Source organism: Pseudoalteromonas luteoviolacea H33-S (assembly GCF_001625695.1).
Lineage (GTDB): Bacteria > Pseudomonadota > Gammaproteobacteria > Enterobacterales > Alteromonadaceae > Pseudoalteromonas > Pseudoalteromonas luteoviolacea_B.
Window position 1 is genome coordinate 1 of record NZ_AUXY01000056.1, and the last position, 115343, is coordinate 115343.

At 40.9% G+C, this 115343-nt stretch carries 94 protein-coding genes (1 of these 94 running past the window's edge); 48 read left to right on the forward strand and 46 right to left on the reverse strand.

Going from position 1 to position 115343, the window contains the following annotated elements:
- The first annotated feature begins 196 nt into the window (after positions 1 to 196).
- The 5 genes from N477_RS05945 to N477_RS05965 all read left to right on the forward strand — a co-directional run bounded on the left by N477_RS05945 (position 197) and on the right by N477_RS05965 (position 5771).
- On the forward strand, positions 197 to 808 hold the full coding sequence (locus N477_RS05945; RefSeq protein WP_063362460.1) for a LysE family translocator: 612 nt from the start codon (positions 197 to 199) through the stop codon (positions 806 to 808).
- 38 nt (positions 809 to 846) lie between these two features.
- Entirely contained in the window at positions 847 to 1557 is a 711-nt protein-coding gene (locus N477_RS05950) for a sulfite exporter TauE/SafE family protein (RefSeq protein ID WP_063362324.1), read from the forward strand.
- Positions 1558 to 1700: 143 nt separating this feature from the next.
- Positions 1701 to 3602, forward strand: coding sequence for a hypothetical protein (locus N477_RS05955; RefSeq protein ID WP_063362325.1), 1902 nt, complete (start codon positions 1701 to 1703; stop codon positions 3600 to 3602).
- Positions 3599 to 5302: a HEAT repeat domain-containing protein gene (locus tag N477_RS05960; RefSeq protein WP_063362326.1), complete on the forward strand. Its 1704-nt coding sequence runs from the start codon at positions 3599 to 3601 to the stop codon at positions 5300 to 5302. Before N477_RS05955 ends, N477_RS05960 begins: the two co-directional genes overlap by 4 nt.
- Before the next feature lie 106 nt (positions 5303 to 5408).
- Complete coding sequence (locus N477_RS05965) at positions 5409 to 5771, forward strand: glyoxalase superfamily protein (RefSeq protein WP_063362327.1); 363 nt, start codon at positions 5409 to 5411, stop codon at positions 5769 to 5771.
- A 41-nt stretch (positions 5772 to 5812) separates the two neighbouring features.
- Here N477_RS05965 and N477_RS05970 read toward each other — a convergent pair whose 3' ends face one another.
- Positions 5813 to 7171, reverse strand: coding sequence for a hypothetical protein (locus N477_RS05970; protein WP_063362328.1), 1359 nt, complete (start codon positions 7169 to 7171; stop codon positions 5813 to 5815).
- 161 nt (positions 7172 to 7332) lie between these two features.
- Between N477_RS05970 and N477_RS05975 the strand changes: the two genes are divergently transcribed.
- Both N477_RS05975 and N477_RS05980 read left to right on the forward strand, forming a co-directional pair.
- Positions 7333 to 7698 (forward strand): HopJ type III effector protein, encoded by a 366-nt coding sequence (locus N477_RS05975; RefSeq protein WP_063362329.1) that lies wholly within the window; start codon positions 7333 to 7335, stop codon positions 7696 to 7698.
- Positions 7699 to 7785: 87 nt separating this feature from the next.
- Complete coding sequence (locus tag N477_RS05980) at positions 7786 to 8034, forward strand: TIGR03643 family protein (protein WP_063362330.1); 249 nt, start codon at positions 7786 to 7788, stop codon at positions 8032 to 8034.
- A gap of 47 nt (positions 8035 to 8081) precedes the next feature.
- Here the strand turns inward: N477_RS05980 and N477_RS05985 are convergent, their stop codons facing one another.
- From N477_RS05985 to N477_RS26570, 5 genes are all read right to left on the reverse strand, one after another.
- Positions 8082 to 9665 (reverse strand): hypothetical protein, encoded by a 1584-nt coding sequence (locus tag N477_RS05985; protein ID WP_063362331.1) that lies wholly within the window; start codon positions 9663 to 9665, stop codon positions 8082 to 8084.
- 187 nt (positions 9666 to 9852) lie between these two features.
- Complete coding sequence (locus tag N477_RS05990; RefSeq protein WP_063362332.1) at positions 9853 to 11301, reverse strand: hypothetical protein; 1449 nt, start codon at positions 11299 to 11301, stop codon at positions 9853 to 9855.
- Complete coding sequence (locus N477_RS05995) at positions 11294 to 12076, reverse strand: hypothetical protein (RefSeq protein ID WP_063362333.1); 783 nt, start codon at positions 12074 to 12076, stop codon at positions 11294 to 11296. The genes N477_RS05990 and N477_RS05995 overlap by 8 nt, the downstream gene beginning before the upstream one ends.
- Before the next feature lie 72 nt (positions 12077 to 12148).
- Positions 12149 to 12928, reverse strand: coding sequence for a Hint domain-containing protein (locus N477_RS06000; protein WP_063362334.1), 780 nt, complete (start codon positions 12926 to 12928; stop codon positions 12149 to 12151).
- 38 nt (positions 12929 to 12966) lie between these two features.
- Positions 12967 to 14487, reverse strand: coding sequence for a S8 family serine peptidase (locus N477_RS26570; protein WP_063362335.1), 1521 nt, complete (start codon positions 14485 to 14487; stop codon positions 12967 to 12969).
- An 840-nt stretch (positions 14488 to 15327) separates the two neighbouring features.
- On the opposite strand from N477_RS26570, the gene N477_RS06010 reads away from it, so the two are divergent.
- Positions 15328 to 16959, forward strand: coding sequence for a calcium-binding protein (locus N477_RS06010; protein ID WP_063362336.1), 1632 nt, complete (start codon positions 15328 to 15330; stop codon positions 16957 to 16959).
- A gap of 72 nt (positions 16960 to 17031) precedes the next feature.
- On the opposite strand, the gene N477_RS06015 is transcribed toward N477_RS06010, so the two are convergent.
- The gene (locus tag N477_RS06015; protein ID WP_063362337.1) at positions 17032 to 17262 is read right to left on the reverse strand and encodes a hypothetical protein; all 231 of its coding nucleotides are present in this window, start codon (positions 17260 to 17262) and stop codon (positions 17032 to 17034) included.
- A gap of 247 nt (positions 17263 to 17509) precedes the next feature.
- Here N477_RS06015 and N477_RS06020 point away from each other — a divergent pair, with 247 nt between their 5' ends.
- From N477_RS06020 to N477_RS06035, 4 genes are all read left to right on the forward strand, one after another.
- The gene (locus N477_RS06020; RefSeq protein ID WP_063362461.1) at positions 17510 to 18685 is read left to right on the forward strand and encodes an efflux RND transporter periplasmic adaptor subunit; all 1176 of its coding nucleotides are present in this window, start codon (positions 17510 to 17512) and stop codon (positions 18683 to 18685) included.
- A gap of 6 nt (positions 18686 to 18691) precedes the next feature.
- Positions 18692 to 21841 carry an efflux RND transporter permease subunit gene (locus N477_RS06025; protein WP_063362338.1) on the forward strand — a complete coding sequence of 1050 codons (3150 nt, stop codon included), beginning with the start codon at positions 18692 to 18694 and terminating at the stop codon, positions 21839 to 21841.
- A gap of 174 nt (positions 21842 to 22015) precedes the next feature.
- On the forward strand, positions 22016 to 24400 hold the full coding sequence (locus N477_RS06030) for a hypothetical protein (RefSeq protein WP_063362339.1): 2385 nt from the start codon (positions 22016 to 22018) through the stop codon (positions 24398 to 24400).
- 185 nt (positions 24401 to 24585) lie between these two features.
- Positions 24586 to 25023: a hypothetical protein gene (locus N477_RS06035; RefSeq protein ID WP_081216491.1), complete on the forward strand. Its 438-nt coding sequence runs from the start codon at positions 24586 to 24588 to the stop codon at positions 25021 to 25023.
- Between the two features lie 5 nt (positions 25024 to 25028).
- Here N477_RS06035 and N477_RS06040 read toward each other — a convergent pair whose 3' ends face one another.
- On the reverse strand, positions 25029 to 27299 hold the full coding sequence (locus tag N477_RS06040; RefSeq protein WP_063362341.1) for an acyl-CoA dehydrogenase: 2271 nt from the start codon (positions 27297 to 27299) through the stop codon (positions 25029 to 25031).
- 200 nt (positions 27300 to 27499) lie between these two features.
- On the opposite strand from N477_RS06040, the gene N477_RS06045 reads away from it, so the two are divergent.
- The 6 genes from N477_RS06045 (at position 27500) to N477_RS06070 (ending at position 32941) form a co-directional block, all read left to right on the forward strand.
- Positions 27500 to 29314: a M2 family metallopeptidase gene (locus N477_RS06045; protein WP_063362342.1), complete on the forward strand. Its 1815-nt coding sequence runs from the start codon at positions 27500 to 27502 to the stop codon at positions 29312 to 29314.
- 130 nt (positions 29315 to 29444) lie between these two features.
- Positions 29445 to 30254: an ABC transporter permease gene (locus N477_RS06050; RefSeq protein ID WP_063362343.1), complete on the forward strand. Its 810-nt coding sequence runs from the start codon at positions 29445 to 29447 to the stop codon at positions 30252 to 30254.
- The gene (locus N477_RS06055; RefSeq protein WP_063362344.1) at positions 30251 to 31153 is read left to right on the forward strand and encodes an ABC transporter ATP-binding protein; all 903 of its coding nucleotides are present in this window, start codon (positions 30251 to 30253) and stop codon (positions 31151 to 31153) included. Before N477_RS06050 ends, N477_RS06055 begins: the two co-directional genes overlap by 4 nt.
- 60 nt (positions 31154 to 31213) lie before the next feature.
- Positions 31214 to 31690, forward strand: coding sequence for a SixA phosphatase family protein (locus tag N477_RS06060; protein WP_063362345.1), 477 nt, complete (start codon positions 31214 to 31216; stop codon positions 31688 to 31690).
- A gap of 61 nt (positions 31691 to 31751) precedes the next feature.
- Positions 31752 to 32213, forward strand: a complete 462-nt coding sequence (locus N477_RS06065; protein ID WP_063362346.1) for a GNAT family N-acetyltransferase — start codon at positions 31752 to 31754, stop codon at positions 32211 to 32213.
- Between the two features lie 83 nt (positions 32214 to 32296).
- Entirely contained in the window at positions 32297 to 32941 is a 645-nt protein-coding gene (locus N477_RS06070) for an NAD(P)H-binding protein (RefSeq protein ID WP_063362347.1), read from the forward strand.
- A gap of 142 nt (positions 32942 to 33083) precedes the next feature.
- Here the strand turns inward: N477_RS06070 and N477_RS06075 are convergent, their stop codons facing one another.
- Positions 33084 to 33500, reverse strand: coding sequence for a hypothetical protein (locus N477_RS06075; RefSeq protein WP_155731818.1), 417 nt, complete (start codon positions 33498 to 33500; stop codon positions 33084 to 33086).
- Positions 33501 to 33700: 200 nt separating this feature from the next.
- On the opposite strand from N477_RS06075, the gene dld reads away from it, so the two are divergent.
- Together dld and N477_RS06085 are read left to right on the forward strand one after the other, a co-directional pair.
- Positions 33701 to 35416 (forward strand): D-lactate dehydrogenase, encoded by a 1716-nt coding sequence (gene dld / locus N477_RS06080; protein ID WP_063362349.1) that lies wholly within the window; start codon positions 33701 to 33703, stop codon positions 35414 to 35416.
- A gap of 166 nt (positions 35417 to 35582) precedes the next feature.
- Positions 35583 to 36518: an endonuclease/exonuclease/phosphatase family protein gene (locus N477_RS06085; protein ID WP_063362350.1), complete on the forward strand. Its 936-nt coding sequence runs from the start codon at positions 35583 to 35585 to the stop codon at positions 36516 to 36518.
- Positions 36519 to 36559: 41 nt separating this feature from the next.
- Here the strand turns inward: N477_RS06085 and N477_RS06090 are convergent, their stop codons facing one another.
- Positions 36560 to 37903 (reverse strand): serine hydrolase domain-containing protein, encoded by a 1344-nt coding sequence (locus tag N477_RS06090; RefSeq protein WP_063362351.1) that lies wholly within the window; start codon positions 37901 to 37903, stop codon positions 36560 to 36562.
- A gap of 69 nt (positions 37904 to 37972) precedes the next feature.
- Positions 37973 to 39406: an MATE family efflux transporter gene (locus tag N477_RS06095; protein WP_063362352.1), complete on the reverse strand. Its 1434-nt coding sequence runs from the start codon at positions 39404 to 39406 to the stop codon at positions 37973 to 37975.
- A 269-nt stretch (positions 39407 to 39675) separates the two neighbouring features.
- On the opposite strand from N477_RS06095, the gene N477_RS06105 reads away from it, so the two are divergent.
- Positions 39676 to 39894: a DUF1289 domain-containing protein gene (locus N477_RS06105; RefSeq protein ID WP_063362354.1), complete on the forward strand. Its 219-nt coding sequence runs from the start codon at positions 39676 to 39678 to the stop codon at positions 39892 to 39894.
- A 443-nt stretch (positions 39895 to 40337) separates the two neighbouring features.
- Here the strand turns inward: N477_RS06105 and N477_RS26575 are convergent, their stop codons facing one another.
- The 3 genes from N477_RS26575 to N477_RS06115 form a co-directional block, all read right to left on the reverse strand.
- A complete protein-coding gene (locus tag N477_RS26575) occupies positions 40338 to 40466 on the reverse strand; it encodes a hypothetical protein (RefSeq protein WP_269199993.1) in 129 nt (42 codons plus the stop codon).
- Between the two features lie 138 nt (positions 40467 to 40604).
- Positions 40605 to 41726, reverse strand: coding sequence for a response regulator (locus N477_RS06110; protein ID WP_063362355.1), 1122 nt, complete (start codon positions 41724 to 41726; stop codon positions 40605 to 40607).
- A gap of 14 nt (positions 41727 to 41740) precedes the next feature.
- Positions 41741 to 42820, reverse strand: coding sequence for an HD-GYP domain-containing protein (locus N477_RS06115; protein WP_063362356.1), 1080 nt, complete (start codon positions 42818 to 42820; stop codon positions 41741 to 41743).
- 91 nt (positions 42821 to 42911) lie between these two features.
- Between N477_RS06115 and N477_RS06120 the strand changes: the two genes are divergently transcribed.
- Positions 42912 to 46913 carry a hybrid sensor histidine kinase/response regulator gene (locus tag N477_RS06120; RefSeq protein WP_063362357.1) on the forward strand — a complete coding sequence of 1334 codons (4002 nt, stop codon included), beginning with the start codon at positions 42912 to 42914 and terminating at the stop codon, positions 46911 to 46913.
- A gap of 91 nt (positions 46914 to 47004) precedes the next feature.
- On the opposite strand, the gene N477_RS06125 is transcribed toward N477_RS06120, so the two are convergent.
- Genes N477_RS06125 through N477_RS06140 form a run of 4 tightly spaced genes read right to left on the reverse strand, consistent with a single transcriptional unit; the run spans position 47005 to position 49778 of the window.
- Positions 47005 to 47493, reverse strand: a complete 489-nt coding sequence (locus N477_RS06125; RefSeq protein ID WP_063362358.1) for a GNAT family N-acetyltransferase — start codon at positions 47491 to 47493, stop codon at positions 47005 to 47007.
- A gap of 51 nt (positions 47494 to 47544) precedes the next feature.
- Entirely contained in the window at positions 47545 to 48525 is a 981-nt protein-coding gene (locus N477_RS06130; protein WP_063362359.1) for a hypothetical protein, read from the reverse strand.
- A gap of 3 nt (positions 48526 to 48528) precedes the next feature.
- Positions 48529 to 49446 (reverse strand): hypothetical protein, encoded by a 918-nt coding sequence (locus N477_RS25590; RefSeq protein ID WP_081216492.1) that lies wholly within the window; start codon positions 49444 to 49446, stop codon positions 48529 to 48531.
- Positions 49447 to 49493: 47 nt separating this feature from the next.
- A complete protein-coding gene (locus N477_RS06140; RefSeq protein WP_063362360.1) occupies positions 49494 to 49778 on the reverse strand; it encodes a YciI family protein in 285 nt (94 codons plus the stop codon).
- A 266-nt stretch (positions 49779 to 50044) separates the two neighbouring features.
- Between N477_RS06140 and N477_RS06145 the strand changes: the two genes are divergently transcribed.
- Together N477_RS06145 and N477_RS06150 are read left to right on the forward strand one after the other, a co-directional pair.
- Positions 50045 to 51484, forward strand: coding sequence for a PepSY domain-containing protein (locus N477_RS06145; protein ID WP_063362361.1), 1440 nt, complete (start codon positions 50045 to 50047; stop codon positions 51482 to 51484).
- A gap of 12 nt (positions 51485 to 51496) precedes the next feature.
- On the forward strand, positions 51497 to 53608 hold the full coding sequence (locus N477_RS06150; protein WP_063362362.1) for a TonB-dependent receptor: 2112 nt from the start codon (positions 51497 to 51499) through the stop codon (positions 53606 to 53608).
- A gap of 202 nt (positions 53609 to 53810) precedes the next feature.
- Here N477_RS06150 and N477_RS06155 read toward each other — a convergent pair whose 3' ends face one another.
- Positions 53811 to 55259 (reverse strand): hypothetical protein, encoded by a 1449-nt coding sequence (locus N477_RS06155; RefSeq protein ID WP_063362363.1) that lies wholly within the window; start codon positions 55257 to 55259, stop codon positions 53811 to 53813.
- 135 nt (positions 55260 to 55394) lie between these two features.
- The gene (locus N477_RS06160; protein ID WP_063362364.1) at positions 55395 to 57194 is read right to left on the reverse strand and encodes a S41 family peptidase; all 1800 of its coding nucleotides are present in this window, start codon (positions 57192 to 57194) and stop codon (positions 55395 to 55397) included.
- A gap of 138 nt (positions 57195 to 57332) precedes the next feature.
- Between N477_RS06160 and N477_RS06165 the strand changes: the two genes are divergently transcribed.
- Positions 57333 to 58400, forward strand: a complete 1068-nt coding sequence (locus tag N477_RS06165; protein WP_063362365.1) for a helix-turn-helix domain-containing protein — start codon at positions 57333 to 57335, stop codon at positions 58398 to 58400.
- Between the two features lie 284 nt (positions 58401 to 58684).
- Positions 58685 to 64429 carry a PKD domain-containing protein gene (locus tag N477_RS06170; RefSeq protein WP_063362366.1) on the forward strand — a complete coding sequence of 1915 codons (5745 nt, stop codon included), beginning with the start codon at positions 58685 to 58687 and terminating at the stop codon, positions 64427 to 64429.
- A gap of 119 nt (positions 64430 to 64548) precedes the next feature.
- Here the strand turns inward: N477_RS06170 and N477_RS06175 are convergent, their stop codons facing one another.
- A complete protein-coding gene (locus N477_RS06175; RefSeq protein WP_063362367.1) occupies positions 64549 to 65418 on the reverse strand; it encodes a LysR family transcriptional regulator in 870 nt (289 codons plus the stop codon).
- 176 nt (positions 65419 to 65594) lie between these two features.
- Between N477_RS06175 and N477_RS06180 the strand changes: the two genes are divergently transcribed.
- From N477_RS06180 to N477_RS26580, 3 genes are all read left to right on the forward strand, one after another.
- Positions 65595 to 66143, forward strand: a complete 549-nt coding sequence (locus tag N477_RS06180; protein WP_155731819.1) for a hypothetical protein — start codon at positions 65595 to 65597, stop codon at positions 66141 to 66143.
- A gap of 9 nt (positions 66144 to 66152) precedes the next feature.
- The gene (locus N477_RS06185) at positions 66153 to 66782 is read left to right on the forward strand and encodes a LysE family translocator (protein WP_063362369.1); all 630 of its coding nucleotides are present in this window, start codon (positions 66153 to 66155) and stop codon (positions 66780 to 66782) included.
- Between the two features lie 185 nt (positions 66783 to 66967).
- Complete coding sequence (locus N477_RS26580) at positions 66968 to 67093, forward strand: hypothetical protein (RefSeq protein WP_269199994.1); 126 nt, start codon at positions 66968 to 66970, stop codon at positions 67091 to 67093.
- A gap of 226 nt (positions 67094 to 67319) precedes the next feature.
- On the opposite strand, the gene N477_RS06190 is transcribed toward N477_RS26580, so the two are convergent.
- The 4 genes from N477_RS06190 to N477_RS06205 form a co-directional block, all read right to left on the reverse strand.
- Positions 67320 to 67631 (reverse strand): hypothetical protein, encoded by a 312-nt coding sequence (locus N477_RS06190; RefSeq protein WP_155731820.1) that lies wholly within the window; start codon positions 67629 to 67631, stop codon positions 67320 to 67322.
- 11 nt (positions 67632 to 67642) lie between these two features.
- Entirely contained in the window at positions 67643 to 68725 is a 1083-nt protein-coding gene (locus tag N477_RS06195; RefSeq protein WP_081216493.1) for an RHS repeat domain-containing protein, read from the reverse strand.
- 674 nt (positions 68726 to 69399) lie between these two features.
- Entirely contained in the window at positions 69400 to 69849 is a 450-nt protein-coding gene (locus N477_RS06200) for a hypothetical protein (RefSeq protein WP_063362372.1), read from the reverse strand.
- Positions 69846 to 76766: an RHS repeat-associated core domain-containing protein gene (locus N477_RS06205; RefSeq protein ID WP_155731821.1), complete on the reverse strand. Its 6921-nt coding sequence runs from the start codon at positions 76764 to 76766 to the stop codon at positions 69846 to 69848. Before N477_RS06205 ends, N477_RS06200 begins: the two co-directional genes overlap by 4 nt.
- Positions 76767 to 77232: 466 nt before the next feature.
- Between N477_RS06205 and N477_RS06210 the strand changes: the two genes are divergently transcribed.
- Genes N477_RS06210 through N477_RS06220 form a run of 3 tightly spaced genes read left to right on the forward strand, consistent with a single transcriptional unit; the run spans position 77233 to position 79535 of the window.
- The gene (locus tag N477_RS06210; RefSeq protein ID WP_063362374.1) at positions 77233 to 77994 is read left to right on the forward strand and encodes a metalloregulator ArsR/SmtB family transcription factor; all 762 of its coding nucleotides are present in this window, start codon (positions 77233 to 77235) and stop codon (positions 77992 to 77994) included.
- Positions 77995 to 78005: 11 nt separating this feature from the next.
- Positions 78006 to 79037 (forward strand): ACR3 family arsenite efflux transporter, encoded by a 1032-nt coding sequence (gene arsB / locus N477_RS06215; protein ID WP_063362375.1) that lies wholly within the window; start codon positions 78006 to 78008, stop codon positions 79035 to 79037.
- Between the two features lie 9 nt (positions 79038 to 79046).
- Positions 79047 to 79535 carry a dual specificity protein phosphatase family protein gene (locus tag N477_RS06220; RefSeq protein WP_063362376.1) on the forward strand — a complete coding sequence of 163 codons (489 nt, stop codon included), beginning with the start codon at positions 79047 to 79049 and terminating at the stop codon, positions 79533 to 79535.
- Positions 79536 to 79628: 93 nt separating this feature from the next.
- Here N477_RS06220 and N477_RS06225 read toward each other — a convergent pair whose 3' ends face one another.
- Positions 79629 to 80075: a helix-turn-helix domain-containing protein gene (locus tag N477_RS06225; protein WP_063362377.1), complete on the reverse strand. Its 447-nt coding sequence runs from the start codon at positions 80073 to 80075 to the stop codon at positions 79629 to 79631.
- A gap of 251 nt (positions 80076 to 80326) precedes the next feature.
- On the opposite strand from N477_RS06225, the gene N477_RS06230 reads away from it, so the two are divergent.
- From N477_RS06230 to N477_RS06265, 7 genes are all read left to right on the forward strand, one after another.
- Entirely contained in the window at positions 80327 to 81490 is a 1164-nt protein-coding gene (locus N477_RS06230) for a DUF819 domain-containing protein (protein WP_063362378.1), read from the forward strand.
- A 459-nt stretch (positions 81491 to 81949) separates the two neighbouring features.
- Positions 81950 to 82321, forward strand: coding sequence for a hypothetical protein (locus N477_RS06235; RefSeq protein WP_063362379.1), 372 nt, complete (start codon positions 81950 to 81952; stop codon positions 82319 to 82321).
- Between the two features lie 173 nt (positions 82322 to 82494).
- Positions 82495 to 82785: a hypothetical protein gene (locus N477_RS06240; protein ID WP_063362380.1), complete on the forward strand. Its 291-nt coding sequence runs from the start codon at positions 82495 to 82497 to the stop codon at positions 82783 to 82785.
- A 33-nt stretch (positions 82786 to 82818) separates the two neighbouring features.
- On the forward strand, positions 82819 to 83112 hold the full coding sequence (locus N477_RS06245; protein ID WP_155731822.1) for a hypothetical protein: 294 nt from the start codon (positions 82819 to 82821) through the stop codon (positions 83110 to 83112).
- Between the two features lie 39 nt (positions 83113 to 83151).
- Positions 83152 to 83448 carry a hypothetical protein gene (locus tag N477_RS06250; protein WP_063362382.1) on the forward strand — a complete coding sequence of 99 codons (297 nt, stop codon included), beginning with the start codon at positions 83152 to 83154 and terminating at the stop codon, positions 83446 to 83448.
- 449 nt (positions 83449 to 83897) lie between these two features.
- Entirely contained in the window at positions 83898 to 84194 is a 297-nt protein-coding gene (locus N477_RS06260; protein ID WP_063362384.1) for a hypothetical protein, read from the forward strand.
- 18 nt (positions 84195 to 84212) lie between these two features.
- Positions 84213 to 84518, forward strand: a complete 306-nt coding sequence (locus N477_RS06265) for a hypothetical protein (protein WP_063362385.1) — start codon at positions 84213 to 84215, stop codon at positions 84516 to 84518.
- 151 nt (positions 84519 to 84669) lie between these two features.
- Here the strand turns inward: N477_RS06265 and N477_RS06270 are convergent, their stop codons facing one another.
- The 5 genes from N477_RS06270 to N477_RS06290 form a co-directional block, all read right to left on the reverse strand.
- Complete coding sequence (locus N477_RS06270; protein ID WP_063362386.1) at positions 84670 to 85953, reverse strand: hypothetical protein; 1284 nt, start codon at positions 85951 to 85953, stop codon at positions 84670 to 84672.
- A gap of 318 nt (positions 85954 to 86271) precedes the next feature.
- Positions 86272 to 87243 carry a glutathione S-transferase family protein gene (locus N477_RS06275; protein WP_063362387.1) on the reverse strand — a complete coding sequence of 324 codons (972 nt, stop codon included), beginning with the start codon at positions 87241 to 87243 and terminating at the stop codon, positions 86272 to 86274.
- 88 nt (positions 87244 to 87331) lie between these two features.
- The gene (locus N477_RS06280) at positions 87332 to 87751 is read right to left on the reverse strand and encodes a DoxX family protein (RefSeq protein ID WP_063362388.1); all 420 of its coding nucleotides are present in this window, start codon (positions 87749 to 87751) and stop codon (positions 87332 to 87334) included.
- A 241-nt stretch (positions 87752 to 87992) separates the two neighbouring features.
- Entirely contained in the window at positions 87993 to 88712 is a 720-nt protein-coding gene (locus tag N477_RS06285; protein WP_063362389.1) for a DUF4397 domain-containing protein, read from the reverse strand.
- Between the two features lie 147 nt (positions 88713 to 88859).
- Positions 88860 to 89144 (reverse strand): putative quinol monooxygenase, encoded by a 285-nt coding sequence (locus tag N477_RS06290; protein WP_063362390.1) that lies wholly within the window; start codon positions 89142 to 89144, stop codon positions 88860 to 88862.
- A 102-nt stretch (positions 89145 to 89246) separates the two neighbouring features.
- Between N477_RS06290 and N477_RS06295 the strand changes: the two genes are divergently transcribed.
- Positions 89247 to 90125, forward strand: a complete 879-nt coding sequence (locus tag N477_RS06295) for a LysR family transcriptional regulator (RefSeq protein ID WP_063362391.1) — start codon at positions 89247 to 89249, stop codon at positions 90123 to 90125.
- On the opposite strand, the gene N477_RS06300 is transcribed toward N477_RS06295, so the two are convergent.
- Positions 90122 to 91042 (reverse strand): hydrogen peroxide-inducible genes activator, encoded by a 921-nt coding sequence (locus N477_RS06300; protein WP_063362392.1) that lies wholly within the window; start codon positions 91040 to 91042, stop codon positions 90122 to 90124. The genes N477_RS06295 and N477_RS06300 overlap by 4 nt on opposite strands.
- A gap of 297 nt (positions 91043 to 91339) precedes the next feature.
- On the opposite strand from N477_RS06300, the gene katG reads away from it, so the two are divergent.
- Positions 91340 to 93553 (forward strand): catalase/peroxidase HPI, encoded by a 2214-nt coding sequence (gene katG / locus N477_RS06305; protein ID WP_063362393.1) that lies wholly within the window; start codon positions 91340 to 91342, stop codon positions 93551 to 93553.
- Positions 93554 to 93616: 63 nt separating this feature from the next.
- Here the strand turns inward: katG and N477_RS06310 are convergent, their stop codons facing one another.
- The gene (locus tag N477_RS06310; protein ID WP_063362394.1) at positions 93617 to 94120 is read right to left on the reverse strand and encodes an RNA methyltransferase; all 504 of its coding nucleotides are present in this window, start codon (positions 94118 to 94120) and stop codon (positions 93617 to 93619) included.
- 387 nt (positions 94121 to 94507) lie between these two features.
- Between N477_RS06310 and N477_RS25935 the strand changes: the two genes are divergently transcribed.
- Together N477_RS25935 and N477_RS25940 are read left to right on the forward strand one after the other, a co-directional pair.
- Positions 94508 to 94675: a hypothetical protein gene (locus tag N477_RS25935; RefSeq protein ID WP_155731823.1), complete on the forward strand. Its 168-nt coding sequence runs from the start codon at positions 94508 to 94510 to the stop codon at positions 94673 to 94675.
- A 262-nt stretch (positions 94676 to 94937) separates the two neighbouring features.
- A complete protein-coding gene (locus N477_RS25940) occupies positions 94938 to 95102 on the forward strand; it encodes a hypothetical protein (RefSeq protein WP_155731824.1) in 165 nt (54 codons plus the stop codon).
- Positions 95103 to 95250: 148 nt separating this feature from the next.
- Here the strand turns inward: N477_RS25940 and N477_RS06315 are convergent, their stop codons facing one another.
- Genes N477_RS06315 through N477_RS06330 form a run of 4 tightly spaced genes read right to left on the reverse strand, consistent with a single transcriptional unit; the run spans position 95251 to position 97373 of the window.
- Complete coding sequence (locus N477_RS06315; protein ID WP_081216494.1) at positions 95251 to 95757, reverse strand: GNAT family N-acetyltransferase; 507 nt, start codon at positions 95755 to 95757, stop codon at positions 95251 to 95253.
- A 41-nt stretch (positions 95758 to 95798) separates the two neighbouring features.
- Positions 95799 to 96245: a methyltransferase family protein gene (locus N477_RS06320; protein WP_063362396.1), complete on the reverse strand. Its 447-nt coding sequence runs from the start codon at positions 96243 to 96245 to the stop codon at positions 95799 to 95801.
- A 58-nt stretch (positions 96246 to 96303) separates the two neighbouring features.
- A complete protein-coding gene (locus N477_RS06325) occupies positions 96304 to 96906 on the reverse strand; it encodes a Crp/Fnr family transcriptional regulator (protein WP_063362397.1) in 603 nt (200 codons plus the stop codon).
- Complete coding sequence (locus N477_RS06330) at positions 96903 to 97373, reverse strand: GNAT family N-acetyltransferase (RefSeq protein ID WP_196760590.1); 471 nt, start codon at positions 97371 to 97373, stop codon at positions 96903 to 96905. Before N477_RS06330 ends, N477_RS06325 begins: the two co-directional genes overlap by 4 nt.
- Positions 97374 to 97750: 377 nt before the next feature.
- Between N477_RS06330 and N477_RS06335 the strand changes: the two genes are divergently transcribed.
- On the forward strand, positions 97751 to 101122 hold the full coding sequence (locus N477_RS06335; RefSeq protein ID WP_063362398.1) for a methyl-accepting chemotaxis protein: 3372 nt from the start codon (positions 97751 to 97753) through the stop codon (positions 101120 to 101122).
- A gap of 140 nt (positions 101123 to 101262) precedes the next feature.
- Positions 101263 to 102432 carry a MerR family transcriptional regulator gene (locus N477_RS06340; protein ID WP_063362399.1) on the forward strand — a complete coding sequence of 390 codons (1170 nt, stop codon included), beginning with the start codon at positions 101263 to 101265 and terminating at the stop codon, positions 102430 to 102432.
- A gap of 46 nt (positions 102433 to 102478) precedes the next feature.
- On the opposite strand, the gene N477_RS06345 is transcribed toward N477_RS06340, so the two are convergent.
- From N477_RS06345 to N477_RS06360, 4 genes are all read right to left on the reverse strand, one after another.
- The gene (locus N477_RS06345) at positions 102479 to 102826 is read right to left on the reverse strand and encodes a hypothetical protein (protein ID WP_063362400.1); all 348 of its coding nucleotides are present in this window, start codon (positions 102824 to 102826) and stop codon (positions 102479 to 102481) included.
- Positions 102827 to 103060: 234 nt separating this feature from the next.
- Positions 103061 to 103405: a hypothetical protein gene (locus N477_RS06350; protein ID WP_063362401.1), complete on the reverse strand. Its 345-nt coding sequence runs from the start codon at positions 103403 to 103405 to the stop codon at positions 103061 to 103063.
- 137 nt (positions 103406 to 103542) lie between these two features.
- Positions 103543 to 104154: a DsbA family protein gene (locus N477_RS06355; protein WP_063362402.1), complete on the reverse strand. Its 612-nt coding sequence runs from the start codon at positions 104152 to 104154 to the stop codon at positions 103543 to 103545.
- A gap of 127 nt (positions 104155 to 104281) precedes the next feature.
- The gene (locus N477_RS06360) at positions 104282 to 105424 is read right to left on the reverse strand and encodes a hypothetical protein (RefSeq protein WP_063362403.1); all 1143 of its coding nucleotides are present in this window, start codon (positions 105422 to 105424) and stop codon (positions 104282 to 104284) included.
- Between the two features lie 211 nt (positions 105425 to 105635).
- On the opposite strand from N477_RS06360, the gene N477_RS06365 reads away from it, so the two are divergent.
- Positions 105636 to 107399, forward strand: coding sequence for a hypothetical protein (locus N477_RS06365; RefSeq protein WP_063362404.1), 1764 nt, complete (start codon positions 105636 to 105638; stop codon positions 107397 to 107399).
- Between the two features lie 88 nt (positions 107400 to 107487).
- Here the strand turns inward: N477_RS06365 and N477_RS06370 are convergent, their stop codons facing one another.
- The 5 genes from N477_RS06370 to N477_RS06385 form a co-directional block, all read right to left on the reverse strand.
- Complete coding sequence (locus tag N477_RS06370) at positions 107488 to 110490, reverse strand: FAD-binding and (Fe-S)-binding domain-containing protein (protein WP_155731825.1); 3003 nt, start codon at positions 110488 to 110490, stop codon at positions 107488 to 107490.
- A gap of 391 nt (positions 110491 to 110881) precedes the next feature.
- Entirely contained in the window at positions 110882 to 112111 is a 1230-nt protein-coding gene (locus tag N477_RS06375; RefSeq protein WP_063362406.1) for an aspartyl protease family protein, read from the reverse strand.
- Between the two features lie 374 nt (positions 112112 to 112485).
- Entirely contained in the window at positions 112486 to 112872 is a 387-nt protein-coding gene (gene rsgA / locus N477_RS26275; RefSeq protein WP_231098112.1) for a GTPase RsgA, read from the reverse strand.
- 57 nt (positions 112873 to 112929) lie between these two features.
- Complete coding sequence (locus N477_RS26280; protein ID WP_196760591.1) at positions 112930 to 113307, reverse strand: hypothetical protein; 378 nt, start codon at positions 113305 to 113307, stop codon at positions 112930 to 112932.
- A gap of 495 nt (positions 113308 to 113802) precedes the next feature.
- On the reverse strand, positions 113803 to 114387 hold the full coding sequence (locus N477_RS06385) for an outer membrane beta-barrel protein (protein WP_063362407.1): 585 nt from the start codon (positions 114385 to 114387) through the stop codon (positions 113803 to 113805).
- 413 nt (positions 114388 to 114800) lie between these two features.
- Between N477_RS06385 and N477_RS06390 the strand changes: the two genes are divergently transcribed.
- Together N477_RS06390 and N477_RS06395 are read left to right on the forward strand one after the other, a co-directional pair.
- Positions 114801 to 115073 carry a RebB family R body protein gene (locus N477_RS06390; protein ID WP_063362408.1) on the forward strand — a complete coding sequence of 91 codons (273 nt, stop codon included), beginning with the start codon at positions 114801 to 114803 and terminating at the stop codon, positions 115071 to 115073.
- A gap of 83 nt (positions 115074 to 115156) precedes the next feature.
- Positions 115157 to 115343, forward strand: partial view of a hypothetical protein gene (locus N477_RS06395; protein ID WP_063362409.1) — the 5' portion only. 287 nt of this gene lie beyond the right edge of the window; 187 of the gene's 474 nt are visible here — the first part of the coding sequence; it begins with the start codon at positions 115157 to 115159; the stop codon falls past the right edge of the window.

The following is a 115343-nucleotide window of genomic DNA, read 5'->3' on the forward strand; positions in this document are numbered from 1 at the left end:
GCCTATTTGATCAACAAGGCACATTTCAACTTCAATAATGATACTTTTCAATTTTAAAAAACATTCCTAGTCATTCTCCTTTCCACTTAATTCAATAATATATATTCGCTTTAAAGACTCGGTAAATTTATAACCACGCCAAAGATGACAAAACATGTTAAGGTTGTGGCAAATCAAAAAACTTACTAAGTGCTCTATGACAATAGAAAGTTATCTTGCTCTATTCAGCGCCATGTTTATCGTAGGGATCATTCCAGGCCCTGCTGTATTTGCTATTACCACCGCTTCTATGGCAGGAGGCTTTCGACGGGGTGCAGCAATGACATTGGGGCTCATCATAGCTGATTATTTTTTCATACTCTTGGCGGTATCAGGGTTGGCTTTTATAGCAGAGTCTATGGGCAGTACCTTTGCGGTTATAAAATATCTCTGTGCCGCTTACTTAATTTGGATGGGTATAAAGCTATTTCGGGCAACACCTGCTATCGATACGCAAACACCACCAGCAACCAAACATCATATTGATATTTTGGCTGGTTTCTTATTAACCATGAGTAATCCAAAAGCCATTATATTTTACGTTGCACTGTTCCCTGCCTTTGTCGACTTTCATACCATTACAATAACTGACATTTTAGGCATTTTTATCTGTGCTACTTTAGCGTTTGGTTCGGTCAACCTGGGGTATTCATACCTCAGTGCAAAAGCAAAAAGGTTTGTTTCTACATCAAAGCGAATGGGGATGTTTAATAAACTCGCAGGCAGTTTGTTGTCAGCCTCCGGAGTGGCCGTAGCGATGAGGACATAACAATCTAATACAGACTTCACTTTCAAGGAAAGATAATTATGGAACTATTGCTCGGACTAGTCGCGTTTATAACATCACTGATTGCGGCCATTGTTGGGTTTGGCGGTGGTATGTTGTTGATTGCTCTACTGCCATTATTTTTAAATCCCGCGTTGGTGATCCCCATTCATGGACTCACTCAAATTACCAGCAATGCATCACGGGCGCTGTTTTCTCTCTCTGATGTCCAATGGTCCCTCCTCCCCGCTTTTTTTGTCGGCTCGGTACTCGGTACTCTCCTTTTTGGTGTTGTTTTATATAACATGCCAACAACCTATATTCCGACAGCAATTGGCCTGTATATCTTGTTAAACCTTTGGTACTCACCTTTTTCGAATTTTATTAAGCGTTTTGAGAACTTTTATATCATTGGCGCCTTACAAACTGGGCTGGGATTAATTGTGGGTGCCACAGGGCCATTATCTTTGACAGTGCTGACCAAACAGCTTCAATCCAAAGACCAAGTAGTGGCCACTAGTGCAGTGTTCATGACACTCAGCCATTTAGCAAAAATTCCTGTGTTTTTGTTAGTCTCTTCTGAGCTATTACAAAGTGGCCCTATTATTATTGCCATGATGTGCGGCGCAATGTTTGGTTCATATATTGGCACTAAGCTGCGTTTATCCGCGAACAACACACAACTTATTGGTGTCATTAAAGTGTTACTCAGTGCTCTGGCAGTTAACATGCTTCTATCAGCTCTTTTTTAGCCGTCTAACAACTAAACAACATACCGTAAAGCGGTTTTTTACCTTTATCAAACACAATACTAATGTCTCAAGCCGTTTACTCCACACTCCTTCCATATTCTTAGCATATAATAAAATAGATTTAGATAAGATAGAGAAACGACATGCGCTTGATCCCATATGCTCTTTTGAGCTTAGCCACTTTAACTGGGTGTCAATTCAGCGAAAATGACACTCCTGAAGTTACAGTAGTAACACCAGCTCCAGAAGTACAAAGTAATTTGGAAATCACTGAGATATCAACTGGTCCGCTAGATATGTTAGCACCAAGTGATACTGTTAAAACTTATTACACGGTAGATGTAACAGGTTTTGATAATGTTGACGTTGAAGTCCACTTTTACCTAATGCACTCTGATGAGTTAGATTCACAAAGTGAGCAAGAAGCTGCAATTGAAGACATTCAACAAATCGCCGTTGTTGAATTAGCAGGACTTTCTGCTGGTACTAGCGAGCACGAAATTGAACTGACATTGCCAAATTCTTTAGAAGGCGGTAACTACCACATCTTGGCTCAAATTGATCCAAATGACCTGCACGTGGAAGACATTGAAGAAGATAACCACCCTTCTGTTGATCACGATCCTCATTTAGAAGGCAACTTCCCACATGCTGACATTGTCGTTCGCCAGCAAGAAGGCCATGATTATAAATTACTTGGCGCTGAATTTGGTCAAGCGGCGCTAATTTTGGACACGCCGGACGTCGACAATGGTGCGAGTGACCACCACTCTGATCTTATTGGTTACTTTGAAGCTGATTATGAAGGCACAAACTTAGGACTTTCGCATATTAAAGCAGAAGTCATGGTTGCTGGTAACTGGGTTGAAACCCACTTTTGGGATGCAACAGCGGGTCAATATACAGACACGCTTGCACATGAATTCAGAGCTGAATTACATGATGAGCATATTGGTTTTGACATCGCATTAGAGCCTGAATTAATCAAAAACCTGCATGAAAACTACGATGCGAATGCACAAAACAACCTTGAGCTACGTTTTACCCTCATTGATGCGGCCCAAGATGCAGAAACAAACACTGATAACAATCAGGTGTTAACCTCTATCCCGTTCTACTTTTTTGAGCAAGAAGCTGCAACCGAAGAGCCTGCAAGCCGCTCAACAAGACAAGCTAGGTTTACTGAGCAAGCCATCGTGCCTGCTTCTGTTGGTTTGGCCAATATCAACTTCCAAAGTGAATTTGATAAGTCATACGGCGACAAATCTAAGTTCAGTGTTGGCGTAGACTTACAAGGTCAGCTATTTATCGTGCCAACTGGCGATCCAGGCGGTCGTATTACTGGTGAAGGTACTGTTGAAGCTTACTTCTTCAAAGCAAAAAATACCTTATTCAGTATTTCTTATAATGGCAGTGCTTACATCAGTGGCCTAAATACAGGTTATGAATCTGAAATGATCATCTTCAACAATGTTGTGTTTGAAGATGAAAAATTTACTGCTAAATATGAAAAGTCATGGGAAAAGAAATGGGAAGAAGATAAAACGCTTGCCCAAGCCACATTTACTGTAGGTCCAATTCCTATCAAGGTAGAAGCAGGTGTCACAGGTAACCTAGGCTTTGAACTTACCGTTGGCTACAATGCAGAGCTATACGCTGAAGGCGACCTATTCCATGTCGACTTTGGTGCTTTTGGTCGTGGTGGTGTAAACCTACTGGTTGCTTCAGCTGGAGTACAAGCGATTTTAACGTTAATCGATAATACGTTTGCCATGGAGTCAAATGCAGGCTTTGCACTGCTCACCAACAACAACACAAATCCACATATCTACTACGGTATTGAATTGAAAAATGACCTTGATGTCATTTCAGGTAAATTTGGTTTATACGCGGAAACCTATGGTGTTAAATGGTGTAAGAAGTGGGGGATCCCTTACCCTTGTGGTAAGAAAACATCTCGCTATGATCTTTGGTTATATCAAACCAATAGTGTATTTGATAAATCTTGGACAATTTACTCCAAAGAAGGTGAAATCGATCTATGATCACGCTTAATAAAGCGATGCTAGCCAGTGCACTTTGTGCACTGGCTGTTTCTAATACAGCCGAGGCAAGCTGTTCAGCACAATACAACTTTGTTATCGATACGCACACCACATTTAACTACGATCAAGTCAGCCAGCAAGGGCAACAAACCCATATAAAGCTCAATGGATTGTTGACTATCAAAGCTGCAAAGCACAATGACGAAGACGGATGGTGGGCAATCAAAGCGGATAAAGTGACAGCTGGTCAGGGGCAGTTTGCATCAGAACTTGCCAGCTACACAGTTCCATTTGCATTTAAGTTAGCAAAAAATGGGCTCGTCACAGACTTTTGGTTTCCAACCAAATTAGATACTCAGACGCAAGACCAACTTAAAGGCCTAGCCTACTATTTTCAGTTTCAGCGCAGCAATCCAGCTTTAATCAAAAAAGAGCAAGATACGCTGGGACGATATACCGTGTCTTATCAATTTAAAGATGATGAGATCCATCTAAATAAGCACACCTATGCGCTCCATGATAAAACACAAGCAGCATTGCAGACGGTAAACGTCGCTTCATCAGGTCATCAAATCACACCTAATGCATGTTTTTTTGAAACCCGAAAAGGTCAAGAAACGCTGCTTTTTTCTGGTCAATCACAAAGCTTAAATTTAAAAACCAAGCAGCAATATCAATTGCTACCAACGAGCTCAGCATATCCCTCAGCTCTATTTAGTTTACCCACGAATTTAGAAAACTGGCCAAGCGCAGAAAAAACACTCAGTGAGGACGAGCTTGCACAGCTCAAAAAATCCTTACAAAGCTTGGTGAGCAAAGGAAATCTAACCGATATTTCAGCCTACGATTTAGCCAAACAGCTAAGTCAGTTTGACGCAGTTATCGGCTCACTAGAGACGATATTTTTGCAACAAACACTCTCCGATGAAGCGCAAATGCGCTTGTTTAATGCATTAGGTCAGCTTGATAGCCCGAACAGCCAACTACTACTTGGCCACATATTGGTTAATGCAGAAAAAGACCCTTTAATGCAGTTTCGTGCCCTTCGTGCCTTATCTCAAGGACAAAGCGCGCTGAGCCCTGAGCTTAGTGCCTTGCTGACAGAGCAAATCGAAAGCGGCTTCAATAGCTTAGACTCAGAAGTGACGAGCAGCTTTTATATGACAATTGGTGCGATGCTCAACAGTCGAACTGCCAATGCCCAGTCTGCTCAGCTACATGACGTATTGTCTGAGCAATTGTCATTAGTCACAGAGACCAACATAAAATCAGCACTTATTACCAGCCTGGGGAATAGCCGGGATGAGCAGCACTTCGAGCAAATTGACAGCTATGTAGAGGATTCAAATAAAAGTGTGCAACGAGCTTCAATTAGAGCGCTCGGCATGATGCAAACTGAGCAAGCGTACACGAGTTTAGAAAAGCAACTTGCTAAACCTCAACATCAAAATCAAGTCGCGCTGCTAAAAGCGCTATCAAATTATCAACTTGAACCAGCTGCCAGTGATGCTGTGCTTGCAATTGCCGTGAACAACCCAACAGCAGAGAGCCGTTATGCAGCTATTCAAGCACTTGCAACACAGGAGCACAAAGACGGTATTAAAGCCACATTACGCACTGCGTTAAAAAAGGAAACGTCTAAGCGTAACTTTAAAGCCATTGTTGAACTGCTTCACAGTACAAAGCAAAACACACCATAAACTTTCAAATAGTGGCTTCGTCTAACTATGTGTTAGTCGAAGCAACAACTCAATGCCATTTCAGCGCTTCGCACTAAACTAACTTAAATCTGCTTAGGACCAGTCAATGACATTCCACTCTCCCATTCCGATTATCCGTAGCTTTGATAAGCAAGTCGCACACGCTTTTTATATCGAATTTTTAGGGTTTAAAATAGACTGGCAACATCAATATCAAGCTGACTTGCCCATGTATATGCAAATATCAAAAGATACCTGTATACTGCATTTGTCAGAGCATTATGGCGATGCGTCTCCCGGGATGAGTATTAGAATTGGCTGTGATGACCTTAAGTCTTATCACACCCACCTAATTAAAAAACAGTTTAAACATGCTAGGCCCGATATTATCGTGCAACCATGGGGACTAGAAATGGCCATATCAGATCCATTCGGTAATAAGCTGATTTTTTTCCAAAGCGCCGAGTAGAAGGTGAATCTGATCACCTTCTAAAAATTACGACCTCATATCTAATCTTTCATTTGTTCTATCGCGACAATCTCAGAGCGGTTCATTGTCAACTTATAACGCTCTAGCTGAGTGTCCTCACCTGATTTAAAGCGCATAACTAAGTTAATTTGATATCGCCGCTCCACAGAGTTTTTCGACACTTTATGCCCTTCAAGGCTATAAAGCTTACCAGCCCCCTTTTTCAGATAGCGCGCAAAAGAGCTCATATTAAAGGTGATCCTTTGCTGAACTTCCTCATAACCCGGTAAAAATTCATTAATTTGCACCTGATTTTTACAGCTAAAGTGCAATAAATTTGCTTCCTGACGATTTTGCCTGCCGCGCTTTTTAAGCAGCTTATCAACATCGTCTGGTATATCTTTCTTTTTGATATGCTCTAACCATATGGTCTGCGTACAGACGGTTTCATCATTGACCGAGTTTTTAAATTTATTGCGCCATTTAGGGCGGCCTTTTTGTACCTTACGCCATGCCCATTGAGTCAAATCATCTTTAAAGGTTTCTCTTAAACCATAAATGACCCCTAACAGTGCGATAAGCGCTATCGTGATCTCTTCAAAATTTGACCTTGCATTCAGTACCAGGTACATCACAAACGCCATGATCACCGCAGTCACCGCACCGCGAGCAAGACGCTTTAAGTTAGCACCCAAGTTGGTCGTTTCTTTATTAAATACCACGCCATATTCTATGAGCCTTTCCAATAAGCGCATCTTGTTAGTAATTCGATTTGGGTCGTCCAACGTCACTTGTGAGTTATAGCTTTGCTTTTCTCGATAGAGGTTTTCTTGTTTACAGAAATCGATTACCTCACCCCGCTCTTTGCTAAAGTCACTTGATTTAGGACCCCGAGCCAACAACTTTAAAAAAGCTTGCTCTGTATGCCAACTTAAATAATTATCAGCATTTTGAAAGTACGATTTAAGCCGGTTATCCGGTGGCGTATAGCGTCTTAACTTCACCAAGAGTTTTGCACTTTGCTCAACTAGCTCAATGGCAGCAGGATAAAACTCTTCAGCTTGCTTAAGCTTTAAGGTTTGCTTCACGTCCGCATCTAACGCAATGCGAATTTGATAGCAAAATAAATTGAGATTGACACGATAATCGCTTTTTTGGCCCTTGCTTTGGCTGATAAAACGACTTCGAACAAGTGGAAGATGTAATTGCTCAGAATAATAGGCACTATGGCACTTGATATTGGCATTGAAGTAATCTACTTCATTTAGTGTGTTCGCATTGATCCCCATGTCAATTGGGATGGAAAAGTATAGATCAAGCTGGTTTGTCTCTTTTGGCAGGAGCTGATAGTTAATTTTAAATGATAGGCTTTCGTCTTGGCTTAGTTTTGCTTTGCTCACTCGAATAATTTCCCTCCTATTTTTAACACCGAGTAAGTATAACACAAATCCTTTTCTTACATTGGTTTAAGCTACTAAAAACTCAAGTATCAAGACAAAATTTCATTATGATTAGGTTGCCAATACAAGGATAATAAAGCTTTTGATTAATAGGAATTAACATGTCAGACACACAAAATGAAACGCTTGAAAATTTTATTGAGCGCGTAACACATCAAGGCGAGTCAGTTGAATTTGAACACACTATCCAGCTCATAGATAACTTATATGAATTCACACCTTGCGAATTTAAAAATGGCGAGCAAAATAATGAAGCAGGTACAAATTTAGGGTCATGCAAAATTCTCGCTTTTGCAAAACAGCACAAATTATCTGAGCAAGCCACCCTGCATTGCTTTGGGCAATACTACCGTCATGACGTTAAGCAAAACCCAGGTGGCGACGACCATGGCAATATCAGAAACTTTATTAAGTATGGCTGGAGCGGGGTTTCGTTCGAAGCTAGTCCTCTCAAGGCTCGCGCTTAGTTCGATAAATTAAGGGCTTTCAAATATAAAACTGATCGGTTTGCTAGCCAATACGTACAGTTTACAAACTCAATTTTTGGCAGCAAAATGGATCACGTAGATACATCCAGAATTATAGAAATGGCTTGGGAAGACAGAACCCCTTTTGAGGCAATACATCGTTTGTATGGCCTTGATGAAAAAGCGGTCATTAGATTGATGCGTGACGAGCTCAAAGCCAGTAGCTTCAAACTTTGGAGAGCGCGAGTTTCAGGTAGAAAAACCAAGCATCAAAAACTGCGCTCTCCTGACGTCAGCCGTGGTTATTGTCCGACTCAGTATAAACATAGAAAATGAAACTAAGGTATGAATACAACTAAAGTTCATACCTGTTTTAATCGTCATTATTCAATATTTAAATAACCAATGCGTTGTAGTTCTGACGCTTTGAACTTAACAGGATCTTGCAATCGACAATCGCCTCCCTGCCTCGCAAACCCTTTAATAAAGTCAGTATCATCTTCATTTGAAAAACACGTTTTAGGCACCATAATAGACTTTAGCTGTGCTGGTGAAAATGCCCAATTTTCATCCGCCTGCAGCTGTAAACTCTGTAAATAAAGCGCATATACTGTCGCCGCTGGTGCTATCCAAGATGTGTGTTTTTCATAGTCGGGTGCATAACGCAAACCAAATGCATCAAAGTGCATTTTTGGCGTACTGTTTGAACCTAATTTGGGGAAAGTTTCTGCGCCGGTATTAATAAACATATCAACCGTTTCATGCATATTGAACTCATCAGCATATTCTGATGCAGTTTCTCGCCAAAACTGTTCTCCGGTCTTGTCTAACTGACTATCATGCACACCCGTTGTAAAAGAAGCTATGCGCAGTCGGTTATCAAACTCAATAACGTCCAATGCATGAGATAGCGGGTCCGCCTCATGTAAAGCGGACTGCAAGCCTAATACATCTTCTGAATTAAACATAACTTCGTAAAGTGGCTGTAAAGATAGCAACATTGAACTTGCTTCTTCAATCGTCAACAACCCATCACAATGTTTATTGAAAACATCGGAGATCATATCTGCCGTATGTGAACCCGAATAGTTAACAAATCTCACACCGTGCTTTTGAAGAACATCTTGTTTTAGTGAGTCTGCAGCAACCTGAAACTTCGCCAATAGCGCATTACTGTCTTTTTGGCATACCAGCTCATGATTTGCTTCAAATGGCCTAAACTTTCTTATGTCAATAATGACAAACCCAGCCCTTGGCGCGAACTCTGCCATATAGCCAATCACCCTATTACCATGGGCGTTTTGGTGAGAGTTTGTCTCTGAGTTAAATTCATCTTGAGGTACGCGTTGCGCATATTGATTACCCAATTCACCTAACCAAAAAGCAGAGGCAAACCCAGGTAAAGACTCCCCGCTTTCAACATCTGTAAACGTAAATTTATCAAGCTCAGATAATATTTTCGCGCCAACTCCAGAGAGCAATAAATTAGGGTTGTCAGCAACAAACTTGTTGGACTCAGCATCATAAGCATAAGCCGCTTTCATACGGCTTCGGTAACGCAGTGCAACTTGTAAGGCAATTTCACGATCCAAAACGAGTATTGTTTGGTTGTCATCGACTCTTTCGCTGTCAAATTGACCATCAGTGAAATTAATACGGACCTGCTCACACAACTCATGTCTCGACTGCACTGGTTCAAGTGTACAATCTATGCCTTCTTGCTCCATCCAAGCAGTTGTATCTTTTGAATATTCCTCAGCTGTAGCTTTAAGTGCTTTTAGGTTTTGTTGAGGTTCTGGTAATTTATTCGTGGGCGGGTTTGGTTGAACAGGCTCCTCAGGTAGCTCAGAAACGGGCTCTTCGGGTAACGGCGAGACTGGCCCAGACTCAGATGAACCGCAACCTACGAGGCTTGCCAAACATATCGCCAGCAACCCCCTATTAAAATAATGTCTTCGTTTTCCCATTTATAATCATCCTTAAAATCTAATATGGCGCTTAATTACAGTAATTTGCGTGATTGAATAAGATAATATTGGTCCGGATGAATATGCTCATACTTTGAACAAATGAATTTTTAGGCGGTGGGTAGTGCGAATTCCAATGATTAGCTGTGAGGTAGTCAAACACCACACAGCATAATAATCGCTAGGTTTAGAGAGACAGGTAACCTAGGGTATTTAGTTGATCAGCTCTGTATTTAAGTGGGTCTTGAATTCGGCACATGTTATCACCCATCCACATAAATGCGCTAATACCATACACGTACCAATAGTCGCCTGCATCATTACATGCCTTAGGTAATAATTGTTCTTTTAAAAGCCCTGGTGCAAAACCTATTTGAAACGTCTCATTGTATAGTTTTGCTTGCTCGTTTATAGCATAAGATACAGCTACAGGTGTTGACCATGACGATGACAACAATGCCCAGTCAGCAGCATATTGCATACCAAATACGTCAGACGTCATTTTTGGCGTGCTATTTTGGTTAAAGAAATTAGCGCGGCCATAACCAAAGTTTACATACATATCTATATGTTCATGCCCTGAAAACTCATTACTAAAGTCTTTAAATACTTGTTGCCACCCGCTTTCGCCTGTCGGTGAAACATCTGTGTCTACACTCTCTGATGTATAAGGCTGAACTCGGATACGATTAGGATAATCAATCACATCTAACGCATCATCTTTGTTATCCGCATTGATAACTGCCGCTTGAAAACCAAGTACCCCTGACGCTTCGAACATTGCATCATAATATGGCTTCATCGCTGCGAGCATGTTACTTGCTGCATAGTTTGACATGTTACCTGAACACTCATTACGCTGCCATGCTTGCTTTACGTGATAACGGTTATAACCGCCAGAGAAATTAATATACTCAACTCCGTATTGCTCAATAACATCTTGTGTTAAGGAAGCCGCAGCCGCTTGCATATAAGATTTAAAGGTTTGGCTATCTTTATTACACACAGCTTCTCGGTGCTGAAGGTATGGTAAGAAAGTTGCTGTATCAATTACAACAAATTCAGCATTCGGATTATGTTGAGTTAAATATCCCAGCACTTTAGAGCCATGGCTAAAGTGTGGCTCTTGCGTGATATGATCCTGTGTATCACCCGGCGCAGCGCTGCCATATGCGACTGCTAAATTCCTCAACCATGCTGAAGGTAAAAATGCAGGGGCTTGAGTTTCAGGGTCTTTAAAGGTATCTAATTCTGTCAGTAGCTTTTGGCCAAGTTTAGAAATAGCCACCTCAGGATCACCTTCGACAAACGTATTTGTTTGCGGATCGAACTCTAAATGCGCTTTAATGCGGCTGCGATATCTTAATACAGTGTGCAAGTCCACTGCTGAGTCTAGTACTAATATGGTTTGCCTTGGATCTGTTCGATTTTGATCAAATGCACCATCACTGAACTTAACAATGCTGGTTTCACACATTGCATGAGGCACTTCAGCTGTACATTGAATGCTTTCACTTTGGATCCATGCGACAGTATCTGCAACATATTGATCGCTAGCAGCTTTTAATGGGTGAGCCTGAGCTGACATTGCCACAGTAGTTGCGACCAAGCTAAGTGCGATTGATAGTTTAGCCATTGTTTGTTCCTTGCTTGTTAAAAAGTTCTTGAACACGTGCGATTGATTCATCGATACTCGCGTGTCTTACAAATACTGAACCAAATAGGTTTCCATATATTTTGCGAATTTTTTCATGTTGTGCGTCAGAATAGCCCAGCTCGTCCATCACGATTTGCGGGTTCTCTAATATTTGCGACTCCTCAAATGAGTTAAGCGAGGCAAATACAAGCTCTTCTAAATCCAAGTCTTGTCTTTTTGAAAACGCCACATCTTGATTTGCCTGTTCATTTAATTTTTCTGCAAGCTGTGCTGTTGTTTCATACAAAGGAGATGTCTCGCCTTGCTTTGCTAATTCATCCAATATTTTTATCGAGTACACTCTCGCCAATGCTTGGTCGTCACCAAACTCTGCCATTGCGCCCTCTAAGTCAACCAGCGTATTTTTTGCTAACTCGATGACCGCAGGGTCATTCAATAACGCTTGTATTTCTGCTTTAACAAACCCCGATGAGTTAAATTTACCTACTGATGCTTGCATACGATTGAACGACACTAACATACGTTCTTTCGTGCTTACTTCTCCTTGCTTAGGCAGCGGGTGTAGCTGCTCTATCTCATCAGCAATTTTATTACTCAGCTGCTTTAACTCACTCACTTGTGAGATCTCGACTTGTTTTGGCTGTGTTTCCGTATTTTTTACTGTTGGTTGTGATTCATCACTTAGCCAATAAGCACCTCCAAGTCCAATACCAAGTACTAAGGAACCAGCGAGCGCTAACTTACCAATATTCATCCTTAAACTCCTCAAATAAATATAAAACTAAAAGAACAAAGGGAAGCTAAGCTTCCCTATGCATAAAGAGGATTACTGACGAACAATAACCTTACCTAAATCAGCAGCGAACTGGTTCTGCCAAGTTAAGTCACCAACAAACATACCGTTAGCTACGATAATGTGGTTAGTTGTAACGTCGCCTTGAGTTTCGAAGTTGTAAACGTCAAACTTAGTGTACTCACGCTCGATTGAAGCAACTTTAAGCTCAACACCTTCAGCATTGTACATAGAGTGACCAACTTTAACGTCTTTTGCAGCAACCATAGTACCGTCACCAATTAGCATACCGTGGTGTTGAGTTACTTTAAGCTCATTACCATCTTCGAAAGTGAATACGTATAGAGCCGGAGTTTCAGGACCTTTAGTACGTGCTTTCATTTCGAATACTTCAGTAGACATGTTGCTTAGTGTTGCATCATCATTAAGCGCAACTAGGCTGTCTTCAGTACCTAAGTCTTTCGCGCGAATATCTTGTATTTTGCCATCTTTAAGCACACGGATAAGTGTATCTTGCTCAAAACAACCACACTTACAAACTGCTGCGATAGCATGGCTGAACATATCAATTACAGGGTAGAAACCATTTGCTTTACCCCAATCACCAGCACGCTGAGTGATTTTGCCATTTTGAACAGCCCAGTCGATACGCATATGACAAGCGCTTGTACCAATCGGTTGGTATACACAACGGCCAGCAATACCAGCGTCTACTTCTGCACGGTTAGAATAAGTAGCTACATCCATAGTCGCACTAGCCTGAAAAGCTAGAAAACTTGCAAATAAGCTTACTAATAATGTGAAGACTTTCATTTATTTATTCCTTTATGTTTAAGTTTATGGTTAAAGAATTATTGATGGTTTGCTTTTAGAGTTACATTGTTGAACGCAGCATAACCATAAGCTGAGATGTACCATGTACCAGCTTTAGGGTTATTGATTACACAAGACTCATTTGATGTGTCTGGATTTTCTGATGCACAATCACTATCAAACGCCCAAGGCTCTGCACCATGTTTGATATATAAATCAGCATCACCAGAACCACCACTTAATGTTACTTTTAAGCTAGTAGCACCTGCTGGCACTTCATAAGTGAATGCTTTAGTCTCATTTTTACCGCCACTTATCACTTTTTCAAAACCACCGTCATCACCGCCTGCTTCTACATAAACAAGCTTATTAGGTGAGCCTTTTACGTCACTGATTTTGTTCTCAGACGCACCGCTAGAAAGCGCAGCAGTTACTTGAGTTGGTGAACTAGTTGGATTTTTTTCAAGGAAAAGTGCAGCAACACCAGCTACATGAGGAGCCGCCATTGACGTACCACTAATGGTTCTTGTCGCAGAGTCTGCGCCAATCCAAGCAGATTTGATTGATGAACCAGGGCCAAATACATCAATACATTTACCCCAGTTTGAGAAACCAGAACGTGCATCTGAAGATGTTGATGAAGCAACTGTAACAGCGGCTGGTGTGCTTGCTGGAGAGCGAGTACATGCATCAGAGTTTTCGTTACCAGCAGCAACAACAAATGAAATGCCTTTGTTTACAGCGCTTGTCACAGCGTTATTTACCGCTTGTGATTTACCACCACCAAGACTCATATTTGCCACAGATGGACCATTTGCGTTATTAGCAACCCAGTCGATACCAGCGATAACACCAGCATAAGTACCTGAACCACTACAGTTAAGTACACGTACACCAACAAGTTTTACATTCTTAGCAACACCGTAAGTTGCACCACCAATTGTACCAGCTACGTGTGTACCATGACCGTTACAGTCTGCTGAATTACCATCATTATCTACAAAATCGTAACCATTAACCGAACGACCACCAAACTCGTTATGGCTGTTCTGAATACCTGTATCGATTACGTAAGCAGTTACACCAGTACCTTTGTTCGGTGCTTCAAACTTGTTGTTAAGAGGAAGGTCTCTTTGGTCAATACGGTCTAGGCCCCAAACAGGGTTATTCTGAAGTGCTGAATAACTAGATTTAGATTTGATAGGCGCCACGGTGACAATCGCGTTTTGCTCTACAAAATCTACATCAGGGTGAGATAATAACTTAAGTAGCTGCTTTGCATCAGCATTTACAGCAACACCTGAAATACTGCTAGAATATTGACGTGTTACTTCAAGGCCAATTTCCGTTGTCAATGTATTTGTTAATTGTGTTGTAAATTGAGCTTTTACTTCATTATCAGCCGACGCAATACCTTGAGGTACTTTGTACACTACGATGTAGCTATCTTCAATCGCTTGAGTACCTGCTGAATTGCTATAAAACTCTGCTGCTTGCACTGAAACAGCTGATCCCGCTAGCAAACCCATTGCTATGGGGGTGAGTTTCCATTTGTTCATAAATTATCCTTATTATGCTTGTAAGTGTTTTTATATCGAAACATCTCTCTAAGTAAGTGCGACAAAACTACAGCAAACATCAGTCATACACCCACTTACTCCTCAATGGATGCGCATTAATATTTACATATGCAGAACCAAAAATAAACACCCAATACATCAAAATACAACAATTAAATTACATTTTATTAATTTAAAAGGGAAAATTATTTGTATTTGGAACTGGTGGAAGGTGCTAAGACTCTATTTTAGTCTTATTGAAAAAATGAATAATATACTAAAATATTAAGCACAATTTCTTTCTGAATGAATTGATATCATGCCTATATAATTATGGCGACCACATTCAGAAGCAGTAAGATAAGATACGATAAATCAGATAAATACGTTTTTTACAAACAAAAAGTTAATATGCACTCACTAACTTTAAATAACTTTAATAAATGGTAGTAAACCATATGAACGCTTGTTACTTAAAATCAAAAAGGCAGTTTTTGCAACAATAAAAAAAGAGCAAATAGCAAGATATTGAAAAGTGCTGAGTGATTCGAAAAAGTTTAGTGTCAATAACGAAATAAAAACAACCTTCATGTATAACTCATTCTCGAATAATTAATTTAACCCCCATGCATTGCAGCCTCTAAAAGTGCATAAAAACCGCCCAGAAAAAACAAATCAAAAAATTAACACAAAATACACAACACAGTTCACTTTACATACAGCAATTCCATGTTGCTTGCACACTTTATTGCTAACTTAATATCCGTAAAAGTAGATGAAAAATATCATCTTAAATCTTCACTCAATAATGATAAAATTTAGAATGTAAGGACCTACTTCATGCGCAAAAATTTATCAAAGTTAACCAAAATAACTACCTTCGTGGCGTTATCCTTAGGTTTTAATGCATCCAGTTACGCCTGCACAGGCCTAGACAACAGTATTAATGTAACAACCAATACCATACATAATGGAATGATGACCTATTTGTCATTCACACTGACTAATAATCAACATACCCTTCACGCGATAGGTGGTGATAGCTTCGTAAAAATGACATATGGCAACACCTGCGAAATATTCAATATCAGTAATTACAATGGTGTACAGGTCAATTTGAGTAATTATGGAAATACATACAATGGTCAAAACCTTCATACTCACCAGCTTATACATGGCGGCAATGGCAATGATGTCATTAGGACAGGCAACAAAGTAGATTATGTCTACTCAGGTGCTGGAAATGACCAGCTATTCACCTTGGGCGATACAGATATAGTAGATGCAGGCGAAGGTATAGACTGTGCAGAAGTAGGCACAGCAGGCTCTATCCCTCAACGCCCTGAAAATCATGAGTTATCGAGCTGTGCTAATTTCTCGACCATCATAAGTAAAACCCAAAGCTGTACTGGCGGCGGCGCCTTGTTCACCGATTATTATGTAAATGGTGTTTGGGGCATTCAGTCAAAGATCAACAGTGTGAGCTACACCTTTGAGCAATATGGTGAATTGGTTTTTGTTAACGCAAAACTTGGTAACTCAACAGCCTGCTCAACACCTAACACCTCAAATATCGACCTTATTTTTGCCAAATTGAGTAGTGGTAATGATAGCTTGAATGCCTCAGTAATTACTTACAACATGACTGTATACGGCCTAGAAGGTAAAGATAACATCACCACAGGCAGTGGCCACGACTGGGTATTTGGCGGCAGTGATAAAGATATTATTCGCGGTGGTGCGGGAAATGATTGGCTCATGGGCGACTCACGTATCGAAACAGATAAACGCGGTGTTGTTTTTACGCTTCCTATAGGCAGCTCGGCAACCGCACAAGACAAAGTATATGGACAAGATGGTCACGACGTGATTTTTGGTAATGGCCATTCCGATCACCTTGAAGGTGGCAATGGCGATGATCTCGTTTTTGGTAATGCAGGAGATAAAGATCGCTTACATGGTAACAGTGGCGACGATATTTTAGTGGACTCTGGCGGTAACAAGTGGAAAAAACGCGCAAAATTGTGGGGTGGAAGCGGTAACGATATCGTGTTATGTGAAGATGGTGACTGCGAGCTCTTTGGTGGCGGTAGCGCAGATTTTGTCGCAAGTTTCTCTCAATATAACCATGACATTGGATTATATGGTGGTGATGGGGGAGATACACTTTACAACCGTGGCGATCAATACCCAGAAGGCTCTGGAGGTGGTGGTAACGATCGATGCCATGGACCATGTAAGCTTATAAAATCATCAGGCACAGGGATTGGTGGAGACAATATAGAAGCTGCGGTCTATTACGCTGCGGGTGTCATGACCGCGGTATATGAGGGCGCGATTGACATGCGCAGTTTCAGTGGTAATCACAGTGATTTTAGTAAGCGTATCGCTGATTTGGTTGACCAAGCAGCGCTCGATTACTGGCAAAATAATCGTCACCACTCAATTTATGTCATCGAAGGTAGGAAATAACTAACAGCCTTAACTTGGTAGCCACCTTTGCGCTACCAAGTTGGTGTAAATGAAATAACAATTACCGGTAATTTACGTCACCGCTTCTAAATAAATTAAGTTCTCCATTGCTTCTTCATTTGTGCTACCGCATGTTTCCCTGTCGGCTTTGAAGTCACTGCATACTTGGGGGCGTTCTGGCTCACCAAAGATAGAACATAAGTTATTGTCGTTTAAGTACTCACAACGAATATTAGCAGCCTTTCCCAAAGAGCTAATACTTGGTGCTATACAACATGCACCACAGCCTAATCTACAGTCCATAATAAGCACCTATTCAATTCAAAAGCGCCATTATACGCGTTGTAGTGCCACCTGTATGTAATCTACACAAAAAACATACAGCTTTTAGCAATTGTAAAAATGTAACAGGGTACGCAATGCTTTGTTACATATTGAGCTGATATCAAAACACCTTGAAATATCTATTGGCGTATTATTGATGGTAATTGATACGAACTTGATTAATACAAGCGTATCCAAATTGTCAATTCAGGAAGGAATTAACATCGTGGCTAGTAAAAAACAAATTATATTACCGGGTGTCGTCTTACTTGGCGGTATCGCAAGTGCAATCGCATTTGCGTCGATGAAAACGCCACCCGCTGAAAAAGAAAAAAAAATCATACACCCATTAGTTGAGGTAGCGCCTGTACAGGTTGCGCCTCTAGAAATGTCTGTAAGTTCTTACGGCATCGTCAAACCTAAGTACAGTACCAAATTGGTCGCGCAAGTAAGCGGCCAAATTATTGATCTCTCTGAGCAGTTTGTTAAAGGCGGGTTTGTTAAAAAAGGCGAGGTGTTAGCACGCATTGACCCCAATGATTATGAAGCTGCACTGATTGACGCGCAAGCCACGCTTGCTCAAGCGAGTTCCGCACTTGAGATTGAACAAGCACAAGCACATGTTGCGAAGACAGAATGGGAGCGCATTAAAAGCAATGCAAGTTCTACTATCCCTTCTGAGCTGTATTTAAGAAAACCACAACTTGCAGAGAAACTGGCCAGATTTAAAGCGGCACAAGCAAGTGTAAAGCGTGCGAAAAGAAACTTAGAGCGTACATATGTAAAGGCACCTTATGATGCGATCATTGAAAGTCGAGCGCTCAGTTTAGGCAGCGTAGTTAACCTTGGAAGCTCCGTTGGTGTATTAAATGCGATTTCTGTGGCAGAGGTTCGTCTACCCGTCGCAGATAGCGATCTACAACACCTGAAAAACAACGGAATTGACGCCAGTGTCACCTTGATGGCCAAAGTCGCCGGCCAAGATGTTGCTTGGCAAGGTAAGATAGTCCGTAGCGAGGGCGTTATTGATAACCGCAGTCGTATGACCTATCTCGTTGCACAAGTTGAACGCCCTTATGATAACAATCAAGCACCGCTGCGCTTTGGCGCCTATTTGAACGCACAAATCAAAGGCAAGTTATTAAACAACGCAGTAGAGATCCCACACCATCTTGTACGTGATGGTAAAGTCGCTATCTTAAACAAAGATCGTACTCTTTCATTTAAAACTTTAAATGTCGTCAGAGAATACGATGGTTTGGTAGTTGCTAACCAAGGTCTTGAATCAGGACAGAAATTAATTACCACCTCTTTAGAATTCCCAACCGAAGGCATGCAGTTGAGCTTAGACGATGGCCAAGCTGCAACACCTTCTAATGCCCTTGCATTAAAAGAGGAGTAATAGCGTATGGAAAGCCAAGAAAAAGGCATTATTGCGTGGTTTGCACGCAATCCAGTTGCGGCAAACCTGCTGATGATTTTCATTCTCGTCGGCGGTCTGCTCACAGCATTCACAATGCAAAAACAATTGTTCCCACAAAATACTAACTACTGGTTGAGCATCCAAGCCATCTACCCCGGCGCTGCACCTCAAGAAGTCGAAGAAGGGATCACGATAAAAGTAGAAGAATCAATGGAAGGCCTTGAAGGTATAAAACGATTGATCACCTACTCCAACAGGGGCTACTCACAAACTTGGATTGAAGTCGAACATCAGTACGACCCCAAAGATGTACTGGATGAAGTCAAAATGCAGGTTGACTCTATTTCAACCTTCCCCGCTGACATGGAGCGCCCTGTCATTCGCAATGAAAAGAATGAACAGGAAGTCATGCTCCTGACATTAAACGGGGACATGAGCTTCGAAGATCTCAAGCACCTTGGTAACAATTTGCATGACGAAATGCTTGCTTTACCGGGCGTAAATTTAGTTACGTTCAATGGTGGCCTGAATTATGAAATTGGCATAGAAGTTAGTCCGGATAAACTACGTGAGTATGGTCTAACATTTAGAAATATCGCGGATGCAGTACGTAACTACTCTGCTAATATGTCCGCAGGTCAAATCCGCTCTGATAATGGCTACATTTCAATGCGAGTTGAAAACCAAGCTTATCGCGGTCATGATTTTGAACAGCTTCCTTTGATCACATTGGAAGATGGTGCTCAAATTCGGTTAGGTGATGTTGCCACTATCTCAGATGGCTTTGAAGAAGGTCTGATGTACTCACTCTATAACGGTAGAAATTCACTGATCTATGAAGTTCGTGCGTCAAAAGATCAAGATATCACCAATGTTGCAGGGATCATCAAAAATTACCTAAATGAGAAAGAGGGTCAATTACCACAGGGCGTGAAACTAGAACCATTTTTAGATTTCACTTACTACCTTGAAGGCCGCCTCAATATGATGATTGAAAACATGGTCATCGGTGGCGTACTCGTCATGCTGATGTTGGCGCTGTTTTTAAGAATTAGGTTAGCGTTTTGGGTCATGATGGGTTTACCAGTATCGTTTTTGGGCGCATTTTTACTCATGCCTGCTGGCTCTATCGACATCACCATTAATCTAGCCTCTCTATTTGCCTTTATACTGGTACTCGGTATTGTGGTAGACGATGCCATTGTCGTCGGCGAATCAGCACATGCTGAAATAGAGAAACACGGTCACAGTTTAGATAACGTTGTCCGTGGTGTAAAACGAGTTGCAGTCCCTGCGACATTTGGTGTACTCACCACCATCGCCGCGTTTTTCCCACAAACATTATCTACCGGCCCAGAAGCGGCATTTTCCAAAGCCATTGGCGGTGTTATCATTCTTTGCTTAATTTTCTCTTTGATTGAATCAAAGCTTATCTTGCCCGCGCACCTAGCGGCAATGAAAGACAAGCCAAGCAACCCTAACAACCCATTCCACCGCCTGCGTGAAGCGCTAGACAACGGTCTAAAAAACTTCATCGAAAACACCTATAGACCTTCTATTGAAAAGTGCATTCATTATCGCTATACGGTGATCGTTGGCTTTATTTGTATTCTTATTGTCAGCGCGGGATTATTCGCTGGCGGATTTATTAAGTTTGTTGCCAACCCTAAAATCCCTCATGATTTTCCGAGCATTCAGGTTGAAATGAACTTGTCTTCTTCAGAATCGGCAACACTCGAAACCATCAAAAAACTCGAAACTATGCTTAATAAAGTAGAGCAGCAAATTGAGCAAGACTACGATCAAGTTATGGTTAAAAACTTCGCTATCAATATGAATGGCAGAACCAACGCGACTATCCGCGCTGTGCTGGTTGAGCCTCATTTACGCCCAATTGATACATTTGAACTCAGTGCCATGTGGCGCGAAAATATGCCACCGCTACCTGGTGTAAAAACTTTAAATATTCAAGACAGTATTTCTGACGGCGGTCGAGATGATGGCGATATCAGCTTCCGACTTGAAGGCAAAGACAAAGACACCCTAAAAGAGGTGGCTGAAAGATTAAAAGATAAGCTCAGAACCATTGAAGGCGTTGGTGATGTTAACGACTCTATGCAATCTGCTACTGATGAAATCCAATTGGAGCTAAAACCACTTGCCTACAGCATGGGACTTACGCTTGCTGACATTGCTTCGCAAGTAAACTTTAGTTATTACGGTATTGAAGCTCAGCGGATATTAAGAAATGGTGAAGAAATTAAAGTCATGATCCGTTACCCTGAAGCGCAGCGAGATGCCATCAGCGATATTCAAGACGTGCGTATAATCTCACCTGCTGGCGCAGAGATCCCCTTGATTGAAGTGGCTGACATCAAGCAAGTAGAAGGTGTAAGCCGTATACGTCGTGAAAACTCCAAGCGTACTGTCAGTGTGTGGGCATCCATAGATACTGACAAAGCCGAACCGTTTAAGATTGCAGAACAGATCAGTGAAGAATACCTACCTAGTTTATTAGAGAGCTACCCTGGGGTTTCAAGCAGTATTGCTGGTCGTATTCAAGAGGAAATGGACAGCGTTGCAGAGCAGTTTAGAGACTTCGCCATCTCTATGATGATCATATTCGCACTACTGGCAATCCCTCTGCGCTCTTATTCTCAGCCATTATTGATAATGTCGGTTATCCCATTTGGCGTGGTTGGAGCTGTATTTGGTCACCTAGTGTTGGGTATGACGATGAGCGGTTTGTCTATGTTTGGTATTATTGCTGTGGCTGGCGTTGTTGTGAATGACTCGCTGGTAATGGTCGATTTTGTCAATAAAGCCCGAGAGCAAGGTATGAGTATAAAAGAAGCTGTTGTTGAGGCTGGTTGTCGCCGCTTCAGGGCAATCCTTTTGACTTCTCTAACAACATTTATTGGTCTTGTGCCCATTATTATGGAAACCAGTTTACAAGCACAGATTGTCATCCCGATGGCTGTATCGTTGGCATTTGGCGTTCTATTTGCCACTGTCATCACATTACTGCTAATCCCATGTCAATACGTTATGTTAGAGGATATTAAACAACTCTCAAGAAAGGTACTACGCCGACAAAAAACCGAACAGCCTCAAGTTCCCTCTAACGTCAACTAACAGAAATACTTCACCTCCTGAAAGAGCCCAGCATAAAGCTGGGCTCATACACTTAATTACAAATACTATACAATCGCCAACCTTGATGTTCAGTTTTCATTCAATTAAATCCAACTATCTTTCATGTGGTTAAAAATAAACCACTACAAAAACAGCATATATTAAGGATTAAAAATGCGAAAACTACTCATAGCTCCACTAATCACATTACTCACAGCCTGCGGAGGCGGAAGTGACAATGATAGTTCAAATAGTACACTGACCCCTCGAGCAGACCAAAGTCAAAATCAACCTGTCAGTGAAAATAGCGCACCTACCGCTTTTATCACGGGTGAAACCATTGCGTTGTCCAAAGAAACCATAACGCTATCGACCCAGTTTGTTGATGCAGAGAGTGATGACTTAACAGTCAACTGGAAAAGCTCTCTAGCCGATGTTACGTTTAAGCAAAACTCACTCTCTGAGACAATCGTTTCCTTTCCTGCTGTGACTGAGAAAAAAAGCATAGTAATAACCTGTGAAGTATCAGACGGAGTCAATCAACCGGTAAGTAAAAACTTTAACATCACCCTTTACCCTGAAAGTATCGGGGCACACATACAAATGGCTGATGAATATAAGTTTGAAGGCGGTAGTAATGTCAGCATCAATGTGCCCTTCGAAACAACATCCACGATTAAGTCGGTAACTTGGGACATTGAAGGCTTTGATCCTGACTATCAAGATGTGACTGAAGGCTTAGCAGATACACATGGCGACTCCTCGCTTAACCTTCAACTTCCCGCAGTCACCGAAGTCATAGAGTTCTTCGTGACCATCATTATCGAAACAAATAATGGTGCACACAAACAAACGGCAAAAATAAAAATTTCTCCAGCTGATGGGCCTGTCTTAAATGTTTCTCTTGCAAAAGGGTATGCAGTTTCTTCAACAGCACATTTGAGCATCGTGCCGACAATTGCAAATTCTGATGATATTATTGGTTATGCGTGGAGCTGGGCCCCTGACCCACAACCTACAAAGCCTTCATCTACAAAACGTGTTTATCAATTTTACGCACCGAATGTTGAGCAAGAAACTGACTTTGACGTGTCACTAGAAGTCACGATGAAAGGTAACATTACAAAAACAGCAACCACAAAAGTTAAAGTATCACCTATACCTGCTGATAATAAGCTTTCACTCTCTAGCTCTCACGCCCTTGCCGCTGCTGGTCAAACCGTAATTATTAAAAGTAACCTAGAAGATACCTCTGAGGTAGAGTCTGTAACTTGGGATATTGACGGTGGCTTTGATAAAAGCTTGCTAGTAGAAGCGCCCAATCAGCTTACAATAGAATTGCCAGAACCTGACGACCTTAAAAAGATTCATCATGTGCATTACGAAGTTAAATATAACACTGGCGTTACCAAAACCGCTAAGATCCCTCTAGTTTATCTCAGTACATCAGCTACGAGAGGAGAGATCCAACTCAAAGACAAATATCAAGAATTTGAGATCTACCCACAAAAAGAAGTCACAGCCAATTACAAATTAGCCAGCAGTGTTAAGTTAGACAGTGTACGAGTAGTTGCGGCATTTGGCACATATACTTATGACAAGCTTGAATCTGAAAATCATGATAATAATCTCGCAATTACATTACTAGACAATGAAGTACCTTTAGCTGGTCGACGATTTTTCAAGGTCATTGCTAAGGCAGGATTAGCTGAAAAAGAATTTAATATCACGGCATGGGCATACGACTCTTTATTGCGAGCCTATTCTGGCATAGATGAAGTATTTATCACCGGTGACCGCATTTCTGTCTTCGGGCAATTGATCCATACTGACGGCAAAAGCGAGTATGCCCCAAACTGGTCTTCTGACACAGCAAGGTTTACATTTGAAAACCCACAAACGCTGGCAAACGAAGCAAACATTAATGAGCCTTTTCGTCCAAAAGCTGATACCGTCAAACTGAGATTAGTAAGCCAAGATGACAACAATAAAGCCACCTCTAGCGAGCTTCAAATCCGCTTCGTAGACAACATAACAATCGAAGGAGAGAAGTACAATTGCGAGGTGAAAGATCGTGTTTTGCAAAAATGTGTCAGTGAAAATGACCAATTGCTTTTTGAAAACCAGCCAGAGCAGTTAAAACAAGTAGTCGCTAGAGGAAACTATGTCTGTTTACTAGGCTATGATGGCAAAGTTCAATGTGATGGTGAAACCGAAAATCCTGTACTGGACGTGCCTAATTTAGAAAATATAGTTAGACTCAATACAGTCGGATTAGAAACCGTCTGTGGGCAAAGACAAGATGCAAGCTGGCAATGCTGGGGAACGCGTGCCACAAAGATTGAGAACTTGCTCGAACAGCCTGGCCAAGTACATCAGATTTTAAACCTAAATGAGCAAACTTGCCTAGTCCGAGACGGGAAGATGCAATGCTATCAAGATGAGAAAAAAACCTATGAAAGTGCGGGTAAATTTGTATCAACTCTACTCGAAAAAGACGGCCAAATTTGTTACAAGCCTAAAAGCTCATACTCCATAAGCTGCCCCATCAATAACTAAACTGTCTCACTCACCTCAGTCAGCTCTGAGGTGAGTGCAGGGTCATGCTTAATGACAAAAAAACATAAAAAGCCACCCCTTTATACTAAGTGGAAATTATAAACCAATCGAATTTCACTAGTCACCTTTACAAATGCCAAGAATAAAGACACACTAGAGTCAGTGTTTCGTTATTCTCTCGTATTATGAAATTATCTGCTTTACTTATCTTTGCTCTTTCGTTTTTGATAACAGCCTGTGACAATGAAGAGGCTGGTCGAGGTGACAAAGATACACCCGGTTATACCGCAACCATGTATTTTGACGCACTTTACAATAAAAAGGATATGAAAACGGCTCTAGACCTTGCTACCCCTCGACTTGCGAGGATCATGCGCTCGTACGGCACGCCCTCACAATTCACTAGAAACCTAGTCAACATGCAATTCGACCATGTCACAATTGAGCTAGATATGACAAATAAGAGTTTGCGAGAGCAATATGGTAAAAATGCCAAAGTAAACCTTATTTTTACGGGACAATTGCACGGTGATCAAGTAGACGACATGCGCAGTGTGCAAATGGTTAAACGCAAGGGAAGCTGGTATGTAGATAAAATTAACCCAGACCCTTACGCACGATAAGATAATTAAGAGGCGCTCGAGACATCAACACTGAGCGCTTCATCACATACCTGTAACCACTCCTCTAGCAATTGCTTGTCCCCTTCAGAAATAATTCCAGCTTCACACGCTGCAACCAATTGCTCAGGCATAGATTTATCATACAGTTTTGCAGTCTGCTTTTTTTGCCACCTTAAAAAGTCGTGATACGCTGAAGTCACTTTTTTTGACAAACTCAGTGCTGACTCCAGCTTTTCCAATCCAAGCATGTTTGTACTGGGGCATAATGCGCTGATCCGCATCCGCGTAGTGTGGTTTTCATACACGCTTGCACATAACGCTTTAACCTGTTCATCAGACATCTCTCGAGAGCGAGTGCCAAAAGGGAAAAATATGCGCTTAGCGATGCTTCGAAGTCCCCTAGGTAAAAAGTTATCAATAAAGTTTTTCATCGCACTACTGTAACTTGATAAATGGTAAGACATCGCAACGTGAAGCAGCGGTAAATCACCACACTGATGCCCATCATCTTCAAATTTTTTCAGTACACAAGATGCCAAATACAAATGACTTAGCATGTCCCCTAACCGAGCAGACTGCATTTCGCGATATTTGAGCTTTCCACCAAGCCTCAACATGGCAATGTCACTTAGCGATGACAATACTTGGCTATACCAAGTGAGTTTTTGATAGTAACGCGCCACATCACCACTTACAGGGCTACGTACAAAGCGCCCCACAGTTAAACCGTTTAACAGAGCTTTCACTGCATTTTTACCTGAATGCGCAATGTGCTCGACAAGTAATTTATCGAAAACCTTCAGCCCCTGCTCTGGATCTGTCATTTGCGCTGCTTCCATCTCTTTTAAGATAAAAGGATGACAACGACTTGCGCCTTGACCAAAAATCATTAAATTTCGTGTGAGTATATTGGCACCTTCTACAGTGATGCTAATTGGCATGCCTGCATAGTGATTGGCTAAGTAATTTAATGGGCCTTTTTGTATTGCCTTACCACCATGAATATCCATCGCATCATTGATAACTATCCTCGCTTGCTCTGTTAGATGATATTTAGCAATGGCGGTTATCACCGATGGTTTTTTCTTCAAATCCACCGCAAGCGCCGTATTCTCTCTTGCGGCTTCAATACTATAAGTTAACCCATAAATTCGAGCAGCTGTACTTTGAACCCCCTCAAACTGACCTATCGGCTGTTTAAACTGATAACGTAGTTGGCTGTATGCAGAAGTCGATTTTGCACATAACTGCGCAGTGCCTGCGCTCAAAGCTGGTAGTGAAATTCCCCGTCCAGCACTTAGGCAAGAAACGAGCATTCGCCACCCTTTCCCTACACCACTCTCCCCACCAATGACCCAATCTAGTGGGATAAAAACCTCCTTCCCAGAAGTGGTGCCATTCATAAACGCTAAGCCCATTGGATCATGGCGCTCTCCTTGTTTAACTCCATCATGTGAAGTTGGGATAAGCGCACAGGTAATACCACGCTCAACTTCATCGTCCAGCAGCTTATCTGGGTCGTATACTTTAAACGCCAAGCCCAGTACATCAGCCACAGGGGCAAGCGTGATATACCGCTTTGACCAAGTCACTTTTAAACCCAATACTTCTTGACCTTCATACTCTTGGCGACACACTGTGGCATGATCTGTGATCCCACCAGCATCAGAGCCAGCATGTAACGATGTCAGTGCAAAGCACGGTAATACTTCACCACTGGCCAATTTTGGTAACCATTGCGCCTGTTGCGCCTGAGTACCAAAGTGCAATAGTAATTCCGCAGGACCTAAGCTATTTGGCACCATCACGGTCACTGCAGCGGACAAACTACGCGTTGCAATCGTAGATACAACGACAGAATTAGCTTGTGCACTAAACTCCTTACCGCCAAAGCTTTTGGGAATAATCATTGAGAAAAAGCCTTTTTCACGCAGAAATTGCCAAGTTTCCTTAGACAAATCACCTCGTGCTGTTATCTCAGTCTCATCAAGCATGGTCATTAATTCAGCTAACTCATTATTTACAAAAGCTTGTTCTTCATCTGATAAGCGAGGCTTGCCAGACTTGAGCCACATCCCCCAATCTGGCTTACCACTAAATAAACTGGCGTCCCACCACGTGTCTCCCGCTTTCATTGCTTCTCTCTCAGTGTCTGAGAGTTCAGGCAAAGCGCGTTTAAAGTAATTAAATGTCGGTTTTGAAATCCATTTTAGGCGTATATCTTTGACCGAAAATATAACCCAAACTGCAATAATTAATAATAAAATTAGCCACATGAGCGTTGTTCCCCAACTAAGTATCAAGATAAGTATGGATGAAAAACACACTAACTCAATAATTCACTCGCTTTGTTGATCTAGGAATAAATTTAACGACTTCGCTAAATATTTTAACGTCAAGTGTAGCTACAGATAATTGAGCACATTAGCAGACGCTGCTATCATCACCCCTCTCTATAACAAAAAGTGAAAACACAATGTCAGCAAAATTTAAACTCAGCCTAAGCGCAATCTTTGTCGCTGGGGCACTCTCACTGAGTGGCTGTAATTCAACAACAACGACTGAAAAGCTAACAGAAAAAGACGCTGAGGTATTTCTTGCAGAAGCTGAAAAGCAGCTACAAGATTTATCTGTAAGAAGCAGTAGAGCAGCATGGATTTACGCAAACTTTATTACTGAAGATACCGCGGCGCTATCAGCAGAAGTTGGCAGAGAATACACAGCAGCACTGGTTGCACTTGCCAATGAAGCGGCTAAATTTGATGACCTAGAGTTAAATTACGACAACCGTCGAAAGCTTGATAAATTAAAGCTTAACTTAACACTTCCTGCGCCAAAAGATCCGCAAAAAACAGCAGAGCTTGCAAAGTTATCAGCCGAGCTTGATGGCATCTACGGTAAAGGTAAGTACTGTAATAACGGTACTTGCATGAGCCTAGGTGACATGACAGCTAAAATGGCCACCAGCCGAAATTACGAAGAGCTGCTAGATATCTGGCAAGGCTGGCGCGAGGTCTCAAAACCAATGCGTCCGCTTTACAAAGATCTTGTGTCATTAGCAAACGAAGGTGCTAATGAGTTAGGTTATGCTGATACTGGTGCAATGTGGCGTAGTAAATACGACATGCCAGCAGATGATTTTGCAAAAGAACTCGACCGTATTTGGGGTCAGGTTAAGCCTCTTTACAACTCACTACATTGTCACGTGCGCGCCAAGCTTGGCGAAAAATACGGTGAAGACAAAGTACCGCAAGATCAGCCTATTCCTGCGCACTTGCTTGGTAACATGTGGGCACAGACTTGGGGTAACGTTTATGACTTAGTTGCGCCAGAAAACGCCGATCCAGGTTATGATTTAACCCAGTTACTTAAAGAGCATGACTACGATGCGATTAAGATGACCAAAGGCGCTGAAAAGTTCTTTACTTCTATGGGTTTTGAACCATTACCAGAAACTTTTTGGACACGTTCACTGTTCTTAAAGCCGCAAGATCGTGATGTTCAATGTCACGCATCAGCTTGGAATTTGGATAATAAAGATGACCTGCGCATCAAAATGTGTATTCAGCAAACCGGTGAAGAGTTCTCTGTTATTCACCATGAGTTAGGCCATAACTTCTATCAGCGCGCATATAACAAGCTGCCTCTCTACTATCAAGAAAGTGCTAATGATGGTTTCCACGAAGCCATTGGTGACACCATCGCGCTATCGGTGACGCCAGGTTACTTGAAAGAAATCGGTTTACTTGAACAAGTACCAGATGAGTCTAAAGATATTGGTCTATTAATGAAAATGGCGATGGATAAAGTTGCGTTCATCCCATTTGGTTTGCTCGTCGATCAGTGGCGCTGGAAAGTATACTCAGGTGAAATCAGCCCAGAGCAATACAACCAAGCTTGGTGGGAATTACGTGAAAAATACCAAGGTGTTAAAGCGCCGGTCGCACGTACCGAGAACGACTTTGACCCAGGTGCAAAATATCACGTTCCGGGCAATGTGCCTTACACTCGCTACTTCTTAGCACATATCTTGCAGTTTGAATTCCACAAGTCACTGTGTGAAATTGCTGGTAGTAAAGAAGCAATCCATCGCTGTTCTGTTTACAACTCAAAAGAAGCTGGTGAGCGCTTGAATACCATGCTTGAAATGGGTAGCAGCCGCCCTTGGCAAGAAGCCCTAGAAACAGTAACAGGTAATCAGCAAATGGATGCGACTGCAATTTTAGACTACTTCGCACCATTACAAGCGTACCTTGACGAGCAAAACAAAGGCCGTCAGTGTGGCTGGTAATAGTTAACTAAAATTCAATAGCGCAGCACCTTGCTGCGCTATTTGTTTCAGGCGCCATATTCTGCAACACTTTTTTGCTTCCTCCTCTTATTAATTCGAGCTAATGTATTGATCTGAATGAGGAGACCTTATGAATTTTCAACGCACTTGGCTATTTGGCCAATTTGAACTTACACGTTTATTTGCCACCAAGCGAGGTTGGCTCGCCATTGCCGCATTTTTCCTTGTCTGGCTTATGGTATTGCGCTACCCCATCTACAATGCAGTCCCTTTTATCAGTAGCTATGAGTTTTCAGACATTGTGGGGCAAGTCGCTGGCACTGTCGGATTGTCAGCTTTGATATCTTGGCCTGAAGCAGAGCTTGCCATGTTTTGGCTGATTGGTCTATTTACCTTCCCTATGTTCACAGTATTTGTCACAGCAGATCAAACCGTCGAAGATAGAAATAGAGGTACTTTAAGGTTTTTAACCATGCGCAGCACACGACTTGAAATATTACTTGGTCGATTTGCAGGACAAGTGATGATCTTGGCGTCACTTATCGCCCTAGTCACCGTTGCAACACTTGCCATGATGCTTTATCGGGATGCCAGTTTACTTGCATCTGCTTTGCCCAAATCTGTCGCAATTTGGGGCAAACTGCTGCTCACCTGCTTACCTTTTATTGCGCTGATGAGCTTACTGAATCTGATCACTAACTCAGCAAGAATGAGTATTGTTTTTTCCATATTATTTTTTACCATTGTGGCCTCTGTGATCAGCTATCTCGGTGTGCAATACCCTATGCTTGATTGGTTAAATTACCTTATACCTGGACATCAAGTTACAGAGCTGACCGGTTGGCGAAATACCCCCGCCTCTGCTTATCTGCTCCCAGCATGCCAAACTCTGGTATTGCTTGGTATTGGACATGTTTTATTAAAAGGGAGAGATCTATGAGCGCAGTGATTGAAGTAAGCTCTTTGAGCAAAACGTTTGGTACAAAACAAGCACTGAATAATGTTGCTTTTACGATTAACAAAGGCAGTACGGTGGCGTTAGTTGGCCCAAATGGGGCGGGTAAAACAACATTGTTCAGCATCATATGCGGATACTTAAAGCCATCTAACGGGTCAATTAATGTGCTTGGTCACAGCCCCGGCGATGCTCATTTGTTTGGCAAAATCTCCGCGCTGCCTCAAGATGCGCAACTTGACCCCAAATTTTCAGTCGCAAAGCAACTGAGCTTCTTTGCTCAGTTACAAGGTATGTCGCGTAAAGCGGCCGAGACAGACACACAGCGCGTGTTAGAGTTAGTCGACTTAGTCCATGTTGCGAACTCAAAAACGGGCGAGCTATCTCATGGTATGCGAAAGCGCGTGTGTATTGCACAGGCATTACTGGGCAGTCCGAAAATTGTATTGCTTGACGAGGCAACCGCCGGACTAGACCCGAAAAACGCCAAAGCAATTCGTACCCTGATTGCCTCTTTACAAGGTGATATGACGTTCATTTTGAGCTCACACGATCTCAGTGAACTCGAGCGACTCTGTGATACCGTGCTTTATCTGGAGCAAGGTCAACTCTCAAGCCATCAAAGCGATCTTTACCAAAGTGAACAAGGCAGCTTTGTTACTTTGCAAATGCTCAACCTAGATGGGCCCATGAAAGACAAAATAGCAAGATTGAACGGTGTAAAAAATATCAAACAAACCCAATCTGATGAACTTGTCATTGAGTATGCCAAGCAAGATGAGCCGTTTGATTTATCTTTACTCACCCTGATCCATGAAAACAGTTGGACTTACAAACAACTGGTCAATGGCAGAACACTTGAAAACCAATTATTTGTTGATTAACAACATCATTAAACGTGTTATGGACCACGCTGTGTGTATTTGCTTACAAATGAGGCGTATATGAAAACACTCAGGCTGGTCCGTCATGCAAAATCAAGCTGGAAAGACTCATCCCTTGATGACTTTGATAGACCACTCAAACCTAAAGGGATTGCTCGGGCAGGTAAACTAGCAGCCACGCTTGGGCCATTGCCAGATACGCAAATTGTGACAAGCCCAGCAAAACGCGCAATAGACACTGCCAAAATTTTACACCGCGGCTTCGCGCCCAAAAATGATCTGCTGCGATGCGATGCGCTTTATACCTTCGACCCAGAGTCATTAATAGACGCAATTATGCAGTGTGATGAATGTTTTAATGATATTTGCATTGTCGCCCATAACCCTGCTATCACGGCTGTGGTAAACCTCTTGGGCGCACCTAATCTCAATAATGTTGTGACGTGCGGATATGTTGAATTAAGTCTCAATGCGTACAGTTGGGAACAGGCTACTACTAAAAAAATGAATTATATTAGACACCTATTCTTAGATTAACACTTGACCACCCCATTTTAGGAACTAATATCAGTGAGTAAACAATACGACAAGGAAAACTATGCAGTTTATTCAATTAAGCAGCCAAAGCGCAGGACTTGAAGCGCTTTTTAATGAAATTGATACGTTAATGAATAGCCTCTACCCCGCAGAGGCCAACGATCTAATACCAATCGAAGAAGTGGATAACCCCAATACTTATCTCATCGGTCACTATGATGAAGAAGAGCTCGTCGCGTGCGGCAGCTACGTTGTTAAACAAGAGCAATCAAAATACGCGGAGTTAAAACGCATCTATGTCAAACCATCTCAACGTGGCAAGGGCATGGCGAAAGCGGTTATACAACACCTGCTCTCGCAAGCTAAAGCAAGTGGGCTAAAGCAAGTCAAGCTAGAAACTGGCAATCAACAGCATGCAGCAATTAAGCTATATGAAGCGTTTGGATTCGAATTCTGCAATGCGTTTGGGCAATATCGTCAAGAACCCTCTTCTGTATTCATGCAGCTTTCACTCGAAGGCTAATTACATAACTCAAAATGCTTGCTATTAGCTGATGCACTATATCTAATACACCATCACGGCGATTAATAAAGACTAAATAAACAATGAAAACAGCAATTGTCCTCGGTGCGACAGGTCTTATTGGTAAAAACCTTGTGCAACAACTTGCAGAACATCCCTCAATGAGTCACGTTACTGCTGTTACGCGGCGACCTGTTGATTATCAATCGCCTAAGATCACAAACCAAGTAGTGGACTTTGATAACCTGAGTCAATTCGCCCATATATTTCGAGGTGATATACTGTTCTCTTGTTTGGGCACCACCAAAAAACAAGCAGGCACGATTGCAAAGCAAAGAACCGTCGACTTAGACTATCAGCTTCAAGTTGCTCAACTTGCTGCCCAAAACCAGATCAAGCATTATTTTTTGGTCTCTTCCAGTGGTGCCAATGCAAATAGCCTCAGTCCATACCTTCAAATGAAAGGTGAACTTGAGCAACATGTGAAACAGCTGCACTTTGACACGGTCAACATCTTCCAACCTTCATTACTGATTGGTCAGAGATCAGATACACGCATCGCGGAAACCCTCGGAAATTATTTATTACCGACACTCTGTAAACTGCCTTGGCTGAAAAAATACCGTCCAATCTCTGGGCAACAAGTTGCGAAGAAAATGGTATCAGTGGCGATGGCTGAGCACAAAAAAACACAAACCTATGCACTGGATGTGTTGTTCGATTGCTAGGCTCAGAAAGATAGGATTATCACCTTTCTTTAATGACAGGTGCCCGAGGGTTGAACTGTAGCCTCCGACGCATAAGATATTGATTAGGTATGATTGGCATATGTTTTTAGCAGCAATAAAAGCGCGCCCATCACCTCTGTATTCAAGGTCGATTACGACCAGCCTGCGTGGCGTAACCTGCACATTCACACTGGAGCTCAACACCTTGAACACGTACACGCCATTTAAGCTTGGTGTCCGACTTTTTAGTATCAGCTTCAAATTTATGGGTAAGATTACGAGAACAGGCTGACTGCACTTGTGCAGACGCTTGGGATTTTGAAATAGACAACGGATACCCCAATTCGACACACGCGCCCATTACGAATTTTTGCTCATCATGCATCACATTGTAAATGCCATTCGATATACTGGACTTTGGCACACTCTGTACTTCGCTCCCAGTGCTTTGTAAGTTCTGATTGCCCTCACATCCAGTCAGTATATAAGTGGCTATGATTAGGGTAGACCCCGTTAATACATTCAGTCTGTCCTTGATTAGCATATTAAATTCTCTCATTTTAGAGCTGCGTGACTTAGATATTATTGTAGAACCCTCGCACTGTTGTGCCGTTAAATTTCTTCATCTACCGCAATATTTCCTTTAAAAGGGACTTGTTAACATGCAAATCATTGGTTTCACTCCTTCTTAACCTTGCTGTATACTAGTCCCCAATCCCTCGTCAAGAATGCAAAAGTAGATCAATTTCCGAGAACAGCATGACCAATAACGCTTCAAATACCGCCCTTATACAAAAACTCAAGTCTATCGTTGGTAACAGCTTTGTACTAACCGATAACACTAAAAAGCAGCCATACACCAAAGGATTTCGTTTTGGTTCAGGCGAAGCATTAGCAGTAATAAGACCCGCTACTTTATTGGAAATTTGGCAAGCACTTAAAGCCTGTGTTGCCGCAGACGTTATTGTCATCATGCAGGCCGCCAATACTGGTCTGACTGGCGGCTCTACACCAGATGGTAAGGATTATGATCGCCCTATTGTCATCATCAGCACTATGCGCATTGATAGCATCCAGCTTATCGACAATGCCAAACAAATCGTTGGCCTAGCAGGTAGCACGTTATTTGGTCTAGAGGACACATTGGCACCACATGGTCGTGAACCGCATTCTGTGATCGGCTCATCATGCATTGGTGCATCCATTGTTGGCGGGATTTGTAATAACTCAGGCGGTGCATTAGTGCAAAGAGGCCCCGCATATACTGAGCTATCTTTATTCGCACAAATAGATGACCAAGGAAACTTATCACTGGTTAATAATCTCGGTATAAACCTTGGGAGTACGCCCGAGGAAATCCTGACTAATTTGCAAGAACAAAATTACACAGATGCCGATGTGCAATTCCCAGAGCTGCGCGCATCCGATGATGAATACCATGAGCGTGTAAGAGATGTTGATGCCGATACCCCTTCGAGATTCAATAATGATGGGCGTCGTCTTTATGAATCTTCAGGCTGCGCTGGTAAACTTGCCGTTTTTGCTGTGAGATTAGACACTTACCCTGTTCCTGATAAGCATCAAGTATTTTATGTGGGCACGAATGACCCTGCCGTTTTAGCGCAAATACGCCGTGACATTTTATCTAAGTTTGACAACTTACCGGTATCAGGGGAATACCTACATAGAGACTGTTATGACGCCTCCAAGAAATACGGTAAAGATACCTTTTTGGTAATCGACAAACTGGGTTCTAAATACATTCCAAAGATGTTTGGTATCAAACGCACCGTGGATCGCATTGCTGATAACTTTAAGTTTTTACCCAACAAGTTTTCAGACCGCATCATGCAATATTTAAGTTGCCTGTGGCCAAATCACTTGCCAAAGCGCATGGATGAATATCGTGACCGTTATGAACATCACTGGATTGTGGAAATGAGTAACGCTGGTGTTGCTGAAGCCAAAGCTTACTTTGATGAGTTTTTCAAAACCAATGAGGGGAGTTACTTTGAGTGTACCGAAGATGAAGGGGAAAAAGCCATTTTGCACCGCTTTGTCGCTGGTGGCGCGATTGGCCGAATGCAAACTATGAACAGCAAAGAGATGGGCGCAATCATGACCATTGATGTTGCCTTCCCTCGTAACGAACAAGATTGGTTTGAGCAATTACCTCCTGAAATTGATGAGCAAATTGCTGTAAAACTTTATTATGGCCATCTTTTCTGCCATGTTATGCATCAAAACTACATCATGAAGCCTGGTGTGGATGCAAAAGCTGTCAAAAATAAAATCTTAGAAACATTCGATAAACGCGGTGCTGAATATCCAGCAGAGCATAACGTAGGACACGAATATTTCGCCAAAGACGCATTAAAGTCTTTTTATAAAAAGCTTGACCCAACTAACTCATTTAACCCGGGGATCGGCAAAACCAGTAAGTGTAAACACTGGCATGAACCTGCTGATAAATAGTCTTTTTCGCTGCAATACTTAACAAGTATTGCAGCGCTTCACGCCATTTGCTCGCCACTGAGTTAAATGACCCTTTATTCGCGATGAATAAAAATATTTATATAATCTATTTGCAATATTTTTGATACACTATATCGCTATTAGAAATATTCAAGTTATTAGAATTATGAATCATACTTTCAAAGTCAGTGCACTAGCACTATGTGCACTACTTACCAGTGCCTGTAACGCAACGAACCCAAACGAAAAACTAGATACAGGACTGCGTGTTGTCACTTGGAATATTGAGCATCTTGCTGCTGATAACAGCAAAGGCTGTAAACCAAGAACTGAGCAAGAGATCACCGCTTTACAACACTATGCAAAATCACTTGATGCTGATGTTATCGCTTTTCAAGAAGTGGGCTCTATCCAAGCACTAGAGACTGTTTTTGACAAGTCGCAGTGGCAGCTCATTTTATCTGACAGAAAAGACAGCCCAAGCTACACATGTCGTGGCAATGGGTTGACATCAACACAGCAAAAAGTCGCTTTTGCTGTGAAAAAGCCTCTAAGTGTTGAAAAAGTCGTTCATCATAAACAGTTTTCTGACATACAAATGGGTTTAAGAAGTGGCTTAGAAGTCCAAATTGGCTACCAAGGTAAAACACTTGACCTGTTGAATGTGCACTTGAAAAGTGGCTGCTTCGTAGATGACTATCGTCGTTCAGACAAAAAGTCATGTAAATTATTAGCCAAGCAAGTGCCATTACTGGACAACTGGGTCGAAACAAAAAGCGCTGAACAAGCAAACTTCATCGTGCTTGGGGATTTTAACCACAGGTTAACCGCACCATATAACCGCGTGAGTCGTGACCTATACTACCCTAATGGGCTTGCAGACAAGGCGCCAAACGACTTGTCTAAAGCAACCTTCTTCAATGCCAACCAAATGCTAACAGGGTGTCACCCTTACTACCCTGCACCAATCGACCACATTTTGGTATCAAACACATTGAAGCAAAAGTATGTGCAAGGCAGTGTGAAGTTCCACTACTTTGATAATATGAAGCCAAAAGAAATGCTCAGTGACCACTGTGCACTGAGCATTGATTTAAACTAAGTTCAGTTTAATACTGGCGGACAATTCAATACTGCCCGCCTTTATTTTTCTAACTGTTCAATCACATTCAGTACTGACTTGAACAAACGTTTATTTGCCAGACCAATATGTTGATTTACAACTGCACCATAAGCACCAAAGCGCACCACAACCAATTGCTTTGATGGAATGATCACAACGTACTGACCGCGATGTCCACGAAGTGACACCGTATCTATTGGTAATTTAGGCAACCAAAAACTCATATCGTTGAGCCACAATTGACCACCATAATGTTTATCAACGCCATTGCTCATCATCACCTCTTTTAACCAAGCTTCAGAGACAACTTGTTCCCCCTGCCAACGGCCATTATCGATGAACAATTGACCTACTTTGAGCCAGTCATGGACGCTTAGAAACATTCTCGCACCGCCTCTGAGGTTACCTGCTTCATCAAACTCTGCGATTGCATTATTAATACCTAATGGCGCGAAAAAATGTTTTTGATATAAATTATTGAGTGACTGAATATCACCACCTGCTGCATCCATCAATGCGCGACTTAATAGCTGAGTTGTACCCGTGGCATATTCAAATTGACTCCCTGGCTGATAGGCTTTTGGCAATTGCGTAACATAATTAACCGAATCCCCAGTGTGATACCACATAGGCGCTAAGTCTTCATATCCATGAATATCCGGTGTTTCAGCCCATTTGACACCAGAACTCATATTCATGAGGTTTTTAACTGTCATAACGTGCTCACCAAAACGCAGTGGCTGCTCCAAAGTTAGCTTTCCTTGGTCGACCAATAGCCCTGTCATCAACCCAGTTAAGGTCTTAGCCATAGACCAACTTAGCATCCGTGATCCGCCATTATGAAACTCATCATACTGCTGTGCAACCAGCTGACCTTTGTGCATAACAGCGACCGCAAAGGTGTTATCACTCCAAGAGTAGTCTTTATGATTAGTTGCGAAAAACGTGTCTAGTGAAATATCAGGACGAAGCGCTTTATTAATTGGTGTACTGGGTGATGGCGCTGGAAAATCGAGATCCGCGGTTTGTGCATGCAGCTGTGCAGGTGATAAGTCATGAAGCAAAGTGCAACCTAAGCCTTCACGAAAGACAGATGTGCGAGTTAATGTCGACCCATCTATTTGAGTCGACAGAGATACTTGTTTAGCCGTGCTATCAATATCCAGTTGCAACTCGCCCTGCACCGCCCCAAGTGCCTCGGGGATAACGCGCTGCTTAATAAATTCAATTGGCTCTTCGGAGATAAAGTGTCTAGAGCATAGCTGGTTAGCACTGTAACCTAATAGTACATTAGGGTCTGAATTACAGCCGCTCAACAAGACAACCGATGCAATACTCCCCAGTAAAAAGTTTGTTTGTTTCATATTTATGCCTTTTATTATTCTTCGATGCTATGACGAATAACTGAACAATAAATACAAAACACATCTAGGTTAACTGATAGCACTGCCCTTTGAGAGGCTTAATTGCTCACGCTGAGATACACAATAAACCAGCAACCCTAAGCCTAATACAACATTAGCAAGTGCTAGACCCCATACAATCCCAGTAAAACCAGCCATATATGCCCCTAAAAATGCAAACGGGATCGACAAACCAAATAACCTAATAATGCTGACATTAAGTGCCGCCAGACTTCGACCTGTGGCATTGCAACAACTGACATACAACATGGCAGCCGCCAATGTAACGTAAGATATAGGCAAAACTGTCAAAGCAAGTTCGATTGAGCTACTGACAAATGTTTGTTTACAGAACCCCACACCCAATAAATCTGCTGCACTAAAAAGTATTACAGAGACAACAACCTGCCACAAAATACAGGCAAGAACTGATAACTTAATGCCACGCCTAACTCGTAACGACTTTTTCGCCTCCCAATTTTGACCAACAAAAATAGGTAAAGAAGTCGTGAGTACCATAGGCAATAGCAATGCTAGAGGCTCAAGACGCATCACAACACCATATGCTGCAACCGCATCACTGCCTTGTGAAGCGACAATCGCCATCAATACAGATTGTGCGATAGGTGTTAGTAATTGCATCGACGCGATAGGGACTAACAGGCGCGTTAAACAACGAAACCCTTGACGGCTTTGTACCGATAGTAAACTAACTTTGATTGAAATATTTTCTCTGACGACCAAAAGATATAAAGCCCAGATGCAACCAATCACTGCTGCAACCAAATGCGCTACCCCCAGCTTTTCTAAGCCAGTTAACGCCATATTAGATGTAGCCCAAGGAGAGAACAGCGCTGCACTTACCGCAATTTGGACCGATGAAAATAGAATCAACAATTGCGCTGCCGCGCGCATATTACCGAACGCCCGTAAAACCCCAAAAATGACCATAACAAGGAAAAAGAACACCACAGCACTCAAACGATACTGCATGTAGCTTTTAAGGGGTGCCCATATATCATCTCGTTGAGCAAAATCTGAAAAGCCGAGTAAATTCAATATTGGCAACAAGTTTAGCCAAATACACAACGCCAATATGGCACCGACAAGCACGGTAAAAATCAAGCTCACCGCAGCAAGCTCCTCAACTTGGCGTGCCTGTGTTAAACGCGTCGCGACAACGATGCCAAGCCCGATTGCAAAAGCAAACAAAGTCGCCTGAATAGGCAGTGTATAACTCATCGCAGTTAGCTCTTCCACGCCCAATCGAGATGCAAAATATAACTCAATTAAGTCTGCACTAAACAGCGCCAAAATAGCGAAGAGCATAGGTATCGTTAATTGCTTTAGTACTGCGCTGGTTGACCCAGTTAATATCCAGCGCCTCTTTACAGCCCTTGCACGTTGCTTAGCGCAAGGTTGACTAGGTGCACTATTAAAATCCTGTGATTGAACACTTGCCATGTTGTGTGGCCAACTCCTTGCGTTTATTTTTCTTTGCAGAGTAATTATTTATGATTTGTATACTAAGCCTTTGTTCATCAGTCTATGTACACACAGTATGAAGACTTGTGGTTTCTTTCATAGTTCCCTAGAAAAATGTAGAACTCGACAAAACAGCGTGAAATTGAGACAAAGCTTCCACTCCAATAGACAAAATGACATTACAGACTTTTATCAGGCTCAAAAAAGCGTCATAATAATAACGGCAGCATCCGTTAAAGCAGTACCCTATGACCAATAAAACGTCAGAATCCAAAGAACAATCCCCCTCACCTTGCATTCGCAACTGTTGCTTAGATAGCCAAGATATTTGTATCGGATGCTTGAGAAGCATTGATGAAATTGTTGGTTGGAGCGGAAAAAGTGAAGATGAAAAGCAACAGATTCTGAACAGGTGTAAAATAAGAGAGCAACAAAGGCGCCAAGCCAAAACAATGAAAGGCATTTAGAGGCTTATATCTGCTCAGCCTCTCAAGCTCAGGAAAAAGTGAACCTTCATTAATATAAAAGTATAAACAATTTTATTATAGCTATTAATATCAACATTCAAGACCGAAAACAAAATTCAATGAAAAACAGAGTTAAAGAATAAACGAAATAGCACAATGCAATAAACAGCAAGCTCATCTCTAGTTTACTTTTAGCAACATGTCGGGATGTAAACTGAGAAAGCAGTGAAAACACATTCTTCCTCTCTAAATTACAATTTAAAACCAGTCTACACGCAGGAATGATAATAATCGCAAAAAGAATAAGGATAGCAAATAGGGTTAAATGATACTCAAAGAAAGACTGCGCTTCTAATGATTTCATTTTCGTACACATATTACCTACTTCACACTTATACCAAGGCTATATAAATTAAAAGAAGAAACGGCATATTGACTCAAAATCAATCTGACTTTTCTTCTTTATCGCCTTCTTTCGGTTTGTCAGGCCTTTCATCCGGCAACCAGCCTGCCCCTCTGCCTCCCGAAATATACTTCAACAGAGCTTTTGGTATATTTGTGTCATTTTGCATTTACTACTCCAACCAATAAAAACGCTATAAAATAAAGTATAGATAGAGAAGTAAAATGTCAAACTGGCATTTTATTTATAATAAACAACGTAAAAAATATTTTTAAATAAGCAGGAGCAGTTATAAAAACAACAAATATTAATCAATTAGTTTATCGAGCTTAATAAAAAAGTCGTTGAACGTCGCTGACATATCTTCAGAATGCTCTTGGATTTGTTTCAGGTCGTCTTTGGCACTGTCTAGTGTTTCTCTAATAGTCTGCTCTTGCGCATCACTCACACCAAACGACATCATAGAGTCTTCTACATCAAAGATAAGCCGCTCAACTAACTCTTGGCATGCATTGTGGTAGTTTTTAAACACTTGCTCTATGTCTTCTAAGTCCCTGCTTGCTACCTGACTTAACTCTCTCAGCCCTTTGTTTTTAGCTTGAATTGCTTTGATGTTAGTTTCTAAACTTTTTAGCCTGGCATCAGCCCCCCTAACAACTAAAGCTAAAATATCATTAAAGCGTCCGTATTTTTCCTCATCATCAATCGGCATGTTTTTGATTAACAGCGAACAGTAGGCACTATTAAAAAAGCTACGCTTTTCAATATTAATAACAGTCTTGCTATCCCTGCCTTTTCGAAGTAATTCACTTTCTAGTGGGTTAATCGCTCCACAATTGCTAAAATCACGAAACTCACCTAATAACCCAAGCTGAACAGACGCGTGTAAGTGTAGGTTTTGACACGTTGCCAACATCGCATTCGATAAGTCCGAAAGTGTGTTACATTGATAAGAATTCTCTATAAACTCCAAACACAAGCCAAGCTCACTGCAGCTCGTAATGGCTGTCATGGTGACTTCTTCAGCCGCTTCACAGCTCACTTTCAAAGTGTCTATCTCACAGCTATATTTAACTAAGCGGTCGATACGAAAACTTAACTCTTCTACATCGAATGGCTTGGTAATGTAATCATCGCCACCCGCTTTAAACCCTTCTAATTTATCTTCAATGTCATCTTTGGAAGACACGAACAACACGGGCGTTTTTGCGTTTTGAGGCGCATCCCTAATGGCCTTACATACTTCATAACCATCCATGCCAGGCATCACCACATCCAATAAAATCGCATCATATTTTCGCTCACCAAATAAGGCTAACGCCTCTTCTCCGTTATAAGCCGAAAAATATTCATGAGATTCACCTAGCATTGTTTTCGCAATGTCATGGTTTACTTCATCATCATCGATTAACAAAATTGAGTACGACATACGCCCCCCAAAAACTAATCTCGATACTGCTGAGAAATATCAAAAAACAAATTTTCTTTTGCCAAAAACTCATCTAGCAATTCTGGATCAAAATGACTCGCTCGCCCTTCTCGCATAATTGCAATGGCCTTATCATGCTCCATCGCGTCTTTATAAACCCGTCGACTTATCAACGCATCATACACATCAGCTATGGCCATCATACGTGCGCTAAGTGGGATCTCTTCCCCTTTTAGCCCTTGCGGATAACCTGAGCCATCCCACTTCTCATGATGATAGTGAGAAATCTCTTTTGCTGTTTGTAAAAAGCTATCCGTTTGCCCCAACGCCGACTCAGCTGTTTCAATTGCATTACGGCCATACACGGTATGACTTTTCATTATTTCAAATTCATCAGCGGTCAGTTTTCCTGGCTTTAACAAAACATTATCCGGGATCCCCACCTTGCCAATGTCATGAAGTGGTGCTGATTTGTAAAAGTTATTGATTACTTCTGGTGTTAAGATTTCTTTGTACTTGTCTTTTTCACATAAAATCGTTGCAAGTAGTTTCACATAGAGTTGTGTACGACGAATATGATTACCGGTTTCCTGATCCCGTGTTTCTGCCAAGCTAGCCATGGCCTGTATCGTCACGTCCTGCAAACGTGACATTTGCTCAGTACGCTTTTGCACTTCTTCTTCCAAATAATCATTTTTGTTCTTTAAAATATCTTTAGACTCTTTATTTAATAAATGGGTATTGAGTCGGGCTAATAAGATAGGGGGACTGATGGGTTTATTAATGTAATCACACGCACCGAGCAAAAAGCCTTTCTCTTCATCTTCAACGCTGGTTTTTGCTGTCAGGAAAATAACTGGAATTTCTTGATGCACTTCATGGGATTTCAGGTACTTGATTACCTCATACCCGTTCATTTCTGGCATCACTACGTCAAGCAGAATAATATCAACATGGTTTTTCTCAACCACTGAAATCGCAGCTTCACCGCTTTTTACTGCCAAAACACGATACTTGTCTTTAATAATTTCAGTCATGAAAGCGAGGTTTTCCTTCACGTCGTCCACTACTAACACCGTTTTGAGCTGATCCATAGTTTCTTCTATATGTTTTGTTGCACAATTGTTCACCACACAAAAAATATAGGTCTATTATTACTGAAACGCCAAGCACGGACTGGATTAGATGAAAAGTTTACGAGTCAGCTTCTTTATCACCTTCTCAATAATGCTGTTGGTCAGTATTGGGATCGGGTTGATGTCTCATTATGTGCGCACCGAGGTTAATGCGCTATCTGACAAGCAAACACAGCTGTTTAAGCTTACCGAGTTATCCCATGAATTAAAGCTCAGCTCAGACAATCTCACAAACTTTGCCAGAGCTTACGCCGTCACTGGCAACGAAAAATGGCAAAAGCTATTTAGTTACACGCTGTTAGTGCGCGATGGAAAAGTCCATGCAGAAAACGCAAATACCTATGATTATTGGGATAGTCTAGCTGCGCCTCATTCAAGCATCCCTGAGTTTGTGAGAGTAAATGATGGCCACAATATCATAGAGCGTTTTCAACAACTCGGCGCACAAGACTTTGAATTACTGCAAATGCAAAATGCGCTTTCAACCTCTAATTCGCTGGTCAGTTTAGAGCGCCGTGCATTTAATGCAATTGAAGGCATACACAAAGACACTTATGGTAACTGGGTTAAAGATTCAGGCCCTGATTTAATCAGCGCTCAAAAAATTCTATTCAGTGACAATTACTTAGTAGAAAAGTCTAAGATTATGTCAGCCATTGGTGAGGCACATAGATCCATCACATCAAGATTAAATGCCGAGTTAGCAAGTCATCAAAATAGTTTAAATACTGCATATATGCTGAGGAATGTCTTTAACCTTATCCTGCTTATCAATATTGCCTTATCTTTTTACCTGCTTTGGAAGCTATACATCAACCCCGTTGCGTCAATCCAAAAGCAAGTGGTCAGTAATGTTGAGCAGGGTAATTACAATTTTACACTGGATGAGACCGTCAAAGGTGACCTTTCCGATTTATCTAAATCAATGAATAAGTTACTCAACGATTTGTCCGAGCAACTCGAATTCAACACCATCATGAAAGACTTTGGCTTGGCCCTTCGCGGAAAGAAAAATCCAAACGAGTTAGGTGAAGAATTACTGCAGTTTTTAGAACAGCGTTTATCTGTTCCCCTACTCGGTTTATATGTCTTTGAAGAACAAAAAGTCCTGACACGCGTTGCAGGCACGGGCTACAGCAGTAACTGCGCCAGAACTTACAGTAACTACGACTCTATCCATTTTCATGTTTTAAGTACGCAAAAACCCTATTCCATGAAGTTTGAGAAAGAGCAGTATGCAATTGAACTCAATGGCGAAAAGCTCTCTATCAGCGAGCTCTATTACTTTCCTTTAGTAGTAAGTAACGACAGCATTGGCTTACTTGAACTGGGTAGTCTCGTAGAGCTCACCGATCAAGATTACAAGTGGATAAAATCGGTGATAAATGACTTAGCAGTCAGTTTGCAGTTAACACAAAATATTGATTTACAGTCGAAAGCAGAAAAGCGCATCGTCGAGCAACTAGAGCTAAATAAAAAAATTCTCGATGCCATACCCAGTCCCATGTATTACAAAAATAGTTCTGGTAATTATTTGGGCGTAAACAGTGTGTTTCACCAATACTTCGGTACATTTGATGCCGATGTACTCGATGCCACGGCTGAAGATATTTTTAATTATGAAATTGCGCAAGTGTTCGAGCAATCTCACCAAGACCTTATTGATGGAAAGTCTAACCAACACTATGAAATAAAAATTGAAAACTCCGAAGGTGAGCCCCGAAATTTTATTGTCTATGAAGCTGTATTTACTAATGCAGAAAACCAGCTAGCTGGCGTTGTTGGTTTATTGCTTGATGTGACTGAACGCAAGCAAATGGAACTAGAACTCAGATTGGCGAAAGATAAAGCCGACGAAATGAGTACAGCCAAAGGCGAGTTTTTGGCGAACATGAGCCATGAAATTCGCACCCCTATGAATGCGATTATTGGTATGAGTCACTTAGCTTTAAGGACAGAGCTCACCAGCCAACAATCCGGTTATATCAACAAAATTGATCAGGCAGCTAAGAGCTTACTTGGCATCATCAACGATATTTTAGATTTTTCAAAAATCGAGTCTGGCAAGCTTGAAGTAGAAAATATTGATTTCTCGCTTCAAGAAGTCATGGATAATGTGGTCAATATCAATGTCATTCGAATGCAAGAAAAAGGCTTGGAAATGTTATTGGATATTGCTCCAGACGTTCCTATTAGTCTAGTCGGGGACCCGCTTAGACTCGGCCAGATCCTTATAAACTTATGCGGCAATGCAATTAAATTTACTGAGCAAGGAGAGATCACCATATCGGTCAGCACTGTCGCCCAAGAAAATGAGCAAACAACGTTAAAATTTACCGTCAAAGATACTGGGATAGGCATGTCTCAAGAGCAGCAAAACAAGTTGTTTAAGGCGTTTTCGCAAGCCGATGGCTCGATCACCCGAAAATATGGCGGAACCGGTTTAGGCTTAAGTATCTCTAAAAAATTAGTTGAGCTCATGGGCGGAGAAATTGGCGTAATTAGCGAAAAAGGTCAAGGATCGGAATTCTTTTTCACTGTACGCTGTGGCCTGCAATCCGCTAAATTGACCAATGTAATTTGCCCTGACAGCCAGCTCGCTGGTAAGCATGCATTAGTCGTTGACGACAATGAAAGCGCTCGTGCAATCTTGACAAACTTACTCAAAGCGATGAAGTTTCATGTGACTTGCGCTGCCAGTGGTTCTGGCGCCATCGAACTGGTGCAAGGCAGCCAATTTGACATCATTTTTATGGACTGGAAAATGCCAAATATGAGCGGCATAGACGCTATTTTGCATATTCGCTCCCTTGAACTACCAAAAGAACCAAAATACGTGCTTGTCACTGCCTACGGCACAGATATTGGTATGAACTCAGAAATCCATGATTTAATCGATGCCATTATATTGAAGCCCGTCAATGCATCTGTGCTACTTGACGCGATTATGGAGTCATTCAACCTCTCAGAGCAATCGACTAGCTCGAATAACACAGAGCAAATAAATCAAGTAGCACCGACTTTTGAGCAACAAAAAGTGCTACTCGTCGAAGACAATAGCACCAATCAAGAAATTGCGAACGAAATGCTGAGCTCTTTAAATCTCAATGTAGTTATTGCAGACAACGGTCAAATAGCTGTCGAGATGGTACAAAAACATACTTTTGACATTGTCCTTATGGATATTCAAATGCCTGTCATGGATGGCTATACAGCGACTAAGAAAATACGCGAGCTTAGTCAGTATAACGCACTTCCTATAGTCGCCATGACCGCCAATGTAATGAAGGAAGATTTACAAAAATGCGAAGCCGCTGGCATGAATGGGCATATAGGTAAGCCCATCAACTTTAATCAAATGGCTCAAACCCTCCACAGCCATTTGTATAAAACATCGAGCCCAACTGAACACCTGCCCCCTATTGCAGTGGATCCCCCCTGTGAAGTCAAAGACACAAACGCTAAAAAAGAGACTGAGCTTGAAGGTGTTGACATTCAGCGTGCAATAAAGCGCTTAGGCGGTAATGAAAAAGCGTTTTGGAGTATCATTAAAAAGTTTGCCAGAAATCAGATTGAAGAAACTATCAACCTAAATCAAGCACTCGTCATAGGTGATTTAGAGCATGCTGAGCGTATTGCACACTCGTTAAAAGGCGCCAGCGCAAACTTATGTATCGACAACCTATCAAAACAAGCATCTGACATTGAGCATGCGATTGCCAATCAGCAAAAAGTGGCCCCCCAATCCGTCGAAATACTGACAGACTACTTGAGAGGTTTACACAAACAATTAAGTGAGTTACATAATGAAGAGGCTCCACCACCGCCCTCATCAAACGTGGTAAGCCTGACCATTACACGAGATGATTTCCTTGAATTAGAGGAGCTGCTGCTCAGTTGTGACACTCAGTCAATTGAAAAAGTGCATGAGCTCAAAGGGCATCATAAAATTGATGAATCAACATCTGCACAGCTAATTGAGCTCATTGAGGATTTTGAATTCGACCAAGCCAGAGAAGTGATAGCAAAACTGTTAGAGCAATCAGCATAGCACCCGTAATGGTCTTGCGATTTTATTAAAATACCCATCGTTTTGGGGTGTTTAAACTGATTTTATGCGCATAATAAACGCAGGTTCATAACTAGTTAGTTGGACTGCGGTACACGTTGTTGTGAATATCATGCCCTGCAAATTGAAAACTTATCTCGCCAATTTTTTCAAACCCTAATCGTTGATAAAACACGTTTGAATCATTCTCAACCCAAGTATATAGCCAGTATCTATCCCCATAACGCTTTGACAGCTCGTCTAGTAATTGTCTACCAATACCCTGCCCTTGAAATCCACTGTGCACATACAATTTTTCAACTTCAAACCCGTTATCTTGGCCTTGGTGATGCGAGGTGAAGTTAATCAACAAAAACCCCAAAACCGCACTATCGCGTTCATAAACCAATAGTTTGTTGTCTTTATTGTTTATGATTTTCTTAAAATAATCTGGCGTAAACGTCGCCAGTGCAAAAGCAGCATATTCATCTCTCATACCATCTGTTGTATAGGTTGTTAACCAAACCTGAAGTGCCAAAGCAGTTAGACATTGCGCATCTTGTGATCTTGCTTCTCTAATCATTTTGAATTCAATTTCACCTTTAAATTAACGGCATTAATACCACGTTAGTCATTAATTTTGATTGTCGAGTATGACAACCTCCCCTAAAAAGCCAGCTTCTTGAAGCGTCGCGTAGCTCAAAGCATTTGGTCCAGCATGCATGACGGAATCTTCACCATCTAATATCCCATTACGGTTACTGTCTTTGTTTAAAGCGCCTATGTGTGCAAATTGGCCATTTTTACGGTATCTAACTGCAATAAAATCACCTGGAGAGATATCTTTTCCCCACCTCAACCGAGTACTTTCACCGCTAAACGCTACTAACTTAGCCTTATGCCTCAAGTTGGTCACCAACCAAGCGACATTTCGGTCATATACTTTGCCATTGCGTTTGATTGCATTTGCCGCCATAAGTACATCCGCGCAATCGACACCCAAATAATGTTGGCTCTGATAAGGAACTGAGCCAAATATCGCTGGCACGTTAAAAAAGCTGCTTAAGAGACCTAGATAACCGTCACCTTGCGTAAAAGAAACCCTTAAAACCTGCTTATTCAGCCCTCGGTGATCATTATTGTCTAACCCCACACTCTTTAATTTACGCCCACCCTTATCAATCACTTCAACTTCAAACCAAAAACTCCCCGCCTCACTCTGATAATATGGTGAATTAAATACGTTATTGTGCTTTAACCATGCGGGCGATACCGTTATATGTTGTTTATCATCAAACTGCTCAAGATGCTTTTTCTGATAATGTATTTCCCCAAAGCCAGACCATTGATAGGGCTGTGGCTCCCAAGGATGATTCGCATTTTTATAATACTGGCTTGTATCTGGAATAATTTGAAACCACTTAATCAGTGCCCCTTCAGGTGCTTCCACTCTAAGATCAACAACATCTCCCGAAGGCAACATGACGGCATTTCTGTTTTGCCAATCTCGCTCGTTTTCTAATTTTGAATGTATTTCAACATGCGCACTGGCACTAAAACTAAGTAATAAACACAATAGGCCATGTATGAGTGTGTTTTGATTAAACAGGCACATTTATTACCCCCGACTTTTAACTGGTGTTAAATAACCATCAAACAGGTATGTTAACCACCGAATATCCTCTTCACCAAGGCATGCTTGATTATGTAGCTGAGGGGAATCTAGGATCTCTTGATAAACATGTGACAATGCTTCAACTGTCAGAAGTGCCCACTGATCTTTTTCCAATATGCCTAAGTTGCTGCCATAAAATGCTTCATCTAGTAGTGGATCATATTCTTGCTCAGACGTCTGCAGTGCCTTTTCAAGCCGTGATAACATAGGGTTAACTAGTTTTATCGTATCCCCTTCACTGAACTCCTCTAAGACTTTCTCTTGTGCGGACTGAATCTCTTTTTCTAAATAGTTTTGCGAGTATTTTTCAGCGAGAGGGCGAATACCATGCCTATTCACTAACCCAGTAATACTGGGCAGCGCAGCTTTAGCAGCGATTGCAGCCCCCACAGCTGGATTTAAAAAGGCTGACAACCCACCAACAACAAACATGCCATAAGTTAATTTAGTATCTAGCGCATCAATATCATTGGCTAATTTATCCAGCTGACTCTCTTGGCCTGCTTTTTTAACTCTTACCAAAGACTCTGCCTGCTGAGACAAAATTTCCGATAACAAAGTTTCAGCATGTTCATTGGCAAAGTGAAAAACTCGACGTTTTGGTAAGGTTTTTATTTCAGGTATGCAGGGAGGAAGGCTTCTTATGGTATGCAAAGCAACGCCATACTGGCCTTGCACAAATGGGATCACAAAATAATGTTTCTCATCAAACTCTTTAATTTTGGAGTGATTAGAAGATGAAATAAACCAAGGGCCTATTCCAGAATCTTTGAAAAGTATAAAGTGCTTGTTAATATGACGCTTGAGGTGTCCAACCCCCTGAGTCACTCGATGTAACTGGTCTAATAATAAGCTCTGCATTAAAACAACCTCCCTGTTGTAACATTACACTAAATACCTGCAGTGAACTATATCAAATAATTTAACTCCTTCATTGATTTTGTTGGCACAAACTCAGTGATATTATATTCAGCAATACCTGTTTTAAAAAACGGGTCTTCACTTAGGGCAAGTTCCAGTACTTCTTTGGAGGGTGAGGTGGCTAAAATAACGCCTCCGGTACGGGGTTCAGTAGGGCCAGACATTAAAAAAATACCATCGTCATAACATTGATCTAAATATTCAATATGTAAAGGTAAATACTTCTCGACTTCAGATAATCCAACGAGATAATTAAGCGTGACGATAAACATGAGAGTTCCTTTTTTATTATTTATTGGGCGCACTCATTGCGCTTCCCAAAAAGTTACTAGTACTTCAAAGTTAGTACCCAATTTGGTTCACTTTAATGTATCAATCGAAATGTCACCTGTATATAGCTACTTTACAATTACTTACAACTTATGAGATTTTGACACTAATGATAAGAGTCGAAAAGTCATGCGACAATTTGTCACATTATCAGCAGCAAATTTATTACATATAATCCTCGAATTATCCTTAATATGATAACAATAAAATGCTCAAACACCTGCTGCTATGGCATAAAAGGCTCGCATTATGTAGCCTAGTTCCTTTGATTATATGGGCGCTTTCAGGGCTGCTCCACCCTGCAATGTCACACTTTGCCAAAGCGCCAACAATAAAAAATAATCTGGTTGTTGCAGATATAAAAGATTTACAAAGTTACACAAATATCCAAGAGGCGCTGACACAAAATGGCATTGTCAGCTTTAGTCATGCAAGCCTTATAAAATACAAAGAACGCTATTTTTATCAGGTGCAGGAGCAATCTCTTAATGACTTGGAAGTGCATTACCTCCCTCTTGATAACACCCAACTTCCTCTTACTGACATTGAATATGCCAAATATCTGGCTCAAAACTGGAGCGGGCAAAGTATTCAAAGTACGCAAATCATTACACAATTTAGTACGGCTTATCCCGAAATAAATAGAATATTGCCGGTTTATCGCGTGCAACTTGATAATGGCAACAACTTATACATTGACACGCTTGGAAAGCGTATAGCCGCACATAACACGCCCCTTAGAGAATCCCTCTCGTATTGGTTTAAGCAATTACATACATGGCAATTTGCAGGGGATCGACATAGCCCCTGGAGACTTATTCCAATGTTATTCGTAAGCATCGCTTTATGTATTGTCGCTTTGTTTGGATTAGTCGCATACAGCCTGCTATGGTTCAAAGTTAAATCCAAAAGAAGATCTGCAAAGTCGTTGCACAGAGGTACTGGGTTAGTTCTTAGTTTATCCCTACTTGGTTTTGCCAGCAGTAGCACCCACATTTTAATTGATAAATTCTTCATACAGGAATTTAGAGCCTTAATACCAACAAACAGCATTGTCACGCGTGATATAAATCACGACCCCATAAACGCAATGCGCAGCGCCAATGGCGATAATTTTCAATTACTAAATATTAACGGTGAAGTAGTCAGCCAAATCGTTCAATTTGAAAAACAAAAGATGCGCTTTTCATACTGGCAATCACAAAAAACACGATTCGACAACACAAGTGTTGCACGTTCTGTGTTGCTCGACCAACTAGAGATATCAGGACAAATTAATCATGAAAAGAAAGTGGATAAATTTGGACCAACGTATGGGTTTGTAAATAAGCGACTTCCTGTACAACAAATAAGCTTCGAGCATTCACCAGAGGTACTTTACAGTGTCGAGATCCATACAGGCTATATTGCTGCCATCAATGACAATTGGCAAAAAGCACGTAGTTGGCATTTTGGTTACCTGCACAAATATCACTTTTTAAACCCGCTTGGCAAAGGCATACGTGATAGCATCATTGCGTTGATCTGCCTTGGTCTCGTATTTGTTGCATTAACAGGTACATACATGTACGTTTCAAGATCACTTCGCCAGCGCCGAGCGAAACAGCAACGTAACTTAAAAAATAACGAATTATTAGAAAATAACTAAGGAACAAGCATAATGAAATCTGGCTTTTCTTATTCCCTCATTGCCGTCGCACTTTTACAAGCTGATATGCTATACGCTCAGCAACAAAGCGATGACATTGAAAAAATCATCGTTACAGCCAGCAGAACTGCAAAGGCAAATACTGATTTAGCCCTCAGTGTCGGCAGTGTATCAAGTGAAGTAATAAAAAACGACAACGCACAGCATGTGTCCGAGTCACTCGAAACCATCTCTGGTGTGTTGCTGAATCAACTATCCGGAGGACAAGGTCATAATGCCGCTATACGTATGCCGATTAATTTTGGAGGTTATACTCTCTATCTTCAAGATAACGTGCCTCTACAATCCGCGGCTTTTTATAATCACAATGCGCTTTGGTGGGCAAGCACAAACTCCTCACTCTCTCGTTTAGAAGTAGTGAAAGGTGCAGGAACCAGCCTGTATGGTTCAGGTGCTGTTGCCGCAACCGTCAATGTCATTTCTGCGCCAGTGAGTAACGAAAATGACAACCTTGCAATCACATTGGGTGAGCATGGTTATCAGAGATTAAGCGGCAGCGTAACGCATAACATATCAGATACCAATGGCATCAGAGTAAGCGCTGCACATCTAGATAATGATGGGTGGCGGGCTCATAGTAGCGTTAAAAAGTCGGAGTTTAATGTACTACATGAATTCCAAATAGATGATAAGCAAAGTATCAAAACAAGTTTAATTTCATCTACCCTAGACCAACAAATGTTAGATGCACTTGAAGAAGATGAACTTTTACAAGACCCAGCTCAAGCTGGTCTGCCTACTGAAGTTCTAGCTATCGACCCTCGCCGCACAACTGATTATGTTAGGCTAAGCTCAGAATACACATACGAAGACAATGACTTTTATGCCTCAGTGATCCCTTACCTTCGTTACCGCAACAACGACTACATAGCTACGTGGCAGCCAAATATGCCTAAAATTGAATCTAGTGTGAACTCAATTGGTCTACTTGCATTAACTAACTTCAGACATACTACTGATTTTGAAACAACCATTGGTATCGATCTGGAACGCTCTGAGGGAGATGCCTACTCCTATCAACCAACAACACGCACAACCACAGGATGGGCTGCGGCGACATACCCAGAAGGCCATGTTTTTTATGATGATGCAACGACCTTTGTTGGTATTTCGCCTTATATTCAGCACTTAGGTAAGATCACAGAGCGCCTAAATTACGCTGTTGGTTTGCGCTATGACCATAACAAATATGAGTTCAGTAATGCTGTTCCGGTCTATGATAATGATGGGTTTGGTAATCGCTCTATCGCCAGTCGCAATGATACATTTGAGCACCTGAGCCCTAAAGCCAGTTTAAATTATCAATTAAACACGCATTCTAGTATTTATACACGCTACGCCAATGCAATACGCATCCCCACGTTCTCAGAGCTGTATCATTTAAAAACGAAAGAAACGAGCGCGCAGCTAAGTTCATTAAATGAAGAAGTATCAGACACCTATGAAATTGGCTATAAAGCTAACTTTGACAAAGTTTCTGTTGAACTTGCTTACTACGTGATGGATGTGAAAGATGCCATTGTCACCGCATATGATGACTTTGGTTCAAGTCTTCGCGTTAATGCCGCTGAAGTGCAACATCAAGGGTTTGAATTTGGCACCACTTACACCCTTTCACCGGCTTGGTCTCTTGCGTTAGCTTACAGCCAGTCGAATCATAAGTTTGATCATTACATCCAAGATGAGGGGCGAATTGACTACAAAACGAAAAAAAGTAAAGAAGTCGATCTGTCTGGTAATAGCCTAGTAATGGCACCTGAATATGTGGCTAACTTCCGTTTAAACTACAACAGCCAAATTATTTCTGGGTTAAATATCACTGCTGAAATAAAAAGCATCGGAGACTATTGGATGGACTCGGAAAACTCACAAGAATATAGCGGTTATACCATTGCAAACTTAAAAGCAAACTATCAAGTCAATGACGCGCTTAAAGTGCATGCTCGAGTCGCTAATATCACAGATAAAACATATGCCCTACAAGCTGAGATCCGCTATAACCGAGAGCGTATACAGCCTGGTAGTCCTCGTATGGCGTATATTGGCTTAGACTATTCTTTTTAAGGTTTAAGGGATAAAACATTAGCAAGCTAATTTGGTGTCCAGCTGAAATGCCGGACACTTTTTACTGAGCCTTTATGTGAACAGATACAGTATAAATAGCGTTTTAAGAGAGGAATGAGCCACAGTTTTACAAACCAATAGGCGCTTCAATATATCTATAAATAGGTGACCATATTTAATAGTGATCACCAATAAGTTTAGTTTAATGGAAATCGTTATGAAATTGCTGTCCTTGCAGCATCGTATCAAGGAAGCCACTTTCCAACCATTTATCAAATACAAAGTCACCATATTCATCTTCATACCCAGACGTCTTCGTATATAGCAATTGTTTGCAGCCTACGTTATGCGTTTTTATCTTTGAGCGTTCAGCTGTTCCAATGGAATTCATGATTTCTAAAACATTAGGGGCATTATCCCTATGCGATAACTGGTTAAAAATACCGCTTCCAAGTGTGTCACCATTGTTATCAAGTAAAAATGTGTCATCACGGACAACAATGAGTGCAGGAAACAATTCATGCGCTTTTAATAGGCTCACAACGCTTTGGTACACAGACTCTATTTGACAGACACCTGCATCGTGTTCGACTTGATATTCATACACCTCCTGCGCAGTAAACTCAGCATGTTCTGTATGGGTATAAGCTGTTGCTTTTATAAAGGTTAAACCCCGCCCTCGCTCAATATGAACCATTAAAATATAAGCTTCTAAGGCGTCATGGTAGAATGTCTCAAGGTTTTGACCTAAGCGGCTTTGCTGTAACTTTTTTATTTCTCCTTTTTGAAATAAGCCTGACAATGTTAACTTTCGAAGTGAGGGGTGCGAGCACATATCCAAAAATACCTTTGGAAATATGTAGCCAGGATTTCGTGTCAAATCACCCTCACATTGCAAAAAATATTGCGCTTCTTTCAGCTTTGGGAAATTTGAACTCAGTAAATTCTGCACAGAGTCAAGGCTTGGCTCGAGACAGGCCTTACGTTTAAGGCCGTGCAAAACCTCAATATCTAAACATGTGAGATTATTTAACACTATTGGTTCATTTAACTTAAAGAATCCAGATATTTCTAAGTTAGACAAATTCGGCATTTTCTTCAGAAGCTTTGTCACATCTCCCACAGAGCCATTGGACCAAGTACCATTAAAAAGTAATTCCGTAGACCCTAACCACAGTACTTTTAACCTCGGATACCATCCTTTAGATAAAACCTCTGTAACCAAAGAATAATCCATTGGATCAACGTCACTGTTGATTGGCGAATATTCTGCACTCGAAGTACCTACAAATAAACGCTGCACATCTTTTGAGAAAGAAGACTGGATATACGCCTCAAAAATATCTAAGTGATGTGCGCCCATTACGAATAAGAAGCTACATAAGTCGTCATATGTTGGTTTGGTTGTTACATAACGACACGGTGGCAAAGGCTTTGCACCTAACCACCACTTTCTATGACCCTGTGCTCCCTCACTAAAGCCTTTATGTTCATCAGGAAATCTAAGCACCAAATCAAGAAAGGCCATATCCTGCTTTGCAACCAGCGGACTTTTAAGATAGAGCAAACGTTTAAGCATCACTTTTATACCAAAGATTTTCGTACTCACATCGGCTCTAACACAATAACTTTGGAAAAGTTTCTCTAACATACTACGTCCTTGTAAATTACTTCTTTTTTCAACTGTACTTCATACTGAAATATATATAAATATAAAGTATCGTAAAGTTAATATCGCGTTTGTTTACTCATAAAAATATAGCCTTACTATACTAAATATAATTTTTCACCTATTAGCTTGATGGCTGATATATTTAAAAACTGCATCGAGCGCAATGTCATTACCATTAAAGTAATCATCTGCATCTAATGCAATTGGCATATCTGGCGCTATCCAAATACGGTGATCTTCTGCACTACTTTTTTGATGAAACTGCGATGAAATAATCCCTTTTTGACCACTGTAAGGCAGCGTAAACCAGCCTGCTTCGCCTATTGTATTGGGTCTTGTCCCCGAGGGTTCACCAACTATGATCGGATCGGTAACCTCTAATAATCGCACTAATAAATCATGGCCCGCAGAATAGGTATTACGCCCTGCTATAATAAAAAACTTTCCATCAGGGTTGAGCGCTTCAAATAGTACGGCTGTTTTAATCATCGGTGCTAGCAAAGAGCCATTTCCACCACTGTTATGCCTCAAATCTAAAATAAAGTGCTTAACCTCTTTATTTAGCAATCGCTGCTGAAGGCGTTTGTTAAAGTCTTTTAAACTTTCGCCTTGTGTATTTTGAACCTGATTAAATTGCACATAGAGACTTTGCTGTTTTAAAAACTCCTTGTCAAAATAAGCCGTTGTTACATTTTGTAGATATAAAGGAGTTAACTGTTTTTTGCCAAGCTTTGGTAGTTTTGGAAAGCCATTAAAGTTCATTTTTTGACTCTGTGGTTTAATGTCTATGATCACTCCTTTTGAGGATAACAAAGTGAGAGTTAAAGGGTCATGCTCATTAAACACGCCTAGTCCTTCTAACACAGGCAGTAGACTTAAATAATAAGGCCCCTGCCACAGGCGCTGCATAGTGTTGTCTTTGGCATTCACAGCATCTGTCATTTTAAGTACATCAACTGTGTCTAGACCATTAAACTTAATCACTTTATGGCCTATATACTGTTGATACTCATCGTTCGCCGCAACAATATAAAGTCCATCGCGAAACTGATAAAACTGCATGGGTAATTGAGTAAAGTTTCCTTTTTTGCCCCAGGCGGGCACAAAGAAGTTATGGCCATTGTTAACCATGGCTAACAAACGCATAAATTCAAATACTATTTGGCTATCAGTTAAACGTGGGATCTCGCTATAAATTGCTTCAACTTTAGCGTTAAATTCAATCTCAGTGACGCTGTGAAACGGGTTGGCATGCAATCGATTAATCTCAGCAACTAAGTAGGCTAGATCGTAGCGCCAACCTTCAACTGGGTTTTTAAATGAACGTGCTACACCAACAAGATCTTGATACCAACTTTTTTGATGGAATTGTGTAAAGTGTTGATCTGCACCTTTAGTAAATAAACTGGTGCCAGCCAACTTAGGTTTATCATCCCAGCGGTGATTAAGTGCTTTAGTTAACCAATATTTTGTTTCAGCCTCTTCATCTAACTGAGCGTACAATCTTGCGATCGTCACCATTAGATCATTAGGGTTACTAGAATTGCCTTTAATACCATGAACCCTTACACCTAAGGCCAGCGCTTGTTTAAATGAATGAATCGCTGCTCGAAAATCTTGAAACTGTCTCTGTGCGATACCAAGTAAATACCATATCTCACCATCATTTTGATATTGTTCAGCTAATTTTAAAAGTAATGGTAACGCCTCCTTAAAATTGCCATCTCGTGTTAGACTCTTTGCCTGATTTCGCAACTTATAATACGCAATACTGTCGTGACTAAATTCAAGTGATGCATCAATCTTGTGCGCATCATTACTCATGCTTAAAGTCGTTGTTTTTGTTGAGGCGGCAATTGTCGAGCCAATATTGAAAAAGGATAATAAAAGAATACAAACAGTAAACAGGTGCATAACGTCTCCAAAGCACTTTATTAATGCACTTATATTAACAAAGCATGTATCTAGTTCGTCTCAAATCAGGATTTAGGACTTTTACAAAAAGAAATGTAAACCCATGATATTTAAACTAATAATTTAAAAAGCGAATCTATGATTGATTTCATCATGATAAAACCCGTAAACCTTTTGCAATGCTTGTTTATTTTTTTAGGTATATTCGGCACACTTTTATTGTGGGGCCAAAAGCGACTTCAAGGTGTAGCAGCATTACTACTCTACTACAGCGTATTGATGCTACTTAACCTACTAGAAGAACTAAACATCACAAAGCCACTGTTTTTTATCACCCCAGCACTGACACTTTTACTTGGGCCAATTTTATATTTTATGAGCCGCCAAATGGTAGGATTTTATTTTCAAGCTAATTGGCGAGTTATATGTCATATTGTTCCAACTTTAATGGCTTTGCCTTTTACACACCACACCCAAGTTGTTATTGCTATTGCGACGATTAGCCAGCTAATTTACATCTACCAAAGTGAAAAACTACTTAACAAATTTAATTGGTCAATTTTTAATACGCGTTCCGATGCTGAAAACCTTCAATTATGCTGGTTAAATTATACGCTCATGATGCTTGCGTTTATATTTATCATTGATCTTGTCAGACTAAATGTTCGCAGCCTGACTAGCGAAGTAGTTTATTATCATTGGTATTTTATCGACCTTGCCTTAATTTTTTGTATTTTATGCTTTATGGTATTAAGACTCTCGAGACAAAGCCAACTAAATGGTCAAGCAGAACCTCCTGCGATTTCTGATACAGTCCATCTTCATAAAACCTTAGAAGAATTAAATAACTCAGAGCTCGCTCAAAAATTGTTTGATGAAATCCACCAAGCTGTCATGGCGGACTCTCTGTATTTACAGGCAAAGTTAAGCGTCAATGATATATGTGCTCGCACCCAAATCAAAACCAAAGATATCTCGTGGGCAATCAATACAGCCACAAATAAAAACTTTAATGACTATGTCAATGAATTGAGAGTGAAAGAAGTGCAAAAACAATTATCAGCTCGAAGGTCGTCGCAATATACTTTATTAGACATTGCCTTTAACGCCGGGTTTAACTCTAAATCAGCGTTTAACTCAGCATTTAAACGATTTACCAACATGACTCCAAGTGCATATGCCAAGCTCCATACAAGAGGGGAATAGTGCAAATAGATTTATGTCATCTCTTTTTAATTTTAAATCGTTAAGTATGACGTTATAATCATACATACATTCAGAATAAAAGCAGATGACATATAAAGCATCATCCAAAAATATAAACATTAAGAATAATATGGAACTTTTTACTTACCCAGTATTTCTAGTCAAAATAAAATCCCAAAAAAACTCAACACATCATGAGTTAATGATAAAAATCATATAATAAAAAATATAATAAGACCTACATAAAATTCAAACAAACACCACAGTAGTCAAAAGGACGTAAATTGATATTAAATAATTTAAAACAAAAGCATGGTCCCCTTGCTTATTTAGCACTTTGCACATTTTTAAGTGCATGTGGGGGGAGTGAAAAAAGTGCGGATGCTATTGGAAGTAATAACAACTCGAGTCAAGTAACTGACAGCAATAGCAATAGCAATAGCAATAGCAATAGCAATAGCAATATTTCAGAGAATAACAATAAGAACAATCAAGCACCTCAAGTAAGTATTTCTGGTGATTCGATGGTTGTAGAGCAATTACCCATCACATTGGATTCGAATGCAACAGATAGCGATGGTGAAATAAGTCAATATAGTTGGCGCTATGATAAAGACTTACTTAAGGCTGAAAGCGATGATACATCAAAGTTAACGATAACCAGTAAGAACATCTTAGAAAACATTGATACCCAAATCACTTTGATTGTGACAGATAACCTAGGCGCACAAACATCGACAGCCCACACATTAACAATTGAAGCGCTACCCAATGTTGGTGCTGAAGTGTCTATCACAGGCCCTCAACAAGTTGAAGAAAGACAGAGCTTTGCTTTACAAGGCACTGCAAAAGATACCGATGGCGGCGATATCCAAAGCTACCAATGGTCGTATGATGGTAATGCGCCATTAACCTTATATAACTACCAAACTCAGAGTTTAGGTGTCTACTCTGCTGATATACGAGAAGACACCACAGTCACATTTAAGCTTGAAGTGACCGACAACCAAGGGCTCACAACCAGCACCACACACCCTGTCGAAGTAACCGCGATTACCCAGCAATTAACACTCACAGGTAAAGTGACAGATCAGCCCATAGCTCATGCTAATGTTGAACTCACTTTTGATGGCCAAACCTTCACAACACAAGCAGATGAAACAGGCGTCTACCAATTAGAATTCGAATATGATGAATCACAATCGAGTAAGCTTGCAAAACTCAGAGCTACCGGTAGCCAAGCACATGATAACGAAAATATTGAGTTTATCTCTCAGCTTGGGGATTTAGCCCAGCTAACATCTAAAGCCGCTAACGATATGCAACTCAGTGCAGATGAAGAGTTTGGCGTGAATGTTACCAACATGACTACCGCGGAATATGCATTAATCAAAAGGCAAATAAACCAATTAGAAACAACAGATGAACTCATAAAAGCCCGTAAAAATGTAGAGCCTGCGGAGAAAATGCGCTTAGCTAAGCTAATAAAAGCGGTCGTTGATCATAACGTCGCGCTGCCTTCAGATATCGAAAATACGCTTGAATTAGTAGAAAATGAAGAGTCGGCAAATGCAGCTATTGCACAGTTAGAGGCTGAACAAGCAGAATTACTAGCGCAAATTCAAGCTGCTATAGAGCAAGATAGTGATTTGGTTCAAACCGCTGAGGTAGCAACACCTGGGCAATATGATTTAACCGAACTTCGCTACTTTGATGGCTTCAGTGCCTCTATTAGCCTTGAGTCTGATGGCATTGGCTCCTTTGCAGGTTTGGCCAATAGTGAATTTACTTGGCAACAAAACAATGGCCTTGTCAGTATCGTTTTTGACCAACCAATACTATTTGAAGCGCTCAATTTAGAGCTATTTGGAATGAGCTTAAAAGTCATTGAAAGCCATGACAATATACATATGGTGGAAGTGGTATTGCTACCAAACAATACCGAGCAAGGACCTGAGCCATTCATCGCTAGGCTTGCCGATGAACAGGCACTTATTCAGCCTAACGTGGATGAATTCATAGGCGAGTGGTCATTACAACTGTCACGAAATAATTCACCAAATCAATCCTTGCTCCTAAATTTTGTCGGCGACAATTTAGTTGAGCTAAATAATGGTCATGACATTACAGAAGCTCAGTGGCGATTAGGTGATGACGGTCACACAATTTTGATAGAATCTCCCAATGATGTACTAGCAGTCAGCATTGTCAGAGAGTTCAAACTCGGTTTACAAGTAATGGTAAACGACGGCCAAGTGACTTCAGGCATAATGGTACGTCATCAAAATATTGATTTTGATGATATTAACTACGCAAAAACATGGACACCTTTTAAAACAAAAGGCGATAAACACGCTTTTGTCGTTGACGAAGAGCATAAATTTCACTTTAACTGGCAAAATAATGTCAAGGTTGAAAACCAACAGGGCAAGTTAATACGCAGTCACTACCAATTCTCAGGGCAGGACCGCGCGTTTTGTGATGTCGCGCTAGCACAATGTGAAATCACCAAGAGCCAGACATACGAGTTAATCGCATCATCTGGTAATTTAATTGCGATTCAACACACCGCTTTTGAGCATACAAGTGATTCTGTGGTTCAAGTTGCGCGCTCTGTGCATATATATAAGTTAAACAATAAACCGATTACCAAGCCTAGGCAGTTTGATGAAACCTTTTTCAGTAATACAACCGCCCCTCATTTATTTGTAGGCGCAGTTGAATTATCTGCAAAAAGATACTCTAGGGCTATTAAACTAAGACAAATAGAAAGTTGTCCTCCACAAGCACAAAATGATTGCCGTCCTAAAATACAATATTACGACGAGACTTATTGGGCTGAACTCGCTGATGGCCATCTTAAATTAACCAACACCGTTAGTAATGCGGTTTTATATCTCACTATTGGTAATGCAAACCAAGAAGGCTTTTCTATCTGTGTCAATAATTTTGGTTGCGGCCCACACAGTGGTGACCAGTTCAAATTTGAATGGCCTCATTTAAATATAAATATCAAGCAAACCGGCCAAGGCTCAGTAGTCCCCACGGTGACTGCGTTTGAGTATGGTAAGGACTTTGAACTTGTTTTAACACCAGATGAAAATAATGAGCTCATCTACGTGCGTGGCTGTGATGGTGAGTTTATTGATGAAGGGCTAACCACATCAATATTCAAAATCACCAACCCAGTCGAAGACTGTGAAATAGAGGTAGATTTTTCTCCCCGTCCTCTTCACCTAGGTGAAACCACAGTGATGATGGATAGTACAGACCAATTTAACGTGCCTCTACACTTTATTTTTAATATTAATAAAGATGGACAAGGCACTTTTGAACCTGAGCTAAGCCTAACCAGATTTTCAACGGTTCCTAAGTTCACGATAAAGAAACATTCTGAGACCGAATACGTAGCCACATTCGAAAATACTTCACCTAGCATCCCAATCAATAGGCCGGTTACACGTAAAGATTGGCCTAAAAACATTGAGGTAACAGGCTTTAAGCTTCTTTACGAAGGAGAGCAACTATCCATATCTTGGGCACAATACGATGCCCGTAAGGGAACTCAATACCTAGAACCGATAAATGTCACCGCGACAAAGCAAATTACACCAACCCAATTAGGTGACAATATTGTGGGTAACTGGGCTTTGTCATTGGGTCACTACATCGAATCCAAATCATTTAATGAGCAAAATACCGTCTCGCTCACGTTTAACCAAGATGGAACTGGCAGCCTCAACATGGGCAGATACATGCCTCAACACTTAGAGGATAAAGCGTTCCCATTCAATTGGGCAATGACCCCAGAGGGCTTAATTGAATTGACCGCTAATAACAATACAGATTATGCGCAGTTGAGAGTGGTCTCTGAGCACAACGGTGTCCATGTGTTATCTATAGAACAATCTTCAATTGCATTGGACGACCGACAATATTTCGACTGGCTCAGAGTTGGGATTGGTGCGTTTATTAAAAAAGCAGACACACCATTTAGCTTCGCGGATATTGCTGGTAACTTATCAGACGACTGGGGGAGTTTCACCCTCTATGATAATGGTATCGCAAGAAGGGCTGATTTAAATGGGGCCGAAATAACCACATTAGAGAATAACAGATTGTCAGTTAGAGCTTACAGAAGCCTCGGCTATGATCCAACTTGCACTGCAACATCTGAACACTGCACATTAGGCTTTGAGAGGGATTATGAACTAATTGCACAAAACGGTCAGCAGTTTTACGTTTATCTATATTTCAATGATACCAGGCACCTTTCTATATTAAATACTGATAATACGCCATCAAAAATTAACCACCTGTCAATTATGAAGGCAGAACGTTACTTTAGCAACTCGTTAAAGTTATACGAACGAACTGAGCATGGCATAGATATTTGGAGGCTTGAGTCAATCGAACATATACATGATGGCGTTAGAGCCTCACTGAGTGCTTATACCCGCAACCGCGAAGTAATGTATTCATTTAGCTATTTGGACATGATTAAGGTGTCTACCGGGGAGCCAGTCAATTTTTTTCCTATCGAAAGTAACTCAAATGGTATTTGGTTTTGTGAATACCCTAGAGGTGGCGAGTGTAGTGAACAAAACAAACGCTTTTTAGAGTACACCTTACCTGCACACCCTATCACAATCAATGTAGATGGTCCTGGCACTGTGACGTCAAATTTACAAAACGGCACCATCTTGCATGAGCGTTACCTAGAGCTGACAGTATCTGCAAAGGAAAGTGGCTTTTATGTTAGTAGCATCGAAGGTTGTGGGCTCCAATATCGCGAACATAATGCGCGCTATTTGACATATGGAGCCAGAGACATCAAGAAATCGTGTGAAGTCAATATAAAAGTTGAGAAAATACCCGACTCCATTGCGGAGAAAATCGGCGTAACTGACCCAGCGTTAAAAGCCTGTATCGATAACTACAATTATAGCCCTACCATTCTTATATATGGCAAAGCGTTAAGATGTATAGGCAATGATGAGCATAATACAGTCACCGACCTAAGCGGCCTAAGTAACTTTATTAACCTATCGGCACTACAATTTAATTCAATGGCTGTTACACTGGATGACAAGGCGATGTCAGAGTTAAGCAAACTCTCTCGACTCCAAACGCTCACTATTCAGAGTTCAGCTACAACCGATGTAGATATGAGTTCATTACAAAGACTTAGATATTTTTATCTTCGGGGTCAAAACACGTCTAACCTGACTCTCACGCCAGCGCCTCTTTTAGGGCATGTAGGCATTGAGAGTACTGTACTAGAAAACTTTGTGCTGTCTGATGCTGCAAAGCTTAAGAGCTTGTCTATAACGAGTGATAAGTTAAAAGCCATTGACCTTTCTCAGGCACAAGGTTTACAAACATTAAGATTAAAGCAGAGCATAATCGACACCCTAGATCTGACGCATAACACAGCGCTAATAGACGTCGATATTTCACAAAGTGGGATTGCACAAATCTCAGGTGTAACCCCAAGTCATGCACTTACTGACTTAGATGCACGATTATCAAAACTAACTAGCTTAGACTTATCTCAATATGCTCAGCTACAAGCGCTTAATATAGCGCAAAACCAGTTTACGACCTTAGATATAACCAAGGCAGAAAAACTTAAAAAGTTATTCATTAACAATAACCCTATGACATCTCTTGTCACTACACAGGGAAGTCAACTAGAAATGCTCAATATTGACGACACTCAAATCGAAACACTCAATACTCCGCATTTACTTAACCTGCGCTCTCTAAGTGCAGATAACACTAAGTTAAAGGCGCTCCAACTTTCAGGCTTACGAGAGTTAACTTGGTTAAGTGCATCAGATAACACCATCACTGAACTGGACTTGTCTGACGCTGAGAAGTTATGGAACGTTTATTTTAAGAATAATACCCTGCAATCCTTAATTCCCGGGCCAAAAGCAGATATCACCTTACATATAAAAGACACACAGGTCAGTGAAGAGGCACAAGCCGTTATAGATCAACAAGGGTATACAATTAGAAATTAATCTATTTTTAAACTCTAAAAGCCGCTAGCAAGCGGCTTTTTTTATGATTAATGAAGACAATGCTATTCACAATTTAACAGTGCAGTAAACTATTTAAATCACACTTCTTTTAGCAATATCTAGCTAATGTCATCTAACAATTGATTTAACCATCTTGGTGCAGGTTTTAGACTGAGCAGCCACACTTGCTCGGTATACTCTAAGTTATCTGTGCATTTTGGTAATGTAATCAACTGCCATTCTCTCACAATGTAATCAGGTAAATACGCCAATGCTAAGCCGCTTTTTACAAGCTGGCTGAGTACAGCGTAATCATTAACAACCCATTTTATCTGCCTCGCTACTTTTGGTAACTGCCAGCCATCACACCCAGTGCCTCTTTGCTCGCCACAAAATGGGGATGTATCTGGCGCAGCAAAAGGGGATTCTACTAATTGCGTTAGGCTGATATTTTTTTGTTGGCATAAAGGGTGATTGCGCCCCATTGCAATCTGCATCGTTAATTCACCAAGCTGCGTTAAATGAACGTCATTTGGCAGATTTTTAATTACCTCACCCGTTACTATGGCCAAATCTACTTCCCCTGCAAGCAACTTATTTACTGCTTCAGATTCATATTGTGTATCAAAAACCAGTGATAGATGCTTATTGTGCTGGGTTTGGCGCGCTAACACACTGGCCCATTTAAATTGCAAAATACTAGAAGCCGCTACGACACAACTTATCGATTTACCCCCTTGTTTTAGCTGGTTTTTTGCATCTTCAGCCAAATTTGTTAATGCCACAGCCCTTGGTTGCAACATTAAGCCATGTTCATTTAAACGCAATGACTTTCCTACTCGGTCAAATAACTGTACCTCTACAGAGTTTTCCAACCGTTTAAGAGATTTTGATAACGCACTGGGTGAGGTATTTAGGATCAAGGCCGCTTTTTGCAAACTTTGTTGCTGTGCAATAACTAGAAATTTGCGTAAATCTGCTATTTCCATTTCGGAATTTATAACCACAATTTAGAAACGATTTAGAATTTAAAATAGCATACTCTAGACTAACTCCAACATTATTTATTGACTAACTTCCGATGAAAAACGCTGTTTTTTACTTATTACTTATTTGCTTTTGTGGCTCTATTCGCGCACATGACCACTCAATTGGTATACATGGCATGACTTTGTTTACAATTAATGATCGCATATACGCTTCTCACCTCCCAATGCTAAAAGGAAAACATGCCGTACAGTTTATTTTTGAAATACAACTACCAAATCATTCCAAGGCAAGCCTGACGCACTTTTTAGAAGCAAACCAGCTAATCACTGTTCAACCACAAAGGTTCTCTTTAAACAAGTTGAGAGCTGGTCAACTTTCACAATTTTCAGGAGATATATTTATTGGCCACTTTGAGCGTTCAGGTAAAATAAAGAACAGAGATATCACATTTACAGTACGAGACATCATATTAAATAAGCCTGTGCGCCCATCTCAACATAACGGACAGTTTTATACACTGGGACTCGGTCAAAACACCTGTTTACTGGTACATAAAATTGGTAAATCTCCGAGTTTTGACCAAATCGCTAAATCCCATTGTGACTATGATACTGGAGATATAACAGAGCTGAGCAGTTCAACAAATGGGCCAGTTAAAGCATTTGAATGGGCTGAAATGAATGATGTACAGACCCTATACTTAGAAACCAAAGATTTTCAATAAGGACACACTATGCCTTCCATTGAAGTATTCATCGCCTTTTCTGTTGTCTGCTTTTTACTCAGCATTACCCCAGGCCCCTCTATTTTATACATTGCGGCGCGCAGTATTAGCCAAGGGCCGAGCGCGGGTGTATCTGCAGCAAGTGGCATGGCCATTGGCTCGTTTATCTATGTGGTTGCGACAGTGCTAGGATTAGCAACCATTTTTAAATACTCTCCTATTGCTTACACAGGATTAAAAATTGCTGGAGCCTTTTATTTAGTCTATTTAGGCTGGCAGTATTTTAAACCGGCCGAGCAAACAGCTGGTAGCCCTTTACTGAACAAGAAAAATAACTTGGCGATCATGAAGCAAAGCCTTGTGGTGGAACTTACAAATCCAAAAACAGCCTTATTCTTTTTAGCTTTTTTACCCCAGTTTGTTAATAACGCAGAAGCTCAAGTATCAACCCAATTGCTAATTCTCGGTGTGATCTACACGCTAATCACCCTATGCTGTGATATTTCGATCGCACTGCTTTCGGGTAAGCTAGGTAACTGGCTCAATAAAAACAATAGATCAAGCCACTGGCAAGACAAATTAGCTGGAAGCGTGATGTTTATATTGGCGGGCGTGATTGGCTATGAAAGCATGAAGTAAACATGTGAGAAATGAACCCTGGTTACAATAAATCAGTTAAAATCAGCTTCCGCTTTATGTGACTCAAATACAAGATTGTTGGCACCTTGTGTACTTCTAATCTTGTTCGCATAACTTGTGAATGAAAAAGTTGCTGCATAACTAGAGTTCAAGTGTTTATTTGAGCTTTGTTATTGCTGTTACCAATGTCTGCCTTAATCTCTGCATGGTCTTTAAATCCACGCTTAGTTTTTGCAGACGATATGTCCCCTAACTTTGCGGTGAGCTTTAAAGCACCTGAAACCGAGCGAGGCTTAGGAAATTCACCATAAACTCATATTACCCCCATTCCAATTGACATCATATTCAAATTTTTTCCTGTTTCAAACAGAAACAAATCTCCTAACATTCCAAAATATAGTTTTGATATGTGGTGCACTTGCATGTTGAATTTGGGAATATATTGATAAAAATTATACTTCTGAACTATTTAAGTTTATGGGGGAGTTACAGGTAGAAGGTTGACTCAGGATCCTTGCTGGATCCTGAGCAAGTTCATTAATCTACATAACCATCTAAAGGATCAACTGTGCTGACTTTTTCATGCTTTATCGGTTCGATAACCATCTGGTTTTTTAGATTGAAGAAAGCTATATATGTCCTTGTTTCACCCAAGGAACGGTATTCATAAATGGTTGAGCCAGCAGGAAGCTCTCCGATTGCATCAGGTGATTCTTGCAATTTAATACCTTCTTTCAATTTGTAAGTAGGCAGATTTCCTAGTGTTTCCTGCTTCCATCTGGAACCTGCTACGAAGGCAATTCCACACAATACCAATGTAATTACAATGTACATAATATTTTTCACCATATCTAGTCGCCTCACCATTTATACGTATTCACAGCAGTTGCCTTTCCGTACTGTCTTGCCGCCTCTTGAAGGTCTAGCGGCATTCTGACTCCATCACCAGTTTTACTAAAATCGTAAGCCTGCCTGTTGGACCAGCTTAATCCTCGCCCTTGGTCAAACTTGTTCTGATTAAGGATGTTATGCAGCTTTGGATTGCCAGCCTTTAACCCATCCATAGCAACGGTTGTAAAGTTGCAGTTAGCTGCGTGGTAATTACTTGCAATCCTAAACTGCTGCATATTGCCTCTAACTTTGGTTGGTATTAGTCCTGAAGTGAGCTTGCTAAAGTGAGTATTAATCTTGCCAGCTTGCTCGGACGATAATGAGAAAGCATATCCTGTGGTAATTCTTCCTGTGGCATTTTCACCTTTGATATAATCATCAAAGCTAGTCCATAACCTGAGAGTACCTTCTCCCTCACTTCCCCCAATTCCCCATGTTTTACCATAACGACCAAAGTCATAAACGTAGTCGTAGGTGCCATCTTCATTTTCGCCAGTAACACGAAGAGCCACATGCCCATAGGTGACTTTATCACCGTTAGCTTTTGTATATGGGCCACCTATCAATAGTTCGACACTAGCTCCTCCACTACTGGTACCAGTATCCCCAACCTCGCTTTTCTTCGCAACCTCACTTTGCGACAACATATCCGTTATCGACTTCTCACTATTGATACTCGTATTCTGCTGTTGCGCACCATTCAAATTCGAGTAAGTCTCATGCATCGCATTTGCAACCACTTGATCTCCCATCATGCTTGCTTGTTTGCCAGCAGGTAGGTCATTCTCACCGAATGTCGCACAAAATGGTTGATGCTTGCCTTTAATTGCTGTGCCGCAATATCCCGTTGGGTCTGTCCCCGCCAACGGATTATTCATAATATACGAGTACGGATTTATCGACTGCGAGTTACCGGGCGACTGTATCAAGGGATCTACACTCATAAACCGCCCAGGGTTGTAATCATACACCCAACCGTTCATATGAATGAGCGCTAGTTCTTCTAGATGTTCATGGTCTGTAAATCCGCGCTTAGTTTTTGCAGACGCTATGTCCCCTAGCTTTGCGGTGAGCTTTAAAGCACCTGAAGCCGAGCGAGGCTTAGGAAATTCACAATAAGCTCACATTACCCCATTCCAATTGACATCACATTCAACTTTTACCTGTTTCAAAACAGAAACAAACCTCCTAACATTTCAATATATAGTTTTGATATCTGGTGCTCTTGCATGTTGAATTTGGGAATATATTGATAAAAATTATACTTCTGAACTGTTTAAGTTTATGGGGGAGTTACACCACCACCTAGTGGCACTGCCAAAACTTGCTATAGCTGCTGGGCAGCAGTGACAACTTCTACTGCTAACGAGCGCCCAATACGCTGCGTAAATGACCTCGATTGTAACTGTGAAGAGTTGTTTGAATTAGCTACTGTATATAACACCTCATTTAGACCACAAAGACGGTAGGTGCGACCAAGGTGGACAAAATCGCGCGACCAAAAAATCAGTCAAACAGGACCAATTTTGCAATAAAAAAGCCCCGTTCATAACGGGGCAATTACATTCGGTTAGTGGAAAAATCAAGCCGTTTAATTCATGTTGACACTTCAAAATTGCGTATTTCACTCTTCAAGTGAAAGGCATATTCTGAATGGGTGTCTCTTGAAATAATAAGGTCCGCTTTACAATCTCTATAAATCGTAAGTAAGTTCGCACTTTTTACACTAGAGTAATTTTTCAATCTCTGAACTGTTTGGATAAAAATCCTTAAAATCACTATCAGAAATAATTGACTTTAATGCGGATTTAACATTATCTGGCTGTTTTAAAGAGATGCTCTTAACTAAATTCAAGTGTTCATCAATAGCCTGTCCAACCATCACTTCCGCCCAGTCTGTAACATTATCATCAACTAGTCGCGGCAATTCAGCCATCAGAGCCGAAATATAGTCCGTTGGTTCGGCTGAAGCTAAAACACTAGAGACACTTTCTAGGACACCGTCATCATCACCATCGACGAACAAAGATAAAAGAAGGCAGCAAACATCTAAATTACAATTTCCTTCAGCCTGATCAATTAGTTGAACGAATTGAATATTTTGCTCATTGGTGCTTCGATATTTCAGAGCTAAAACTTTTTCAGTCCAACCATTAGGTAAATTAGTTATTGTCATTTATTTAAAAAACCTTCTTTTTTAGCATAATCCAGCATTTCTCTCGTTGCTTGATTATATTTTCTTCCAAACTGACTTCTAACATCTTTAATCTCCATTGCCATAGCTTTTCTCATTTGGCCTGAATCAATCAATGATTTAACTTCTGCTTTATAAGCTTGGGACGGAGCTGAATTCCCCCAACTGCTTGTTTTTCTATGATCTTCCTTAAGCATTTGTATTGATGGGCCTCGTGCCCTTTTAATTCCATTAATACTATCTGCTGGCATATGATGCCTTTCTATTCCATTACCAGTCTTTAGTTTACCAAATGCTCCACCATTAAAAACTTTTTGTGCTCCTTTTATCGGCTTAATTAGAGCTAACCCAATGCTCGCCATACCAGCAGCGTATTCACCACCAGAAATTTGATTGACAGCATTTATACCGTCCTCAGCGAAGAAGTTCCACGCTTCACCTCGCCAACCATTATCCAGACTCAACTGGTCGTTAGCATGATTGACTAGCCAGTTACCGAAGTTTGCTACTTCATTAAATGCCTCGCCTAAACCACTCTGATTGATATCACCACCCGCAACCTCTTGCTGCCCACCAATATCCATGACCTGTTGACTCTGAACACGGTTATTCCCTGAGCCAGCACCATTCAAATTCGAGTAAGTCTCATGCATCGCATTTGCAACCACTTGATCTCCCATCATGCTTGCTTGTTTGCCAGCAGGTAGATCATTCTCACCGAATGTCGCACAAAAGGGTTGATGCTTGCCTTTAATTGCTGTGCCGCAATATCCCGTTGGGTCTGTCCCCGCCAACGGATTATTCATAATATACGAGTAGGGATTTATCGACTGCGAGTTACCGGGCGACTGTATCAAGGGATCTACACTCATAAACCGTCCAAGGTTATAATCGTACACCCGACCGTTCATATGAATGAGCGCTAGTTCTTCTAGATGTTCATGGTCTGTAAATCCGCGCTTAGTTTTTGCAGATGCTATATCCCCTAGCTTTGCGGTGAACTTTAAAGCACCTGAAGCCGAGCGAGGCTTACCAAATGGGTCAAAATTACGCTCAGTAACCACATATCCATTAGCATTCGTAATAAGCCTTGCGCTACCTAAACGGTCTTTATGCAAGTAACGAATATAAGGGCTTGCGCCAGATTTTGTCGAAACAACTGCTGTATCACCAATATAAGCACGCGTTGTCGTTTTGTTTCCTTCCACCTCAATTTCATAATGCTTGCCTGCATAATATGTCGTGATGCCACTTTGCACTTGTTTAAAGCGCATATGGTCTGCACCATATGTGAATTCTGCAGTCACGCCATTTTTAACCAGCCGTGTAGGCTTATCCATCGCGTTATAAGATGCAGCGCTTAGTCCATCACCTCTGACCATATTTCCGCGGCCATCGTAGCTAAAGCCGACCCAACGTCCATTTTTATTAACTTGTTTGACGGCATTTGCTCCGCCACCACTGTGACCTGATAAACGTGTCGTATAGTTATACGTCGACGCATAATCAGATTTACTCGTGATGTTACCTACAGCATCATAATCGTAACGAATGGTGGTATAACCCTGGATTTGATTAGACTTTAATCGATGCAAGTGATCGTACTGATATGACTCCTCAAATTGATGCCGATTTGCTAAGCTACCTGACTCAACTGACATGCCTTTTAAGTTTCCAAACCCATCATAAGCCGTATATTGGATAGACAGTAAATTGGCGTTGTTTTTATGGGTGTAATGCTCAACCATTTGACCTGTTTGACGGCTATAATAGGTATTCGTTGTTAAGCCATTGCCCAAAGTTTGTGACTGAATAGCCCCAAACACATCACGTGCAGTCACCTGTTGGTATCGATAACCACTGGCCTTGTTCTTGGTTTCAATTTGATAGCCTTTATCATCATAGATATATTCTAAAGTCAGGTTGTTTGGATAACGCACACCTTTAACACGGCCATAGTTTGCATCATAATATGTTTTAGTCGTAAAGCTTCTATTATCGTCACTCACAGTGTGCGAAATCGCACGACCAAGGCCATCATAACTATAAGTATGGGTAACGCCATTGCCTACTGAGCTCGTCAATTGACCATATGAGTGTGTATCAAAAATATAGTTTAAAGTTCCTTCACCTGATGCTGTTCTTTTTATAATACGGCCCAAGATGTCGAGGTTAAGGTTCACAGTTTTAGAGTTACTGCGAGCCTCTCGCTGCACTTCACCAAAGCCATTATTAACAAAATCTGTACTGCCTTGATTTGGGTCTACCACTCTGGTTTTATTACCAAACGCATCATATTTAGCCAAAATGTTATGTCCGTTAGCATCTTGGATCACAATAGGAAGCCCTTGACCATTGTATGCATATCGTGTGCTGCCTCCTAATGCATCAACGGTTTCTATTAATTGATTTTGGCCGTTATAAGTGCGGCTCATCTGACCTAGCTGAATGTTGTAACAGGACTCAGAAACATCGATGAAGGTTTTGAAGCCAGTATAAGTATATTCTGCGGTCATGGTGCCACTTGAAAAAGGGCCACACTGTTGGTCTGTCACTTTACGCTCTGGACGACCTAACGCATCATAATTTTCAAACTGCACACCGTACTTAGTTTGCTGCCATTTATAAGGCTGAGATTGAAATAGCGGATACCCTCGTGCGTTGAAAGTGGCGTCGGTAAATACCCAAACGTTATTCTGACCTAGAACCATTGTACGAATTGTACGCCCCAATTTATCAATAAACGCTACTTGCTCTGGCGCGCCGGCTGCCACAGTCCGAACCTGTTTAACAGCATCGCTTGGGGCATAGGTGCTCGCTGTTTGTACAGCCGTATAAGCCGTCGGAGACCCCTCCACTTTTTGACTATATGGTCGTAAATAACCGTCATATGTAAATTTAGTAGTGAGAAAGTCTCTTGAATTGACCTGTTTGTGAACCTCCTTTTTAAGGCCGGTTTTTGCATCTGTAATAGTACGCACTCTATGTTGTTTAGCGTTAGTTACATCAAAAATATAATAGCCGCTAGAAGCTACGGATTGACCATTTAAGCTATAATTTATAGTCTGAACACGGCTTTGTTCAGTCCAAGCAGAATTATTATAAACGCGAGCCTTATTGGTGACTTTTATTGGCAGGCCATAGCTATTAAACTCGTACTCGGTCTGATGGCCAACGCCGCTGGAACCTCTTACGGTGACTGTTTTAGCTTTCCTTGCATTATTAAAGTTACTGAAATCTGTTGACGTATTAGTCGTGACGTCGAGCCCTTGCTCACTGCCCGAATATTGAGTGTATGGATCGTTACCACTTCGACCAGAAACAGCGTATTTAGTGACTACACTCTTGGTTAGCTTATTTATCCACCAATCATTTTCATTATTGTTAAACGTGTTCTCTGTGATTGTTTTGACCAAACCACTACTATCTTCAAGGGTCTGCTCAGATTTGGTGATGTTCCCGTATTTATCAATCGAGAATACCTTAGAGCGCTTTTCTACCAGCTTATCCTTTGTGGTTAAATCTCGTTTTACGTCATAACTTGAATTAGCATAAACACTATAAACGCCCGAAATAGTATGACTTGAATTATCTACCCAGGATATTGCAGACTGACTAATGGCCATGCTTTCAACCGGATTCAAAGCGTTACCATTTTTAGGGTATTCAGCTGAGGTAAACGTCGCTTTCCTCTTTAGCTTACCCGCATAAGGGAAGTGTTGACGAAAATCAGACTGAGTAACCAGTCCCTGTGTAATATCCGCTTCTATTATCGTTCTAAACCCTGAGAACCCTCTACCTTGATTATTAAATAAAGCACCGCGATACGCATACCTACGGACGAAATCCCCTCCCACGCCGTTGTCTTGCTTAAACTCGTTAACCACATACATGCTAGAGGTAAAGTTCTGGTAGCCTCGAGTATAAGTAGTGTCGCTCTTATATAATTGTTCAAGACCAGTGATACCCGTACTCACAGAAGACGAAAGCGGGCGATATTGCCATTCACTTTTTAACCCTTCCCCGTTGGTCACTGAACTCAGCAAATCCAATGGACGATAGCGACTACCATTAGTGCCTGATCCAGTGCCATAATTGCGGCTGATATTAATTTTACCTTTAGCATAACCAGTTGGTGTGCTATCTAAAAAACGGCAATTGGATCCACTCGCACCTCGCTCACATCCATAGTTAAACACAAGATCTGGTAAACCATCCCCCTGCGCATCAACCATAGCAGATTGGTAAATAGAGCCTATAAAATCTGTGCTTGAGCTAACAAAGCTGTTGTTCTTTAACTCTAGTTTTGTGAATGAGTAAATACTACGGTCGTAGCTGCCTTCTATAGATTTTACTCTTCTATTACCACTGGGTACTGTTTCAGTATAAATTTGCTCACCACAAAATTCAGTTACGCTCTGACCTCTATATTGATAATGACTGACATTATGGCAGCCTTTTACAATTATGCTCGCTGGTACTAATAACTCTTCTTTGCCATCTGCATCAATATCAGATACTTTAATTGCGTCGCCATATTTAGGAATATGGGCACTGCGCAGACTCTCTGTATCCCCCTCCCCTCCAAAGCGCTCTTCAAAAATAAACTCTCTACTACTGATCCATTTCCCGGTATTTATCGCAGCACCAAATGTACCATTGCCAGTGCTATATCTCACAAATAGTCGACTGCCGTTAGTCCTTGGCTTATACCAACCAAACCAATCTTTTAAGCCATCACCATTTAAGTCTGCAAAACGATAAAAGCGAGCCCAAGCCCCTTCATGTCGGTCTAGATAATCATTTTCATCATCAAAGTTCACTGCTTTTGGGAATGAACTCAGTAAATTACCATCTGATGATATAAGCAAAATAGATGAAAGCCTGCCCTGCCCTTTATCATTAGAACCAAGGGATACACGGTAAAAGTCTGGAATACCATTACCGTCAAAATCACCACCCAGTGCATATGACTCAGAAGGCATCGTAGTATTAGTCCGTTTATTGACTGAAAATAGCTTTTGACTTCGGGCTGCCGAATATGGAGATGCAGAGTTACCGCTGTGATAATAAAAGTTTATTTCGTCAGCACTGTATGACGCCGTTTTTTCATAAATGACCAAATCAGGTAAACTATCGCCATTCATATCGCCGACGTGTAGAAAAGAAGACAAATGTGGTACCTCAATATTTGTGTTGATCTGTGTTGAAGTACCATTTGAATTACTGCGATAAATAACTAGTTTTTTCTTAGAACTTACTGAAGCCGCTTCAAAATCAAAGTCATCTGTTAGCCCATCTAAGTTATAGTCTGCAGTTTGTGAATTACAATTTACTTTTTCACCGCTAGTGCCTGAAAACTCACAGTCAGTCATCGGGTGCGTATTATTTGTTATATTCCCTTCTGCATTGATATAAAAGCCGGGCCAATCTCTTGCACCATCACCATTTCGATCGCCATTTGGTAATACTGCTGCGATACTTTTTCCTGCATTTATATTTACGAATGTGCCTCTCACTGTCATTGACTGATCGGCCCAATCAAATGTGGTTTTAGGCAAACAATAAGCCCCCGTTGAGCCATAACATAACTCAACAGAAGCGAGTAAATCGGAACCTGATGCCAAACTAACTTTGTAATCTAGAATGTAAGCGCGTGTTTGACTCTTCTCATGTTTTGTAATAATACGCTTTAAACGTTGCGTACTTTCGTATTTTACTCCGTGATGATATTTAGTAGTCGGATCGCCCACCTGCTCATATTCGAAGTGAATATTATGAATACCTGAATGAGAGCTACTATTTCCCGTATAATTTATTTTATCTAGTAGCTTTTCATTCTCACCATAAAGAACGTATTCATAGTGAATAAAGTTTTTACTCGTTGCATCACGTGTATAGTCAATCAGCCAAGAATATGGTCCCTTGTATTGATGATGAATATCGCGACTATTAGCTGACGTTCCAAAAGCACTGACATGGCCATTTTTATATTTAACACTAAAATAACTAGAATTTGAATTTAATGCACCCTGTTGCGTAACAAGTGCAAAACTGTCTATCTCAGTTCTATATTGAGCACCACTTTCACCATATCGCCCTCGAACGAGCACTAATTTTTGACCATTGAGGCATAACCTATCATCATTGTTATATAGCGGATTGCTGGTATACCCTTCTTGTGCATATGTTGCAGGACAGCGTGTAATGGCTGAGCCAGCAGACAATAACCAACCTTTACCTGCAATACCCCCTCCAGTTTGAGAAGAGTAAGTTAACGATACACTGGGTTGCATACCTGCACGCCCAGCCGTTAATTCAATAGGAATAGAATACGTTGCAGTGCCGCCGCTTACGCTCGCGCTGCCTTTAAGCGTGCCTACACTATCAACATTTGGCGCACTTGGGCTAACAAGAGATGCATTGACAGGTATTGATGTAGTTGCATCAGCATAGTCAGTTTCAAATATATTTTGGACTAAACTGCCTGCTGCGATTAACGAGCAACTTTGGCTATAACACAAAGCCACTTTGACTTGTGCAAAATCGTTAAACCTATCATCTAGCAATACGGATGTTTCAGTGGTGAATAGTAACGTTTCCCAGTGCCCGTTTTCATTTAAAACTTGAATGGCATACTTGTCAGCACTTAATTCAGAAGTCCAAGTAAGTACTCTGCCCCGACTATCTTCAGTAATTTGTGCATTATATTCACCAGACTCTATTGGCCGAGGCACCATTATTAAAGTTTTTCCTACACTGATAGGAATAAATAAACTTGCATGTGCTTTTGAGGCGACAACCGTCATTTGCAACAAGAAAAAGATAACTAGTATAAGAAATGATGTAGTTTTTTTGGGCTCGCTATTCAACGCGTCAAACTCCTTTTGTATATCCACAATACACCGAATGCAATTAGCACTCACTGACAGTAACTTTCCATTTACAGGGATACTATCTCAAAGTTGAGAGCAAAAAATCAACAAGAAACACAAATAAATAACAAAAATAATTTGTTAACATATTATTTCATATAGCCTAGCTCGAGTTATTAGTTGCACCATTAATATATTTATAGCTAACGCTGTTTTATATATTCCATGTCTTTCGTTACTGCTAAGCTCAATAACCCTGTCTTGGTTAAATAACCCACATAAGACGGACTATTCTCAGCATAATAGATACTGTTTAATTAAGGTCAAAAAACAACCACAAAGAGTACCATCAAGAACGCCTACCTAAGCACAGCAACTCATAACGAAAACCACTATAAACTTAAAAGCAACTCAACAAATCCTTGCGACTATTACATAACAAAGTTAGTATATAACAAATTTGTTATGTACTAACTTTGAGTGCGCTTATATGAAAGTTTTATTTTTATGCACCGAGAACTCAGCACGTTCTCTTATGGCTGAAGTGCTTCTTAAGCATCACGGTAAAGGCCAGTACGATGTGTACAGTGCTGGCACTAGCCCGAGCGGCGCAGATCCTCGTACTATCAAAGCCATTGATCATTTTGGCTTAAATAGCCAAGGGTTAGTATCACAACATATAGATGAATTCGCCGCGATGCACTTCGACTATGTGATAACCCTATGTGCTAGCGCAACCAAAGAATGTGAAGGCCGGGTCAATGGCGTAAACTGCCTTGCTTGGGATATTGCAGAGCCTAAATCTCGCCAATGCGATAATCCTTTTGAAAAAACACTGCAAGAAATCAATGAAAAAATACAATCCCTGTTGATTGAAAGCACGACACAAAAGCCTGCAACAATCCAACCAACGGCCTTTTACAAAGCATTGGCTGATGAAACACGTCTAAAAACCTTACTGATTATTGCAGTAGAAAAAGAGGCTTGCGTGTGTGAGCTAATGACAGCACTGGATGAGTCGAGCCAGCCAAAAGTTTCTCGTCACCTCGCACAGCTGCGTAAAATTGGGATCTTATCTGATAGAAAGTACCATCAATGGGTTTTTTACTCGCTTAACCCGACATTGCCTGAATGGATGAAGCACATTATCACCTCTACAGTCATCAATGAACCTAGCTTTATCGAGCAAGAGTTAAATAGGCTTAATACCATGGGTGATCGCCCTACTCGTTTTGCAAACTTGTGTAAATAAGGCACTATTTTATGGGTATTTTTGAGCGTTATTTATCAGTTTGGGTTGCTGCCAGCATTGCCATCGGTGTTGGGCTTGGTGTGGTATATCCGCCTTTGTTTGAATTCATTGCCACCATGACTTATGCCAATGTCAATCTCGTGGTCGCGATTTTTATCTGGATAATGATTTATCCAATGATGGTGCAAATAGACTTCTCAACCATCAAAGAAGTCGGTAAAAACCCGCAGGGCCTCGTCCTGACTATCATCATAAATTGGTTAGTCAAACCATTTACCATGGCTGCTTTAGGCTGGTTATTTTTTGAAGGGCTCTTCGCAGATTTTGTCAGCCCAGAAACAGCGCAAGAATATATCGCAGGCATGATCCTGCTGGGTGTTGCCCCATGTACCGCCATGGTTTTTGTTTGGTCTCAGCTCACTAAGGGCGATGCAAACTATACGTTAGTGCAGGTGTCTGTGAACGATGTGATCATGATCTTTGCATTTGCACCAATAGCTGGGTTGCTGCTTGGTGTATCAGATATTCATGTTCCGTGGGATACACTGTTTATTTCTGTCGTGTTATACGTTTTACTGCCTTTAATGGCAGGTATATACACTCGCAAAAAACTCAATGCTTCAGGAAAAAATGAGGGGGCTATAGAAGCATTGCTGGCAAGATTAAAACCTTTTTCTGTAGTAGGTCTGTTGGCAACCGTTGTGCTTCTGTTTGGTTTTCAAGCCAATACCATCATCTCTAAGCCGATGAATATTGTTTTAATCGCAATTCCTTTGATCTTGCAAACTTATGGCATATTTTTCATCGCTTACTTCGCTGCACTCAAACTGAAACTTAAACACAACATCGCGGCTCCCGCTTGTCTTATTGGCACATCAAACTTTTTTGAGCTCGCAGTGGCTGTTGCAATATCATTATTTGGATTGCACTCAGGTGCTGCGCTTGCCACCGTAGTTGGTGTTTTAGTAGAAGTGCCGGTGATGTTGTCTTTAGTCGCTATCGTTAATAAAACCAAACATTGGTTTGACCCACAAACACACTAAGAGGCAATTATGCAAACTCACCCTTTTGATAAGCTGTCACTAGATAATGGTGCCACCTTTATTTTCACCCCTTGCCCTGGTACAAAAGATGTTGGCATCACTGAGTCTGTTACTCAACTTAAAGGCGCAGGCACAGATGCAATTATTACACTGATGTATGACAGCGAGCTTCTTAAAAATAATGCACAGAGCTTAGCGCAAGTGTGCAAAGAGCAAAATGTAAAGTGGTTTCAATTCCCCCTTCCTGACGATGATGAACCTAATCAAGATTTTGTTAATGCATTTAATAACCACATCGAAGAAGTTTTTTCTATTCTTGAGAGTAAAGGCACAGTGGCGGTACATTGCAAAGGGGGCTCTGGCAGAACTGGGCTAGTAATTGGTCTTTTAATGAAACGCCTTGGTTACGATCACGCTGACGTCCTACAGCAAATACAAACGCTTAGACCAAAAGCACTTAAACATCCGTCACAGTTGCAATTTTTTAATACATTCTAGTCATTAATCGCTGCGCATCAAAATTAGATGCGCAGCACACATTACCAGCTTTACTCGACATTACACAACTTTTCCTAAGAGATAACATCGCTGTTAGTTGCGCCAAATGTCATATTTATCACCTTGCCACTTAAGGAATGAAAACAGATAAGCGGTGACTAAAAGCATCAGGCCACCCACTAATGCAGCCTCATGTACTAAACCTAACCCGCAAAATAAAAAGCCAGTTGTATGACTTAAGTAAACAACTCTACTTGCTGTGCTGCGCTTGGGCCTTACCTGTAAAAAGTTAAATACAAACCAAACTTTAAGTACAATGGGTAGCGCGCGCCAATTTTGCATGCTATCCGTCATCGCCAACTCCTCAAGTTCGAATGTCTGTATGCTGACCTCAAGGGCGCTAGCTAGACACTTTTTTGACTCTAAACTCGCGTTGGCACCCGCCTCTATACGCTGAATAGTTCGTACATTTAACCCAGACATATGAGCTAACTGCTCTTGAGATAAACTCCGACTTAATCGAAGCTGCTTTAATATCATCTTATTCCCTAACGTATTTGGTGTATGAAGAATGAGTGAAACTATGGCATGACGGTCTAGAAAATACCTCGACTAGTGCCCGACAGTAACCCGGCTCACCGCCGACATATTTAAAATAGCATATTAATCAGTTACTTTTGGTAACTTTAAAAACACATAGTTGTAACCAAATTTAAAATTTAGCGTCGTTTTTTTCGGTAAATTCCGCTAGCATAGCGGGCAATTTATAATAATTAGAAAAAGAGGAAGGTATGATCCAAGACGGTTTTGCGTTTATTGCATTCTTAATGTTTGTCTCCAGCATCGTAATTTGGGGAGAAGACAAGTACAAAAATGGATCTTTTTTTAAGTATGTCCCCGCGGTCATTATTATCTATTTTTCCGCTATGGTTATGTCAACATTAGGCGTCTGGGAAATGACAGACTCTGTTAAACAGGCACGAGGCGAGGTTAAAACCGCGATCTTACCAGCTATGATATTTTTGATGTTACTCAGAGCTGATTTGAGAGATATCGTAAAACTAGGCCCTAAATTACTAGGCACTTTTTTTGCTGCTACTTTAAGTATTGTGCTGGGCTTCATCGTCTCGTTCGCCCTGTTCCAAAGTTACTTAAATGATAATGCCGCACTGACTTTTGGAGCATTAGCTGGCAGTTGGATTGGTGGTACACAGAATATGGTTGCCGTGCAACAATCGCTTGGTCTAAATGATGCGGGTATGGGGTATACACTGCTCATAGACTCTATTGATTATGCGATGTGGATTATGTTCTTATTAGCGTTAGTCCCTTTTGCTCACAAGTTTAATGCATGGACAAAAGCTGATACCAGTACACTGGACGAACTACAAAAAAAGCTCACGCTTTCCAATGACAAAATCAGAAAAGAAACGACATTCCCAGACATGATGTTACTGCTAGGCAGCGCTTTTGGTTTATCGGCGCTGGCCATCTACATTTCAGGTCTTTTACCTCACAATGCTGTACTGACGAGTACGACGTGGAGCATTATGATAGTGACTATTGTTGGCGTTATTTGCGCAATGACGCCGCTAGGTAAATTACCTGGTTCACCTCAGCTGTCCAATGTATTGCTTTATACCTTGGTTGGCCTTATCGCAGCAAATGCTGATTTTGCAGAGCTTACTCAAGCGCCAGCATACATTTTAGCTGGATTCGTTATTCTACTCATCCATGGTGTGATCCTCACAGTGATAGCGAAAATATTCAAACTTGATCTATTCACATGCGGGATTGCATCTTTAGCTAACATTGGGGGTGTGGCATCCTCACCTGTTCTCGCTGCGGCCTATAGCCAAACGCTGGTTCCGGTTGCAATTTTAATGGCGCTGATGGGCGTAATTATTGGTACAGGTGCAGGTATTGGAGTAGCGATGCTATTGCAAGCGATGTAGTTACTTCGTAATAAACATGTATGGTGAGATTATATTCTCACCATGCCCTTTATTTATAAACATAAAAACAATAATCATGTATAATAAACAATAAAACCTAACGCATTAATAAATAAAATAAAACCATAGTCTAGTAGTAATAAACCTATAACCCTCAAAAAACCCGTAACCTCGCCTGCTTTCCCAAAGAAAAATTAATTAAATTATAAACCGCTAATTTAAAAGGTTATTTAAAAAACTCAAAATTTACATTTGATTACTTATTGATCACAAATTTAAACAATGTTAAAACATAAATCGTAAAATATAAGTACGTAAAAATAGATTAGACTCCTTTCATCAGAGTAAAAGCGCTTGGACCAGCTCAAATACATGACAAAAAGCTATAAGGCTTACTTTTTTAAAAGGGTTTACAAAATAAATTCGTTATCAGCCATATTATTTAATCAAGGAATCGACATGAAATTTAAAGGCAAAGCGCTAAAAAGCCTAATTGACACTCAGATTAAATCAATCATTTTATCAAGTGTTTTAATGCTAATATCTTCCAGTGCATATTCTGCTGTCACTTTAAGTGAGTTCATTCAAATGAGCGAGCAATTTGACCAGGCAAACCCTGATTACATCATCTGCTACCACCCTAGATACAATATGAGTTTTTCGGAGTATCTTAATGAACTCATTGACATGGGGAAAATTACACAGCCTGTTGCTGGTTGGGCAAAATCACAGGGGTACTACCCATATCTAGGATATTTTTTTGAGACATCTAGCTGGGAAGTCGTACTTTCATGCCGAGTCAGACCTTATACCTTTACCTCTATCAACTAGCGCATTACATACAAAGTCCGCATATAAATTGGTAAATCAAAAATGGCGGGCGTTGCAAACCCGCGACTTACCTTTTGTGACGATTTTTTGCTAATAAAACAGATAAGGTTGTATGCGATACATGTGCTCACAATTAGACATCATCAATAAACTCACTTACAAAGGAAGTATGTATGTTGCTTAATGCAATCGCATTAGTTAGCACACTCACATCATTTACTTATCAAGCAAATGATGTGTTTACCATAGAAGCCTATGAAGAACGCGCACGATTAGACAGCCAAGTAAGAAATCGTTGTACATCTATTCCTGTGTCATATTCAGAAGTGAAAGTTCGTATAAATTGGGCTTACAACCAAGGGCTGATAACAGAAAGAGCATCATACTGGGGAAAAGCCTACGCGTATTACCCTGTTATAGATATGTTTTCACATCAAATAACCGCTATTTGTAAAGGGGGATAGGTGCTCCTGAAGCACCTATATAAAAGGCTATATATGAAAAGACTATTGTTTATTACCACTATGGTTAGTTCTGCATGTTCATTTAGTGCGAACGCTGCCATGGATATTTGGACTTTTCAGCATCGTGCAAACATAGATGCCCAAATGCAAGGTCGCTGTATATATCAGACGCCTGTCTACAATTATACCGCTCGCAATCACTGGGCATATGAAAACAGACTCATTACAGCAAGGGCTGCAGAATGGGGAAATACATTTGGTTTCTACCCAGTAATAGATATATTTACTGGCGAAATTTCAGCAGTTTGCTCCGCCGGTCGTAGCTAATTTTTTCATCTTAACTCAACAAGTAATAAGGAAATAATAATGCGTAAATTAACAGTCGCTTTTACTGGTTTTTTGACTATAGCCTCCTTTGACTCCTTTGCCGCCTTAAATATGCAACAGTATGAATTCAGAGCATTACAAGATGCCAAAATACCAGGACGCTGTGTATATAGTCCTATCTCATATCACCAAGTCAAACTCCGTATTGACTGGGCGCTTGGCCAAGGTTTAATCACGGAGCGGGCTTCCTATTGGGGTAAAGCATATGGCTATTACCCTATTGTTGACATGTTTTCGAATCAAGTCGCTGCTGTCTGCAAAGGTGACCTAACATAGCCAGCTTCAAATACACGCAAAGATAATCAATGCTATTTATAAGGAAATTATGATGTCTATAAAAATACTTGCTGCTGTAAGTCTAATATCTACTCTTTCACTGATTTCGTTTAATTCCGATGCTGCGATGGATTTGGGACAGTACAAGAGATATGCAGAGTATCACCAAGGGCTTCCTCATCGAGGATGTATAGGCGGTATTCCGTTAACTTATCACGATGTTTTAATTCGAATTAATTACGCACTCAATCGAAACATCATAACTGAGCGAGCCGCAAATTGGGCAAAAGCCAATACATACTATCCAATTATCGATCCTTTCAGTTACAAGGTAACTCTGGTATGTAAATGGACCCCCTAAAACACCTAATCTATAAGTTACACGACATTACATATATCGCTTTCTTTATAAACCAAACCTTAAATTTAATTATAAAAAGGACATTATTATGAATATTAAAGTATTTACAATTGTAAGTGCTCTTTCTTTATTCTCATTTGAGTCTTTTGCAGCCATGGACTTAAGCACCTATCAACAAAAAGCCTACGCAGATAGCCAAGCACCTGGACGATGCATGGGCAACATTCACGGCCCACTTAACTGGCGAATGTACATTGATTATGCATTACAAAATGGGCTCATAACCACACGAGCTGCAAATTGGGGTAAAGCAACTGGCTACTACCCAGTCATTAATCCCTTTGAAAATCGTGTGACATTAATCTGCTCTGTTGGTAGACCATAAAGTCTAAAGGAATAAAATATGAAATTAGCATCACTATTACTACTTACTATACTGTCAACAAACACATTTTCGGTGGCTGCCAACAGCGAAGTAAGCTCTATTATCACGTTAGACGAATATATAGAGAGAGCAATGTTAAATATAGGTAAAAGGTGTACCATGGGCCCAAGACTTACAGTGGCTCAAGTAAGAGAACACAACTTATATGCTCAGAATTTAGGATTGATCACCGCTGAAGCGGCTCTTTGGGGAAGTAATAATGGTTTCTACCCTTTAATTGATTTATTCACAGAAAGAGAAATCGCTCTTGTCTGCAAAGCTTAAACAAGCCTCGTACATTTAAATAGTTACACCATATACTGTGAAATGACGCAAAAAAAGCTTTGATGCTGGATATAAAAAAGGCACTTATAAGGTGCCTTAAAACCGCACTTAATACGTATTGTTAACTATATCGTCTTAACTCGCATCTGAGCTATTTGACTTCAATACGTATTTGCGTATTTCCGTTATCAATTTCCCCTACGCCTTTTGAAGCAACCGCTTTGTGACCTGAACCCCTTACTTTTCTGATGTAAGTATAATTGCCGCCATCGGCATAAGTATTTTTGTATTGCCAATGACCATTCACACGTTGATATAGCTGTATATCACCACCGAAGTATGGTTGGTGGTTATTACCGTTAACTAAAATGCTGTGTACCGTCCAACCAAAACGGTTGGTTAAGTATGTTGCGCCAGAGTAATTATGATTGGTCGCAGTGATGGTATTTACTGCTACTTTATTTGCAGATTGAATATCTAAATCTTTCACGTAACGTGACCCTTTAGTCGGATCAAAAGACGTACTTTCGGTAAATAAAACATGCACACCGCCCCCCGTCCCTGCTTCTTCAGCAACAATGTCTTTCACATAAATATATGTCCCTTTGGCTTCTGAGTCGTAAACCAAAGTCCGGGAGTCGTTTTCAGCAAGTGGCAAGGTGAGCCTTTCGCCTTTAATGTTGTACCAAGTGTTTGGGTTGAAAGTATAAGACTTAATCACATGAATGTTTGAGCGGCGATCTAGGTTGTAATTGGGGTGATAGTTATACGCTATATAAATTGCCCCATCATCATTAGTATCACTGACCGCATAATGACCACCTTCGGCTAATTTAAATTCATGACCATTATTATCAAACCACAGTGTCCGTACAGACTTTTTCCCTGCATATTCATACCGGGTGAATACCGCAAGACGGTTTAAAGCATTGTCTAAGTGTAACTGTGGGTATGACTGATTAAAGTCACCGTGATTGGGCAAGCCTTTAAGCTTTTGAAACTGAGTGCCATAAGGGGTTGTTGATTTGTAAAGGTGCCCGCTTCGATATTTGTGCCCAAGCCCACGCGAAGACAGTTGCACGTAAATATAACCGTTTTTATCAATATCGACCACCGCATTGGTATGTGGATCATTCCAATTGCTCTCTGTATGGACTTTTACTTTTTGATTGTAGTTTTTCACTACATAAGTGACTAAGTTGCCATTTTCGTTATTAGAAAACACTTCAAAGTGATTATTGTTTTTTTCAACCACAACTGGGATATGTTTATGAGTATAAGTGCCTGTCGCACCACAATACTTGGGCACCCCATTGTATAACTGATTTGTTAAACAAAAATAGCTCGACTGATACCCACTATCATAAACATGAATATTTGAAGCTACACTTGTTGCCGATGACAGCAAAATCATAAAACCAACTGAATATTTCATAAAACCTCCTTTTTTTGAAATTTTATATTTACACCTCCAATGTTAAAAAACAAATACAATTTATTAATTATTTCATGTTGAAACGAGAAAAATTTAAATATCAAACATCACTATTTCAAAAAGCACATTAAAATTTGCGAGAGATTAACCGCCAAATAGTCACTTGTTGGAGACACTATACTTCATTATTAAAACGCTCAACGCACCTTATAATTTTACGCATCACATACCCAAAGTATGCACTCTAAACATATCGGAAAGTTGCTTTGTAAAAATAAAAAGAGCCATCTCTGGCTCTTGTTGTACTTAACTTAATTATCAGCCACGATTATGTGGGCGGGCGTAATCTATACCAGGTCCATTGGGCACAACTTGCGTTGGATTGATCATTGTATGGCTGAAGTAGTAATGACGTTTAATGTGATAAAAATCAACTGTCTCAGCTACACCGGGGTATTGATATAATTCTCTGACGTAATTAGATAAATTTGGGTAGCTTTCAATTGTGCGCTTATTACACTTAAAGTGGCCAACATACACAGCATCAAATCTTATCAAGGTGGTAAATAAACGCCAATCGGCTTCTGTTAATGTATCACCAACTAAGTACCTATTTTCGCTTAGAATATTTTCTACTTTATCTAGCGCATCAAATAGTTTGTCATACGCTTGATTATAAGCATCTTGGCTGGTGGCAAACCCTGTGCGATATACCCCGTTATTTATCGAGTCATAAACAAAATCATTGATGTCATCGATTTGAGTCTGTAAAGCACTTGGATAAAAATCTAATGTATTGCCTGTCAGCGTATCAAATGCAGTGTTAAACATGCGAATGATCTCAGATGACTCATTACTCACGATCCGCTGAGCTTGTTTGTCCCACAATACTGGCACCGTTACTCTACCACTGTAATCTGCTTTATTTTTGGTATAGATCTGATGCATAAAGTTGCTGTCAAATAACGCATCGCCTGTGCTGCCAGTTGCTTTATCAAACGTCCAACCCTTTTCTAACATGTCAGGGCTCACCACAGATACATCAATATAGTCCTCTAACCCTTTAAGCTTTCTAAATATCAATGTGCGGTGCGCCCAAGGACAAGCGAGTGATACAAACAAGTGATAACGGCCTTTTTCTGCCTTAAAACCTGCTTCGCCACTTGGGCCAGCTTCGCCGTCAGGGGTAACCCAATTTCGTAATTGCGCAGCCTCTCGTTTAAATTCACCATTACTTGATTTAGTATCGTACCACTTGTCTTGCCAATGTCCGTTAACCAATAAACCCATTTTTTTGCTCCTAACCTATGCTTAAATATGTATCTGCAACTGCTAACATAGCAGTTCAAAGTTTGGCCCAAATTTGGGCCACCGCCCTTTATGCTGATTTAGCCAACTTGTGGTCGACACTAAAGCGACCTGCGCCAGTAGAGGCTAAGGCTAAAAAGCCGCCTGCCATGGCAATGTTTTTAAAGAACATAAAAAACTGCATTTGATCCGCAAGGTTATTGTGAAACACCAAAGCACTCATTACACAGAATCCAGCAAAAGCCAATGCGGTTAACTGGGTTAATGCACCCGCTAAGATGAATAATCCACCAATCAGCTCAAACGCAATCACTAACGGTAGTAAAAACTCAGGTAAACCACCAGAGGCGAGATACTGAGCGTTGCCCTCAAAGTATTGGATTTTATTCATCCCTGCCAAAATAAAAATGGCAGATAAACCAACTCGACCTAGTAAGTTTGCGGCATTCGATAGATGGTCGTTATTAGAAACGATATTGAGTAAATTCATGATGTTCTCCAAAGCTGTAAATTTGTTTTGTTGGCATCTCTGCCGACTTGCTAACAAGTTTACTATCTAATTAGAGAAATAAAATTTGTAAAAATAGAGAGTTTCATTCTCTTAAAAAGAATGAAAGATATAGGGATAGACCTTAATACGTTAAGTCAATTAACTTAACACGCTGTTTAAAATACAAAAAGCGGCACAATGCCGCTTTTAAATAACCTAAACAATCGACAAGTACCATTCGCTACTGCGCTTTAGGCGCGACTTTAAACGATTTGATATTGCCTTCATTTTCAGAAGTAGTTGTAATATACGCTAAATGAATGTCGCCCGCTTCTGCCGATAAAGTCACCTTTGCAATGGGTGTATCTGTGTTTGCGCCCTGACCTGCTTTAACCACAATCAGCTCATTTAGATCCGTTGATAGGTCAACAAACTCTGTCGCATCACCATACTCCAAGTTTTCAGCTAATTTTTTGTCTCCCATATACACATCCACTTTGCCCATATCTGCGACATAGGTATGGATAACAATCACTCGATATTTACTTTTAGCCACTTCTGCATCGTCAATTTTTACTGCATCTAGCTGTGCAGCCTGCGCTGAGTCATTATCTAATCGACCATAGCTATAAACAACATAGTCACCGTGCTCGGAAAATCTAAAACGCGTCGATGCAATTGCCACTTCTTTGGAGTTACCCTCTACAGCATAAAATGAAAATACATTGCCATCTGAGTCGTCTTGAACAAGTAACTTTTCGTCTGATTTAGCGCCGAACAACAAACCATTTTCATCTGATAAAGACATTTCTTCATGGCCTTTTTCAAACTCCCAATACACATCCATTTCACTGTTCACCAAGTTAATTGCACTGACGTCAGCAGTGTAGGTGTCGTCATTGTTACACCCAGCTAAAACAGATACCGCAACAGATAAAACCAATCCAGTTATTAATTTCACAATACTCTCCTCAAAGTGGCGTTGTGGGAAGTATATTGCTCACGGTCAGTGCGAGTTGTTATTGAATGTTATTTTTCAATACTTTGATGTAGCTGAGGGTTACAGAAAGCATTAAAGCGTAACGACACCCCGCAAAAAAGACATAATTTAAGCACTGAGCTTACTGATAGGCTGACAAGAAAGAATGCGCGTATGCTGTTTAGCAAAATAGGCTTGGGTATGAGGCGCATCATAATGACGCTTTAAATCTGCTTCACAGTGCCACGCTTCCCACAAATAAAACACACCCGGCTCGTCATGAGCATGATAAATTTCAAAATAGATACAGCCAGGCTCATCGACTGTATGCGCTTTCAAAATATTCAGTTCAGCCGTAATTTCTGACATATTGCCGTGGTTTGCCATTAGCTTGGCAACAATGTAATAGCTCATAAGGTGTCCTTTTTAAATTGTATCAATAAAGAACAACTATCATAACTAGCATCATATACGTAAACTATACAAACAAATGCGAACTAACTTTACATATATGTAATGCTATTAAATGACCTCTACCTTTTCTCTATCATTGTCGATTGTGGCAGCTTAAGCCGTGCAGCCAAACAATTAAATACCACTGTCGCGACTGTTTCCCGCAGGCTTTGCGCACTCGAAGCGCACATCGGACAGTCACTGCTAAACAGACATGCACGGGGCATACATGTCACGCAGGCAGGAGAGCAGTTATATCGGCAATATGCAGTGGATTTACAGACGATTCAAACTCAGCTTACAGAGTTCAAATCACAATCTCAGTTGATCAGCGGGCGACTAAAAGTTTTGGCTCCGAGTAACTTGGCCACAACTGCGCTGGCAGATTTTTGGCCAGAGTTTATGCGCACTTATCCTGATCTACAACTCGATATCCAGACCAGTAATCATATCCAAGATATTGCAGAGCAAGGCGCTGATTGCGCAATTCGCGTTGGTCATTTACCAAGCTCTAGCTTAGTGCAAAAACGCCTTGGTACCATAGAGAGTAAACTGGTTGCTGCACCTGAATACCCAGATATCACCTGTGTGACTGAATTATCTGAACATACTTTTGCCATTTCGCAGCAGGTCAATAACCTTACCCTCTCTCATCCGAAGCAAGGGGACTATAAGGTAACCATCACACCAACACATTTTTGCAACGACATAGCACTGCTTAAAGTCATGGTAAAAAGTGGCCGATGCATCGCATTGCTACCATTGAGTGAAGCATCAAGTTGTTTGCAAAGTGGCGCACTCAAAACAGTCCTGCCACAATGGTCTGGTGTTGAACGTCCGGTATATTTGGTGACAACTTCCCGCAAATACCCGCCACCGAAAGTAAAAGCGTTTGCAGACATGCTCAAACAGTTTATGGTGCAACAGCCTTGGGCCAGTTAAATACTGCAATAACTCATTGCGCAATGTTTATCGAGCGCCTGCTCAAACAACTTTTGCAATAGGGTAATATCATTCGTGCGCACGTAATTAGGCCGAACAACCAGTGCGATAGTGCGGTGCGGACCCGGCTCATTGAGGTGTAACGCCACCAGCTCAGACTCGCCTTTTATCAGTTGATCAAGTGCCATTTGCGGCACTAAGGTGGTACCCATTTTTCCAGCAACCATCTGGATCAGCGTGTGTAAGCTTGTACTATCAAAGGTTGTGTCTTTTTGCTCTTGCGGCAAGTTACATGCACTCAAGGCGTGCTCTTTTAAGCAGTGGCCGTCTTTAAGTAACATCAGTTTGGCAATATCAAATTGGTCGCTGGTGATCTCTTGCAGTCCCGCCCCGCTTTCATCTTTGTGACTAACCCAGTAAAAATCCTCTTTCCAGAAGTTAAACGCCATCAGCCCATCAATTTGATATGGCAAAGCTAAAATAGCGGCATCTAATTCGCCTTGGCGCAGCATATCGGTTAAGACATGAGACTGCTCTTCTATGATCTTTAACTTAAAATCAGGGTATTGCTGACGTACATCCGGCAAAACTTTAGGCAGTAAAAATGGGCCAATGGTCGGGATCACACCTATTTTCATCGGTCTGCAAAGCGGCGACTTATCTACTTGTGAAAGCATCATAAACTCATCGACTTCCAGCTTAATTTTGCGCGCCTTATCCAGTAAAACCTTGCCTTGCTCAGTCACAAATACATGCTTATTATTGCGCTCAAAAATCACCGTCCCCAACTGTTTTTCAAGTTCATGTATCGCCGTACTTAAGGTCGATTGAGACACATGACATGCATCCGCCGCCTTTTTAAAGTGCAGTGTTTTTTCTACCGCAAGTGCATAGATGATTTGTTTTATAGAGACCATTCAAACGTTCTTTTTTATTGATTGTTTTTTCTATTTTAATCAATCGTACGGTAAGTGCACCCGCACAACTGTTCGTATTTTCGCCACACTTTACTCTGCGTTTAGTTTAACTGTGAATAAAGATAATAAATTCAACGTTATACACTTTTTTTGATGTGCTTTTTTTATACATTCTAAAAAACTGATAATTATCATTAAATTATTCAATTTTTCATTTAACACCCGCCTACTTAGGCTCTAAAAGGTCACCACTCAGACAGCATTGAGCTGATTAAAGTAACCCTATTGGAGTAAATTATGCGTACTCAACTGATGACGTTAGCCTCGGGCATCGCACTGGCACTGTCTAGTGCAGCGATTGCAGCGCCCAGTGCAACTCAAATTAAAACCAACCAGTTCTGGTGGCCAGAGCAATTGGATCTCAGCCCGCTTAGGCAACATGACATAAACTCAAACCCCTATGGTAAAGAGTTTGACTACAGAGCCGAGTTTGTAAAACTCGATTTAGCACAAGTTAAAGCCGACATTGAAAAGACCCTCACTGACTCTCAAGACTGGTGGCCGGCAGATTGGGGACACTACGGGCCTCTGATGATCCGCATGGCATGGCACAGCGCAGGTGTCTACCGCGTGCACGACGGTAGAGGCGGTGCTGCTGGCGGTCAACAGCGCTTCAACCCGCTCAACAGTTGGCCTGATAATGCCAATTTAGATAAAGCCAGACGCTTATTGTGGCCTGTTAAGCAAAAATACGGCAAGCAGCTATCTTGGGCTGACTTGATGGTATTGGCTGGCAATGTGTCATTAGAGTCTATGGGCTTTAAAACCTTCGGTTTTGCTGGTGGTAGAAGCGATGACTGGGAACCTGATCTCGTCTATTGGGGTCCAGAAACCACATTTTTAGCCGACAAACGACGTGATAAAAAAGGCAAACTCAAAGGCCCATTGGCGGCGGTTGAAATGGGCCTTATCTATGTCAATCCAGAAGGTCCACATGGCAAGCCAGATCCCTTATTGGCAGCCGACGACATTCGCCTTTCGTTTGGTCGTATGGCTATGAATGACGAAGAAATCGTTGCGCTCATCGCAGGTGGCCACACCTTCGGAAAAGCCCATGGTGCGAAAAAACCTAGCAACTGTGTTGGTAAGGAACCTGCTGCTGCGCCAACTGAACAGCAGGGCTTTGGTTGGAAAAACAAATGCGGCACTGGCAAAGGCGCAGATTCCAGTACCAGTGGCTTAGAAGGTGCGTGGACAGTCACACCAACTCGCTGGTCAACAAACTACCTAGACAATCTAATGAATTTTAATTGGGTGCAAACCAAAAGCCCAGCTGGCGCAATACAATGGATCCCAGATAATCCAGCTGCCGCCAATTTAGTACCTGACGCACATATCAAAGGGAAACGCAGTGCCCCGATTATGTTTACCACTGATCTTGCCCTCAAAGAAGACCCTGCGTTTCGTAAAATTGTAGAGCGGTTCCGTGCAGATCCTAAAGAGTACGAACTGGCATTTGCCAAGGCTTGGTTTAAGCTCACGCACAGAGATATGGGTCCAAGAGCACGCTACCTTGGCAATGAAATACCAAGCGAAGTACTGACATGGCAAGATCCCATTCCTGAACATAACGGTAAAAAAATCACGCAAAGTGACATCAAGACACTCCAAATTGCAATCAAGCGCACAGGTCTCAGTAACGCTGATTTAATTGAAACTGCATGGGCAGCCGCATCAAGTCACCGTGTCACAGATATGCGTGGCGGCGCGAATGGCGCGCGGATCCGACTCGCTCCACAAAATAACTGGACGGTCAATAATCCACGCCAGCTCAAACAAGTGCTCGCACAGCTTGAGCAAGTTAAAGCGCAATTTAACCAACGCTCAAAACGCCAAGTATCTCTGGCCGATGTCATTGTACTTGCTGGTAAAACGGGTATTGAAGGCGCTCTTAGAAATGCCGATATGCCAAAAACAGTGCCATTTAGCCCAGGGCGCACCGATGCCTCTCAGGCACAAACCGACGTTAAATCATTCAGCTTTTTAGAGCCTAAAGCCGACGCGTTTAGAAACTATTACCATGACTCTGCATTTATGTCGCCAACAAAAATGTTGGTAGATAAGGCAAACATGCTTGGGCTATCGGTTCCTGAGATGACAGTGCTACTGGGCGGTATGCGTGTGCTGGAAACAAATACGGATAACTCAAACATTGGCGTACTGACGCATACGCCAGGTAGCTTAGATAATGCCTTTTTTGTCAACTTGCTCGATATGCGCACGCAGTGGAAAAAGTCAGACACACAGCCGGGTATGTACTTGGGTTATGACCGAAAAACAGGAAAACAGCAGTGGCAAGCAAGCGCGGTTGACCTGATTTTTGGCTCAAATTCAGAGCTCAGAGCCATAGCAGAAGTGTATGCATCCAATGATGCTAAGCAAAAGTTTGCCGATGACTTTATTAAAGTCTGGGTCAAAGTGATGCGCTTAGACCGCTTTGACTTGATGTAAAACACAAAAGCCACGCTTAGTCGTGGCTTTCTCTCATTCGAATGTCATCACCCTCTGGGCGCTTTAACCAACAATTAAACGATTATTAGTATCTCGGCTTGTTAAAATCTGCGCCGCATCAAAATTAGTCGCACGCTTGGCCATACGATCGTATAAAAGTACATTTACGGTGGCAGCCAAATTCATGCATCCAGTTGTCGGCACGTATACAACCGCATCAGCAGCATCGACAATATCTTGTGGCAAACTGCCATCCTCAGGACCAAACACATACAGCGCGTTCTCAGGATGAGCAAAATGCGGTAATGGCGTCGCGCCTTCTACCAGTTCAACGCACACCAAAGCGCGCCCTGATACTTTTAAGCTCACTAGGTCATCGACTTGTTGAATTGGGATATTCTCAGCTACATTTTTTGTGTCTGTATGATATTTTGCAGCTTTTGCGTAGCGGTTACCATTAAAATACACCGCCTGTGCGCCATAGCACCCAGCAGCACGTAACACACCACCAACATTGGTTGGCGACTTAGGGTTCACCAAGCCTATCGCTGCAAATGTTTCACTCATACTATTCACTCTTAATGTATAGGCAGTACAACTACCAAAAAATTCGACGGGCGATTGTACCATGTGCGAAATTTTGTGCCAGTCAGATGAAAAACACCAATTCACATAAGTTGGCAATAATTTGTAACATTTACGATTCCATCGACTCTCGCCAACACGTCTAAAAACTTATTGGTTTTTCAACGAGAAACAAAGCATATAAAACAAATAATTAAACCATGCCATAAAAACATCAGTTAACCCTCATAAAACATCAACTAAGGCCAACCATCACAACGTTGTTCATCGACAAATATGAATGTAACAGTTCATGTATTTGCATTGAATTTGCATTCGAGATTGACTAATTTTGAAAAGGTACAATTCAGTACAGTTAAGGAGATAACAATGAAATTAACAATCAAAAAAAATAAAATTAAGAACCTTTCTAGCAAGCCTGCTTTAGGACTAGAAGCAACGCCGCACGTTGCTGGTGGTATGAATCAAGTAGAGACGCGTGAACCATGTCGCTCAATCTGGGCATGCACTCACCCACAGGCGTGTTTCCCAGATTAATCAGAATGCCTGAATTTGCGGCCACAAATTCAGTACTATTGGCGACCTTTGAGCTCAGGGTCGCCTCAATTCATTAAACGCCTCACTCAACAAGCGTGATGGCTGTTTGCATCAAAGATAATGTTAAGGAAAATACAAAATTCAACAGACAATCCAAAGGTAATCAAAAGCTAACCTAAAGTTTTTCCTTGTCAGTATTTGCTAGGTTAAGAGTTGCCAAAAAAGGTGAACCTTACATCCAGTTAAATAAAGGAAATTAATCATGAAGCTGAAAATGAAGAAAAGTAAAATTAAAAACCTTATTCATACACAAATCGTCGATAGCAACTTAACACCCAATGTTGCTGGTGGCATGCCCGTCATAGAGACTCGCTCTGCTTGCAAGTCTAACTTTGCATGTACCGGAGGCTCTGCCTGCTTGAGTTAAATAAGCCTTATCTTTATCCTTGTTTTTTGACCCACAAACGGCTTTACAGGCCGTTTTTTCATGCGTTTCCAGCTGTTGTTGAACTTTGAATGTTCTCATCGAACAAGGAGCAATAAAACCCATTTAGCAGTGATAAGTGTGAGATCTATTATCGCTTGAGTACATAAACATGTTCGTCGAATCTCATTCCTTGATGCAAAGCTGTATTTTGCGTTATCTGGTTTAAGCCAAACCCCGCTTTTTCCATCACTCTGATTGACGCTATGTTGGGCGCCGAAACGGGATTGAATAATGATGTTACCTGAGTTTGCTTAAACACTTTATCAATGAAAAGCGCCACAGCCTGAGTGCCGATGCCATTTCCCCAAAACCCCTTAGCGAGCCAATATCCCAGCTCAGCACACTGCTCTGGTGCAGCTTTATCGGGTAAATAAGCCCCAATCACACCACAAAATTGACCGTGTGATTCAATCGCATAATTCAGTGCATTTTGACGACATCCAATATCCAACCACCATTTTGCATCTTGCAAAGTGTAAGGCGCGGGCAGTCTATCAGACAAATATCGAGTCACCTCTGCATCATTTAAATAGTTAACTAAATACACATCGTCTGATGGCTTAAGTGTTCTCAATGTTACATCTTGATTCATCATATTTAGGGGCACTACTTAGCCCCCTTTCCTCTATTTATTCATTATATCCAGCGTCTCACTTGGCAACAGTATTGCGCATACTCTGAACCAAACTTCTGTCGCATTGCCCGTTCTTCAAAACGGATATACCAACGATCAGTAATGACAATAAATCCTAGCCAGCATACTAAACTGACAATTCCAGCTCCAAATAATAACGCAGCCCCGAGCAAAGAGACCGCAAAACCCAAATACATAGGGTTGCGGGAGAATTTAAACGCGCCGTGAGTAATTAGCTTCCCCGGTTCCGAAAAAGTCATCACATTGGTACCAAGATGGACAAAGAGTTTTTTAGCACCCGCAGCCAGTAGCAATCCAGCTATCAAAAAGGGCAAACCCACCAAGTTATAGGGATAAACTATAAGATGGTTCACATCTAAGGACCAACACAATAAAGCCATGCTGATCAAGGTGATAAGATATAAAAATGGTGGCAAGAGTTTTTGCATTTATTCGCTCCTCAAATAAAAAATGACTTTACTGAGTGCGTGATATCTTTACCTTAACTTATGTTAAGCCCATTTTTTTGCGTATACGAGATAAGCTCACATCGGTGATACCCAAGTACATAGCGATTTGATTCAGCGCGATTAACTCACTGTCTTTACCAAACTCATCTAGAAATTGCTCATATCTTTGCTGTGCATCAAGCAGTAACAAGCTGGCCTCTCGCCTTTCTTTTTTCAATGCTAATCGTTCATACAGCCTTCGAACAAAAGTACTCCACTGGCTGTTTTGCTCAGCAAATCTAATCAAATCCTGATAAGAAATTGAGGCTATTTCACACTCACTTAATGCTTGAGCAGAAAAAGGACTCGGAGAGTGCGCTATCAATGAACCAATACTGGTAAAAGCACCACCGGGTTTAACCAACGACTTATTAAACTCTTTGCCATCAATATCGATATAGTAATAACGTCCAAAGCCAAAGAGTAAAAAGTGCACGTCTTTAACAATGTCCTGACTTACAAAAATATGTGATTTTGGCTGGTAAGTTTTAAACTCAAATACATCAATGCAAGCTGTGACTTCTCTTTCATCAAAAGGGGCTACCCCCCTTAGAAAATGTAATAAACGCGCTTTATTTTCAAAACTATCTTTATTACTCATGAAGCACTTCGTTTAATAAAATCAGTGTTATGTTTTACAAATAGCAATGTCGTCTGGTCATAAATCTCATTACACCAATGATGCTTACTGAGCACCAGATCTGGTACTTCAGCCACACTATCTGAGACGGGTTCAAAACCAAACTTTTCATAAAACGCAGCGAGATGTTCAAATGGCAAGCAATATACCTGTCGATATTGTGCTGTGTTTTCTACTAAAAAGGTGACTAACTTAGCTGCAATCCCTATTCCTCTAAAATCGGAGCTGACATAGATGCCACCAAGCTCTGCATCATAGTCGGTGATTTTTTGAATACGACCTAATCCAACTTTTTGCCCGTCAATTAAGGCTATGGCGACTAGATCCGTTTCGAAGCTTGATAGCTTAAACCCCACGCGTTGATACTGCTCATTGACCCAGTGGATCTCTTCATCATTTGCTTTTCTTATCGTTATATTGATGTCCACAGTATGTTTGCTCCTAAAACAAAAACATCTCCATGATTGAATAACATACACCTTACTTAAATACCAGTGTTCTGTCGTGACATCTTTACTGTTACTGTGCTTTGGTACTTTTATTATGCTGTCTAAAATTAAAAAAGTGCATTTATTTACATATAAAACCTGACCTCTCACAGGGAAGTCAAGCCTACCAAATTTAAACACAACCAATTGTTATTAAATGCTTAATTCAACTATTCTTAGCTAAGTTGTGACACCACATTTAAGATGTTATTCAACTTCAATTGCTAATAATAAAACGCATTGCGATTTAGCTTCTATACTTGTTCTCAGGACTTTTTCTATTTCTCGCATCACCTGCGGACTAAGGGAATTTGAATATGACTAAATCCAAGCAACTTACTCTTTTTTCTACATTGCGCGCAAAGCTGATTGCTGCTTTTTCGGCTGTGATGATCACGCTTGCCGTGATTGGCTTCATTTCTTACTTTGCCTTAAAAATGGCCTCAGATGGATTTAAAGATTATCGAGAGTTAGCTCGTGATAGTAACCTAGCAGGCATTTTACAGTCCAATATGCTGATGGTGCGTATGAATGTGAAAGACTTTTTGTTGACTGGCAGTGAGAAAGACATTCGCCAATACAATGAGTATTTCACGCAGGTCGAGAACTTACTCAAAGATGCAACGCGAGAAATTAACAAACCCGAACGTGCAGAAATGGTGAAACAACTCACCACAAAAATAGCAACTTACAATGAGGCGTTTGACCTGATAAAAGCGTATCGAGTCCAACGCAATGACTTGGTGTTTAATAAACTCAACGTCATTGGCCCACAGATGGAGCGGGAACTTACCAAGCTGATGTTCAGTGCATCAGAAAGTAACGACACACAACTTGCTTATTTGACGGGGGTTGCGATGCGTAACCTGTTACTTGGTCGCCTTTATGTCATTAAATACTTAGAGAGTAATGACGAAAGCGCAGATCAAAGAGTCAAACAAGAATTTAGTGCGTTTGAGCAGCAAATGGACTTAATTGAACAGCTCTCCAACACCGCGGCAAATCGTCAATTAATCGCACAAGTCCGCGCACTTGAAGCAGACTATAAACAAGCTTATCTCAGCGTGCATGACATCATCGTAGCTCGCAATGATAAAGTAACAAATACCCTTGATGTGCTTGGACCTCGATTTGCCAAACTGGTTGACGATTTAAAGCTCTCTGTTAAAACAGACCAAGACAAACTAGGGCCAATGCTCAAAGAAGCCAATGAGTCAGCAGTGACCAATATTATGATGACATTTGCAGTTGCCCTGCTACTCAGTGGCTGTATCGTCTTTATCCTGACTCGAAACGTAATGGCTCAGCTTGGCAAAGACCCAAGCGAACTAGAAAACGTTGCTCGGGCAATTGCCCGTGGCGACTTAGATGAGCAATATGATGAACGCGCGCCAAAAGGCGTGTTTAAATCTATGATGGGTATGCGTGATAGTCTGCGCCAAATACGAGAAAAAGAAAAAGAAGAAAAACGTATCGCCAGTACCAATGCGCGTATCAAAAGCGCACTGGATAACGCCAGTGCGTGTGTGATGATCACCAATACCCAAAACCAAGTTATCTATCTAAATGATGCCATTTACGCCATGTTCGACAATGCAAGTAGCGATATCTGTACTGTGCATGCGCACTTCGATAGTAAAGGCGTACTCAACCAGTCGCTTAGCCAGTTTCTCCCTGATTTCGCTGAATTCGAGCAAAAAGCACAGGGCCTTAGCGGCAGCTACGCAAATGAATTAAAAATTGCAGGTCGAACGTTTGCAGTGGTTGCAAGCCCCGTTGTTGTAGAAGGAAAAACGGTTGGCTTAGTTTACGAGTGGGAAGACAAAACACAGTGGTTAGCCAATGAAGCAGAAAAAGCGCGGGTCGCATCGGAAAATGCCCGCGTAAAATACGCGCTGGATGGCTCATCTGGTCAAGTTATGATCACCGATGATAACTACAAAGTGATTTACCTTAATGGCGCATTAGAACAGATGTTTAAAGAAGCATCAGCTGACGTAACGCGGGAGCTCACAGACTTTAACTCCGCAAATATTAAGCACAACGCTTTAGATTATTACTTCTCTCATTTTAACAACCTACTTGCTGAATTTGACGGCCTTACAACCAGCCACCAAAGTGAATTTGTGATTGCTGGACGGACATTTAATGTTGTTGCCAGTCCCGTCAAGGTCGATGGTGAGCGCGTAGGGACCGTATTAGAGTGGCAAGATAAGACCCAGTGGCTCGCGCTTGAACGGGAAAAATCACGAGTTGCTTCTGAAAACGCGCGGGTGAAGTACGCACTCGACAGCGTATCGGGAAATGTGATGATAGCCGACCCTGACCTCAACGTGATTTATGCCAATAATGCCCTGCAAAATATGATGTTAGAGTCCGAGCAAGATATCAGACAGCATGTCGGTGTATTTGAAAGCGCGAACCTAATGGGTTTTGCAATTCATAACTTTTATTTAGAACCAGAACAACAAAAGCTGGTATTTGAGAACTTAGATGATACCCACCGCAGTGTAGAGCACATTGGTAATAAGGTGTTTGCCCTCACAGCCAACCCGATTGAAGTAGATGGCAAGCGCATTGGTACCGTGTTGGAGTGGGTAGACCGTACTGCAGAGGTGAACATAGAGAAGGAGATTGACGACATTGTTCAAGCAGCTTCTCAAGGTGACTTAAGTAAGAAAATTGACCCAACAGGAAAGTCTGGTTTCTTTGGCAACTTAAGCCAAGGCCTAAATGACTTATTGGGCACCGTTGAAGTCGCGCTCGATGATGTGATGCAAACACTGGGGGCGCTGGCTCATGGCGATCTCACAACCCGTATCACCAATGAATACCAAGGTAAATTTGGCAAACTCAAAGAAGATACGAATGCAACCGCAGATAAACTCACGGAAATTATTTCTAGCATTCGCTCATCTGCAGGCAGTATTTCCCAAAGTGCCAATGAAATCGCACAAGGCAATATGGACTTGAGTCAGCGTACAGAAGAACAAGCGTCTAGCCTCGAAGAAACCTCAGCCAGTATGGATGCCATGACAGACAGTGTGAAGCAAAGCAGTAAACGCGCTGAAAATGCCAACGAGTTGTCACTTGATGCAGAGCGTCGTGCAGAGCAAGGCGGCCAAGTCGTCAATATGGCCGTTACCGCCATGAAAGAGATCAGTGATTCAAGTAAAGAAATTTCTGAGATCATCGGAGTGATAGACGAAATTGCCTTCCAAACTAATTTATTGGCTTTAAATGCTGCGGTTGAAGCAGCCAGAGCGGGCGAACAAGGGCGTGGATTTGCCGTCGTCGCAGGGGAAGTAAGAAACCTCGCTCAGCGCTCCTCTGAAGCAGCGAAAGAAATCAAAGATCTAATTCGTGATAGCCAAACTAAAGTTGAAGAAGGTACCTCTTTAGTCAACAAGTCTGGGGAAACACTGTTGGAAATTGTCGAGGCAACCTCAAAAGTGCGCGTCATGATGCAAGATCTCGCAGAATCTTCACGACAACAATCTGAAGGCATAGTACAAGTGAACAGTGCTGTGACCCAAATGGATGAAATGACACAGCAGAACGCAGCATTGGTTGAGCAAGCAACAGCTGCTGGTCAGTCTATGGCAGATCAAGCCAATAGTATGAATAGCACTATGGATTTCTTTACCATAGAGCAAAGGAGTACCGGACTTAGGACTTTAGCGTCCTAATTGATAGCGTAAATACCAAGGGGCATTCGCCCCTTTTTTCTTGCCTCACACCTTTTTCCTTCATTTTTATTATAAAGCTTGACCTGTCTATCACTTTATACTTTAAAGTCTGTACTCATTAATTTTATTGAGTGACGTTCATGTACAAAATATCAGAACTCGCAAAGCGCGTTGGACTGTCTCGCACGGCACTACTCTACTATGAAAAGCAGCAACTCATTACAGGGAAGCGCCAAAGCAATGGCTACCGAGTCTATCTTGAGCGCGATGTGCAACGGGTACGACTTATACAAAAGTTGCTCGCAGGCGGACTTACCATAAAAGAATGTAAGGCATGCCTTGATAGCAAAATAGACCCTCAACTCTTACGTCAGCGACTGTCTGTATTAGACGAGGAAATAAAGCAAAAACAGCAAGCTCGCGATTTGCTCTCAGCAATGTTAGGTGATGCGCCGCAACACGCTTGGCATGAAGAGCTCAATGCAATTGCGCCCGATGCACACTTAAACTGGTTAATACAACAAGGCTTTAATGAAAAAGAAGCCCTCAGATTAAAATGGTTATCAAAAGATATGAATGAACATGAAAAATATATGGCTGATTTTATGAAAGTTTTTTCTCCTCTTGTGCGCTGGGCACCGGGTAGCGAGGAAGATACACTTAAAGCGCTGTCATTTGTTCCCTTTTCTCCACAATTAATTGCTGATATAGGCTGTGGAAAAGGCTATGCGACTCAGCTACTTGTAGCACATACTAAAGCCAATATTATTGCCGTAGACAACGAGCAAAGCGCACTTGATGCACTGACCGACAGCTTTACTCAACAAGGGTTGAGCCACAGGTTACAAACTGAATGCGCAAGTATGACTGAACTGAGTTTTAATAAGCAAAACATTGACCTTATTTGGTCAGAAGGCAGCGCCTACATCATGGGCGTACAAAATGCATTAAAGCAATGGAGCGCGATACTCAACAGTGACGGTGTACTCGTTTTTAGTGACATGGTATGGCACACAGCAAAACCAAGTGCCCAGCCGCAAGACTTTTGGACTAAAGAATACCCTGATATGCAATCAGTTGAATCGAGATTGGCGCAAATACCCACACTCGGCTACAAAGTCCTAGCGCATTTCCCACAAAGCGCTCAAGCGTGGCAAAACTATTACGGACCTTTGCATGAACGCGTCATTGAACTCAAAGACACAATGGTGGATTCCACCGCACTGCAAGATATTCAAAAAGAAGTGGACATATGTACTGAATATGCCAATGAATTTGGCTACCACATGTTTATTTTGCAAAAGATCTAACATGATACAGATAAAGGCGCTCAATGCGCCTTTTAAAAAAACAGAATTAATATTTAGTGATTGCCAATAATGCGTTATTGCTCTCACCATCGTGACATCTTCTGTCGCCGCTATCGCGGTTTTCTACAACTAGTGTATATTTTACTTGGTTGTTTTTTGATTGACGAATTGCTTCTAGCACAGGGCCTAGCAAATAAGTTTGCTCTGGATAAATGATCAAAGGCTCTAGCTCAAAACCGCCATCAGAATAGCGAGAATAACGTACTTCATACGCGTTATTGCCAATTGAAAAAACGTTTTTTAAATAACCAGAACAGTTAAAAACAGTTGCAGCTTGAGACTGAGCTGCAAACATTAACGCACTTACTGATAATACCTTAATATAGCTTTTCATTTTTTGTCCTTAAATTTTTAATGATTTCCACCAAATTCGTGGCCTTTAAAATTTAAGGGAGAAAAATTAAAATTTTATTAAAATTACATCTCATGTTCCAAAATAAGCTCCAACTTATTTTTTCAAGAAATTTCTATATAGCCTTAGTGTTTATTATGACAAGATAACTAATATAACAATTCAATCTAGGGAAAACGTCCTAACAGAAGAAAGCTACTTAAAATTATTTATACATTACTTTGCTAACTTGATGGCAATCCCTTTAGCACGATCTCCATCACACTTATTACTTCTAGAGCTTGTATTTACACTTATAGCTATTTCCGTATTAGTATGCCAAGCTCCTAATATTACACTTGCATAGGTGTTAAAAACATTTTCACCCAATAAACTTTTATTCAAATTGACCGTAGTATTCCAGCCACAGTCATGAAAGCTACTATCAAAAACAACCACCATTTTCTGGTCATTATTCAAGCCTTCAAAATAGACTTCTTTCAGTCCCATTTTTTGACTCCAACCAGCGACGCTAAAAAAAGAGCTAAAAAACAATATTAAAAACAGAAAAAACTTAATCATAAAGCAACCTAAAAAAACAAATTTAAAAAATTAAATTTAATTTAAAAACAATAAAAAATCAAACAAAACCATTGAAAATTAGAATATTGGCATAAAAACAACAATGTAGACCGACACCTTAAAATATTATTATAATTTTAATTATGTATTTGCGTAAAACGTTCAGACAGCTCACTTGCTTGGCAATACCCTAAAGTCAGTGCAAAGGCATGGTTTTCATCAGTCACATAAAATAATGCCGGAAAACCGCCCACCTGTAACTGGCGGGTTAGCACTAAATGCTGCTGCAGCTGCGCTTGTGTATCTTGTGCATTAAGTGAAGATAAAAACTGCGCTTCGTCTAGCCCAATAGACACCGCGCATGCTGCTAAAGTCGCATCTAGTGATGGATTTGATGCTTGTTGATAATAGGCCGATTGAATCGCCTTTGACATTGCTTCTGCACCATTTTCCTTCATAGTTTGCGCCACAATCACAGCCCGACAAGCTTGATATGTAGAACGGTAAGGCGTGTTCTGGTGCCAATAATCGTGATTAAACGAGACTTGGGTTCTTTGTTCTATTTGGTGCCAATATGAAGCGATTGTGTCCCTTAAAATTTGCTCCATAGGTTCTGTATTGTCTGGCGCAAGACCGCCCATAACCCAATCTACCCGAGCACTTGCATGCCCACTTAAAAACGCCTCTAGTTCTGGCTGAAACCCATAGCACCAAGCACACATCGGGTCCATCACATATACAAAACGCATTGACACATAACTCCATCTCTCTAATTGTACTGCCAGAAGATACACACAATTATATAAGTATCAACTAAATCACTGAATTTAAAGCATCCCATCCAGTTTATCAGCCATGCATCAAGCTAAAATATACTCAAAGCTTGCTCCAACTGGTTGTCCCTACATATCGCCTTTGCCAGCTTTTACCAAAATGGAGTTTGAGCTTTCTAATTTTCCCTAGTTCATTGCGAACAATTTCAAACTGTTCATTTAATTCACCAGAAGGGTTTATTAAAGTGTTTTTATCAGTCCATTTAAGAGGCAAAATATAGTTCCCTTCACTGCGCGCAATCAACCTGCCATTTTGCACAATAACTTCGAATATTTTGCCATTATTAGACACATACTTTCCTAGCAACTCATCCCGCTCTATTGAGGTTGCTTTATAGTCTGTCTTGACATGAAAGTTTACTGCACTGCGCACTCTAGAAATAATGTCAAAGTCCAAGCGCTCAGGATAATACGTTTTAAAAAATGACTTTATTTCTTGATGTTCAGTGATCTCCTCCGGTGATAAACCGTTAGCTGAAAGCTTTTGTACGAGTGATTTAAACAAACCTGTACTTTTAATTTGCATCGCCACGTCTGCACGGCTGGCAAATAACTGATCGGGTAATACGTTACCCGGAACAATCACGGTCTGCTCATCAATCATTGTCAATGCAGACTCAAGGCCCGCAATATGCCCATCAACACCCAGTGGTCCAAATACCGTTAACCAGTCACTGCGATAGCTGTCTGCCATAAACAGAATATTGGCTTGCTTTAACCGTATGTTCATATGCCCAAATGAGTGCCCGCCACTGTGGTGCATTGAAATGGTTTGCCCACCAAATTCCATGGTGTAACCATCATCAACTAGGATTTGTGTGAAAATAGTGCTGTATTTAAGCGCTTGGTGAGAAATGATCTGCGCGCCTTTATGAGCAAAATAGCCATTGAGATGCGCATTGCCACCATCATAATTATTGTTTAATACATATTTGACGGGTAAGTCTGATATTTTTCGAAGTGCGTCTTCAAAAGGATGCGCATCTGACGCGATATTGCAATTGACCAACAGCAAGCCATCTTGCCCAACAACTACTCCATAGCTAATACTAACGCCCTCCCAGTGACGGGTCATAATATACACGTTATCTGTTAATTTTTGATGCGTGTACTTCTGTGAACTAAACACCACGCTCGAAAATAAAAGCGTAAACAGTGCGTAGATAAATAGACTCTTATTCTTCATTTTTTTGCCTCAATTACAACTTGAATACAATCAGAAAAACGTAAATAAAGTGAACAGTAAATGTGCGCAGGATATGGTTTTACTGATGCTTAGCTGATGAGAATAAAAGCATAAAAAACATTAGTATAAATACAGTAAGGGTTTTTAAATTTACAATTCAAATGATAAAGTAAATATCTAAAAATAATAAAGACAAGGATCAAGTTATAAAATGTCAAAAACGATTTTAATTTTATCTATTATAATGCTCATTTCAGCATGTCAGTCGACCCTAAAAGTAGTGGATGCACCACTGCAGCAGCAAACGACATTAGAAAACGGTCAGGGCGTTGTTGCAGTTGAAGTTATCAACAATACACCACATCTAGCCCCTAGGCACCAAAATTGGCAAAATGTAATTGTCGTTAGATTGGATAACGCGAAACAGCGTAAGCAAACAGCAATCGCACATGCGCGTGAGGAGGCGAAAAGGAAAAAAGTCTCATTTGACCCTGATGAAGTTGAATGGCAACGTGATTACTATCGCTTAACGGCGAACCCTCAGGGCACAATTTCAAGCCAAGTGTTTGTCGGGGCAATACCCGAAGGAGAATATGCCATAGCATTCCTATATAGCTATTATTTTGATGGCAATCTTGAGTCTTGGCTGGCTATGCCAGTTTATAGACAAGCTGGTGTGTTCAACGTAGAAGCATTTGCCCTAACAGATTTAGGCACTCTCGTTTTCCAACCTCTATTAAATATCGAAGACCCCTCTTTTTGGCAGAATAAATCTAAAAAACGTGCATATGTTACTAGAATCATGAGCAACACCGATCTAGCGCCATTTGTTAAACAACATCACCCTAATTTAGTAAGTAAATTACAGTTTTCACACATAAATTCATGGCAGCATGACCCATATGCACCTCTACGTGAAGAATTGAGCAATCTATCTATGCACAACGCATACGGTGAATTAGCTACTTCGTTACAACACAGTAAAAACAACATCTTGGCTGCACGGTTTGGGCTACTTTACATGGTCAATGAGAATGGAGACTTAGTCACCGACTCTTTACCAACAATATCGCAATTGACATCAAGTACAATGTTTAAAAATACACTTTTGGTTGGTAGTGAAAGAGGCATGTTATTTAGCAAGTCAACAGATGGAAAATGGCAAGAGAACCATCCCGTTTCTGCCAAGGAGGCATTTGTTTGGCTAGGAAGCTCAGGGCAATTTGGTTATGCAATTACAAGCTCCGAAAAAAGGCATACAATCTATCGTTTTAATGATGTGGTATCTGAATGGCAAAATATTGGCTATCTCGATAAAAAAGATGATAAGACTCACTTGAGAGAAAACGGGGGGTTATTCGCATTTTTTGATGAAAAGGGAAACATCAGAGTTATTAACGATAAGATCATATATTTGCACGATCAAACGTTAAACTCTTGGCAATCTAAACCCCATCAAAAATATAAGCGCTTTGCACAATTAAAAACCGGTGAGCTAATAGCAGTAGAAGTCAGTCAATGGTCTGGACATGGTGATCAAGTTATCTCTATCGACTACGGCAAAAGTTGGCAAAATGTTGACCGAACATTGCAAGTGGGTGGAGACCCAAAGATATACGCAAACCTTCCTTCGATTCTGTCAAATAAACAAGTCGCGTCTATTGGTCGCTATAAAAAAAGCATGTATAGCAAAAGCAAGCTCCGAATTATAACTACAGATCTCTCAACCACAAATGACCAAGAACAATGGACTCCACATGGCTACGTGCTGCCAAATTGCCAGACTAAGTTATCTGAGCTAACGCAAGGCTCAACATTATTTTTCCTATGTGACCAAGGCCAAATAGTCAGTACATCAGACTTGGGATATAACTGGGAAGTCAAAGTTGATATTGACATAGCTAGAATGCAAGAACAATTTGATGCACTGGCTACCCAATTAGAGCAAGAGGAAAAAATTGAGAATAGAGAATAAATGCAAGTAACAAAAATGCGTAATGAATGAGATTAAACCCACTCTGAGAGTATGTGGGTTTAATCTTTCTTCTTAGTACTCAAAGCAACTACAAAATATCTGCGATAAACTCCACGGGATGCTTTGGCTTACGCCCTTCAAAGCGTTTAACTTGACTGCGGCAAGAGAACCCTGTTGCGACTACGATTGATGACTGCACATGTGAATGCCAAGATGCGTTATACAGTGCCTGTGATGCCACTTGATTTTTACTCTCATGGCCAAAGGTACCTGCCATGCCGCAGCACCCGATACTAGGCGAGTTAATTTGTATGCCGAGCGTATCAAAAATGCTCTTCCACGCAGACGATGCTGCGCGTGCGTTCGTTTCTTCGGTGCAATGAGGCATTAAAGTCAGTGACTCAGCCACCGATGTTGGCGTTAAAGTACCAAGGTCTTGTTGTTTGAGCCACTCATGAATTGTGAGTACATGAAAATCCCCTCGCTCTTCGTCACTAAGTACTTTGCGATATTCATCATCGTATACAAATACCAGTGCGGAATCTAAGCCAACCATAGGAATGTTTAAGCTTGCAGCTTGCTGTAAAAACGCGCTGGTGGCTCTAGCGGTTGCTTTAAACTCAGACAAAAAGCCTTTCACATGCTGGGTTTTACCGTTGCTATGAAAAGGCAAAAGAACGGCTTTTTTACCAAGCTTATTTACTAATTTAATGGTTGCAGCAATTAATTCAGCTTCATAGAACCAAGTGAATGGATCTAATACCACCAGCACATATTTATCTTTTTGCGACTGACTGAGCTGACTTAACGCTTCATAGTTATATGCAACTCCTTTGGGCTGTTTGGTACTGAGCAATGGTAAATCTTGATAGCCTAATCCCCACTTGCTGAGCTTATTCACAAGCTTTGATCCAATCACAGGATTTAGTATTGATGCACCACGCGACATTAAAGGCAGTAGCTTTTCAATATTGCCAACGACATAATCCTTAAGCCCACGGCCATACTTTTGATGATAAAAATGCAAAAAATACGCCCGAGAATTTGGTATATCTACTTTAACAGGGCATGCCGTTGAACATGCTTTACAGGCTAAGCAAGCATCCATGGCACGCTTCACTTCGTGGTTTAACTGGGCAAGCTCTCCCGCTTCTGAGATCTGCACCTGAGACTTAGTTACGTCAAAGTATGCAGACTGTTGCAATGGCAATTCCACCCCTTGGGCTGCTTGTAAGCGTGTCCACTCCTTAAATAACATAGCGCGCCCTTTGGGAGAGTCTCGCCTATCTTTGGTTATTTTGTATGATGGGCACATTTGCGTGCTTTCGTTGTAGTTAAAACACAGCCCGTTGCCGTTGCAATTTAGCGTATCTTGAAACGACGTTTTAATATTAATAGGTATAAGCTGATCATATCGCGCTCTAAGCGGCCCCTCTACGCCTGCAAGTACAGTCTCATTATCAATCGGCGTACATATTTTCCCAGGGTTGAGTTTGTTATGTTTATCAAATGCAGTTTTGATTTTTCTCAATTCTAAAAATAATTCAGGACCAAAAAAATCAGGGCCATACTCACTGCGAAACCCTTTACCATGCTCCCCCCAAAACAAGCCACCATACTTTTTAGTCAACTCAGATACTTTATCTGATATGGGTTTTAACATGGCTTGCTGCTTATCATCACACAAATCCAAGGCCGGTCGCACATGTAAAACACCAGCATCAACATGACCAAACATGCCATAACTCAAGTTATAGCTATCAAGCAACGCTCTGAATTCAGTGATAAAGTCAGCAAGGTTTTCTGGTGGCACTGCGGTGTCTTCAACAAATGCAACTGGCTTTTGCGCGCCTTTGGTATTGCCCAATAATCCCACCGCTTTTTTGCGCATCGCATAAATTTTTAAAATATCAGCCTTATTGGTGGTAATTGAATAAGATAAAACCCCTGCTTTTTTGCTTTCAATCAATGAATCTAATTGGTTCGTTAATGCCCTCACCTTGGTATTGATGTCAGACTCATTTGTGCCATTAAACTCCACCATATTTAACCCATCAGAGGTAATATGAGCCGGAGTTTCTAAAAAATCGGCAACACTGCGCCAAATCATATCTTCACGCGCCAGATTTAAAACTTTGCTGTCCACAGTTTCAACAGAAGTCGAACGGGCGCTCACCAAAAAAGGCGAGTGCCTCAAAGCAGAGTCAAAGTTGTCATAGTTAATATTGACCAATGTTTTGTATGGCTCAATAGGCAGGATGTTCAGTTTTGCTTCGGCGACAACCGCAAGGGAGCCCTCACTGCCTGCAATAATGCGGGTTAGGTCAAAGGACTGCATATCGTCACTGAGCACATTTTTAAGGTCATACCCAGTTAAAAAGCGATTTAATTTTGGAAAAACGTCTAAGATTTTGGCGCGGTTTTCAACACAGCTGTTAAGTACGTCACGAAAGATATGTCCTTGGCGGCTGTCCTGCTTGGCTAAGTTTTGTGCTGCCTCCATCGGTATTTGGCATGTATCAAGCTCATAGCCATCAGCTAAAAAGCACTTTAAAGCCAATACGTGATCGCTGGTTTTACCATAAACCAGAGAGCCCTGCCCTGACGCATCAGTATTTATCATGCCACCCACCGTTGCGCGGTTACTGGTAGATAAATCAGGCGCAAAAAAGAACCCCAGCGGCCTTAAAAAATCATTGAGTTGATCTTTAATAACACCACCTTGTACTCTAACCCACTTTTCTTCCGTGTTTACCTCTAAGATTTGTCGCATATGTCGCGATAAATCCAATACAATGCCCCCTGTAAGTGATTGCCCATTAGTACCTGTACCACCGCCACGTGGACCAAAGCTGAGCTGACGAAACTCCGCTTTATCTGCCAACGACAATGCAGTTTGAATATCCTCATTTGACTTGGCAAATATCACTGCTTGTGGAAATTGCTGGTAAATACTGTTATCCGTTGAGTGCACCAAAGTGGTTGAATAACTGGTATCTATTTCTCCTTTAAACCCCGACGCTTTCAACTCGTTTAAGTATTTTTTAACGATACTGTCCAGATTCAAACTGACTTTATTTTCCTGACCCATTTTTGCGCCCCACGCCAAAACGATACAATATAACATAACTTAAAATATTCGTAACTAGACTTAATGCGCGAACACAGTCCAAAAAGCAGCACATAAAAAAGCGGCAAGATTGTCATCTTGCCGCTTTGAATTAGTTGGGAGATCTAATTTTAGTAGTGTAGTTGAATTACTCAGCTTTGCTTAATTGAATATTGGCAGCCTGGCCAAAAAAGCTGTGCGTTTTGATAAGCGTATTGCCTTTGACATGCTGATAGTCAGCATCACTTGTTTGCCAAATGTTCTTTAGTACACTTTAGTAAACACGGTTAAATCGACTTACTTTGTATTTAATGGACAAGTAACTACAGTGTTGTATTCACTGAGAATATCGGACAATGATAAAGTTTTGCTATTACTTTTGTACATTACTGTAGCCTGCAATATGCTGTGCATTAAGCTGATAGCAGACATCGTTTCTTGTGATACATAATGTATGTTCACCCGCGGTTGAAGAAAGCGCAATCCAGTCTATTTGTGACAGCTGTTTCGCATTGACGCCATTAAAGCTCACAACTTCATCACCTACCTTGATCCCTGAACCAAAGGCTGCCATATCCGGCATCACATACCTCACAACAAACGCACCATTGGTCAGCTTTCTTAATTCCAAACCCAGCAAATTGTATCGTGCTGTAAACTTGGTTGACCGATATGGCTTTAAGTGCAGCGTTAAGTTACTGTAGTCAACAACATAACTAAAATGCGATAACGCTGAGCTACCAAGCACAGACTTGCCATCATCGTCCCCTTCAATAAAATTGGTTTTCACATTGGTTAAAGTTAAATCCCCAATTTTAACTTGAGGTACTGTGCCACGCTGATGGACAGTTTGACCATTTAAACCAAAATCAGAGCCCGTGACTGTTTTACCCTTGAATTCAAAACCCGCATCACGCACATAATAATTGTTCAGTTTAAAATAATGACGACTACCGGTATCAAGCGCCACCTCTTGTTCAAATATCTGGTTATTGCCTAGGTCAATTTCACTGTCAAAATAAAGTTTGCTGAGAAACACACGCATGGGGATGGTTATATCTTCTTGTGATGATTGATAAGATGCCTTTGAAATGGCAACCGTGCCTTTTTTAGGATTTATGTACCACGTAAAGTGTTTTAAAATGTCATGACCAAGCACACCATCAAAAACAGCCTCCTCAGGACGTAAAAAGTAATCGGTTTGAGACAAAGGCATAAATGCAAAACTCACTTCATCAAAGCTAACATCGCCTAGCTTAATTTGACTCACTTGCGTTTGATAAGCACGTGAATTTTCACCATCGCCCCACCCGCCTAGCTCAAGTGGATATCCTTCTTTTAAACCAAGCGCTTTGACTTTGCTTGTATCTTCCAACAATGAAATCGATGCCCCAGTATCAATCATCATTTTAAAACCGCTGACACCATTGATGGTCATATAAACATAGGGTTTAGCACTAATTTCGGCACCTAGTTGAGAATGCGTTTTTCCTGCTTGCCAATTTGGCTCTAGATCATCATTTTCATATTTAAGTCGGAGATAATTAGCGACACTGCAACCGCTTAATACCATGGTGCCCAAAAGTAAAATTAGAAGCTTCATCAATCATTCCTTTTTGTAGTTGAAAGTCACAACAATACAAAAGGGCTTGTGAAGAGAACGTCAAATTGTGAGATTAAAATGAATCGAAAGCACGCAAAAAAAGTAACCAACAGGAGAGTTCGTTACCGTGTCGACCTCGCTAACCTACTACCATTTTTCCTTATTTTCACTGTGAATTTTCTTAAAGTATGCCCTGTAGTGCGCTTTTACTGCGTGTGCGCCAACAGCTCGCCTCTGCTGTGATTCTTCTTCTTTAAGTAATTTCATATAGTTATCAAAGTGTGACTGGCTAATTATATTGTCCGAAATCGCAGCTTGAACTGCACAGCCGGGTTCATTTATATGTGTACAATCGCTATATTTACATTGTGAAATTAAATCAATGATTGAAATAAAGTGCGCTCTATACCTTGTTCAGCATTGTATAGCTGAAGTTCTCGCATTCCTGGGGTATCTATAATTGCCACATTTTCATCTGTGAAAAACAAATGGCGATGAGTCGTAGTATGTTTACCATGATCATCACTTTCTCTTACCTCATTCGTTGACTGAGTAGTACGAAACATTTTATTAATTAAAGTAGACTTACCTATACCTGACGAACCAATTAACGCAATACTCGTTCCCTCATATAAATAAGTTTGCAGAGCATTTAAACTCTCGGGTTGATTTACACTGACCGGGTGAATATTTGGTATGTCTAAATGGTCCATCTGTGACAAGAAATATTCTAAATCTTCGCAAAGATCTAACTTTGTCAAAACAACAACGGGCGTGATATCAAATTCATATGCCAGAGAAACATAACGCTCTAAACGTTAAACATTAAATTCTTCATTCGCACTTGTTACTATCCACAAGTAATCCAAATTAGCAGCTATGACTTGTGGCAAGCCGTTTGATATTCTGCGTACTCTATTTTTAGGTTCAAAAATTTTAACTATTCGATAATGTTCATTGGCTAACTCTGTATGCACCCAATCGCCCACAGCAAGGTTTTGACTAATAGGATGATATTCAGAGCCACAAATTACCGACTGCTCTCCAGTTAATCCCATGGCTACAATGCGATTACGATGAATTTCTGTGATTCTTAAAACAAGATAACAGGTGTTTTTGTCACAAATTTCTTCGTAACTGAGCTGCTGAAAGTACAGGTTTGACCAACCTAGTTGGTTTAATTTTGAAAATGACATTCCTTGTGTCCCAATTTGAATTAGTGGTGTGTTTAGTCAATGGTTTCTAGTTGATTAAATTGAAATAACTCGCTAAATAACTGGTTTTTTCTAAAATATCGAACTGTTTAATTAATCGATTTTTAATTCCGAGAGGGAGTTGCAGTATAAAAAGAAATAAAGCTCAATCTTCACACAGTCCAAAAATTCCCCTTTGATAGCAACTTTATTATCTATGAATAAAAAGACAAAAGTCTGCTGACATTTTAAAAATAAAAACCAACCAATTTAAGAAAAGAGCGTTCATTACTGGTTTTGTATGGGGGCTATGACATGTAAATTGATGTTCAGATAATCAAGATTTTCACTCTAAATAAATGACCATGGCGTTTAAAAATATCAGTTCAGACTAAGAGCTGTTCCTGTTTTCTTTACTCACTAAAGTTTATCAATGTCGCTTAACAAATATGCCTGCTAGGCAGGCACATTAAACAAAAGATCTCTGCGTTAATTCATTCAAAATTGATAATTAACACCTAAGGAGAAACCACTTACGTTTTTATCAATGGGGTTAAATTCACCTAAACTTGAATACTCTAATGACACTTGCCAGTTTTCAGGAAAGCTATACTTAACACCTAACCCATAGCCAAGCCCACCATCATCATAGGTATACTTGCGAGATTGATAGTGTTCACTTTCTTTTTTGAAGCGAAACTTATGTTGAATTCGTGTATCAACCATTTGCAAATATCCATAAGCGGACCAGTTGTTAATTATTGGCACTTCACCAATTGCTTTTACTTTAACTTGTTGCTCTATTCTATATTCAGATGTCGATGAATAGTTAGCTAAAGGGTTTGAATAATAGCGCTCTTCTTTCATAAATGCGCCAACGCCTGCACCATATGCAACTTCAAAAGATAAAAAGTCATTGTACTTGTACCCACCTTTGAGTGTAGCAACACCCAAGTCCAAATGACCAAATTCATAATTACTGTATTCCGCCCCAGTATAGAAGTCCTTACTCAGCGTGTCAGATGCATGAGTGTTAAGTGCTATCAATGTTAATAGGCTTGCTGAAATGATTGCGTGTTTCATAATTTAATCCCTTTACAGTATTTTTAAGCTGGGATTAATTTATCAATATAAAATGTTAGAAAGGGTACAAAAGTGTTTAAACAATATTTTTTAGTGTAAAAACACTAACACCCTACCCCATTGAAATATAAGCACCTACACTTGGTCAATCGAAAGATTCAGAGTGAGTTAACTCGCCTGAATAATTCCACATAACAGTTTCAATACATAGCAACAATTTAACTCTCCATGACCAAACAGCCATGTGTAATAGGGGTGTAATTTAAAACTCTAAAAAACAGCGCTATGCTCCATTAAAGTGTGATGCACTATTTATTTTCTTAATAAAGTGAGCACTCATTTTTTTAAAACCTTATAAATAGTAAGCACACACTACATATTTATATGGCCAACTATCTAGCAGGAGAAGTGTCATGCCAAATACAGTAAATGGAGCAATTACAGATTCAGTAACGCAAGTAAATACCAAAGTGCTGGGAGAGACACCAGCGACGGCTATGGGAAACTTGATGATGACCATAAGCCAAGCACTATCAGTCAGTGGGCAGAATCTTACAACTGGGCAACAACAAGCCAATGTGATGTATCAAGCTGCCACAGTGCAAGGTATTAATGCGCTCTTAAAAACAGGTAATGTAGCTACGGGTAAAACGATAACCGAAAAAGAAGACGACCCAAATACCTAACCCTACTTATCCTGAAATAGTGCTAGTGCCAATTATTTTTATTGGAATTCACTTTGAACTGAATTTTTTAATCTGGAAAGCGCATGTCTGACAATAATCAAAAACTTCAAAAGCCTGTAACATCATCAAAAACACAAACAAGTGCACTCTCTACAGAAGATGCGCTCAAGAGCATACACGACGTAAATAGGTTATCGGAAACTGCTGCGGGGGTTGCTTTGGCCAATTACATCGAGACAGGCGACCCTAAGTTCATCAGTGCACTAGGCG

What these genes read in the sequence shown, in the direction of transcription:
- N477_RS05945 (WP_063362460.1), top strand. Translation starts at nt 197, where the DNA reads ATGACAATAGAAAGTTATCTTGCTCTATTCAGCGCCATGTTTATCGTA.
- N477_RS05950 (WP_063362324.1), top strand. Translation starts at nt 847, where the DNA reads ATGGAACTATTGCTCGGACTAGTCGCGTTTATAACATCACTGATTGCG.
- N477_RS05955 (WP_063362325.1), top strand. Translation starts at nt 1,701, where the DNA reads ATGCGCTTGATCCCATATGCTCTTTTGAGCTTAGCCACTTTAACTGGG.
- N477_RS05960 (WP_063362326.1), top strand. Translation starts at nt 3,599, where the DNA reads ATGATCACGCTTAATAAAGCGATGCTAGCCAGTGCACTTTGTGCACTG.
- N477_RS05965 (WP_063362327.1), top strand. Translation starts at nt 5,409, where the DNA reads ATGACATTCCACTCTCCCATTCCGATTATCCGTAGCTTTGATAAGCAA.
- N477_RS05975 (WP_063362329.1), top strand. Translation starts at nt 7,333, where the DNA reads ATGTCAGACACACAAAATGAAACGCTTGAAAATTTTATTGAGCGCGTA.
- N477_RS05980 (WP_063362330.1), top strand. Translation starts at nt 7,786, where the DNA reads ATGGATCACGTAGATACATCCAGAATTATAGAAATGGCTTGGGAAGAC.
- N477_RS05985 (WP_063362331.1), bottom strand. Translation starts at nt 9,665, where the DNA reads ATGGGAAAACGAAGACATTATTTTAATAGGGGGTTGCTGGCGATATGT.
- N477_RS05990 (WP_063362332.1), bottom strand. Translation starts at nt 11,301, where the DNA reads ATGGCTAAACTATCAATCGCACTTAGCTTGGTCGCAACTACTGTGGCA.
- N477_RS05995 (WP_063362333.1), bottom strand. Translation starts at nt 12,076, where the DNA reads ATGAATATTGGTAAGTTAGCGCTCGCTGGTTCCTTAGTACTTGGTATT.
- N477_RS06000 (WP_063362334.1), bottom strand. Translation starts at nt 12,928, where the DNA reads ATGAAAGTCTTCACATTATTAGTAAGCTTATTTGCAAGTTTTCTAGCT.
- N477_RS26570 (WP_063362335.1), bottom strand. Translation starts at nt 14,487, where the DNA reads ATGAACAAATGGAAACTCACCCCCATAGCAATGGGTTTGCTAGCGGGA.
- N477_RS06010 (WP_063362336.1), top strand. Translation starts at nt 15,328, where the DNA reads ATGCGCAAAAATTTATCAAAGTTAACCAAAATAACTACCTTCGTGGCG.
- N477_RS06015 (WP_063362337.1), bottom strand. Translation starts at nt 17,262, where the DNA reads ATGGACTGTAGATTAGGCTGTGGTGCATGTTGTATAGCACCAAGTATT.
- N477_RS06025 (WP_063362338.1), top strand. Translation starts at nt 18,692, where the DNA reads ATGGAAAGCCAAGAAAAAGGCATTATTGCGTGGTTTGCACGCAATCCA.
- N477_RS06030 (WP_063362339.1), top strand. Translation starts at nt 22,016, where the DNA reads ATGCGAAAACTACTCATAGCTCCACTAATCACATTACTCACAGCCTGC.
- N477_RS06035 (WP_081216491.1), top strand. Translation starts at nt 24,586, where the DNA reads ATGAAATTATCTGCTTTACTTATCTTTGCTCTTTCGTTTTTGATAACA.
- N477_RS06040 (WP_063362341.1), bottom strand. Translation starts at nt 27,299, where the DNA reads ATGTGGCTAATTTTATTATTAATTATTGCAGTTTGGGTTATATTTTCG.
- N477_RS06045 (WP_063362342.1), top strand. Translation starts at nt 27,500, where the DNA reads ATGTCAGCAAAATTTAAACTCAGCCTAAGCGCAATCTTTGTCGCTGGG.
- N477_RS06050 (WP_063362343.1), top strand. Translation starts at nt 29,445, where the DNA reads ATGAATTTTCAACGCACTTGGCTATTTGGCCAATTTGAACTTACACGT.
- N477_RS06055 (WP_063362344.1), top strand. Translation starts at nt 30,251, where the DNA reads ATGAGCGCAGTGATTGAAGTAAGCTCTTTGAGCAAAACGTTTGGTACA.
- N477_RS06060 (WP_063362345.1), top strand. Translation starts at nt 31,214, where the DNA reads ATGAAAACACTCAGGCTGGTCCGTCATGCAAAATCAAGCTGGAAAGAC.
- N477_RS06065 (WP_063362346.1), top strand. Translation starts at nt 31,752, where the DNA reads ATGCAGTTTATTCAATTAAGCAGCCAAAGCGCAGGACTTGAAGCGCTT.
- N477_RS06070 (WP_063362347.1), top strand. Translation starts at nt 32,297, where the DNA reads ATGAAAACAGCAATTGTCCTCGGTGCGACAGGTCTTATTGGTAAAAAC.
- N477_RS06075 (WP_155731818.1), bottom strand. Translation starts at nt 33,500, where the DNA reads ATGAGAGAATTTAATATGCTAATCAAGGACAGACTGAATGTATTAACG.
- dld (WP_063362349.1), top strand. Translation starts at nt 33,701, where the DNA reads ATGACCAATAACGCTTCAAATACCGCCCTTATACAAAAACTCAAGTCT.
- N477_RS06085 (WP_063362350.1), top strand. Translation starts at nt 35,583, where the DNA reads ATGAATCATACTTTCAAAGTCAGTGCACTAGCACTATGTGCACTACTT.
- N477_RS06090 (WP_063362351.1), bottom strand. Translation starts at nt 37,903, where the DNA reads ATGAAACAAACAAACTTTTTACTGGGGAGTATTGCATCGGTTGTCTTG.
- N477_RS06095 (WP_063362352.1), bottom strand. Translation starts at nt 39,406, where the DNA reads ATGGCAAGTGTTCAATCACAGGATTTTAATAGTGCACCTAGTCAACCT.
- N477_RS06105 (WP_063362354.1), top strand. Translation starts at nt 39,676, where the DNA reads ATGACCAATAAAACGTCAGAATCCAAAGAACAATCCCCCTCACCTTGC.
- N477_RS26575 (WP_269199993.1), bottom strand. Translation starts at nt 40,466, where the DNA reads ATGCAAAATGACACAAATATACCAAAAGCTCTGTTGAAGTATATTTCG.
- N477_RS06110 (WP_063362355.1), bottom strand. Translation starts at nt 41,726, where the DNA reads ATGTCGTACTCAATTTTGTTAATCGATGATGATGAAGTAAACCATGAC.
- N477_RS06115 (WP_063362356.1), bottom strand. Translation starts at nt 42,820, where the DNA reads ATGGATCAGCTCAAAACGGTGTTAGTAGTGGACGACGTGAAGGAAAAC.
- N477_RS06120 (WP_063362357.1), top strand. Translation starts at nt 42,912, where the DNA reads ATGAAAAGTTTACGAGTCAGCTTCTTTATCACCTTCTCAATAATGCTG.
- N477_RS06125 (WP_063362358.1), bottom strand. Translation starts at nt 47,493, where the DNA reads ATGATTAGAGAAGCAAGATCACAAGATGCGCAATGTCTAACTGCTTTG.
- N477_RS06130 (WP_063362359.1), bottom strand. Translation starts at nt 48,525, where the DNA reads ATGTGCCTGTTTAATCAAAACACACTCATACATGGCCTATTGTGTTTA.
- N477_RS25590 (WP_081216492.1), bottom strand. Translation starts at nt 49,446, where the DNA reads ATGCAGAGCTTATTATTAGACCAGTTACATCGAGTGACTCAGGGGGTT.
- N477_RS06140 (WP_063362360.1), bottom strand. Translation starts at nt 49,778, where the DNA reads ATGTTTATCGTCACGCTTAATTATCTCGTTGGATTATCTGAAGTCGAG.
- N477_RS06145 (WP_063362361.1), top strand. Translation starts at nt 50,045, where the DNA reads ATGCTCAAACACCTGCTGCTATGGCATAAAAGGCTCGCATTATGTAGC.
- N477_RS06150 (WP_063362362.1), top strand. Translation starts at nt 51,497, where the DNA reads ATGAAATCTGGCTTTTCTTATTCCCTCATTGCCGTCGCACTTTTACAA.
- N477_RS06155 (WP_063362363.1), bottom strand. Translation starts at nt 55,259, where the DNA reads ATGTTAGAGAAACTTTTCCAAAGTTATTGTGTTAGAGCCGATGTGAGT.
- N477_RS06160 (WP_063362364.1), bottom strand. Translation starts at nt 57,194, where the DNA reads ATGCACCTGTTTACTGTTTGTATTCTTTTATTATCCTTTTTCAATATT.
- N477_RS06165 (WP_063362365.1), top strand. Translation starts at nt 57,333, where the DNA reads ATGATTGATTTCATCATGATAAAACCCGTAAACCTTTTGCAATGCTTG.
- N477_RS06175 (WP_063362367.1), bottom strand. Translation starts at nt 65,418, where the DNA reads ATGGAAATAGCAGATTTACGCAAATTTCTAGTTATTGCACAGCAACAA.
- N477_RS06180 (WP_155731819.1), top strand. Translation starts at nt 65,595, where the DNA reads ATGACTTTGTTTACAATTAATGATCGCATATACGCTTCTCACCTCCCA.
- N477_RS06185 (WP_063362369.1), top strand. Translation starts at nt 66,153, where the DNA reads ATGCCTTCCATTGAAGTATTCATCGCCTTTTCTGTTGTCTGCTTTTTA.
- N477_RS26580 (WP_269199994.1), top strand. Translation starts at nt 66,968, where the DNA reads ATGTCTGCCTTAATCTCTGCATGGTCTTTAAATCCACGCTTAGTTTTT.
- N477_RS06190 (WP_155731820.1), bottom strand. Translation starts at nt 67,631, where the DNA reads ATGGTGAAAAATATTATGTACATTGTAATTACATTGGTATTGTGTGGA.
- N477_RS06200 (WP_063362372.1), bottom strand. Translation starts at nt 69,849, where the DNA reads ATGACAATAACTAATTTACCTAATGGTTGGACTGAAAAAGTTTTAGCT.
- N477_RS06210 (WP_063362374.1), top strand. Translation starts at nt 77,233, where the DNA reads ATGAAAGTTTTATTTTTATGCACCGAGAACTCAGCACGTTCTCTTATG.
- arsB (WP_063362375.1), top strand. Translation starts at nt 78,006, where the DNA reads ATGGGTATTTTTGAGCGTTATTTATCAGTTTGGGTTGCTGCCAGCATT.
- N477_RS06220 (WP_063362376.1), top strand. Translation starts at nt 79,047, where the DNA reads ATGCAAACTCACCCTTTTGATAAGCTGTCACTAGATAATGGTGCCACC.
- N477_RS06225 (WP_063362377.1), bottom strand. Translation starts at nt 80,075, where the DNA reads ATGATATTAAAGCAGCTTCGATTAAGTCGGAGTTTATCTCAAGAGCAG.
- N477_RS06230 (WP_063362378.1), top strand. Translation starts at nt 80,327, where the DNA reads ATGATCCAAGACGGTTTTGCGTTTATTGCATTCTTAATGTTTGTCTCC.
- N477_RS06235 (WP_063362379.1), top strand. Translation starts at nt 81,950, where the DNA reads ATGAAATTTAAAGGCAAAGCGCTAAAAAGCCTAATTGACACTCAGATT.
- N477_RS06240 (WP_063362380.1), top strand. Translation starts at nt 82,495, where the DNA reads ATGTTGCTTAATGCAATCGCATTAGTTAGCACACTCACATCATTTACT.
- N477_RS06245 (WP_155731822.1), top strand. Translation starts at nt 82,819, where the DNA reads ATGAAAAGACTATTGTTTATTACCACTATGGTTAGTTCTGCATGTTCA.
- N477_RS06250 (WP_063362382.1), top strand. Translation starts at nt 83,152, where the DNA reads ATGCGTAAATTAACAGTCGCTTTTACTGGTTTTTTGACTATAGCCTCC.
- N477_RS06260 (WP_063362384.1), top strand. Translation starts at nt 83,898, where the DNA reads ATGAATATTAAAGTATTTACAATTGTAAGTGCTCTTTCTTTATTCTCA.
- N477_RS06265 (WP_063362385.1), top strand. Translation starts at nt 84,213, where the DNA reads ATGAAATTAGCATCACTATTACTACTTACTATACTGTCAACAAACACA.
- N477_RS06270 (WP_063362386.1), bottom strand. Translation starts at nt 85,953, where the DNA reads ATGAAATATTCAGTTGGTTTTATGATTTTGCTGTCATCGGCAACAAGT.
- N477_RS06275 (WP_063362387.1), bottom strand. Translation starts at nt 87,243, where the DNA reads ATGGGTTTATTGGTTAACGGACATTGGCAAGACAAGTGGTACGATACT.
- N477_RS06280 (WP_063362388.1), bottom strand. Translation starts at nt 87,751, where the DNA reads ATGAATTTACTCAATATCGTTTCTAATAACGACCATCTATCGAATGCC.
- N477_RS06290 (WP_063362390.1), bottom strand. Translation starts at nt 89,144, where the DNA reads ATGAGCTATTACATTGTTGCCAAGCTAATGGCAAACCACGGCAATATG.
- N477_RS06295 (WP_063362391.1), top strand. Translation starts at nt 89,247, where the DNA reads ATGCTATTAAATGACCTCTACCTTTTCTCTATCATTGTCGATTGTGGC.
- N477_RS06300 (WP_063362392.1), bottom strand. Translation starts at nt 91,042, where the DNA reads ATGGTCTCTATAAAACAAATCATCTATGCACTTGCGGTAGAAAAAACA.
- katG (WP_063362393.1), top strand. Translation starts at nt 91,340, where the DNA reads ATGCGTACTCAACTGATGACGTTAGCCTCGGGCATCGCACTGGCACTG.
- N477_RS06310 (WP_063362394.1), bottom strand. Translation starts at nt 94,120, where the DNA reads ATGAGTGAAACATTTGCAGCGATAGGCTTGGTGAACCCTAAGTCGCCA.
- N477_RS25935 (WP_155731823.1), top strand. Translation starts at nt 94,508, where the DNA reads ATGAAATTAACAATCAAAAAAAATAAAATTAAGAACCTTTCTAGCAAG.
- N477_RS25940 (WP_155731824.1), top strand. Translation starts at nt 94,938, where the DNA reads ATGAAGCTGAAAATGAAGAAAAGTAAAATTAAAAACCTTATTCATACA.
- N477_RS06315 (WP_081216494.1), bottom strand. Translation starts at nt 95,757, where the DNA reads ATGATGAATCAAGATGTAACATTGAGAACACTTAAGCCATCAGACGAT.
- N477_RS06320 (WP_063362396.1), bottom strand. Translation starts at nt 96,245, where the DNA reads ATGCAAAAACTCTTGCCACCATTTTTATATCTTATCACCTTGATCAGC.
- N477_RS06325 (WP_063362397.1), bottom strand. Translation starts at nt 96,906, where the DNA reads ATGAGTAATAAAGATAGTTTTGAAAATAAAGCGCGTTTATTACATTTT.
- N477_RS06335 (WP_063362398.1), top strand. Translation starts at nt 97,751, where the DNA reads ATGACTAAATCCAAGCAACTTACTCTTTTTTCTACATTGCGCGCAAAG.
- N477_RS06340 (WP_063362399.1), top strand. Translation starts at nt 101,263, where the DNA reads ATGTACAAAATATCAGAACTCGCAAAGCGCGTTGGACTGTCTCGCACG.
- N477_RS06345 (WP_063362400.1), bottom strand. Translation starts at nt 102,826, where the DNA reads ATGAAAAGCTATATTAAGGTATTATCAGTAAGTGCGTTAATGTTTGCA.
- N477_RS06350 (WP_063362401.1), bottom strand. Translation starts at nt 103,405, where the DNA reads ATGATTAAGTTTTTTCTGTTTTTAATATTGTTTTTTAGCTCTTTTTTT.
- N477_RS06355 (WP_063362402.1), bottom strand. Translation starts at nt 104,154, where the DNA reads ATGCGTTTTGTATATGTGATGGACCCGATGTGTGCTTGGTGCTATGGG.
- N477_RS06360 (WP_063362403.1), bottom strand. Translation starts at nt 105,424, where the DNA reads ATGAAGAATAAGAGTCTATTTATCTACGCACTGTTTACGCTTTTATTT.
- N477_RS06365 (WP_063362404.1), top strand. Translation starts at nt 105,636, where the DNA reads ATGTCAAAAACGATTTTAATTTTATCTATTATAATGCTCATTTCAGCA.
- N477_RS06370 (WP_155731825.1), bottom strand. Translation starts at nt 110,490, where the DNA reads ATGGGTCAGGAAAATAAAGTCAGTTTGAATCTGGACAGTATCGTTAAA.
- N477_RS06375 (WP_063362406.1), bottom strand. Translation starts at nt 112,111, where the DNA reads ATGAAGCTTCTAATTTTACTTTTGGGCACCATGGTATTAAGCGGTTGC.
- N477_RS26280 (WP_196760591.1), bottom strand. Translation starts at nt 113,307, where the DNA reads ATGTCATTTTCAAAATTAAACCAACTAGGTTGGTCAAACCTGTACTTT.
- N477_RS06385 (WP_063362407.1), bottom strand. Translation starts at nt 114,387, where the DNA reads ATGAAACACGCAATCATTTCAGCAAGCCTATTAACATTGATAGCACTT.
- N477_RS06390 (WP_063362408.1), top strand. Translation starts at nt 114,801, where the DNA reads ATGCCAAATACAGTAAATGGAGCAATTACAGATTCAGTAACGCAAGTA.